Below are 112,875 nucleotides of genomic sequence, written 5' to 3' on the forward strand. Positions count from 1 at the left end.
AGGGAGGGGGGGGGGGGGGGGGGGAGGTGGGGGGTTGTGTGTGGGGGGGGGGGGGGGGTGTGGTCCCTTTTTTTTTTGGCCGGGGGTGCCCCCCGGGCCCCGCACGCCCGCGCGGGGGTGCGGGGCCTTCGTCAGGCGCCGGTCAGGAGGTCGGGGCGCCGAGGGCCGGGACGACCGAGCCCTGGTACTTGTCCTCGATGAACTTCTTGACCTCGTCGGAGTTCAGGAGCTTGGCGAGCTTCTGGATGCGCGGGTCGTTCTGGCGGCCGTCCTTGACCGCGAGGAAGTTGGCGTAGGGGTTGCCCTCGGCCTTCTCCAGGAGCAGCGCGTCCTTGGCGGGTGCCAGGCCCGCCTCGATGGCGTAGTTGCCGTTGATGACGGCGGCGTCCACGTCGTTCAGGGCGCGCGGGACCGTGGCGGCCTCCAGCTCCTTGAACTCCAGGCCCTTCTTGTCGGTGATGTCGGACAGCTTGGCGCTGGTGCCGACCCCCTCCTTGAGGGTGATGAGGTTGTTCGCGGCGAGCAGCTGGAGCGCGCGGCCCTCGTTGGTGGTGTCGTTGGGGACGGCGACGGTCTGGCCGGCCTTGATGTCGCCGATGGCCTTGACCTTCTTGGAGTAGAGGCCGAGGGGCTCCAGGTGGACGTTCACGACGGGCACGATGTGCGTGCCGTTCTTCTTGTTGAAGTCGTCGAGGTACGGCTTGTGCTGGAAGTAGTTGCCGTCGACCTGGCCCTGCTCGGTGGCGGTGTTCGGCAGGACGTAGTCCGTGAACTCCTTGACCTGGAGCTTCAGGCCCTCCTTGGCCGCGAGCTGGTCCTTGACGAAGTTCAGGATGTCGGCGTGCGGGCTCGGGGAGGCGGCGATGACGAGCGGCTTGCTCTCGTCGGCCTTGCCGCCGTCCGCCTGGGCGGAGGACGGGTCCGAGGAACTGCCGCAGGCGGTGAGGCCGAGCGCGAGCGCGGTGGCGGTGGCGGCGAGGGCGGTGAACTTGATGTTCTTACGCACGAAGAGTGCCTTTCTTGCATTTTCGGGTGGTGGCCCAAGCACGACAAGTGCGGGCTCTGGGGGGAAAGTTCTGTCAGGCCGTCCGGCCGCGGCGGCCCAGGAGGCGGACCACGCCGTCGCCGATCAGCTGGATCGCCGTGACGAGGACGATCAGGACCACGACGGTGGCGACCATGAATCCGGTCTCGAAGCGCTGGAAGCCGTAGGTGATGGCCTTGGATCCGAGGCCTTCGCCGCCGACGGCGCCGGCCATCGCGGAGTAGCCGACGAGGGTGATGACGGTGGTGGTGACCCCGGCGACCAGGGAGGGCAGGGCCTGGGGCAGGAGCACCTTGCCGACCAGGGTGGGGATGCCGCCGCCCATGGACTCGACGGCCTCGATCAGGCCGTGGTCCACCTCGCGGACGGCGGTCTCCACGAGCCGGGCGAAGAAGGGGACGGCGCCGATGGCGAGCGGGACGATCATGGCGGTGGGGCCGATGAAGGTGCCGACGACCGCGGTGGTGACCGGGATCAGGAAGATCAGCAGGATGATGAACGGCAGCGAGCGGCCTATGTTCACGATCACGCCGAGGACCTTGTTGAGCGGCTGGTTCTGCAGCAGGCCGCCCTTGTCGGTCAGGACCAGCAGGATGCCGAGGGGCAGTCCGCCCAGCACGGTCACCAGGGTGGACCACAGCACCATGTAGAGCGTGTCGTAGGTGCCCTGGGTGAGCAGGGGCTGCATCTCGGACCAGGTCACTTCGCACCATCCTTGACCAGTTCGGCCAGTTCGTTGTCGATCTCGTCGACGACGTCGACCTGGAGGCCCTGCTCGCGCAGGAAGCCGACCGGCACGACGTTGTCCTCGTAGCGGCCGGGCAGCTCGATGCGCATGCGGCCGATCTGCCGGCCGGCGACGGTGTCCATCGCGGCGCCGAGGATCGAGATGTCGATGTTGTAGGTCCGCGCGAGCTGCGAGATGACCGGCCGGACGGCGTCATCCCCGTGGAAGGTGACGTCGACGACCGTGCGGTCGGGTCCGGTGGCGGCGCCGGTGACCGGGAAGAGCTCACCGGCGAGCTCCGAGCCCGGCGTGGCGAGCAGCTCGGCGACGGTGCCGGACTCGACGATGCGGCCCTTCTTCATCAGCGCCGCCGAGTCGCAGACGGTCTTGACCACGTCCATCTCGTGCGTGATGAGCAGCACGGTGAGGCCGAGCTGCTGGTTCAGGTCGCGCAGCAGCCCCAGGATGGAGCGGGTGGTCTCGGGGTCCAGGGCGCTGGTGGCCTCGTCGGAGAGCAGCACCTTGGGGTCGCCGGCCAGGGCGCGGGCGATGCCGACGCGCTGCTTCTGGCCGCCGGAGAGCTGGGTGGGGTAGGCCCTGGCCTTGTCGGCGAGGCCGACGAGGTCGAGGAGTTCGAGCGCCTTGCGCGAGCGCTCGCGGCCGCTGACCCCGAGGATCTCCAGGGGCAGCTCGATGTTGCCCTGGACGGTGCGCGAGGACAGCAGGTTGAAGTGCTGGAAGACCATGCCGATGCGGCTGCGCGCCTCGCGCAGCTCCTTGCCGGCGCGGCGGCCGCGGCCGGCGAGCGCGGTGAGGTCGACTCCGTCGACGCTCACGGTGCCGGTGGTGGGGCGCTCCAGCAGGTTCACGCAGCGGATCAAGGAGGACTTGCCGGCGCCGCTCTGGCCGATGACTCCGTAGACCTCGCCCTCGCGGACGTGGAGATCGACGCCGTCCAGGGCGGTGACCTCACGGCCACGGGACTGGTAGACCTTCGTGAGGCCCGATGTGGTGATCACAGGATTTCCGTCGCTGTCGAGTGCACGGCGCAGCGGGGTGCCGGGCACGGGGCAAACATCTGGGACGCGATACGGGACGAACCGTCAGAAAACGATGGCTTCGACGCGTGCGCGGGGCAGGAACGAGCCGTGCGGTGGATCAGCGGGTGACGCGCCGGCGCGGCTGGTCTCGCTTCGGGGCGCGAGGCTCAGGAAGGGGCCCTCAGAAGGCGCACATTCGACACATACAACGAGCACCGGGCGTCATCGTCGCCTCGGTCGCAAGGGTGCGGCTGCTCGTCGTGGTCATGGGCCCCAGTAAACCAGACACATCCCGTCACCGATCCCTGATGTCCGGATAGCGGACAGATTCCGGCCGCATACCGGACGGTGCCGTCCCGTGCGGACGTCCGGCCCGCTCACCGCACCGTCGTGGCTGACCTGCGCCGACACGGTCGGAGGGGCCCGCACGGCGCCGCTGCGGCCGGAGTGCGCCGACGCGTCCCTGTGGTCAAGACCACGGCGCGCCCGCCGGTCCGCAGGGCTGCGCGGGAGCGGGGTGCCCGCATCGGGTCTTTCGGCCCGTAATACCCTCGCTGCATGCTCGACGCCCTGACGGTGGCCATCGGTGTGGCCGCACTCGCCCTCGCCGCCTGGTGCGGCCACGCCACGTGGCGCGACCAGCCCACCAAGGACTGGCACTTCATCGGCATGGCCGTCGTGACCGTGCTGGCCCTGGCCCAGCTGGTGGTCGGCCTGGTCCAGCTGGCCCGGGGCGAGAAGGCCGACGAGGGCACGGTGATCTTCGTCGCCTACCTGGTGGGCGCCTTCGCCGCGGTACCGGCGGCCGGGATGCTCTCGCTGACCGAACGGACCAAGTGGGGTTCGGTGACGGTGGCCGCGGGCGCGGTCGTCCTCGCCGTCCTCGAAGTACGGCTCTACGACATCTGGGGAACCACCGGTGCCTGACGCGCAGACGACCACCGCCGCCCCCGCCGGGCGCAAGAGGCTGGTCTCCGGACCCGGACTGCTGCTGGTGTGGCTGTACGGGGTGATGGTGGTGGGCGCGGTCTCGCGCTCGGCCTACCAGATCTCCACCGAGTTCGACCGGGCGCCGCTGGCCTACTCGCTCTCGGCCGCGGCCGCGCTCGCCTACGCCTTCATCACGTACTCGCTGGTGCGCGGCGGGGAGACGGCCCGCAGGGCGGCGCTCATCTGCTGCGCCGCCGAGCTGACCGGCGTACTGGTGGTGGGCGCCTGGACACTGGTGAGCCCCGAGGCCTTCCCCGACGCGACGGTGTGGTCGCAGTTCGGGCGGGGCTACCTGTTCATCCCGGTGATCCTGCCGATCACCGGGATGCTCTGGCTGCGCGCTAGGCGCTGACCGCGAACTGCGAGGGGTCCTCGGCTTCCTTCTCCAGGATCACGAGCTGCATGCCGTCGGAGGCCGTGCGGCCGCCGACCTTGACGTAGCCGCACTTGCGGTACAGACGCAGGTTCGACTCGCTCTTGTGCCCGGTGTGCAGGCGGAAGCGGGTGGCGGTGCCGGGGCTCGCGAGGGCCTCCTCGACCGCGCGCAGCAGGCGCGCGCCGAGCCCGTGACCCTGCAGGCGCGGGTGGACGCAGAGCTTGCCGATCCTGCCGGTGCCGTCCTCGTCGACGCTGCCGCGCACGGCGCCGACGACCTCGTCGCCGAGCCGGGCCACGAGGACCGTGTCCGCCGCCAGCTCCGCCTTGAGGGAGTCCAGGGACTGGGTGAGCGGCTGGATGAGGTAGTTGCCGTACAGCTCGGCCTCGCGCTGGAAGGCCAGGTACTGCAGTTTGAAGATCTGCTCTGCGTCCTCGGCAGCCGCCGCCGAAATGGTCACGCTCATGCCCATGTGCGCATGCCTCCAGCTCACCTGGTAGCCCGATGGTCTACCGCTCCTTTCCCCGCAGGCCAGGAGCCGCAACCTCTGCAGCCAGCATTCTGCGCAGACATCCCAGGCATCGGGAACGTACGGGCCCCAAACTTCCTTGTGAGATACCCAACTCTCCTGCGATTTCACGGTAAGTGAGGTCTCTGGGCGAAAGAAGTGCCTTCATGAGCTCGGGGCATCGTCCGGGCAACCGGGCGACCGCCGATCGGAGGGCGCGGTTCTCCTCCCCGTGCAGAAGGGCGTCTTCCGGTTCGGCTCCCCCGGCCGGGACGGCCGACGGGCCGCCGCCCGCTGAGTGACGGCGGTCGCCGTACGGGATCTCCCGGCGGGCGCTGCGCCGCGCGAGGCGGGCCTCCGCCCGCACCGCCCGGCGCAGCCAGCGCGCCGGCTCCGCCGGGTCCGCGGGGTCGGGGGCGCGCCGGCCGCTCTCCAGCAGCCTGACCCAGACGGCCTGTTCCAGGTCGGCCGGGTCCACTCCGGTGCCGGGTGCCTCCGCGGCCGCCTCGGCGGAGAGCAGCGGGGCCAGTTCGTTCAGGAGCTCGGGGTCCTTCAGCAGGTCCATGCCGGGCGGGACGAGCGGGCCGGGCCGTGCGGTTTCGCCGCCGGGCACGGCCCACTCGTACGGGAAGGAGCGCTCAGCGGTTGACGGGGCGCCGGCCCGGTCGGAAGGACTCCGCCGCGAGCAGGGCTGTGTCCGGGTTGTCGGTGAAGATCCCGTCGATGCCCTGGTCGAAGTAGGCCTTGAAGGCGGCGAAGGCGTCGCCGTAGGCGGCCGGGTCCGTGCCCTTGCGGAAATCGGCCGGAAGGAAGCTGTTCTCGTTGCGCGCGGTGTAGGGGTGCAGGAGCAGCCCCTGGGCGTGGGCGTCGCGCACCAGGGTGGTCGGGGCGCCGAGCTTGCCGGCCGCGTCGCGCGGGAGGATCAGGTCCATCGTCGGGCCGATGCCCTGGGCGAAGCCGGCGATCCACTTCAGGCCCTCGGGCTTGACCAGGTCGGCGACCGTGCGCGGGTCCTTGGCCTGTTCGAAGTCCCAGGGGCGGGTACCGGCCGCGGAGAGCAGGACCACGCGGGGCGCGGTGACCAGCCGGGAGAGCCGCTGGATGCTGGAGGGCTCGAAGGACTGGAGGAAGACGGCCGCGTCGCGGTGGTCGCGTCCGTAGCGGCGCAGCAGCTTGGCGAGGGGCTCCTCCAGGCCGAGGCCCAGGCCCCGGAAGTAGCTGGGGTGCTTGGTCTCCACGTGCAGCCAGATCCGCTTGTCGCGGCGGCGGCCCTCCCGGTTGGCCCAGCGCAGGACCTCCTCGAAGGTGGGCACGGCCCACTGGCCGTCGTAGAGGGTGTTGCGCTGGCGGACGGCGGGGATGCGTTCCTTCGCGCGCAGGGTCTTCAGCTCGGCGAGGGTGAAGTCCTCGGTGAACCATCCCGTCACCGCGACCCCGTCGACGGACTTGGTGGTGCGCCGGGAGGCGAACTCGGCGTGGTCGGCGACGTCGGTGGTGCCGCCGATCTCGTTCTCGTGGCGGCACACCAGGTGGCCGTCCCGGGTCGGGACGAGGTCCTGCTCGATGACGTCGGCGCCCAGGTCGAGGGCGAGCTGGTAGGAGCCGAGGGTGTGCTCCGGCCGGTAGCCGCTGGCTCCGCGGTGGCCGATGACCGTCGGGTGGGGAAGGTCCCGGAAGCCTCCGTCGTGGCCTCCGTCGTACCCCCGGTCACTTTCGCCGGCCCCGGCCCCGCTCGCGGCGGGCGCGGCCGATGCGGATCCCGCCGCGAGTCCCGTGATTCCGGTCCCCGCCGCCAGGACGGCCGCTCCCAGGACCGTGCGCCGCGCTGCCCCACCCTGCGTCATGAATGCCACTCCTCGTGTGAAAGGGGCCTGCGGCCCGGGAGCTGTGGTGTCCCTGGTCCCGCGGCCCGCGATCGGCGTGCCGATGGTAGGCACGCGGCGGTGGCCGAGGGGCGTGCGACGGCGGCACATCGGGGGAACGTGGCGCGAACATGCGTCAACATTGCGTATCCGACACGTGAACCCGATGTGCGCTCGGACGTGACCCGCGAGTATCGTCCTCACCTGCACGACCGCCGTGTGGTGGTCGCGCGAACCGCTTTTCGATGCCGGAGGGCCCACGTTGTTCCGTACGAAGCTCATCAAAGCCATTGCCCGACCGGTCATGCGCATGATGTTCCGCACCCGTGTGGAGGGCATCGAGAACATCCCCGGCACCGGACCGGTGATTCTGGCGGGCAACCACCTCACCTTCATCGACTCCATGATCCTTCCGCTGGTGTGCGACCGCACGGTCCACTTCATCGGCAAGGACGAGTACGTGACGGGCAAGGGCGTCAAGGGCCGCGCGATGGCCTGGTTCTTCACCGGCGGCGGCATGATCCCCGTCGACCGTGACGGGGCCAACGGCGGCGTCGCGGCCCTGATGACCGGGCGCCGGGTCCTCGAAGAGGGCAAGATCTTCGGCATCTACCCCGAGGGCACGCGCTCCCCCGACGGCCGGCTCTACCGCGGCCGCACCGGCATCGCCCGCCTGACCCTGATGACCGGCGCCCCCGTGGTGCCGTTCGCGGTGATCGGCACCGACAAGCTCCAGCCCGGCGGCGCCGGCATGCCGCGCCCGGGCCGGGTCACCGTCCGCTTCGGCAAGCCGATGGAGTTCTCCCGCTACGAGGGCATGGACCGCGACCGGTACGTGCTGCGCGCCGTCACCGACTCGGTGATGGCCGAGGTCATGCGCCTGTCGGGCCAGGAGTACGTGGACATGTACGCCACCAAGGTCAAGGCGGCCTGACACCGTCTCACCGCCGCTGGAGCTCACTGTCGCTGGAGTGACCGGCTGACGCCCGCCGCCGTGGTGGTGGCGAGGACCCAGCCGGTCACGATCAGCAGGTACGACAGCCACTGGTACCAGCCGCTCGGCGCGAAGGCCTGCTCCTGGCCGAAGCCGATGATCGGCAGCATCAGGTCCAGCGTGTAGAAGACCGGGTTGAAGTCCGGCGCCTCCCCCTCCTTGATGGGCCGGGGCGGTTGCAGGCCGTACGCGATCCAGCCCGTCAGCAGGAGCGCGAGCAGCCAGCCCGCCGCGCGCAGCGGCCGGAAGCCGTACCCGACGGTGGCGTCCTGGAGCAGCCCCCAGACCCGGGCGTGCCGGGGCTGGGTGCGCCGGTGGCGGCGCAGCTTGGCGAGCTGGACGGTGCGGGCGGCGGCCTCGTCGCCCGCCGTGCGGTAGGCCGCGGCGAGCTGCTCGTAGGCGTACGGGAGGTAGCCCGACTCCTCGCGCTCCAGGGCGGGCAGGCGCTGGTCGGCGGGCAGGTGCGGGACGAGCGTGCGGTAGGTGAGCCCGTCGATGCGGATCTGCTCCGGCCAGGTCTCGGGCGGCATGTGCAGCATGTCGAACTGGGAGCGCCGCAGGTTCACGCTGCCCTGGACGGTCTCGCAGGACCTCAGCCACACCTCGCCGATGACGCAGCTGGACGCGCGCAGGGCGACCCCTCCCGGGTTCACGAAGCGCGCGTAGGCGAGGTTGAGCTGGCCCGGGATCCGGGAGCCGGTGAGGTTGACCCGGCCGTGCAGCTGCGCGCGCATGGCCCGTACGTCGGTGCCCACGGTGAGGGTCTCGGCGTGCAGGGCGGTGGCCCCGGGGGCCAGCAGCCTGGCGCCGTCCAGGTTGACCTTGCCGGCGACGGTGGTGCCGTTGAGCCGGGTCTGGCCGTGGACGGTGATCTCCATGGCGATGACGTCGGTGCCGATGACGGCGTGGCTGATCAGGAGCGGTGGCTCCGGGGTCTCCTCCGGCGGCTCGTCTGCGGTGGGCGGCGTTCCGATGACCGCACGGCGTAAGAAGAGACCGCCGGATATCCGGGCCCCGGCGAGCCGGACCGGCCCGGTGATGCGGCAGCAGGACAGCTTGAGCGCGACGTCGACGCTGACGGAGTTGGCGGTCAGCCCGGGGAGCGTCGAGTCGTTGAGCGCGAAGTACCGCAACTGGGCGCTGTAGAGCAGCGGTTTGCGCTCGAACCAGCAGGCGCGCAGCCGGATCGGGTGCTCGACGGCGGCGTAGCGGAGGTTCAGCTTGCCGGTGATCCGGGCGCCCCTGATGTTGAGCCCGGCGACCCGTCCCCCGGTATTGGGCCCGCTCAGCAGGAGGGCGGTGAGCACCTCGGCGCGCACGGTCCGCTCGGCGCCCCAGGTCTCGCCCGCGGCTCCGGTCTCGTCGGGGTGTGCGCGGAAGTCGACGCCCTCACCTGTCGGGAAGGCCTCCCATACGCGCAGCTCGGCGGGGGTCAGCTCGTTGATCTCCATCGCCGGGATGGTGTCCCGGGGGCCGACGGGCTGTCAACTCAGGGCGACGGGACACCTTCTGGCGGGACGTCAGTGCGTGACGCCGTCCTGGAGTTCCTGCCCCTTCAGCAGGAACCACGCGGCCGCGGCCGTGGCCAGGAGCACCGCCGCGCCGACGCCGGAGGCGAGCCGCAGGCCGTCCACGAAGGCCTCCTGGGCGGCCCCCACCATCGCCTGGGCGGTGTGCGGGTCCAGCGCCTTGGCCGCCTCCACGGCTCCGCCGAGGGACTCGTGCGCGGCGTCGGCCACCGGTCCGGCCGCGGCGGGCGGGGCGGTGAAGCCCTGGTAGACGCCGGTGACCACGGAGCCGAGCAGGGCGATGCCGAGGGCGGCGCCGAGCTCGTACGCTGTTTCGGAGACGGCCGAGGCCGAGCCGGCCTGCTCCTTGGGGACGCTGGAGAGGATCACGTCGGCGGTGACGGTGAAGGAGAAGCCGGCGCCGAGGCCGACGACGAGCAGGGCGGCGCCGAGCAGCGGGTAGCCGCTCTCGCGGTGCAGCGCGGTCAGTGCGGCGAGGGCCAGGCCGATGGCGGCGAGGCCGCCCGCCACCATCACGCGTACCGAGTACCTGCGGGCGAAGCGGCCCGCGACGAGACCGGTGGCCACCGCGCCGACGGCGGCGGGCAGTTCGGCCAGACCGGCCTCCAGGGGATCGCGGCCCTGCACCAGCTGGAGGAACTGGGAGAGGAAGAAGACCAGGCCCGAGAGGCCGAAGACGGTGAGCAGGTCGGCGAGGACCGCGCCGCTGAAGCCGCGGTGCTTGAAGAGGCGCATGTCGAGCAGGGGCGATTCCAGGGTGAACTGGCGGCGTACGAAGGCGTACAGGGCGCTCGCGCCCAGGCCCGCGGTGGCCCAGACCTCCCAGGTCGGGCCGTGGGTGGCGACCTCCTTGACGGCGTAGACCACCGCGATGACGCCGACGAGGGAGAGGCCGACGCTGACCAGGTCCCAGGGGCCGGTGACCGGGTTCCTGGACTCGGGCAGCAGTTTGATGCCGACGATGACCAGGACGATCATCACGGGGAGGTTGATGAGGAAGACCGAGCCCCAGTAGAAGTGCTGGAGCAGGGCTCCGCCGACGACCGGGCCGACGGCCGCGCCGGCGGAGGCGGTGGCGCCCCAGATGCCGATGGCGAGGCTGCGCTCCCTCGGGTCGTGGAAGATGTTGCGGATCAGCGCGAGGGTGGACGGCATCAGGGTCGCGCCGGCCACGCCGAGCAGGGCCCGGGCGACGATCATCATCTCGGGGCTGGTCGCGTAGGCGTTGAGGACCGAGACGGCCCCGAACGCCGTGGCGCCGACGAGGAGCAGCTTCTTGCGGCCGATGCGGTCGCCGAGCGAGCCCATGGAGACGAGCAGGCCGGCGATGACGAAGGAGTAGATGTCGCCGATCCACAGCAGCTGGGTGCCGGAGGGCTTGAGGTCCTCGCTGAGGGACGGGGTGGCGAGACCGAGTACGGTGGCGTCGACCGCGACCAGCAGCACGGCCAGGACGAGTACGGAGAGCGCGAGCCAGCGCCCCTGAATCTTCCCCTCCGCCCCCTGCGGCCGGCTCAGCTGCTCGGTACGGCTCATTTCTCCACGCTCCGTCGTGCGCCACCGAGCAGCAGCTCGATGATCATGTATTGGAAGTCCTTGGCGGCGACCCGGCCGTCCATGACGGCCCAGGCGCAGGTGCCGATGAGCCCGTAGAGGGCCTCGGTGAGCCAGGCGGGGCTCAGGTCGATGCGGATGTCGCCCTCTTCCTGGCCGCGCCGGAACAACGCGCCGACGCGGGCGTCGAGCCGGGCCCAGCCCTCGTGGATCTCGTCGCCCTCGAACAACTGGTTCTCGGTGACGAGGAAGGCCAGCAGCTCGGCATTGGGCTCCGCTTCGGCGACGAGCCGCCTGAGCGCGTCCACCGCCGTGCCCTCGTCGAGGCGGGCGTTGTCGAACGCCACCTCGAACTCGCGGATCCCGAGCTCCTCAAGGGCCCGTACGAGGGCGTCACGCCCCGCGAAGTGCCGGTGGAGGGTCGCGCGGCCGATTCCGGCGGCGCGGGCGACCTCGTCCATCGTGGCGGTCGATTTGCGGGAGAGCAGGGCTGCCGCGTCGCGGAGCACCTGGTCACGATCCATAGCCATGAGACAAGCATACCCCGAATGAGACATCGACGTCTCAAGCGGGTGACGGAAAAGGAGCTGCCCTCGGGCAGCCGGAAGGGAATCCTGCCGACATGAAGCCCCTGCTGCTGATCGACGTCGACGGACCGCTGAACCCCTACGCGGCCAAGGCCCAGCGCCGCCCCGAGGGCTACACCACGCACCGGATGCGGCCGACCGGCTGGACGGTCGCGCAGAGCGCGAAGCCGCTGCGGGTCTGGCTGAATCCCGGCCACGGCGCGGAGCTGCTCGCGCTGGCGCGGACGTACGAGCTCGTCTGGGCCACCACCTGGAAGGACGAGGCGAACGACTGGATAGGTCCGCATCTGGGCCTGCCGCGGCTCCCGTACGTCGACTGGCCGGTGATGCACGGACGCGCGCCGCGCGGCACCTTCTGGAAGACCCAGTACGTCCTCGATTACGCGGGCGAGCGGCCCTTCGCGTGGATCGACGACGACATCACGGACCTGGACCGCGAGTACGTCGACCAGCGCCACCCCGCACGGGCGCTGCTCCTGCGGATCGACGAGCGGATCGGGCTGACGGGGCCCGACTTCGACGCGCTGCGCGACTGGGCGGCGTAGGCCGGGCCCCGCCGGCCCGGGCCGTCGCGGGGCCCGGCGGGCCCTCGGCGGGGCCCGGCGGGGCGCCGGGTTCAGGTGAGGGTCGCGGCCAGCAGTCGGGCGGTCTTGGCCACCAGTGCGCTGTCCCGGGGGCCGGCCGGGGAGCCCGGCTTGGTGGTCAGGACCGCCATCACGATCGGCGGGCCGGCCGGCGGCCACACCACGCCGACGTCGTTGGCCACGCCGTACTCGTGTCCCCCGCCGGTCTTGTCCGCCAGGATCCAGTCCGCGGGGAGGCCCGCCTTGAACCGTTCGACGTTGGTCGTGTTGGCGACCAGCCAGCCGCTCAGCATCCGGCGGTCGCGGGGCGGGAGCACGTCGCCGAGGAGCAGGCGCGCGTACGTCCGCCCGATGGCCCGGGGGCTGGTGGTGTCGGTGACCCGCCCGGGCTCCGCCGAGTTCAGTTCGGGTTCGTAGCGGTCCAGCCGGGTGACCCGGTCCCCCACCGAGCGGCTGAAGCGGGTGATCGCGGTGGGGCCGCCCAGTTCCTCCAGCAGCAGGTTGGCCGCGGCGTTGTCGCTGAGGCTCACGGCCGCGGAACACAGCGCCTCGACCGTCATGCCGCCGGCCACGTTCTCGGGCTTGCCGGTTTCCGGGCCGAACCCCGACTTCGTGACGTACTCCTGCGTGTACCGGATCCGCCGGGCGAGGAACTCGCCGTCCGCGTCGAGGTCCCGCAGGACGGCCGCCGCGGCGAGGCCCTTGAAGACCGAGCACATCGGGAACCGCTCGTCGGCGCGGTACACGACCGTGCGGCCCGTGGCCGTGTTGCGGGCGAACACGCCCAGGCGCGCGGAGTGTTCACGCTCCCACTCCTCCAGCTGCCGGTTCACCGCGGCCGGCGGCTGCGCGGCGTGCGCCCGGCCCCCCGCCACCGCGGCCAGGCCCGTGAACAGCGCGGTCCCCGCGCCGAGAGCCAGTAAGGCGCGCCGGGAGGGACCGGCTCCTGTGGTGTCCACCATCGTCTCCACGTCTCCTCGTCTTCCATGATCGGAACACCCCTCCAACGCTTCCAGCGGGCCGGACGGTTCCCTCGGAGCCGGGCGACGGCGCGGCGCACGACGAGGAGGGCGGCCCGGGCGCGTTCGCCCCGGCCGCCCCCCCCTCGGGACGGTCGTGCTACTGCTTGTGGGCCGCCCAGGCGTGCTGGATGACCAGATCGGCCTTCAGCTCGGTGAGCTGGGTCGCGACCGCCGAGGGGGCGGTGCCGCCGCGGCCGTCGCGGGAGGCCAGGGCGCCCTTGACGTTGAGGACGGTGCGGACCTCGGGGGTCAGGTGCTCCGAGATCTTCGCGAACTGCTCGTCCGTGAGCTCGTCCAGCTCGATGCCGAGCACCTCGCACACCTTGACGCACTCGCCGGCCACCTCGTGCGCCACCCGGAACGGGACGCCCTGCTTGACCAGCCACTCCGCGATGTCGGTGGCGAGCGAGAAGCCCGCCGGGGCCAGCTCCTCCATCCGCTCCCGGTTGACCGTGAGGGTGGCCATCATGCCGGTGAAGGCCGGCAGCAGGACCTCAAGGGTGTCGCAGGAGTCGAAGACCGGCTCCTTGTCCTCCTGGAGGTCCCGGTTGTAGGCCAGGGGCAGCGCCTTGAGGGTCGCGAGGAGGCCCGTGAGGTTGCCGATGAGGCGGCCCGACTTGCCGCGCGCCAGCTCCGCGATGTCCGGGTTCTTCTTCTGCGGCATGATCGACGACCCCGTGGAGAAGGCGTCGTGCAGGGTCACGAAGGAGAACTCCTTCGTGTTCCAGATGATGATCTCCTCCGCGATCCGGGACAGGTTGATCCCGATCATGGCGGTGATGAAGGCGAACTCGGCGACGAAGTCGCGCGAGGCCGTGCCGTCGATGGAGTTGCCGACCGAGCCGCGCTCGAAGCCCAGGTCGGCGGCGACCGCCTCCGGGTCCAGGCCGAGGGAGGAGCCGGCCAGGGCGCCCGAGCCGTACGGGGAGACCGCGGTGCGGGTGTCCCACTGCCGCAGCCGCTCCGCGTCCCGCGACAGGGCCTGCACGTGGGCCAGTACGTGGTGGGCGAAGAGCACCGGCTGCGCGTGCTGGAGGTGGGTGCGGCCGGGCATCGCCACGTCCGCGTGGGTCTCGGCGAGGCCGACCAGCGCGTCCTGGAGGTCCGCGAGCAGTCCGCCGATGATCCGGCCGTGGTCGCGCAGGTACATCCGGAACAGGGTGGCCACCTGGTCGTTGCGGGACCGGCCGGCCCGCAGCTTGCCGCCGAGCTCGGCGCCGAGCCGCTCCAGCAGGCCCCGCTCCAGGGCGGTGTGCACGTCCTCGTCGGCGATGGTGCCGGTGAAGGACCCGTCGGCGACGTCGACTTCGAGCCGGTCCAGCCCGGCGGTCATGCGGTCGAGCTCGTCGGCCGTCAGCAGACCCGCCTTGGCGAGCACACGGGCGTGGGCCCGGGAGCCGGCGATGTCGTACGGCGCGAGGCGCCAGTCGAAGTGGACCGACGCGGACAGCTTCGCGAGGGCCTCGGCGGGGCCGTCGGCGAAGCGCCCGCCCCAGAGCCGGACGTCACCGTTGTTGCTGCTCACAGCTGCTGCTCCTCAAGACTGCATGACTTTGACTGCCCGTGGGGCCGTGTAGGTGCAACCGCCTGCCCGCCGCGGAGGTAACGCGGAGGGGGTACGACCGGAAGCGATAGGCATAACTATGCATTACTCCGTATGTTTCGTCAACGAAAACGACACTGGTCGCTCTCCGGCCCGGCTTGACCGGAATCGGTCCCGGTGTGGTGAACCGGCTGCCTCGGACGGTCACTTCGTCAGGGGCCGTGCCCAGCTGCCCGGTCATCTCGTCTGCGGAGACCTGCCGGCTCGACGTCGACGAGTACGACCTGACCGGCGACGACGAGGACGACGGCTGAGCACCTGACGCAGCCCGAATATCCAGAGCACGGCGCCGGGACTCCCCCTACGATCAACGGGCATGACGATCCGGGGAGGGACCGTGCGGGGCACACGTCGGGACGTGGAACAGGGGCGGCACGTGGCGGCGGGGCTACTGGACGGGGACACGACTCCCGTCGCCGCCGGGCTCGCCCGGAGCGGGCCGGACGCCTGGATCGCCTTCGACAAAGAGGTGAGGCGCGTGCACTCCCGTTCGTACGGGCCGCTCAGCACCAGTCGGATCGAGGCGCGGCTGTGCGACCCCGACGGGCGGATCCGTGCGGCCGCGCTCGCCGCGTGGCGCAACCCGCCGCTCCAGCTCGTCCTGATCCGGTGCGCCGACTGGGTCCCCGCCGTACGGGACCGCGCCCGGCGGGTGCTCGGGCGGGCCGTGGCCAAGGACCCCGTCGGCGCACTGATCGCACTCGCCCCGCTCGTCCTGCGGCTGGGCCGGCGTGAGCACGGCGCCTGGGGGCTGGAACAGCTGGAGGCCGCCCTCAGCGGCCGGTACTCCCTCCTCGCCGCATGGTGGCGCCCCGGGCAGCCCTCCACGACGTGGAGCTGGAACGCGCTGACCGGCGGGCAGCGCGCCTTCATCCTGTCCCGCCTGAGCGAAGGGGCGGACCTGCCGGCTCGGCGGTTCGCCGCCCGCGTGACCCTGGCCGCCGGGCGCGTGGACGTACGGGAGAGCGCCCGGCGGGCCGCCGCGGAGCGCGATCCGCTGACGAGCCGGATATGGACCGACGGCGCTCTGGCGGCCATGGCCGCCGACGGGCCGGACGACGCGGCGGTCGACGCCCTGCTCGGCGCCCACCTCCCGATGGCCCGGGCCGCCGGGGTCACCGCGCTGCGCCGGGCGGGACGGGCGCGGGAGGCCGCGGACCACCTGGCCGACCGGTCCGGCATGGTCCGCGCGTGCGCGCGCTGGCTGATGCGCCAGGACGGCGCGGACCCCTGCGCCCACTACCGCGCGCTGGTCGAGGACCCGGCCCGCGTCACCGGGTACGCCGTGACCGGCTTCGTCGAGTGCGGCGGGCTCGGCGGGAGCGAGGACGCCGCGGCGCTGCACGCGCTGCTGTCCCACCCCGCGGGCGCGGTGCGGGCCGCCGCGGTCGCCGGACTGAGCGAGCGGGGCGGCTGCGGCCAGACCCTGCTGCTGGCGATGCTGGACGATCCCTCGGCGAGCGTCGCGCGGGAGGTCTCCCGGAGCCTGCTCGACTCGGCCGGGCGGCTGCCCACCGCCTGGCTGGCCGAGTGCGCCGCCGCCGACCGGCCCCTGCACACCCGCCGGGCCGCCTTCCGGCTGCTGCGCGCCCAGGGCGGTATCGGGGCGCTGCGGGCGGCCGTGGACCTGCTGACCGTTCCCGACCCGGCGCTGCGCGCGCTGGCGGCGGACACCGTCTGGGACTCGCCCGACCCGCACCGGCTGGCCCGGCACTTCGCCCGGCTGGGCCTGGCGGGGTGAACCCGCCGTACGGGCGGGAGAGCGCCGTCGGCCAGCCTGCCCGGCCGCCGGGCCCGCGCCCCGTACCGTCTGACGCGTGCTGCGTACCGCTCTCGTCACCGGCGTGACGATCGTCGTCACCGCCCTCCTGCCGCAGGGCGCCGCGCCCCTGCCCGCCCGGCTCGCCGACACCGGTGGCGGCAGTCAGCTGATCACCGCCGTCGCGCCGGCCCCCGGATCGACCACCGGCCGGCTGACCTGGTGGGACCGGCGGGCCGGGCGCTGGTTCGAGGCCGGGAGCGCGCCCGCCCGCTTCGGGGCGAACGGCCTCACCGAGGGCGCGACCCGCACCCAGGGCACCAACACCACACCGGCGGGCCTGTACGCGCTTCCGTACGCCTTCGGGATCCGGCGGGCACCGGCCGGGACGGAGTACGGCTACCGGCGGGTGACCGGCGACTCCTGGTGGTGCCAGGACAACGCGTCCGGGGCCTACAACCGCTGGGTGGAGCCGCTGCCCGCGGACTGCGCGCCGGGCGAGGCCGAGCACCTGGTGACGTACGAGAAGCAGTACGCGCACGCGCTGCTCATCGCCTTCAACTACGACCGGCCCGTACGCGGCCGGGGCGCGGGCATCTTCCTGCACGTCAACGGCAAGGGGGCGACGGCGGGTTGCGTGTCCGTGCCCGAGCGGGCCATGCGGGCGATCCTGCGCTGGGCGAACCCGCGCCGCCGCCCGCACATCGCGATCGGTACCGAGTCGGGGGACCTGGCCGTGACCCGCTACTGAGCGGGTCAGCCCTCCTTCTGCGCCAGACGCAGGAGGTGGTCCGCGAGGGCCTGACCGCCCGCCGGGTCGCGGCTGATCAGCATGAGGGTGTCGTCGCCCGCGATGGTGCCGAGGACCGCGTGGAGCTCGGCCTGGTCGATGGCGGAGGCCAGGAACTGCGCCGCGCCCGGCGGGGTGCGCAGGACCACGAGGTTCGCGGAGGCCTCCGCCGAGATCAGCAGTTCCCCGGAGAGGCGCCGCATGCGCTCCTCCTTCGCGGACTCGCCGAGCGGGGCCTGCGGGGTGCGGAAGCCGCCCTCGCTGGGCACCGCGTAGATCAGCTCGCCGCCGGTGTTGCGGATCTTCACCGCGCCCAGTTCGTCGAGGTCGCGCGAGAGCGTCGCCTGGGTGACGCTCAGGCCGTCGTCGGCGAGCAGCTTGGCCAGCTGGCTCTGGGAGCGGACCGGCTGCCGGTTGAGGATGTCCACGATCCGGCGGTGACGCGCGGTGCGGGTCTGCGGGACGGCTTGGCCGCCTTGCTCGTTGTCCTGCGCCTGGCTCATCGTCGTCTCATTCTCCGGATCGGTCCCCGTCGGCTGCGTCGAGGATGCCGGGCAGGGCCCGGAGGAACGCGTCCGCCTCGGCTTCGGTGAGCACGTACGGGGGCATGAGCCGTACGACGTCGGGGGCGGGCGCGTTGACCAGGAAGCCGGCGTCCTGAGCCGCCTTCTGCACCCGGGGTGCGAGGGGCTCGGTCAGCACGATACCCAGGAGCAGGCCGGCGCCCCTGACGTGGGAGACCAGCGGGTGGCCCGCGGCCTCGATTCCGGAGCGCAGCCGCTCGCCGCGCACCTTGACCCGGTCGAGCAGGCCGTCGGCGGCGATGGTGTCGATGACGGCGAGGCCGGCGGCGCAGGCGACCGGGTTCCCGCCGAAGGTGGTGCCGTGCTGGCCGGGCTGGAGCAGGTCGGCCGTGGCGCCGAAGGCGGCCACCGCGCCGATCGGCAGTCCGCCGCCGAGCCCCTTGGCGAGGGTGACCAGGTCGGGCTCGACGCCCTCGTGGGCCTGGTGCTCGAACCACTGGCCGCACCGGCCGATGCCGGTCTGCACCTCGTCGAGGACGAGCAGGGTGCCGGTGGCCCGGGTGATCTCGCGGGCGGCCGTCAGGTACCCGGCGGGGGGCACGACGACGCCGTTCTCGCCCTGGATCGGCTCGATGACGACGAGGGCGGTCTCCTCGGTGACGGCGGCCCGCAGGGCTTCGGCGTCGCCGTAGGGGACGTGGGTGACGTCGCCGGGCAGCGGCCGGAACGGGTCCTGCTTCTTCGGCTGGCCGGTGAGGGCGAGGGCGCCCATGGTCCGGCCGTGGAAGCCGCCGTCGGTGGCGACCATGTGGGTCCGCCCGGTCAGCCGGCCGATCTTGAAGGCGGCCTCGACGGCCTCGGCGCCCGAGTTGCAGAAGAAGACCTTGCCGGGGCGGCCGAACAGCTGGAGCAGCCGCTCGCCGAGGGCGACGACCGGTTCGGAGATGAAGAGGTTGGAGACGTGGCCGAGCGTGGAGATCTGGCCGGTCACGGCCGCCACGATCGCCGGGTGGGCGTGGCCGAGGGCGTTGACCGCGATCCCGCCGACGAAGTCGGTGTACTGCTTGCCGTCCGCGTCCCACACCTGGGCGCCCTCGCCGCGCACGAGGGCGATCGCGGGGGTGCCGTAGTTGTCGGTCAGCGCGCCCTGCCAGCGCGCCGCGTATTCCTGGTTGCCGGTGGCCTGCGTCATGCTGCTCCCCCTGACGGTTCGGCGGTCTGCGGGTCGGGCACGACCATCGTGCCGATGCCGGAGTCCGTGAAGATCTCCAGCAGGATCGAGTGCTGGACCCGCCCGTCGAGCACGCGGGCGGTCTTCACGCCGTTGCGCACGGCGTGCAGGCACCCCTCCATCTTGGGCACCATGCCGCTGGACAGCTCGGGCAGCAGCTTCTCCAGCTGGCTGACGGTGAGGCGGCTGATGACCTCGTCGCTGTGCGGCCAGTCCGCGTACAGGCCCTCGACGTCGGTGAGGACCATCAGCGTCTCCGCGCCGAGCGAGGCGGCGAGCGCCGCGGCCGCCGTGTCGGCGTTGACGTTGTAGACGTGGTGGTCGTCGGCGCTGCCGGCGATGGAGGAGATGACCGGGATCCGGCCGTCCGCCAGGAGCGCCTCGATGGCGCCGGTGTCGATGGAGGTGATCTCGCCGACCCGGCCGATGTCGACGGACTCGCCGTCGATCTCCGGGAGGTGCTTGGTCGCGGTGATCGTGCGCGCGTCCTCGCCGGTCATGCCGACGGCGAGCGGCCCGTGCTGGTTGAGCAGCCCGACCAGCTCGCGCTGGACGTGGCCCGCCAGGACCATCCGTACGACGTCCATGGCTTCCGGGGTCGTGACGCGCAGGCCCGCCTTGAACTCGCTGACCAGGCCCTGCTTGTCGAGCTGGGCGTTGATCTGGGGGCCGCCGCCGTGGACCACCACCGGCTTGAGGCCGGCCTGGCGCAGGAAGACGACGTCCTGGGCGAAGGCCGCCTTCAGGTCCTCGTCGATCATGGCGTTGCCGCCGAACTTGATGACGACGACCTTGCCGTTGTGGCGGGTGAGCCACGGCAGGGCCTCGATGAGGATCTGCGCCTTGGGCAGGGCGGTGTGCTTGCGGGCGGTGCCGGAGGCGCCGGGCTGGCCGGCCTTTTCGTCGCTCATGAGGAGTAGGCGCTGTTCTCGTGGACGTACTCGGCGGTCAGGTCGTTTGCCCAGATCACGGCCGAAGCGCTGCCGGTGGCCAGGTCGGCGGTGATGCGTACCTCGCGGTCCTTCATGCTGACCAGGTCGCGGTCCTCGCCCACCTGGCCGTTCTTGCAGACCCAGACGCCGTTGATGGCGACGCCCAGCCGGTCCGGGTCGAAGGCCGCCTTGGTGGTGCCGATCGCGGAGAGGACGCGGCCCCAGTTGGGGTCCTCGCCGTGGATGGCGCACTTGAGCAGGTTGTTGCGGGCGATGGAGCGGCCGACCTCGACCGCGTCGTCCTCGTCGGCGGCGCCGACGACCTCGATGCGGATGTCCTTGCTGGCGCCCTCGGCGTCGCCGATCAGCTGGCGGGCCAGGTCGTCGCAGACCGTGCGTACGGCCTCGGCGAACGGCTCGTACGCCGGCACCTGGCCGCTGGCCCCGGAGGCGAGCAGCAGCACGGTGTCGTTGGTGGACATGCAGCCGTCGGAGTCGACCCGGTCGAAGGTGGTGCGGGTGGCGGCGCGCAGGGCCCGGTCGAGGGTGGCGCTGTCCACGTCGGCGTCGGTGGTGAGGACGACGAGCATGGTGGCCAGGCCCGGGGCGAGCATGCCCGCGCCCTTGGCCATGCCGCCGACGGTCCAGCCCTCCTGGGAGACGGTGGCCGTCTTGTGCACGGTGTCGGTGGTCTTGATGGCGATGGCGGCGGCCTCGCCGCCGTCCTCGGAGAGGGCCGCGGCGGCCGCCTCGACGCCCGGGAGCAGTTTGTCCATGGGGAGCAGGACGCCGATCAGGCCGGTGGAGGCGACCGCGATCTCCCCGGCGTTGAACTCCTCGCCCAGGACCTCGGCGGCCTTCTCGGCGGTGGCGTGGGTGTCCTGGAAGCCCTTGGGGCCGGTGCAGGCGTTGGCGCCGCCGGAGTTGAGGACGACCGCGCTGACGGTGGCGCCGCGCAGGACCTGCTCGGACCAGTGCACGGGCGCGGCCTTGACGCGGTTGGAGGTGAAGACGCCCGCGGCGGCCAGGCGCGGTCCGTGGTTGACCACGAGGGCCAGGTCCGGGTTGCCGTTGGCCTTGATCCCGGCGGCGATGCCGGCTGCCGTGAATCCCTGTGCTGCCGTGACGCTCACGGTGCGACTCCGATCGTGGAAAGACCCAGGCTCTCGGGGAGCCCCAGGGCGATGTTCATGCTCTGCACGGCGCCGCCGGCGGTGCCCTTGGTCAGGTTGTCGATGGCGCTGACGGCGATGATCCGGCGGGCGGACTCGTCGTAGGCGACCTGGACGTGGGCGGCGTTGGAGCCGTGGACGGACTTGGTGGACGGCATCCGGCCCTCGGGCAGCAGGTGCACGAAGGGCTCGTCGGCGTACGCCTTCTCGTAGGCGGCGCGCAGCGACGCCGCGGTGGTGCCGGACACGGCCTTGGCCGAGCAGGTGGCGAGGATGCCGCGCGACATGGGGACGAGGGTGGGGGTGAAGGAGACGGAGACCCGGCTCCCGGCCAGCGGGGAGAGGTTCTGCACCATCTCGGGGGTGTGCCGGTGCCCGCCGCCCACGCCGTACGGGGTCACGGAGCCCATGACCTCGGAGCCCAGCAGGTTCGTCTTGAGCGCCTTGCCGGCGCCGGATGTTCCGGTGGCGGCGACGATCACGGCCTCCGGTTCGGCGAGCTGCTCCTGGTAGGCGGGGTACAGCGCGAGCGAGACGGCGGTGGGGAAGCAGCCGGGGACGGCGATGCGCTTGGTCCCCGCCAGTGCGGAGCGCCCGCCGGGCAGCTCGGGCAGCCCGTAGGGCCAGGTACCGGCGTGCGGGGCACCGTAGAAGGCGTCCCAGTCGGCGGAGTCCTTGAGCCGGTGGTCGGCGCCCATGTCGACGACGAGGACGTCCTCGCCGAGCTGGGCCGCGACGGCGGCGGACTGGCCGTGCGGGAGCGCGAGGAACACGACGTCGTGACCGGCGAGGACCTCCGCCGTGGTCGCCTCCAGCGTCCGTCCCGCCAGCGGCACGAGGTGCGGCTGCAGGGAGCCGAGGAGCTGTCCGGCGTTGGAATTGCCGGTCAGCGCGCCGATCTCCACTTCGGGGTGTGCCAGCAGCAGGCGCAGGACTTCTCCGCCCGCGTACCCGCTCGCTCCGGCCACCGCTACACGTACCGCCATCGGACCCTCCTCATCGATGGCATGACTATACGTACGGTCGCACGTTTATGCAACGCTCTGGATCTCTGCCACCCGACTCCGGGGAGATGTCTAGCAGGAAGGGACCGGTCCCGCCGGTGTGGTGCGGTCCGGACAATCAATTCCGGGCGCCCGTCGGCGGCAGGGCGCGCGGCGGCCTTACGCCGGAGACTGCAAGGACAGGTGCCAGCGCCCGGACCAGCCCGTCAGGGTGATGGTGGACAGCGGCCGGACGTCCACGTTCCAGTAGGTCAGCGGGGGTGCCTGGAGCGCGTAGACCAGGGCCGCCCGGACCACCGAGGGCTCCGCCACGGCGACGATCGCGCCGCCGTCGTCGGCGGGCCGGGTGTCCAGCCAGCCGCCGATCCGGGAGATGAAGGCGAGCAGGGACTCCCCGCCGTGCGGGGCGGCCCGTGGATCGCTGAGCCACAGGTCCACCGCCCCGGGCTCGTGCGCGGTCACCTGGGCCAGGGTCAGGCCGCGCCAGCGGCCCATGTCGCACGCGCGCAGCGCGGGCTGCGCGAGGGGTGCGTACCCCAGGGCCTCGCCCGTGGCCCGGCTGCGCGGGGTCGGCGAGCAGTAGCGCAGCTCGGCGGCGCCCAGCGGTACGAGGTCCCGCGCGGCGGACTCCACCGCCCGCCAGCCGGCTCCGTCCAGCGGGCGGTCCTCGTCGAAGCGCTCGGCCAGCAGCGAGGAACTACGGGCTGCGGCGACCAGCGAGACCCGAACATGCATGCGGTGATGGTGAGCCGCGGGCCGTCGGCGGTCAAGCGTCCTGACCGAGCCCGCCGTCGAGACCGGCACCGAGCCCGCCTTCGAGACCGCCACCGAGCCCGGCCCGCAGCCTGCGCACCGCCTCCACCAGCTCCTCGGCGCCCGAGACGCCGGCGAAGCTGAGCCGGACGTACGGACCCGGCGGTTCCGCGCAGAAGTAGGGGCGGCCGGGCGCCACCGCGACCCCGGCGCGCAGGGCCGCCTCCGCGAAGGCGGAGTCGTCGCCCCCGCCGGTCCGCAGCCACAACTGGTAGCCGCCGGACGGCAGATGGGGCAGCTCCAGCTGCGGCAGCTCCCTGCGCAGCGCGCCCGCGAGGACGTCGCGCCGGTGGCGCAGCTCGGCCGCCACGGCCCGCAGGTGGCGCGGCCACGCGGGCGCGCCGACCAGCTCCAGCGCGGCTTCCTGGAGCGGGCGCGCCACGAAGAAGCTGTCCACGACCTGGATGGCGCGCAGCCGGTCCACGACCGGGCCGCGGGCGGCCAGCGCGCCCACGCGCAGGCTGGGCGAGGTGGCCTTGGTCAGGGACCGCACGTGCACGACCACGCCGTCGGGGTCCTGCGCCGCCAGGGGCGGGGGCAGCGGCCCCGAGTCCTCGTGCCCCAGGGCCCGGGCGTAGTCGTCCTCCACCACGAAGGCCCCGGCCGCCCGGGCGATCCGCAGCACCTCGGCCCGCCGCCCGGGAGCCAGCACCGCCCCCGTCGGGTTCTGGAACAGCGGCTGGCATACGAAGACCCGCGCCCCGGTCGCCTCGAAGGCGGCGGCCAGCAGCTCTGGCCGGACCCCCTCGGCGTCCACCGGAACGGGCACGGGCCGGCACCCGGAGGCCCGGGCGATGGCCAGCAGCCCGGGGTAGGTCGGGGACTCCACCAGGATCGGCGCCCCGGGAGGGGCCAGCGCCCGCAGGGCGGTGGTCAGCGCGCTCTGCCCGCCCGCGGTGATCAGTACGTCGGCGGCGGCGACCGCGCCGCCGATCTCCCGGGCGAACCAGTCGCGCAGCTCGGGCAGCCCCTCCATGGGTGGCCGGCTCCACGCCCCGGGCCGCCGCCCGGCCCGGGCCAGCGCGGCGGCCATGGCCCGCTCCGGCTGGACGGAGGGGTGCAGGTAGCCGCTGTTGAGTCCGATCACGCCGGTCGCCGGGGCGGCCAGACAGGCCATCACCCCGGAGGCGTCCACCGAGCGCGGCACGATCTCGCCCCCGCCCTCCGCACTGAGGGCGACCTCCTGCCAGGAGGTGTCCGCGGCCGCGGCCGGCGCCGTGCGGGGCCGGGCACGGAAGACACCCGCGCCGGGCCGGGTGACGACGAGCCCTTCGGCGGCGAGCTGCGCGAGGGCCCGGGAGACGGTGACCGGGCTGACCCGGTAGTGCTCGACCAGAGCCCGGCTCGACGGCAGCTTTCCACCGACCGAGTAGCGGTCGAGCCCGGACCGCAGGGCTTCGGCCAATTCCGCCACACTGCTACGCTCGTACATGACAGCACACAATAGCGCTACTCTCCCGGCTCCGATAGCGGTCAAGGGCTTCCCGGGCCGGGGCACCGCCCTCGCCTCGCTGGGCGTCCTCACCTTCTCGCTGACCTTCCCCGCCACCGCCTGGGGACTGGAGAGCTTCGGTCCGTGGTCGCTCGCGGCCCTGCGCAGCGTCCTCGCCGCCGCCCTCGCCGGAGCCTTCCTCCTGGCCCGGCGGGCCCCGCTGCCCGGCCGGGAGCACTGGGCGGGCCTGGCGGTCGTCGCGGCCGGCGTGGTCGTCGGCTTCCCGCTGCTGACCACCCTCGCGCTACAGACCTCCACCACCTCGCACGCCGCCGTGGTGGTCGGCCTGCTCCCGCTGACCACGGCCGCGCTGTCGGCGGCGCGCACAGGTGTGCGGCCCTCGCGCACGTTCTGGGCCGCCGCCGCGGCCGGGGCGGCGGTCGTGCTCGGTTTCACGCTCGCCCAGAGCGGCGGCTCCCTGTCCGCCGGCGACGCCTACCTGTTCGCGGCCCTGCTGGTGTGCGCCGCCGGGTACACCGAGGGCGGCCGGCTGGCCCGGACCCTGCCCGGCTGGCAGGTGATCGGCTGGGCCCTGGTGCTGTGCCTGCCGCTCAGCCTGACGGGTTCGGTGCTGGGGCTCGCGTACGAACCCGTGCACCTCGGCGGCCACGGGCTGGCCGGCCTGATCTGGGCGGCGGCCGGCTCCACCTTCCTCGGCCTGTACGTCTGGTACCGCGGCATGGCGGAGATCGGCGCGCCCCGGGCCAGCCAGCTCCAGCTCGCGCAGCCGCTGCTGACCCTGGTCTGGTCGGTTGCGCTGCTGGGCGAGCACCTCTCCCCCGCCGCACCGGTGGCCGCCTGCGCCGTGCTCGCCTGCATCGTCGTGACCCAACGGGTCAAATAGCAGCGGAACGACCTAAACTGCTAGCACCGGATCGGACCGCCACCGAGGAGGTCAGTTATGCGCGCGACCGAGGGCGACCAGCTGGTGCAGCACGGCAGGATCGTCGGACAGCACGACAAGGTGGGCGAGATCACCCAGGTGCTGGGCGAGAACGGAACCCCCCCGTACCGGGTCCGCTTCCAGGACGGACACGAAGCCCTGATGGCCCCCGGACCCGACTGCGTGGTCCGCCACCCCTCGGAGCCCGAGTCCTGAGTCAGCGCCGGGCCGCCGCCGAACCGTAGTGGTCGGCGACTACCCGGGCCATCGCCCCGTTGGGGTCCGCGGCCACCTGCTTCGCCGAGAAGTAGGCGTGGCCGCGGACCTCGGGGTAACCGCGGGCGAGCCGCAGGTGCTTCGACAGCTCCGCCGGATCGCGCCAGGCGGCGGTCGGACTGTCCGCGTCGCAGCGGTACAGCGCCTCCCCCACGTACAGCTGGACGCCCGTGCCCGCGACGGTCCGCGCCCACCAGGGGACGAGGGCGGCGTAGTCGGCGGTCGGGTGCCCGATGTGCCAGTAGGCCTGCGGCACGATGTAGTCGATCCAGCCCTCCTTGACCCACTTGCGGGTGTCCGCGTACAGGTCGTCGTAGGTGGCCAGGCTCTGCGTCCGCGAGCCGAGCGGGTCCCGGTCGGCGTTGCGCCAGATCCCGAACGGGCTGATGCCGAACCGCGCCGCGGGCCGGACCGTCCGCAGCCGCTCGGACATCTCGCGCACCAGGGTGTCGGTGTTGTGGCGGCGCCAGTCGGCCCGGGAGTCGAAGGAGCCGCCGTACTCCTCGTAGGCCTCGTCGTCGTCGAAGTACTCCCCGTCCACCGGGTACGGGTAGAAGTAGTCGTCCCAGTGCACCGCGTCCACCGGATAGCGCGACACCGCGTCGAGCATGGCCTCCTGGACGAAGAGGCGCACCTCGGGCAGGCCCGGGTTGTAGTAGAGCTTGCCGCCGTACTCCACCGTCCAGCCGGGATTGCGCCGGGCCGGGTGCGTGGACACCAGCCGGTCGAGGTCGGTGTGGTTGGCCACGCGGTACGGGTTGAACCAGGCGTGGAGCTCCAGTCCGCGCGCGTGCGCCTGCGCGACGGCCGTGCCCAGCGGGTCCCACCCCGGATCGACCCCCTGCTCCCCGGTCAGCCACTGCGACCACGGCTCCAGCTTCGAGGGCCACAGTGCGTCGGCGGCGGGCCGGACCTGGAGGATCACCGCGTTCAGCTTCCGCTCGACGGCGGTGTCGAGGAGGGCGAGCAGCTCGGCGCGCTGGCGGGCGGCGGACAGACCGCTCTCGGAGGGCCAGTCCACATTGACCACGGAGGCGATCCACATGCCCCGGAACCCGGTGGCGGCGGCCCGTGCCCCCGCCGGGCGCGCGGCGGCCGGCCCCGCCGTGGCCGCGGCGGCCACTCCGGCGGCCGCGGCCAGCAGTGCCCGTCGACTGATGTACACCATGTGACGATCCCGTCTCGCTGAGTGACATTGCGTGATGTGCGATCAGCATGCCCGCCCCGGCCCCCCGCCCGGCGCAAGGTCGGGAGTAACGTCGGGGGGCGTGGCGGGCGCCGGAATCGTACGGGGGACCCGCCGAGGATGAGCTGCGAAAGGCACGAAGTGACTGACCTCCCTTCCGACATCACACGAGTCGGCGTAGTGGGCTGTGGCCAGATGGGCGCGGGTATCGCGGAGGTGTGCGCCCGCAGCGGCCTTGAGGTCAAGGTCGCCGAGACCACCGGCGAAGCCCTGGAGATCGGCCGTACCCGGCTGCACAACTCGCTGACCAAGGCCGCCGAACGCGGCAAGATCACCGAGGAGGAGCGGGACGCCACCCTGGCCCGCCTCAGCTTCACCACCGACCTCGGCGAGTTCGCCGACCGTGATCTCGTCATCGAGGCGGTCGTCGAGAACGAGCAGGTCAAGACGGAGATCTTCCAGGTCCTCGACCAGGTGATCACCCGCCCGGACGCGATCTTGGCCTCCAACACCTCCTCGATCCCGCTGGTCAAGCTGGCTGTGGCGACCTCCCGGCCCGACCAGGTCATCGGCATCCACTTCTTCAATCCGGCCCCGGTGCAAAAGCTCGTCGAGCTGATCCCGGCGCTGACGACGGGCGAGGAGACGGTGAAGCGGGCCGAGGCCCTGGTGCGCGACGTGCTGGGCAAGCACGCCGTGCGCGCCCAGGACCGTTCCGGCTTCGTCGTCAACGCGCTCCTCGTCCCGTACCTGCTCTCCGCGATCCGGATGTTCGAGTCGGGCATCGCGAGCCGCGAGGACATCGACAACGGCATGGAGCTGGGCTGCGCCCACCCGATGGGCCCCCTCAAGCTGTCCGACCTGATCGGCCTGGACACCATCGCCTCGATCGCCGACTCGATGTACGCCGAATACAAGGAGCCGCTGTACGCCGCTCCCCCGCTGCTCCAGCGGATGGTCGACGCGGGCCGCCTGGGCCGCAAGACGGGCTCGGGCTTCTACCCGTACGGCTGACCTGTACGGCTGACCCGTACGGCTCACTCGTACGGCTGACCCGTACGGCTCACTCGTACGGCCGGCCTGGACGGCCTACGGGCGGCCGCCGAGCCTGAGATGGTGCAGGAGCAGCAGCCCGGCCGCCATGTTGGCGGCCGGGACCTCGCCGCGCGCGATCATGTCCGGCACCAGCTTGAGCGGGACCCATTCCCGGCGGGAGGACTCGAACGCGTCCTCGGGAGGGCCGGTGTACGTGGCCCCGTCCGCCCAGTAGAGGTGGTGACGGGCGTCGGTCAGGCCGTTGGACGGCTCGACGGTCATCAGGTGGCGGAGCGGGCCGGGCCGCCAGCCCGACTCCTCCTCCATCTCCCTCGCGGCCGCGCTCTCGACGGACTCGCCGTCCTCGACCACCCCGGCGGGCAGTTCCCAGCCCCAGCTGCCGGTGATGAAGCGGTGCCGCCAGAGCAGCAGCACCTCGTCCGCCTCGTTGACGGCCGTGGCCACGGCGACCGGGCGCAGCCGGATCACGAAGTGGTCCAGGTGCCGGCCGTCGGGGAGTTCCACATCGGCGAGGTTCACGTCGAACCAGCGGTTCTTGTACACGGTCTGCTCACTCAGGTTCATCCACTGCACGGTTGTGCCACCTTCCGTTCGAGTAGGTGGCACACATGGCAGCAGCTGGCCGGTCAGAGCGGAACGCGCAACGCCCCGTCGATGAGCTGCGCGGTCTCCTCCGCCTCCGAGAAACCGCTGGTCAGTAGCTGTTCGCGGACCGCCCGCAGCCGGTCGCGCAGTCTCAGCGACTCCATGCCCTTGGCCCGCTCCGCCATTTCGGCCGCGGACGCGGCGGCCCGGTCCGCCTCTCCCTGACGCAGCTGGATCTCGCACAGCATCGCCAGCCGGTGCACCCGGCCGCGGTCGTGTGCGGGAGTGTCCACGGCGGCCGCCGCCTGGACCCGCGCGGCCTCCAGATCGCCCAGGCTGAGCAGCGCCTCGGCGACCTGGACGTTGACGAGCCCCGGCTGTACGTATCCGGTCTCGTCCGGTTCGGCGCCCGGCGAGATCCGCTCGGCGGCCGCCTCGGCCTTGCGGATGCAGGACAACGCGGCCGCCGTGTCGCCGAGTTGGGCATAGGCCTTGGCCTGCATGGCGTACAGGTCGGCGGCCAGCGCCGGGGTGGTGTGCCGGCCGGCGGCGCGCAGCGCGGCCTCGGCGAAGGCCACGGCCTGGCGGTACTCCCGCAGGTGCAGGGACTGGTTGACGAGCAGCGCGATGACGTAGGCCCCGAGGCCGCGGTCCCCGCTCGCCTTGGCCAGCCGCAGCGCCTGGTGGAAGTAGCGCTGGGCGAGGCCGTGGGCGTCCGAGTCGTACGCGCAGATCCCCGCCACGGCCACGAGGGACCCGGTGGCGCGGTGCAGTTGGCGGCCGAGGCCGTCGGGATAGCTCCCCCGCAGCATGGGCGCCGTCTCACTGCCGAGGAAGCGGACGATCCGGTCCCGGGTGGCGACTCCCCCGGCCCGGCGGTACATCAGCTCGTAGTGCGCGCGGGCGGCCCTGAGGATCTCGATGTGCTCGGGCCCTATCCGGTTCGGGCCCTCACGGGAGACGTCGGCGTCCTCGGGCGGATTCTCCCACTCCCAGACCGGGATGACGGCGGGCGTCCCGGTGACCGCCTCGGCGGTCAGCAGCTGGGGACGGGCCTGGCCGTCCGAGCGCCAGAGGGCCGCGGCCCGGTCCACGAACCCGCTGAGCGGCGAGGCGTGCGGGGACAGCGGCCGGTCCGCGGCGCCGAGCCCGATGTCGTCCAGCGCGACGGGCCGTCCCAGGCGGCCGCCGAGCACCTCGCAGATCAGGTCGGGCACCCGGCCCCGCGGGCGCTGTCCCTTCAACCACCGCGACACGGCGGTGTGTTCGTAGCGCAGCGCCAGACCTCGGGTGCGGCCCGCCTGGTTCACGTACGCGGCGAGTCCGGCATGGGACATGCCCGCCTCGGCGAGGAGGGCGTCGAGCAGGACATTGGGCTGCATGGGCCGCTCCAAGGGCTCTTCGGACTCAGGCTAGTGGGTGCGCGGTTCACCCGGGGCGCACTGCCTTCAATTCACACGGGGTGTGAAACGAGTACGCGCATAAATGCGATGCGCACTCTGCCGCGCGGGGCCCCCGGAGCGCTTCACTGAAGAGCCTCGCCAAGAGGTAGCCCGGGTCGTCGGCTCCCCCTCGAACAGTGCGACGACCCGTCACCGCGCCGCCCGCCCTGCTGTCTGCCCGACACTCCATGGCAGGCGGGCGGCGCCGCCCGGCTCCGCCGGTGCCAGGTTGGTCGCCTGGCCCCGGCCGGAGCCGGGCCTTTCGCATCGCCGCCACCGTGCACCCCACCCTCATCCGAACGGGTGAGGGGCGTACCCGGAATCCGGATACGCCCCTCACGGCACAGCGGTAACGGCTACGCGCCCCGGAGCACCGCCCCGGTCCGCTCGCCCGCCAGCGCCACGGCGGCGTCGCGCGCCGCCGTGGACTCCTCGGCGGTCAGCGTCCGGTCGGTCGCGCGGAAACGCAGCGCGTACGCCAGGGACTTCTTGCCCTCGCCGACCTGCTCACCGGTGAACACGTCGAACAGCCGCAGCGACTCCAGCAGTTCGCCCGCGCCCTTGCGCAGCGCGGCCTCCACCGAGGACGCCGGGACCGACGCGTCCACGATCAGCGCGACGTCCTGGGTGGCCACCGGGAAGGAGGAGATCCTGGGCGCCTGGAGGGCCTCGCCGCCGGCCGCCGCGAGGCGGTCCAGGTCGAGCTCCATCGCGCTCGTGCGGGCCGGCAGGCCCATCGCCTTGACCACGCGCGGGTGCAGCTCACCGGCATGGCCGATGACCGTCTCCACCCCGTCCAGGGTGACGATCAGCTCGGCGCAGCGGCCCGGGTGCCAGGGACCGTACTGTCCCTGGCGGACCACCAGTTCGGCACCCGCCTCGACGGCGAGGACGCGCGCGGCCTGGACCGCGTCGGCCCAGTCCGCCGGGCGGCCCTTGCCCCACCAGCCGGCCTGCTCGCGCGCACCGGCCAGCACGACCGCGGCGTACCGCGGCTGCGCGGGCAGGGCCGCGTTCAGAGTGGCGATCTCCTCGTCCGTGGGACGCCGGTCGACGGGCAGCCGTACGGCGACGCCCGGCTGCGCGGCGGCCCGGAAGACCGAGCCGGTCTCGAAGAGCGCGAGATCGTGGCTGCCCCGGCTGTCGTTGCGGCGCAGCGCGCCGAGCAGACCCGGCAGCAGCGTGGTGCGCAGCGCCGGCTCCTCGTCGGAGAGCGGGTTGACGAGCTTGACGACCTGGCGGGCGGCGTCGTGCGCCGGCAGCTGGAGCTGGTCGAAGACGCCCTCACCGATGAACGGGTAGCTCAGCGCCTCGACGTAGCCCGAACCGGCCAGCGCGCGGCCGACCCTGCGGTGCAGCCGCTGCCGGTCGGTCAGACCGCGGCCGGAGGGCACCTGCGGGAGGGTCGAGGGAAGGTTCCCGTAGCCCTCCAGCCGGATGACCTCTTCGGCGAGGTCGTTGGGCGCGGCGAGGTCGGGCCGCCACGACGGGACGGTGACGACGAGCTCGTCCTGGCCGTAGACGTCGCAGCCGACCTCCTGGAGGCGGCGTACGACGGTCTCGCGGCCGTACTCCATGCCCGCGACCCGGTCGGGGTGGTCCGCGCGCATCGCGATGGTGCGCGGGGCCCCGGGGGCGGTGACCTCGGTGACGCCGGCCTCGGCGGTACCGCCCGCGAGGAGCACGAGCAGGTCGACGGTGCGCTGCGCGGCCGCGGCGGCGGCCTGCGGGTCGACGCCCCGCTCGAAGCGCTTGGAGGCCTCCGAGGAGAGCTTCAGGCGGCGGGCGGTGCGCGAGATCGACACGGAGTCGAAGTGCGCGGCCTCGATGACGACGTCCGTGGTCCCGGTGACGGCGCCCGTGTCGGGGTCGGTCACGGAGTCGGCGATCTCGGTGTTGGCGCCGCCCATGACACCGGCGAGCCCGATCGGCCCGCTGTCGTCGGTGATCACCAGGTCCTCGGAGTCCAGCGTGCGCTTGACCCCGTCGAGGGTGGTGAACTTCTCGCCCTGCTCGGCGCGGCGGACGCCGATGGCGCCTTCGATCCGCGTGCGGTCGTAGGCGTGCAGCGGCTGGCCGAGCTCCAGCATCACGTAGTTGGTGATGTCGACGGCGAGCGAGATCGGCCGCATGCCCGCCTTCTGCAGGCGGCGGGTCAGCCAGATCGGAGAGCGCGCGTCGGGGTCGAGGCCGGTCACCGTGCGGGCGGTGAAGCGGTCGCAGCCGGCCGGGTCGTCGATCGTCACCGGGTAGCCGTACGAGTTCGGCGCGGGGACGTCGAGCAGCGCCGGGTCGCGCAGCGGCAAACCGTAGGCGGTGGCCGCCTCGCGGGCGACACCGCGCATGGACATGCAGTAACCGCGGTCCGGGGTGATGTCGATGTCGAGGACCTCGTCGACGAGCTGCAGCAGCTCGATCGCGTCGGTGCCGACCTCGTGCTCGGGCGGCAGCACGATGATGCCGTGCGTGCCGTCGTCGCCCATGCCCAGCTCGTCGCCGGAGCAGATCATGCCGTGCGAGGTGCGGCCGTACGTCTTGCGCGAGGCGATCGCGAAGTCACCGGGCAGCACCGCGCCGGGCAGGACCACGACGACCTTGTCGCCGACGGCGAAGTTGCGGGCGCCGCAGACGATCTCCTGCGGCTCACCGGTGCCGTTGGCCTGGCCGACGTCGACCGTGCAGAAACGGATCGGCTTGCGGAAGCCCTCGAGCTCCTCGATGGTCAGCACCTGGCCGACGACGAGGGGGCCCTTGAGGCCTCCGCCGAGCTGCTCGACGGTCTCGACCTCAAGGCCGGCGTCGACGAGCTTGGCGGCCACGTCACGACCGGTCTCACCCGCGGGGAGGTCGACGTACTCCCGCAGCCAGGAAAGCGGGACGCGCATCAGATCTCACTCCCGAACGGCCGGGTGAAGCGAACGTCACCCTCGACCATGTCTCGCATGTCTTCTACGTTGTGGCGGAACATCAGCATCCGCTCGATGCCGAACCCGAAGGCGAACCCGCTGTACTTCTCCGGGTCCACACCGCAGGCGACGAGCACCTTGGGGTTGACCATGCCGCAGCCGCCCAGCTCGATCCAGCCCTCGCTGGAGCAGGTGCGGCACGGACGGTCGGGGTTGCCCACCGACGCGCCGCGGCACACGTAGCACTGCATGTCCATCTCGGCGGACGGCTCGGTGAAGGGGAAGAAGTGCGGGCGCAGGCGCGTGGTCGTGCCCTCGCCGAACAGCTCCTGGACCATGTGGTCCATGGTGCCCTTGAGGTCGGCCATGGTCAGGCCCTCGTCCACGGCGAGCAGCTCGACCTGGTGGAAGACCGGCGTGTGCGTCGCGTCGAGCTCGTCGGTGCGGTACACCCGGCCCGGGCAGACGATGTAGACGGGGGGCTTGCGCTCCAGCAGCGAGCGCGCCTGTACCGGGGAGGTGTGGGTGCGCAGCACGACACCGGACTCGTCGCCCTCGGTGCCTTCCGGCCCCCGGACGAAGAAGGTGTCCTGCATCTGGCGCGCCGGGTGGTCGGGCGTGAAGTTGAGGGCGTCGAAGTTGAACCACTCCGCCTCGACCTCGGGTCCCTCGGCGACCTCGTACCCCATGGCCACGAAGATGTCCGCGATGCGGTCCATCAGCGTGGTCAGGGGGTGCCGGGCGCCGGCGGGCACGCGGTCGTAGGGCAGCGTGACGTCCACGGCCTCCTCGACCAGCACCCGCTCGTCGCGCTCGGCCTCGAGCTCGACGGTGCGGGCCCCGAAGGCCTTGTTCACGGCCCCACGGGCCTGACCCACGCGCTTGCCCGCCTCGGCCTTGGCCTGGGGCGGCAGGGCGCCGATCTCGCGGTTGGCGAGCGCCAGGGGCGAGCGGTCGCCCATGTGCGCGGTCTTCGCCTCCCGGAGCGCGTCGAGGTCGCCGGCGGACGCGAAGGCGGCGAGCGCCTCGTCCCGCATGCGCTCGATCTCTTCCGGTTTCAGTGCCTCGACCTCGACAGGGTCGTACGACTTGTTCGGTGCCGACATCTCTTCCCGTACTTCCGATGGCTGGCTGGTGGTCCCCGACGACTCGATCGACCTGATCGGACCAGGACACAAAGGTGCCAAAGGACGAGTCTAAAGGTCGCTGGGGGTGAAGGAGCCCGTGGGCCGCCTGGCGAGACCCTCCGCAGGACTACTGCGTGAGGTACGCCGGGGCGCTCACGGGCAGGATAAATCGGAACTCGGCGCCGCCACCCGGGCCGCGGCCGACGGTGATGGTGCCGCCGTGGGCCTCCACGACGCCCTTGACGATGTAGAGGCCCAGGCCGGTGCCGCCGCGCTTGCTCCCCCGCCAGAAGCGGGTGAAGACGCGGCCCATCGACTCCTCGGGGATCCCGGGGCCTTCGTCGGTCACGGTGACGGCGGTTCCCTTCTCGTGCGGCGACACGTCGATGGTGACCGTTCCCTCTCCGTGGCGCACCGCATTTTCGAGGAGGTTACCGAGGATCTGGTCGATCTTGTCGGGGTCGGCCCACAGGTCGGGGAGGGGGCGGCTGACGCGTACGAGGAACCGCTCGGGCGCCTGGCCGTTCGCGGTGAGGGCCTGGACGTGGCGGCCGACGGCGGTGGCGATGTCCACCGGCTGGCGGCGCACCTCCAGGCGCCCGGAGTCGATGCGGGAGATGTCCAGGAGTTCGGCGATGAGGCGGGTGACGCGGTTGGCGTCGGCGTCGACGGTCTCCAGCATCAGCCGCTTCTGGTCGTCGGTGAACCGCTCCCACTTGGCGAGCAGGGTCGCCGTGAACCCCTTGACGGAGGTCAGCGGGGAGCGCAGCTCGTGCGCGACGGTGGCGATCAGCTCGGCGTGGCTGCGCTCGGTGCGGCGGCGGGCCTCGGTGCCGCGCAGGGTGACGACGAGGCGCCGCAGGGGCCCGGTGGGGTGCGTGCGGACGTAGCTGGCGGAGACGAGCACCTCGCGGCCGCCGGGCAGCAGGAGGTTGCGCTCGGGCTGCCCGCGGCGGGTGGCGAGGCCCCCGTACGGGTCGGTCAGGGCCCACCAGCGCCGGCCTTCGAGGTCCTCCAGCGGGAGCGCGGCGTCGATGCGGGCCCCGAGCGCCTGGTCCGGCGCCAGGGCGGTGATGCGGGCCGCGGCGGCGTTGAAGCAGATCACCCGGCCGGTGTCGTCGGCGACGACGAGCCCGTCGGGCAGGTCGTCGGGGTCGACGCCGAAGCCCTCGCCCGCCGCGCCGTGCGGCGCCTGCCCGTCCGGCCGCGCCGGTCCGGCGGGGTCCTGGGCCCGCGACGGGGGCACCGCTCGGGGCCGGGGCCCGGCGGCGCGGCCGCGCTGTCCCGAGGGCGCGGTTTCCGCGGCCCCCGGTGAACTGTTCGTACCGACGGTCATGTCCCCGTACCCCACATCTCCGAGTCGCGCAGTGGGCCCCCGGGCCGCCACATTACTAGCTGGGGGTCACGGAGCGGCACCCTCCGGGCGCCCGCTGTGCACGCGCCGACGCGTAGAGGCACACGGCGGCGGCCGTCGCGAGGTTCAGGCTCTCGGCCTTGCCGTGGATCGGGACGCGCACCACGGCGTCCGCCAGGGCCCGGGTCTCCTGCGGCAGGCCCCAGGCCTCGTTACCGAAGACCCAGGCCGAGGGCCCGCCCATGGTGCCCGCGTCCAGCTCGGCGTCGAGGTCGTCCTCCCCCGCCCCGTCGGCGGCCAGGATGCGTACGCCGGCGGCCCGCAGGCCCTCGACGGCCTGCTCCACCGGGACGCCGACCGCGACCGGGAGGTGGAAGAGGGAGCCCACGGAGGCCCGTACGGACTTGGGGTTGTACAGGTCCACGGAGGCGTCGGTCAGCACCACCGCGTCGGCGCCGGCGGCGTCCGCGCAGCGCAGCACCGTACCGGCGTTGCCGGGGTCGCGGACGTGCGCGAGCACCGCGACGAGCTTGGGCTCGGCCTTGAGGATCTCCTCGAACGGGGAGTCCAGGAAGTGGCAGACGCCCACGAGACCCTGGGGGGTGACGGTCTGCGAGACCTCGGCGAGCACCTCGTCGGAGGCGTAGTGCACGCGCGCGCCCGCCGCGAGGGCGGCGTCGACGATCTCGCGGTAGCGCTCGGCGGCCTCGACGGTGGCGAACAGCTCGATCAGGGTCGACGCGCCCGAGGCCCCGCGGTGCTCCACGGCCTCACGGACGGCCTGCGGACCCTCGGCGATGAACCGGCGCTCCTTGGTGCGGAAGTTGCGCCGCGCCAGTCGCCGGGCGGCGGCCACCCGGGGGGATCGGGGGGAGATCAGCTCGTCGGGGTGACCCAGGTCAGCCATGGTCTCTGCGGTTCTCTCTCGGGGTGCGGAGCGCGCGGGGCGCGGGCGGGGCGGGCGCGGGCGGAGCGGGGCGCGGGCGGGACGGGGAAAGCACTCGGACCCGCAGGCGCAGGGCCTGCGGGTCCGAGGGTGCCGACCGCTCATGCGGCCGGCGAAGCCTTACGCGGCAGCCTTGGGGGCGTTCACGTCGGCCGGAAGCGCCTTCTGCGCGACCTCGACGAGCGCGGCGAACGCGTTGGCGTCGTTGACGGCCAGCTCCGCGAGGATCTTGCGGTCCACCTCGATGTTGGCGGCCTTCAGACCCTGGATGAGGCGGTTGTACGTCATGCCGTTCTGGCGGGCAGCGGCGTTGATGCGCTGGATCCACAGCTGACGGAAGTCGCCCTTGCGCTTCTTGCGGTCGTTGAAGTTGTAGACCAGCGAGTGGGTGACCTGCTCCTTGGCCTTGCGGTACAGGCGCGAACGCTGACCGCGGTAGCCGGAGGCCGCCTCGAGGATCGCCCGGCGCTTCTTGTGGGCGTTTACTGCCCGCTTGACGCGTGCCACTTTTTAACTCCTTGTAGCGGGGCCGTGGGTGTCTTCACACGGCCCGAATTCGATGGGGTCCCGGTCTCGACGTCACCGCTCCCGGCAGGGGGAGCGGAGGACGTCACTTGCCGAGAAGCTTCTTGATCTTCGCGGCGTCGCCGGGGGCCATCTCCGCGGTGCCGGTCAGGCGGCGGGTGACACGGGACGACTTGTGCTCGAGCAGGTGGCGCTTGCCGGCGCGCTCACGGAGCACCTTGCCGGAGCCGGTGATCTTGAAGCGCTTCTTGGAACCGCTGTGCGTCTTGTTCTTCGGCATAGCGCCGTTATCTCCTCGTCGGTGGCACTCCCACCGGTCCCGCTCGGGGACCGGCTTCCGGGAGCGTCATGTTGTATAGGTGACCCGAGGCGGGCTGCCCCGGAATCAGGCCCCGGCGTTGGTCTCGTCGGCCGGCGCCTCGTCGGCGGCGGCCTCGGTGACCTCGGCGGAGGCGACCTCGGTGTCTTCCTCGACCTCGACTGCTGCTTCCTCGGAAGCGGCCTCGTCGTCGGTGTGGGCGACACCCTGGCGCTCGGCCTTGCGGGCGGCCTGCGCCTCGCGGGCTTCGGCCATCGCCTCGGTCTTCTTCTTGTGCGGACCGAGAACCATGATCATGTTTCGGCCGTCCTGCTTCGGGTTCGACTCGATGAACCCGAGGTCCTCGACGTCCGAAGCGAGACGCTGCAGCAGTCGGTAGCCGAGTTCCGGCCGGGACTGCTCGCGACCACGGAACATGATCGTGATCTTGACCTTGTCGCCCTGCTTGAGGAACCGAACGACGTGACCCTTCTTGGTGTCATAGTCGTGCGGGTCGATCTTCGGCCGGAGCTTCATTTCCTTGATGACCGTGTGCGCCTGGTTCTTGCGCGCCTCACGGGCCTTCATGGCCGACTCGTACTTGAACTTGCCGTAGTCCATGAGCTTGCAGACCGGCGGGCGTGCGGACGCCGCGACCTCGACCAGGTCGAGGTCGTACTCCTGCGCGAGCTCGAGCGCCTTGGCAAGCGGCACGATGCCGACCTGCTCGCCGCTGGGACCGACAAGCCGTACCTCGGGAACGCGAATCCGGTCGTTGATGCGGGGCTCGGTGCTGATGGATCCTCCTCGGTAGCACCACACGACTGCCTGGCAGACAGCCGCTGACGTGTATTTCCGTCAGACCTACCGCGGCGGGAGAATGAAAAAAGCCCCACCGGGCACAGGCAGGGGCTCCAAAACAACCGGAACACCGCCGCATGCACACCGCGGGGCGTAGACTCGGGCAGCTTTCCATCGTCCGTACGGAACGATGGATACCGCCTGACCGGGTGACCCGCCGCCCCGGAGGGCAGTCAGGTGGGAGAACGGAGCCTCCACTTGTGGGCCGGGCACGTGAGTGTCCGGCCGGTCGAAGTACATACTAGCACCCCCGTTACAAGCCCGCCGCACGGCATATCGTGGGTCGCATGACTGACGCGACACCCTCCACCGACCCCGCTGCCGACGGCGCCCCCGACTACGACGCCATGACCCGCGACATCGCGGACGTCCCCGCCGTCGAGGTGATCACCACGGTGGCCGTGCACCTGCTGAGCGCCGCGGCGGTCAACCTGGGCCTGGACAAGCCGGACTCCGAGCACAAGGACCTCGACGAGGCCCGCAAGCTGATCACGGCCCTCGCGGGCCTGGTCACCGCGAGCGCCACCGAGATCAGCTCCTTCCACGCCGCCCCGCTGCGGGACGGCCTGAAGTCGCTCCAGCTGGCCTTCCGGGAGGCGTCGATCGTCCCGGACGAGCCGGGCCAGGGGCCGGGCGAGAAGTTCACGGGCCCCGTCTACGCCTGATCCGACGAGAAGGCCGCAGGGCCGAGAAAGCCGCAAGGGGCGGGCCCCTCCGTACGGTCACGGAGGGGCCCGCCCCTTGCTGTGTTCTTCTGTGGCCCAGCTGGGCGGTTCAGCGGGCGAACAGCGGCTCGCCGGGCGGAGCCGGCGCGTCCGGCGGCAGCAGCGCCAGGTCCAGGCCGCGCACCAGCCGCGCCCGCAGGGTGGTGTCCGCCGCCAGGGCCTCGGCGACGCGGCGGGCGGCGGCCGCCGGCGCCTGCGCGTCCGCGGCCAGCACGATCGCGAGGGTCCCGTCGGCGTCCGCCCCACCGGGGCCGAGGTGCGCGCGGAGCACGGCCGGCTCCGCGATGACGGCCGCCCGTACGGCCTCGCGTACGGCGGGATCGGCCAGCGGGCCCGCGTCCGTACGGCCCTCGGCGAGGGCGAGCAGCGCGGAGCCGGTCAGCTGGTAGGCGACCGGGCCGGCCAGGTCCAGCACCACGGTGTCGGCCTTCTCGTGCGCGGCGGCCGCCAGGGCCTGGTGCAGCGGGACCGCCACCGGGCGGGCCGCCGGGTCCCACAGCGCGAGCGAGGCGGTCGAGGTGAAGGCGGGCAGGGCACGCCGGTCGCCCGCCCGCAGGGTCGGGACGGCCATGTCGCTGGTCTTCTCGCGCCGCAGGCCCGTCTGCGGGTCGGTCTCCACCTCACCGAGGACGGCGACGACCGGCACCAGGAGACGGGCGCCCTTCAGGGCGGCCAGCACCTCCGGCTCCTTCGTCCTGTCCTCGGCCCAGGCGGCCAGTGCCGCGGTCAGCCGGGGGTCGGCGGAGCCGTCGTCGCCGGAGAAGCCCGGGTCGGGAATGTTCTTGTTCGCCATGTTCGCCACAGTTACCCGACCCTACTGTGCCGGGTGCGCGTCCCGGCGCGGGGTGCCCCGTCGCGGCCGCCGGGCCAGTACGGCGGCCAGTACGAGCAGCGCCGCCCCCGCGGCCGCGGCCGCCGCGGGACCCAGCCGGGCCCCGCGCTCGGACGGGCGGACCGGCTCGGGGCCGGGGCCGAAGTAGGTGCCCCCGGCCGCGGCCGGCGCGGGCACCGGCGCCTCCGGCCGCATCGCCTCGGCGACCTGGAGGGCGGCGACGGGATCCACGGTGCCGTAGCCGCGGGCGTCGTCGCGGCCCCCGGCCGGGCTGTCGGCGGCGGTGTCCTCCAGCAGCTTCTTGATCTGGGCCGGGGACAGCTCCGGATGGGCGGCCCTGACGAGGGCCGCGGCGCCGGAGACGAAGGCCGCGGCGGCGCTGGTGCCCCAGCCCTCGTAGTACGCGCGGTCGGGGTCGGCGATGACCACGTCGACGCCGGGGGCGCTGACGGTGGCGTACCAGTTGCGGGTGGAGAAGGCGGCCTTCCTGCCGCGGCGGTCGACGGCGGTGACGGCGATGACCCCCGGGTAGGCGGCCGGGTAGGAGACGCGGTCCCCCGACTCGCCGCCGTTGCCGGCGGAGGCGACGACGACCACGCCCTTGGCGAGGGCGTACTGGACGGCCTCGTCCTCCCCGGCCTCGTGGTGGGCGGAGTCGCTGTCGTCGCCGAGCGACAGGTTGATCACGTCGGCGCCGTGGTCCGCGGCCCAGCGGATCCCGTCGGCGAGGGCGCCGCCCTTGCTCGCGCGGGCCTGGGCGCGGCCGGGGTCGCCCTCTTCCAGGATGACCCGCACCGGCAGGATCTTCGCCTGTGGGGCGATGCCGAGGACGCCCTGGCCGCGGCTGGGGCCGTGACCGTGTCCGGCGATGATGCCGGCCATGGCGGTCCCGTGGCGGGCCCAGGCCTTGTCGCCGCGGCCGGCGCCCATGCCGATGAGGTCGGTGCCGTCGAGCACCTGCCCGGCGAGGTCGGGGTGGGAGTCGTCGACGCCGGTGTCGAGGACGGCGACGGTGACCCCGTCGCCCCGGGTGGTGCCCCAGGCCTCCTCGGCGCGTAGCGCCAGGAGGCCCCACTGGCGGTCCCGGATGGTGTCGGCGGCGGCCGGGGACGCGGTCGCACCGGCGAGGAGCGCGGCGGCGGTCAGGACGGCGGCGCCCCGGCCGAGCGCGCGTCGGGGGGTCATCGCGCGGCCTCCCGGGGAGTGTGGGCGGAGGGCGCGGCGGGCGGTAGGGAGGCGGTGGGCGGCAGGGCGAGGGCCGCCACGCCGTGTCCGATGCGGTCGGCCACCGCCCCGGCCTCGTGGCCGAGGCCCGCCTGGGCGACGGCTCCCGTGGCGTCCTTCTTCATCAGGTCGGCTGCGGGGCGGGGCGCGTCCAGGGGCCGGCCGTCGGCGAAGGCGGAGACGGTGTAGACGACGACGGGGGCCTCGCCGACGACCGTCGCGGCCCAGGCGGCGCGCTGGGCGTCGGCGAATCCGTACGCGGGCGGGGCGGTGAACCGGCCGGTGAGGGCGGTCATGGCGGAGGCGTCGGCGGGGGTGAAGACCATGCCGACGGTGATCAGTGAACTGCGGGTGGCGTCGGTGTAGGTGGCGCGCAGCACCCGGGTGCAGCCGGTGGCGGCCAGCAGGCTCTGCCACTCGGCGGCGAGCGCGGCCGCGCAGTCGGCGTCGGGGGCGAGCGCGATGCGGGTCCAGGTGCGGTCGGCGCCGCCGGGGCCGGTGGCGGGGCCGTCGAGTACGGGGGGGAAGAGGCTGTCCACGGGAGCGGTCCGCCACAGCGACCCTGCCTTGCGGTGGGCGGCGTCGGCGGGCATCGGCCGGTGGGCGGCGCGGTGTTCGGCCCAGGCGGTGAGGCCGGCTCCGCCGACGAGGCCGCTCCCGAGGAGGGCGCAGAGCGCGGCGGCGAGGACCCGTCCGGGGCGGCGGCGCGCTCGCGCGTGCGCGGGCTGGGGGGACGGGAGGGGGCCGGGCTCGCCCAGGAGCGTGGTCCGCGGTGTCGTCGTGGTCATCCGGCGGCTCCGCCCCCCGTTCCGTACGGCTGCCTGTCCGTACTCTACGGGGTCCCCGGCGGCGTCCGGTGCGGTCCCCGGCGGGCTGCGGCCCGCGTGGGGGCGGGGTCGGGCCCGCGCACCCCTACCCACCGGTAGAGACCTCTGGCAAGCTGCCGCCCATGAACTCCCCCGCCGCCGACCGCGCCCGGTACGACCGGGCGACCGCGCACCTGGACGCGCCGCTGGCCGTCGTGGACCTCGACGCGTTCGACGCCAACGCCGACGACCTGGTGCGCCGGGCCGGCGGGAAGCCGGTCCGGGTCGCCAGCAAGTCGGTCAGGTGCCGGGCGCTGCTCGAACGGGTGCTGGCCCGGCCCGGGTTCGCCGGGATTATGTCGTACACCCTCGCCGAGTCGCTCTGGCTGGCCCGGTCGGGGTTCGATGACGTCCTGCTCGCCTATCCGTCCGCGGACCGGGGCGGGTTCGGTGAGCTGGCGAACGACGCCAAGCTCGCCGGCGCCGTCACGGTGATGGTGGACGATCCCGCGCAGCTGGATCTGATCGACGCGGCCCGGGACGGGGGCGCCGAGGTGATCCGGGTCTGCTTGGAGCTGGACACCGCCCTGCACCTGCTCGGCGGCAGGATACGGGTCGGGGCGCGGCGCTCCCCGCTGCGCGAGCCGGGGCAGTTGGCCGCGCTGGCCCGTACGGTCGCCACCCGGCCGGGGTTCCGGGTCGTCGGCCTGATGGCGTACGAGGGCCACGTGGCCGGGGTCGGCGACGCACTGGCCGGCCGGCCGCTGCGCTCGCGGGCCATCCGGCTCATGCAGGGCGCGGCCCGCAGGGAGCTGGCGGCGCGGCGCGCCGAGGTGGTGCGGGCCGTCCGCGCGGTGGTGCCGGACCTGGAGTTCGTCAACGGCGGCGGGACCGGCAGCGTGCAGCACACCGCCGCCGAGGACGCGGTGACGGAGATCGCCGCCGGGTCGGGACTCTACGTGCCCCGGCTCTTCGACAACTACACCTCGTTCAGCGGGCGTCCGGCGGCCCTGTTCGCGCAGCCGGTCGTGCGCCGGCCGGGTGTGGGCGTGGTGACCGTGCTCGGCGGCGGCTACCCGGCCTCCGGCGCGGCGGGCCCCGACCGGCTGCCGGTCCCCTACCTGCCGCAGGGGCTGCGCTACGACCCCCAGGAGGGCGCGGGCGAGGTGCAGACCCCGCTGCTGGGCGGCCCGGCCGACGATCTGCTGATCGGCGACCGGGTCTGGTTCCGGCACGCGAAGGCGGGCGAACTGTGCGAGCGGTTCGACACCTTGCACTTCATCGAGGGGGACCGGGTCACGGGCACCGCCGCGACGTACCGGGGCGAGGGCCGGACGTTCCTCTGAAGACGGCGTCGAGAGGCCGCGTCTAGAAGACCACGTCGGTCTGGTCGGGGATGACGCTCGCGTCGCCCCGCAGGACCGGGCCCTTGGTGCCGTCGGATCCGACGTAGCCCGTCGTCGCGCACGGGTAGGGGCCGGTCTTCTGCTTCTTCGGCTCGATGAACATGGGGTTGACGATCCAGCGGCCGTCGCCGTTGTCGTACGCCCGGCACATCAGCTCGTTCTTGTTGCGGTTCACGACGAGCCGCAGCGCGGTCGCGTCGCGCAGGAACGAGACGTCGGTGTCGGAGTCCCCGGCGGCGAAGACCGGCCGACGGGCGGGCGGCTGGACCGTCTCGGCGGCCGCGCCGCGGATCCCGTAGACCTCCTGGTTGATCCAGCAGCGCTTGCCGTCGATGTAGGTGGTCATCGTGTCGGCTCCGTCGGGGACGGATCCGCAGCCCTGCAGGTGGGAGGTGAACTTCCCGCCGCGCTCGGTCGTGGTGCGGATGCCGATGACGTGGTCGGCGTCGATGCCGACGCCCTTGGCCCACACCTCGACGACCGGCTGCGGGGAGGCCGAGCTGATCCACACGTCGAAGCCGGCCTTCCGCAGGGTGTTGACCAGGTCCTTCTGCTGGTCGTAGTAGCGGACCCAGCCGGTGGCGGTGCCGCTGCCGACCTGCTGGACGGCGCCGACGGGCGCGGCGAGGTTCTCGGTGCGGGCGGCGGCGGCGAAGCCGCGGACCTCGCGGGCGGTCCAGCCCTGCATCAGCTGGGGCAGCCAGGCGTACGAGGGCTCCGTGGTGCGGCGGTCCCAGCCGGCGAAGGCGGCGGCGCCGGTGCGGGTGGCGGCGGTCCCGTAGACCGCGTTGATCTCGTCGGCGCAGGCGGCGCCCTCGGGGGTCCCGGTGGGCAGCGGTGTGCCGGGGCGGGCGAGCGGGCCGCAGGCGTCGGCCAGGGCGGTGGCGGCGGCCGGGGTCAGGAAGCGGCTGGTGGTGGACCAGTCCCGGGCGGCGGGCTGGCGGATCCTGCCGTTGCGCAGCAGCCAGAACATGGTGGCGTCGCCGACGTCGTTCTTGACGACGGTGTTGTCCCAGTCGAAGACGGCCACGGGTTTGGGCTGCCGGCCGCAGCTGCGGTACCGGTCGACGAGCTGCTGCAGCCGGGCCTGGTTGTCCCCGTACCAGCCGGATCCGACGGCCGCCCGCCGGCAGGAGGTGTGGTCCGCCTGGGCGGGCGATGCCAGGACGAGGCCGGAGCCGGTGGCGGCCATGAGGGCGAGGGTGGCGGTTCGGCTTCTGCGCATGCTGCTCCTCGGGATGCGGGCTCGGGGTCGGGGTCCGGGTTCGGGGTCCGGGACGGGAACGGCCGGGCGCCTGGTGGGGCGCCCGGCCGGGTGGGAAGCGGGGCGGGTCTACAGCGGGGTGACGTACGCGCCGGAGATGCCGCCGTCGACGAGGAAGTCGGTGGCGTTGATGAAGGAGGAGTCGTCGCTGGCGAGGAAGGCGACGGCGGCGGCGATCTCGGTGGGCTCGGCGAACCGGCCCAGCGGGATGTGCACGAGGCGGCGGGCCGCGCGCTCGGGGTCCTTGGCGAACAGCTCCTGGAGGAGCGGGGTGTTGACGGGGCCCGGGCACAGGGCGTTGACGCGGATGCCCTCGCGGGCGAACTGCACGCCGAGCTCGCGGGACATGGCGAGGACGCCGCCCTTGGAGGCGGTGTAGGAGATCTGGGAGGTGGCGGCGCCCATGATGGCCACGAAGGAGGCGGTGTTGATGATGGAGCCGCGGCCCTGGCGCTGCATGTAGGGCAGGGCGGCCTTGCAGCAGAGGTAGACGGAGGTGAGGTTGACGTCCTGGACGCGCTTCCAGGCCTCCAGGCCGGTGGTGAGGATGGAGTCGTCGTCCGGGGGCGAGATGCCCGCGTTGTTGAAGGCGACGTCCACGGAACCGTAGGTGTCGAAGGCGGTCTTGAAGAGGGCCTCGACCTCCTCGGGGCTGGTGACGTCGACCTTGACGAAGGTGCCGCCCACCTCTTCGGCGGCGGCCTTGCCGGCGGTCTCGTCGATGTCCCCGCAGACGACGTTGGCGCCCTCGGAGGCCAGTCGGCGGGCGGTGGCGAGGCCGATGCCGCTGCCGGCTCCGGTGATGACGGCCGTGCGGCCGACCAGGCGGCGGCAGACGGTCTCTTCAGTGCTCTGGCTGGTCATGTTCTTCAGGCCTCCGTGCTGATGAAGACGTTCTTGGTCTCGGTGAAAGCGGTGAGGGCGTCGGGTCCGAGCTCGCGGCCGAGGCCGGACTGCTTGTAGCCGCCGAAGGGGGTCCAGTAGCGGACGCTGCTGTGGGAGTTGACGGACAGGTTGCCGGCGGCGACGGCGCGCGAGACGCGCAGGGCGCGGCCGATGTCACGGGTCCACAGGGAGCCGGAGAGGCCGTACTCGGTCGCGTTGGCCAGGCGTACGGCGTCCTCCTCGTCCTCGAAGGGCAGGACGACGGCGACCGGGCCGAAGACCTCCTCGGCGGCGACGGGCGCGGTGGGGGCGACGTCCGTGACGAGGGTCGGCGGGTACCAGAAGCCGGGGCCCTCGGGGGCGGCGCCGCGGATGGCGGTGAGGTCGTCGGTGACGTAGGACCGCACGCGCTCCAGCTGGGTGCGCGAGATCAGCGGGCCCATCTGGGTCTTCTCGTCGAGCGGGTCGCCCACGCGTACGGATGCGATGCCGGGGGCGACGAGTTCGAGGAACCGGTCGTAGACGGAGCGCTGTACGAGGATCCGGGTGCGGGCGCAGCAGTCCTGGCCGGTGTTGTCGAGGAAGGCCATGGGGGCGGCGGCCGCGGCTGCTTCGAGGTCGGCGTCGGCGAAGACGATGTTGGGGCTCTTGCCGCCGAGTTCGAGGGTGACGCGCTTCACCCGGTCGGCGCACTTGGCCATGATCTGCTTGCCGACGCGGGTGGAGCCGGTGAAGACGATCTTGGCCACGCCGGGGTGTTCGACGAGCGCGTCCCCCGTGACCGCCCCGTGGCCGGGGAGCACCTGGAAGAGGTGCTCGGGGATCCCGGCTTCGAGGGCGAGTTCGGCGAGGCGCAGCGCGGTCAGCGGGGTGGTCTCGGCGGGCTTGAGGAGGACGGCGTTGCCCGCGGCGAGGGCGGGGGCCAGGCCCCAGGCGGCGATCGGCATGGGGAAGTTCCAGGGTGCGATCACGCCGATGACGCCGAGGGGTTCGAGGAAGGTGACGTCGATGCCGCCCGCGACGGGGATCTGGCGGCCGGAGAGCCGTTCCACTCCGCCGGCGGCGAAGTCGAGGAGGTCGCGTACGTTGCCCGCTTCCCAGCGGGCGTTACCGATGGTGTGGCCGGCTTCGCGGACCTCCAGCTGCGCGAGTTCCTCGATGTGCCCGTCGACGACCGCGGCGAAGCGGCGCAGCAGCCGGGCCCGGTCGGCGGGGGCGGCCGCCGCCCAGGCACGCTGGGCCGTGGCGGCCCGGGCGACGGCGGCGTCGACGTCGTCCCGTGTGGCGGCCGGGACGATGGCGACGGTTTCCTCGGTGGCCGGATTCAGGACCTCCACGTGGGGAGGGGCCAGCACAGCGGACACGTGGTGCCTCACAGACGTTCGGGGTTCGGGTCGGTCGGGCGCGGTTACAGGCGTTCGAAGGAGCGGCGCAGCTCCCAGTCGGTCACCGCGGAGTCGTAGGCGTCGAGTTCCACGCGGGCCATGTTGCGGTAGTGGGCGACCACTTCGGGGCCGAACGCGGCCTTGGCGATCTCGCTGTTCTCCCAGAGCTCGGCGGCTTCGCGCAGGGTGGCGGGGACGTGCGCGTAGTCGGCGGTGTACGCGTTCCCGGCGCAGCCCTCGGGCAGCTCCAGGCGGTTCTCGATGCCGTAGAGCCCGGCCGCGATGAGGCCGGAGACGGCGAGGTAGGGGTTGACGTCGCCGCCGGGGAGGCGGTTCTCGAAGCGCATGGAGCGGCCGTGGCCGACGACGCGCAGCGCGCAGGTCCGGTTGTCCACGCCCCAGGCGACGGCGGTCGGCGCGAAGGATCCCGGCCGGAAACGCTTGTACGAATTGATGTTGGGGGCGTAGAGAAGGGAGAAGTCGCGCAGTGCGGCCAGCTGACCGGCCAGGAAGTGCCGCATCACCGGTGACATTCCGCCCGGTCCGTCCCCGGCCATGGCGTTGTGTCCGTCGGCGTCACCGAGCGAGAGGTGGATGTGACAGGAGTTGCCCTCGCGCTCGTCGTACTTGGCCATGAAGGTGAGCGAGACACCTTCCTGGGCGGCGATCTCCTTCGCACCGGTCTTGTAGAGCGAGTGCTGGTCGCAGGTGGTGAGCGCCTCGTCGTAGCGGAAGACGATCTCGTGCTGGCCGAGGTTGCACTCCCCCTTCGCCGACTCGACGACCAGGCCGGCGGCCTGCATCTCGTTGCGGATGCGGCGCAGCAGGGGTTCGACGCGGCCGGTCCCGAGCACGGAGTAGTCGATGTTGTACTGGTTGGCGGGGGTCAGGCCGCGGTAGTTGGCGTTCCAGGCCTGTTCGTAGGTGTCCTGGAAGAGCATGAACTCCAGCTCGGTGCCGACCATCGCGGTGTACCCGTGCTCGGCGAGGCGCTCCAGCTGACGGCGCAGGATCTGCCGGGGTGCGGCGACGACGGGCGAGCCGTCGTTCCAGGCGAGGTCGGCGAGGACGAAGGCGGAGCCGGGGTTCCAGGGGATGCGGCGCAGGGTGGCGAGGTCGGGGTGCATGGCGAAGTCGCCGTAGCCCCGGTCCCAGGAGGACATCTCGTAGCCGTCGACGGTGTTCATGTCGGTGTCGACGGCGAGCAGGTAGTTGCAGCCCTCGGTGCCGTGCCGGAGGACCTCGTCGAGGAAGAACTGTGCGGCGAACCGCTTGCCCTGGAGGCGCCCCTGCATGTCGGGGAAGGCCAGGACGACTGTGTCGATCTCACCGCTGGCGACGAGGGAGCGGAGCTCCTCGGGCGCGAGCGGCGGCTTGCGGTCTACCACTGGAATCTCTCCTTCGGTGAGCCGAGGAGGCCTAAGGTATTGAATAGAACCATTGCTTGGGAAGGGGAGGAGCCGATATGACCGACACGGCGAGCGAAGGTGACGCCGCCCGGCGGCTGAATCCCGTACTGCGGCAGGTGCGGGCGGGCAACGGGTTCGAGGAGGCCCTGGAGCAGATCCTCCAGGTGGTCCGGCTGGGTCTGGTGCCGGGCGGCGAACGCCTGCCGCCCGAGCGGGAGCTGGCGGAGCGCATGGGGATCAGCCGGGTGACCCTGCGCGAGGTGCTGAAGGTCCTACAGGACCAGGGCCTGGTGGAGGCCCGGCGCGGACGGTACGGAGGAACGTTCGTCCGGCCCCGCCCCGACTTCCCGGCGGGCGGGGCCGAGGAGGAGCTGCGCCGGCGCGTCGCGGGCGTGGACATCGAGGACGTCCTGCGGTTCCGCGAGGTCCTGGAGGTGGGGGCGGCCGGACTGTGCGCCTCCCAGGGACTGACCGAGGAGGGCACCGAGCGGCTGCTCGCGGCACTGGGGGCCACCCACGACGCCCCGCTCGCCGAGTACCGCCGCCAGGACACCCTCTTCCACCTCACCCTGTGCGAACTGGCCGGCTCCGCCACCCTGACGGCCCAGTACGCGGCGGTCCGGGCCACGGTCAACGACCTGCTGGACTGCATCCCGCTCCTGGTGCGCAACCTGGAGCACTCCCAGCAGCAGCACACCGCCCTGGTGGAGTCGGTGCTGGAACGGGACGCGGCCGGGGCGCGCGAGACGATGCGCGAGCACTGCTGCGGCACGGCGGCGCTGCTGCGGGGGTTCCTGGCCTGAGCCCCTCCGGGCCGGGCCGGGCGGGGCGGGGCGCGGCGCGGCGGGCGCGGCCCGAGAGGCTTTCGTAACTTCTGTTTAACGCAGAGGTCTTGCGCACCCCGCTCCACTACGGCAAAGGTACGGCCCACAACCATTGCCCTGAGGCAGGAGCGCACGATGGCCAACGACATCGAGCCACGGCGGACAGCCGTAGCCGAATCCACCGGGTCCCCCGAGGGCGGCGATGCCTACCTGGAACGCCGCACCCTGCGCCGCGGCAGCGCCGGCTGGCTGCTGCTCACCGGCCTCGGAGTCGCCTACGTCGTCTCCGGGGACTTCGCGGGCTGGAACGTGGGCCTGGAGAAGGGCGGCTTCGGCGGCCTCGCCATCGCCACCGTCCTCATGGGCGCGATGTACGCCTGCCTGGTCTTCTCCCTGGCGGAGCTGTCCAGCATCCTGCCGACGGCGGGCGGCGGCTACGGCTTCGCCCGCCGCGCGCTGGGCCCCTGGGGCGGTTTCCTCACCGGCACCGCCATCCTCATCGAGTACATCCTGGCCCCGGCCGCGATCGTCATCTTCATCGGCGACTACGTCGAGTCCCTCGGCCTCTTCGGCCTGACCTCCAGCTGGCCGGTCTACCTCGGCTGCTTCGTGATCTTCATCGGCGTGCACCTCTGGGGCGTGGGCGAAGCCCTGCGCTTCAGCCTGGTCGTGACCGCCGTCGCCGTCGCCGCGCTGCTGATCTTCGCGGTGGGGGCCTTCACCGAGTTCGACACCGCCGGCCTGAACGACATCGCGGTGGACGAGACCGCCTTCGGCTCGAACTCCTGGCTGCCGCTGGGCGTACTGGGCATCTGGGCCGCGTTCCCCTTCGGCATGTGGTTCTTCCTGGGCGTGGAAGGCGTACCGCTGGCGGCCGAGGAGGCCAAGGACCCGGTCCGCTCCATGCCGAAGGCGCTCGCCACCGCCATGGGCGTGCTCGCCCTGCTGGCGCTGATCACCTTCTTCGCCGCGACGGGCGCCCAAGGCGCGGACGCCGTCAAGGCGGGCAACCCGCTGATCATCGCGCTGGAGGGGGACGGCGGCCCAACCGCGCTGAGCCGGTTCGTGAACTACGCGGGCCTGGCCGGGCTGGTGGCCTCCTTCTTCTCCCTCATCTACGCGGGCTCGCGCCAGCTCTTCGCCCTTTCGCGGGCCGGCTACCTGCCCCGCTTCCTGTCCCTCACCTCGAAGCGCAAGGCCCCGTACCTGGGCCTCGTCATCCCCGGCGCGATCGGTTTCGCCCTCGCCGCGGCCACCGGCAACGGCGAACGCATGCTCAACATCGCGGTGTTCGGCGCCACCATCTCCTACGCGCTGATGGCCCTGTCCCACATCGTGCTGCGGCGCCGGGAGCCGGGCCTGGAGCGCCCGTACCGCACCCCCGGCGGGATCCTGACCTCCTCGGCGGCCTTCGCGCTCGCCCTGTCGGCCCTGGTCGCCACCTTCCTGGTGGACAAGGACGCGGCGTTCATCGCACTGGCCGTGTACGCCGTCGCCCTCGCCTACTTCGCCCTCTACAGCCGGCACCACCTCGTGGCCTCCGCTCCCGAAGAGGAGTTCGCGGCTCTCGCCGAAGCCGAGGCGGAACTGTCCCGCGACTGACACCCTGACCCTGCTGTCCGCTCCCGCTGGAGGTATCGAACGTGCCCAGGCCGCTCATCGGCATCACCACCTACGTGGAGGAATCCACCCGCTACGGGGTGTGGGACATCCCGACGTCCCTCGTGCCCTCCGGGTACTACGAACTCGTCCAGGCGGCGGGCGGCTCGGCCGTACTGCTCCCGCCGGACGAACCCGGGGCGGCGGCGGAGGTGCTGAGCCGGGTGGACGGCCTGGTGGTCGCGGGCGGCCCGGACGTGGACCCGGTCCACTACGGCGCCGCGCGCGACCCCCGTACGGGAGCCCCCGCGACCGTCCGCGACCAGTGGGAGCTGGCCCTGCTCACCGCGGCGCTCGACTCGGACACTCCGGTGCTGGGGATCTGCCGGGGCATGCAGGCACTGAACGTGGCCCTCGGCGGCACGCTGATCCAGCACATCGACGGCCACGCCGACACCCCGGGCGTCATGTCCTGGCACCCGGTCCACCCGGTCCCGGGCACCCGGTACGCGGCGCTGGTCCCCGAGGTGGCGCAGGTCCCGACCTACCACCACCAGGCCGTCGACCGCCTGGGCCGCGGCCTGCTCGTCTCGGCCCATGCGGTCGACGGGACGGTGGAGGCGATCGAACTGCCCGACCCCGAGCGATGGGTCCTGGGCGTCCAGTGGCACCCGGAACGGGACGAGGACACCCGCGTGATGTCGTCCCTCATCGCTGCGGCCACGGCCCGCACGGCAATCCCGGTGGCCTGACCATCCAGCCCCGTCGGCGTTTGAGGCGCGGGGGTCCGGGGGCAGCGCCCCCGGCCCGCCTCCGGATGGGGCGGCGGGGTGAAAGACCGCGGCTCCGCCCCCGACCCCGCGCCTCAAACGCCGGCGGGGCTGGATGTGCGGCGACGCGTGAGCGACAGCAGGTCACGGGCAGGCCCACCGGGCCGCGCCCCCGTCGGCCAGACGGCCCGCAGCTCGCGCCCCAGCCCGGCCCCGCCCACCGGCACCTCCACCAGCCTCCGCGCCGCCAGCTCATCGACCACCGCCAGCTCCGACAGCACGCACGGCCCGGCACCGCTCAGCGCCGCCGCCTTCACCGCGGTGGTCGACGCCAGCTCCAGCAGCGGCGCCGCCAGGCCCCCGCTCGCAGCCAGCGCGGCGTCCAGCACCTGCCGCGTCCCCGACCCGCGCTCCCGCAGGATCAGGGGGGTCGACGCCAGTTCCGCCGCCTCCACCCCCCGCGAGCGCCCCGCCCACGGATGCCCCGGCGCCACCGCCACGACGAGCCGGTCCTGCGCGATCACCGCCGAGTCCAGGCCGTCCGGCACGGTCAGCCCCTCCACGAAGCCGAGGTCCGCCTCATGGGCGAGGACGCGTTCGGCGACCACCGCCGAGTTCCCCGCGTGCAGCGACACCGCCGTGTCCGGCCGCTGCCCGCGCAGCGCGATCAGCCACCCCGGCAGCAGGTACTCCGCGATGGTCATGCTGGCGGCCACCCGCAGCCGCGAGTCCCGCTGCCCCCGCAGGGCCTGCGCGCCGGCGTCGAAGGCCTCCGCGGCCTCCACCACCCGCCGCGCCCAGTCGGTGACCAGCGCGCCCTGCGCCGTCAGCGTCGACCCCCGGGGAGAACGGTCCACCAGCGCGACGCCGAGCCGCGTCTCCATCGCCCGGATCCGGCTGCTCGCCGCGGGCTGGGTGATGCCCAGCCGCCGCGCCGCGCCGCTGAGGCTGCCGTCCCGCGCGACCGCGAGCAGCAGTTCCAGCGAGCCCAGGTCCGGCACCCGGTGGGCCAGCGGAATCCACGTCTCGTCAGTCATAACGTCAGTTTATGACCTCATAGCCAGATGACCTCTGCCGCCCCGGCCGCCCCGGCGCGAGGCTGGGTCCATGGCCACCACCCTCGTGCGACCCCGCACCCTCACCACCTCCCGGCTGCCCCGGGCCCACAAGGCCCTGCGGCACCTCGGCCCCAACTGGTACGCCTCCGTCATGGGCACGGCGATCGTCGCCAACGCCGGCGCGGCCCTCCCGTACCAGGTGCCCGGCCAGCGCGTGGCCTGCCAGCTCCTCTGGACCCTGTCCGCGGTCGCCCTCGCCGTCCTGCTCGCCGCCCGCGCCGGCCACTGGATCCACCACCGCGACCAGGCCCGCGCGCACCTCCTCGATCCCGCCGTCGCCCCCTTCTACGGCTGTCTCGCGATGGCGCTCATAGCCGTCGGCAGCGGCACCCTCATCGTCGGCAAGGACCTCGTCGGGGCCGGCGCCGCCATCGCCGCGGACGCCGTGCTCTTCACCGCGGGCACCGTGATCGGCCTGGTCACGGCCGTGGCCGTGCCCTATCTGATGGTGGTGCGGCACAAGGTCGAGGCCCGGCAGGCGACCCCCGTCTGGCTGCTCTCCCTGGTCCCCCCGATGGTCTCCGCCGCCGCCGGCCCCCTGCTGATCCCCCACCTGCCCGCCGGCCAGCCCCGCGAGTCCCTGCTGCTCGCCTGCTACGCCATGTTCGGCGTCAGCCTGCTGGCCGTCCTGCTGATGCTTCCCCTGGTCTTCGGGCGGCTGATCGTGGGCGGTCCCCTCCCCCTGGTCCTCACCCCCACGCTGTTCCTGGTCCTGGGCCCCCTCGGCCAGTCCACCACCGCCGTGAACCAGCTCGCCGACGTGGCTCCCCAGTCGATCGGCGCCCCCTACGCCGGAGCGCTCGGCGCCTTCGCCGTCGTCTACGGGGTGCCCGTGATGGGCTTCGCCCTGCTGTGGCTGGCCCTGTCCGCGGCCATGCTGGTCCGTGCGGCCCGCCACGGCATGGGATTCGCCATGACCTGGTGGGCCCTGACCTTCCCCGTCGGCACCTGCGTGACCGGCGCCACCGGCCTGGCCCACCACACCGGCCTGACCGCCTTCGCCTGGCTCGCCGCCGTCCTCTTCCTCGGCCTGGTGACCGCCTGGCTGCTGGCCGCCGTCCACACCGTGCGCGGCCTGCTCTCCGGCCTCCTGCTCGCCGCTCCCCGCTAGGCAGACCGCAACGGCTCGCGCAGGGCCCGGCCCAGGACCTCCGGGGCCTGCGCCAGCGAGGGTCCGTACCAGGTCAGGTGGTGGCCGCTGACCAGCGCGGCGGCCAGGCCGGGGAAGGCTTCCGGGCCGTCCTCGGCCGTGAAGCGGTACGGCTCGTCCGGGAGCACCACCAGATCGCAGCCGCTCGCCGCCAGCTCCTGCGCCGGGACCCGGGGATAGCGCTCCGGGTGCCCGGCGTACGCGTTGCGCACACCCAGCCGTGCCAGCAGGTCCCCCGCGAAGGTGTCCCGGCCCAGCACCATCCAGGGCCGGCGCCACACGGGCACGAAGGCGGTGAGCGCGCGGGCCGGCTCCACCCGGGCCCAGGCGGCCTCCACGTCCGCCAGCCAGCCCGGCCGCGCCAGCCCCAGCGCCCCCACGAGCACCCGGTCCAGCTCCCGCACGGCCGGCGGCAGGTCCCGGATCTCGGTGACGAGCACCTCCACCCCGGCCGCGCGCAGCGCCGCCAGGTCCGGGGCCCGGTTCTCCTCCTCGTTGGCGATCACCAGGTCCGGCCGCAGCTCCGCGATCGCGCTGACGTCGGGGTTCTTCGTCCCGCCGATCCGGACCGCGTCACCGAGGTCCGCCGGATGGGTGCACCAGTCCGTCACCCCGACGAGCAGGCCCGGGGCACTCTCGGCCACCGCCTCGGTCAGCGAGGGGACCAGCGAGACGACGCGCCGCACCCGTTCAGTGCCCCGGCGAGGGGGGCTCGGACGTCGCGTGGATGTGGTCGCCCACCGCGACCACCAGGATCCGGGTGTCCTCGGTGACGGCCCGCCAGCGATGGCGTACGCCTCCCGACAGGAACAGCGCGTCCCCGTTCTCCAGCCGGTACGCCCGTCCCTCCGCCTCCACCTGGCAGGCGCCCGCGACCACGTACATCAGCTCGTCGTTGCGGTGCTGGTACTCGCGGCCGGCGTCCTGGTCCCCCGTAAATTCCAGGGCGTGCAGCTGGTGGTGCCCGCGCACGAGGGGCCGTACGCCGGGGATCGGGGTGAGCCCGGGCTCGTCACCGGCCCGTACGAGGTCCACCGTGCGCGCGGTGTCGGAGGCGGCCAGCAGTTCCACGGCCGTGGTCTCCAGCGCGTCCGCCACCCGCTCCAGGGACCGCATGCTGGGCCGGGCCCGCTCGTTCTCTATCTGGCTCAGGAAGGGCACCGACAAGCCGCTGCGCGCCGATACGGCGGCCAGCGTGAGGTGGAGCGCGCGGCGCCGCTTGCGCACGGCGACGCCCACTCGGAGCGGCTCTTTGCCGTCCTTGTCCTTGTCCTTGGTCTTGTCGTTCCTGTCGTCCAGCTTGTCGACCAGGCCGTCCGTGCCGTCCCTGCTGTTCATGTCGGGGCTGCCCTCCCCTTGTCCGGCGCACATGGGTGTGCTGTAAGCACCATACGCAGCAACCGGCTCCGGTTTCGCGTGCACGGCCCTTCCCGTACCCCTGTGCTGACCGTCCGCTCACCGTCCGTGGCGGGTGCGCGGTGCGGCATCATCGACTCCGTGACGACACGACGCCTGATGCTCCTGGACACCGCATCCCTCTACTTCCGCGCCTACTTCGGTGTGCCGGACTCCGTGAAGGCTCCGGACGGCACCCCGGTCAACGCCGTGCGCGGGCTCCTGGACTTCATCGGACGGCTCGTCCAGGACCACCGGCCGGACGACCTGGTGGCCTGCATGGACGCCGACTGGCGCCCGCAGTGGCGGGTGGATCTGATCCCCTCGTACAAGGCCCACCGGGTCGCGAGCGAGACCGAGACGGGCCCCGACGTGGAGGAGGTCCCGGACACACTCGCCCCGCAGGTGCCGATCATCGAGACGGCGCTGGACGCCTTCGGCATCGCCCGTGTGGGGGTGGCCGGATACGAGGCGGACGACGTGATCGGCACATTGACCGCGCGCGCGACGGGCCCGGTGGACATCGTCACGGGCGACCGGGACCTGTACCAGCTGGTGGACGACGCCCGCCAGCGCCGGGTGCTGTACCCCCTCAAGGGGGTGGGGACCCTCCAGGTGACCGACGAGGCCTGGCTCCGCGAGAAGTACGGGGTGGACGGTCCCGGATACGCCGACCTGGCGCTGCTGCGCGGCGACCCGAGCGACGGGCTGCCGGGCGTGCCGGGGATCGGCGAGAAGACGGCGGCCAAGCTCCTCGACGCCTACGGCAGCCTGGCGGGGATCATCGCGGCGGTCGACGACCCGAAGTCGAAGCTGACCCCCGCGCAGCGCAAGCGGCTGGACGAGTCCCGGCCGTATCTGGCGGTGGCCCCGAAGGTGGTGCGGGTGGCCGGTGACGTCCCGCTCCCGCCGTTCGACCCGGCCCGCCCGACGGCGCCCGCCCAGCCGGAACTGGTCGACGCGCTAGCCCATCGGTGGGGCTTGGGCGGAGCGGTAACCCGCCTGAGCAACGCTTTGCGCGCCTGAGGTGTTAACTTAGGTAAGGCTAAGTTTCAGGGGAGTCAGGGGAAGCACCGTGGCAGAAGGACGCGCCCGCAGCGTCGGTACCGCTGTTGTCGTACGCACCGAGCGGCTCTCGCCGCACATGGTGCGGATCGTGCTGGGCGGTGAGGGCCTGGCCGGCTTCGGCGCGGGGCAGTTCACCGACCACTACGTCAAGATCCTCTTCCCCGCGGAAGGCGTCACCTACCCCTCGCCGTGGAACCTGGAGCAGATCCGCACCGACTTCCCGCGCGCGCAGTGGCCGCGCCAGCGCGCGTACACCGTACGGAGCTGGGATGCGGTGCAACGGGAGCTGACGCTCGACTTCGTCGTCCACGGCGACGAGGGCCTGGCCGGCCCCTGGGCGGCCCGGGTCGAGCCGGGAGAGCTCGTGCGCTTCCTCGGCCCGGGCGGCGCCTACGCGCCCGACCCGACGGCCGGCTGGCACCTCCTGGTGGGCGACGAGAGCGCCCTTCCGGCGATCGCCGCGTCGATGGAGCGGATGCCGGCGGGCGCGCGGGTCCACGCCCTCGTCGAGGTCGAGGGGCCGCGGGACGAGCTGAAGTTCGCCACCCCGGACGGCGTCCTGCCGGTCTGGCTCCACCGGGGCGGGCGCCCGGTGGGCGAGGCACTGGTCGAGGCGGTCACCGCCCTGGAGTTCCCCTCCACGGACGTCCACGCCTTCGTGCACGGCGAGGCGGGCTTCGTCAAGGAGCTGCGCCGCCACCTGCGCCTGGAACGCGGCGTCCCCCGCGAACGCCTGTCGATCTCGGGCTACTGGCGCCTGGGCGAGACGGACGAGGGCTGGCGCGCGATCAAGCGCGACTGGAACGCCGCGGTGGAGGCCGAACAGGACCGGGCCACGGCCGCCTAGGCTCCTGCACCTCAGCGCACCTGGGTGCCTTCGCCCGGCGGCAGGGCTGCCCGCATAGCCTGTCCCCGATGAGACGCAGAGCCCAGCCACCCCCCTCCCCCCTCCCGCAGCGGGCCGGAATCGACCCGGTCCGGCTGCGCCTGCCGCCCGACCCGGACGGGCAGTGGCCCGACCTCGGCAGCTACCTCACCGCGCGCTACGCCGGCACCCGCGGCGCTCTTTCCATCGCGCACCTGCTGGCCGCCGGCCGCGTCCTCGGCCCGGGCGGGCGGGTCCTGGACGCGCGGGACCCGTACGAGCCGGGGGGCTACCTGTGGTTCCACCGGGACATGGAACCCGAGCCGCCGGTTCCCTTCGCGGTCCGCGTCGTCTACCGGGACCCGCACCTGCTGGTCGTGGACAAGCCGCACTTCCTGGCGACCACCCCGCGCGGCAGCCACATCACCCAGACCGCCCTGGCCCGGCTCCGCGAGGAGCTGGACCTGCCCGCGCTCAGCCCGGCGCACCGCCTGGACCGGCTGACGGCGGGTCTGGTGATGTTCAGCATCCGGCCCGAGGACCGTGGCGCGTACCAGCTCATGTTCCAGCGGCGCGAGGTGCACAAGGAGTACGAGGCCCTCGCACCCCACGATCCGGCGCTCGCCCTGCCGCGCACGGTCCGCAGCAGGATCGAGAAGGCCCGGGGGGTCATCGCGGCGACCGAGGTCCCCGGGGGCGAGCCGAACGCCGAGAGCCTGATCGAACTCGTCGAGGCCCGCGCGGGCCTGGGCCGCTACCGGCTGACCCCGCGCACCGGCCGCACCCACCAGCTGCGGGTGCACATGAACGGCCTCGGCCTGCCCATCCTCGGCGATCCGGTCTATCCGCGGGTCACCGATCCGGCCCCGGACGACTACCGCAGGCCCCTGCAACTCCTCGCCCGGGTCCTGGCGTTCACCGACCCCGTCACCGGAGCGGCACACCGCTTCGAGAGCGGCCGCACCCTGCGGGCCTGGGACGACCGCGCGGGCTGGGAGGCCGGCAGCGCCGATGAGGAGCAGTGATCCCCCGAGCCCGGCCGATCGCCCGGACCGGTGAACGGCCGGCCGCCGCGCAGGGCAGTCCCCGCGCGGCGGCCGCCCGCTCTACGGGGTCAGCCGACCGAGCTGTAGGCCACGACACCGCGCAGCAGCGCGTCCACGGCCTTGCGGGCGTTCTTCGCCACCGTGCTCCCGCCCTCCCCGGAGGACGGGGGCGCGGCCGCCGCGATCTGCCCGAGCACGTCGATGACCTGCTTGCACCAGCGCACGAAGTCGCCGGCCGGCATCTCCGCCTCGCGCAGCACCTCGTCCAGGCTCCTGTCGGAGGCCCACTGGTAGGCCGCCCACGCGAAGCCGAGGTCCGGCTCCCGCTGGCCCACGCCCTCCGCCTGGTTGATGCGGTGCTCCTCCTCCAGCGCGTCGAGCCGGCCCCAGATGCGGACCATCTCGCCCAGTGCCGCCTTCGCCGCGCCGCCCGGCACCTTCGGCGCGACCGCGTCGTCGGACTGCCGCGCCTCGAAGACCAACGCCGAGACGCAGGCCGCCAGTTCGGCCGGGCTCAGACCCTCCCAGACCTTGGCGCGCAGGCACTCGGAGGCCAGCAGGTCCAGCTCGCCGTAGAGCCGGGCGAGCCGCTTGCCGTGCACCGTGACCTCGTCCTCGCGCAGGTAGTCCAGCTCGGTGAGCAGTGCGTGGATCCGGTCGAAGGTGCGCGCGATGGTGTTCGTGCGGCCCTCGATCCGCCGCTCCAGCTGGAGGGTGTCCCGCTTGAGCCGGTGGTAGCGCTCCGCCCAGCGGGCGTGGTCCTCCCGCTCGTCGCAGCCGTGGCAGGGGTGCGCCCGCAGCTCGGCGCGCAGCCGGGCGATCTCGCGGTCGTCGGCGGCCGCGGCCCGGCCGCGGGCGCGCCGCTCCGGCGTGATGTGCCCGGCCTTGGTCCGCAGCTGGGAGGCCAGGTCGCGGCGGGAGTGCGGCGAGCGCGCGTTGAAGGTCTTGGGGATCCGCATCCGGTCGAGGGCCTCGACCGGGACCGGGAAGTCGATCGCGGCGAGCCGCTTGACCTGCCGCTCGGCGGTGAGCACCAGCGGGCGGGGGCCCTCCGCGTACTCGTACCCGCGGTGCCCGTTGACCCGCCCGGCCGGCACGCCCGGGTCCAGGACCAGCGCGAGCCCGGCGAACTTGCCCGTCGGCACGTGGATGATGTCGCCCGGCTTGAGCTTCTCCAGCGAGCTGACCGCCTGCACCCGCCGCTGGGCCGCGCCCTGCTTGGCCAGCTCCGTCTCACGGTCCTTGAGGTCGCGGCGCAGCTGCGCGTACTCCTCGAAGTCGCCCAGGTGACAGGTCATGCCCTCCTGGTAGCCCTCCAGGCCCTCCTCGTTGCGCTGGACCTGCCTGGAGATCCCGACGACCGAGCGGTCCGCCTGGAACTGCGCGAAGGAGGTCTCCAGCAGCTCGCGCGAGCGGTGCCGCCCGAACTGGCTGACCAGGTTCACGGCCATGTTGTACGAGGGCTTGAAGCTGGAGCGCAGCGGATACGTACGGGTACCGGCGAGCCCGGCGAGACCCGCCGGGTCCATGCCCCGCTGCCAGAGCACCACCGCGTGGCCCTCGACGTCGATGCCGCGCCGCCCGGCCCGGCCGGTCAGCTGCGTGTACTCGCCGGGGGTGATGTCGGCGTGCTGCTCGCCGTTCCACTTGACGAGCTTCTCCAGGATCACCGTGCGCGCGGGCATGTTGATGCCCAGCGCCAGGGTCTCGGTGGCGAAGACGGCCTTCACCAGGCCGCGGACGAACAGTTCCTCCACGACCTCCTTGAAGGTGGGCAGCATGCCCGCGTGGTGCGCGGCGATGCCCCGCTCCAGGCCTTCGAGCCACTCGTAGTACCCCAGGACGTGCAGGTCCTCGGTGGGGATGGAGGCGGTCCGCGCCTCGACGAGCTCGCGGACCTTGAGCCGCGCCGGTTCGTCGTTGAGCCGCAGGCCCGCGAACAGGCACTGCTGGACCGCGGCCTCGCAGCCGGCCCGGCTGAAGATGAAGTTGATCGCGGGCAGGAGCCCGTCGCTTTCGAGGCGGGCGATGACCTCGGGCCGGGACGGGGTCCAGATCCGGCCGCGGGAGCGCCGCTCGCGCTCGCGGTCGGCCTCGCGGATCATCTTGCCGCGCCGCCGGTCCTTGGGGATGTAGGTGCGGCTGTTCTCCTCGCGCGCCATGCGCAGCAGGTCGGGATTGACCTCCCGGCGGGCGGAGCCGCGGCCGCCGTGGTCGGACTCCTCCTCGAAGAGGTCGTAGATCCGGCGGCCGGCCATGACGTGCTGCCACAGCGGTACGGGCCGCTCCTCGGAGACGATCACCTCGGTGTCCCCGCGGACGGTGTCCAGCCAGTCGCCGAACTCCTCGGCGTTGGACACGGTCGCCGACAGTGACACCAGGGTCACCGACTCGGGGAGGTGGATGATCACTTCTTCCCAGACGGCTCCGCGGAACCGGTCGGAGAGGTAGTGGACCTCGTCCATGACGACGTAGCCGAGGCCCCGCAGCGCCTGCGAGCCGGCGTACAGCATGTTGCGCAGGACCTCGGTGGTCATCACGATCACCGGCGCATCGCCGTTGACGCTGTTGTCACCGGTCAGCAGGCCCACCTTGGCGGCGCCGTAGCGCTTGACGAGGTCGGCGTACTTCTGGTTGGACAGGGCCTTGATCGGCGTCGTGTAGAAGCACTTGCGCCCCTGCTGGAGGGCCAGGTGCACGGCGAACTCGCCGACGATCGTCTTGCCCGAGCCGGTCGGGGCGGCGACGAGGACGCCCTTGCCCGCCTCCAGTGCCTTGCAGGCCTCGACCTGGTACGGGTCCAGATCGAATTCGTACATCTCGCGGAAGGGAGCCAGGGCGGAGGCCTCTTCGGCGGCGCGGATCCGGGCAGCGGCGTACCGCTCGGCGGGTGAGAGTTCTTCGGTCATCTTGAGATCGAGCCTACCCGTCACCTCTGACAACAGTCGCGGTCATTTAAGCGGGCCGGGACACCCCCCTCCTAGGTCAGGACGCGGACCGCCCCGGGTACGCACCGCGCGGTCACCGGCAGCGGCCCCAGCGGCTCGCCGTCCGCGTACGCGGTCAGCCCGGCCGCCTCCAGGGTCACCTTCCGCGCCCGGTGGACGCTCACCTTCGGGTGGCTCAGGTGCGTCCCCTTGTAGACCCGGGGGAAGACCTTGAGCAGCGTGGTCCGGCTGCAGTCACCGACCACCGTGATGTCGAAGAGCCCGTCGTCGGTGACGGCGTCCGCGCAGATGCGCATGCCCCCGCCGTAGGTGGAGCCGTTGCCGACGGCCACCAGCGTGGCCTCGGTCTCGATCACCGGGCCGTCGTCCAGGGTGATGCGGTAGGCGACCGGCCGGAAGGCGGCCAGCTCCGCGATCATCGCCAGGTCGTACTTGAAGCGGCCGGCGGGCAGCCGCATCCGGTTGCCCCGGTCGTTGACCCGCGAGTCGAAGCCCGAGGCCAGCACGGTCCCGTACCAGGTGGCCCCGACCCGCCCCAGGTCGACGTCCCGGATCCGGCCCTCCTTCAGGGCGTCGGCGGCCATCCGCCCCGCCCGGGCCGGCTCCCGTACGGGCAGCCCCAGCGCCCGCGCGAAGTCGTTGCCGGTGCCGACTGCGACCACGCCGAGCGGCACCGAGGTCCCCGCCAGGGCTTGCAGTGCCAGGGAGACCACCCCGTCACCGCCCACCGCGATCACCGCGCCGGTGCCCTCGCGGACCACGGCGCCGAGGCGGGCCAGCGCGTCGGCCCCGTCGGTACCGACGACGGTCCTCACCGAGAAGCCCGCCGCACGCAACGCGGAAGCGGCCGGCTGCGCGGCGTACGCGCCCCGGCCGCGTCCGGCGGTGGGATTGACGAAGAGGGTGATCTCAGAGCTCACCCACCGGAATGTACCTGTCAGGTCGCGTCGTCGTAACCGTTGATCCGCTGGCGCCCGCCGTCGGCTTGCCCGGGCAGCGCCGCCGGCGCCGCGACCGCTTCCATGGCACCGATCGGGGCCGGTGTCAGGTCCAGCACGGAGGCCTCGTCGTCGTCCAGGCCCGCGTCGGGGTCGTTGCGCTTGCGCCTGCGGTCGTTGACCAGGCAGATGCCGAGCGCGATGAAGTAGAGCGCCACGATCGGGACGGCCAGCGACAGCATCGTCAGCGGGTCACCGGTCGGCGTGGCGAACGCGGAGAAGACCGTGATGCCCAGCACCATGCCGCGCCACCAGCCCCCCAGCCGCTTCGCGGTCAGGACGCCGGTGAAGTTCAGCAGGATCAGCAGCAGGGGCAGCTCGAAGGCCAGGCCGAAGACGATGACCATGCGGGTGACGAGGTCGAGGTAGTCGTCGACCGGCAGCAGGTTGCGCGCGTGCTCGGGCGTGAAGTCGAGCAGGACCATCGCGGTCTGGGGGAGGATCTTGTACGCGAGCACCGCGCCGGCGCCGAACAGGGGCGCGCCGACCGCGACGAAGCTCATCGCGTACTTCTTCTCGTGGCTGTGCAGGCCGGGGGCGGTGAACGCCCACAGCTGGAAGAGCCACACCGGCGCGGAGAGCACCACGCCGGCGGTGAGCGAGACCTTCAGGGCGATCGAGAACGGCGCGATGAGGCCGTTCACGGTCATGTCGGCGCAGGGCCGGCCGTTGCGCTGCGAGACCACCCCGTCGGTGCAGCCGACGGAGTCCAGCATCGGCTTCAGCATGAAGTCGATGAGGTCCTTGTAGAAGAAGGCGGACACCAGCGTGATCAGGAGGATCGCCAGGACCGACTTCAGCAGACGGTTTCTCAGCTCACGCAGGTGCTCGACAAGAGGCATCCGCCCTTCGGCGTCCTTGTCCGCTTTCCCCTGCTTGCGGGCAGACTTGAGCAACCCACGTCCCTTGTCTCGTTGCAGATGACTGGCGCGTACGGCTGGCGTCAGCCCTGGGCGGTGCGGTTCGGCTCGCTCACCGGCCGGGAGCTCGTGACGTCACCGGGCGCCGCCTGGATGGTGCGCGGGACGACGGGCTGCTGCGCGGAGGCGTCCGCGGCGGGAGCGGCCGCGGCGGCGTCGTCGGCCTCGCCGTCCTTCTTCATGGCCTTGGCCTCGCTCTTGAGGATGCGGGCCGACTTGCCGAGGGAGCGGGCCATGTCCGGCAGCTTCTTCGCGCCGAACAGCAGGATGACGACCCCGAGAATGACGAAGATTTCCCAACCCCTGAGGTTGCCGAACATAGGTATCTTCCTTTGCTGCGAGGTTCACTGCACACCCGACGGGCGCCTGGGACGGTCTCTACCGAGGATCGTAACCCCAGGTGGTGAACGCCCGGCAATCCCCCGGCGTCTTCCGGCTTGCCGCCGACACCCTTTTCCCCGCCCCGGTCACACCGATTCGTCCCGTTCTAAGGACGCACGTCGCGGCCCGCCCGGGCCAGGTCGGCCGCCGCCCGCTCGAGATCCCCCGAAGCGTCACCGATCCGGCGACTGGCCTGCCCGACCTGTACGGACAGGCGGCGCACCTCCACGTAGACCCGTGCGGCCAGGACGGCGAGCACGGCGACGGAGAGGAACCCGAGGGCAATTGCGAACATCGGCCACAGCATGGGGCCGAGCCTAGCCCCTGTCCGCGCGGCTCCTGCGCCCCGCCCGCGCGGGCCGCGGCCCGACCCCGGTCAGACGCTGCGCAGGGTGCTCACCCCGCCACCGGTCAGCAGCTCCACGATGCGCTCACCGGCCGGCTTGCGTACGACCGCGCCGCACTCGGGGCAGGTGAAGGAGTAGAAGGTGGTCCGCCGGCTGCCGCCTATGACCAGTCGCAGGGCGCCGGCCTCCAGCTCGAAGCGGGCCCGGCACTCGGGACAGGCCGCCTTGAAGGCGACGGACCCGTGGGCAGACGACATCGACCACTGCTCCCCTCAGACCTGTTCCCCGTACCCCGCCAATGCTTCCCGCGCGGCGCTGCGGGCACTCTGCGCCAGCTCGGCGGGAGCCACGATCCGCCCTTCGCGGCCCAGCCGCAGCGCGAGCCGGCGCAGCGAGGCCGGGTCCGGGCTGCGCAGGGTGATCCGCAGTCCCCCCTCGGCCAGCTCCTCCGCACTGTCGTGCGGGTAGTACTCGGCGACCCAGCGGCCGCCCGGCCCCACCTCGACCACGACCTCCGGGTCCTCGGCGGCGGGCTGCACCAGCCCCTCGGACAGGTCGCGCGGCTCGATGGCGGGCGGCTCCGCCCGCTCGTCCAGCAGCCGGATCTCCGCGACCCGGTCCAGGCGGAAGGTGCGCCGGGCCTCGGAGAGGTGGCACCAGCCCTCCATGTACGTGTGCCCCACCGCGAACAGCCGGATCGGATCGACCTTGCGCTCGGTGAGCTCGTCGCGCGCGGGCGAGTAGTAGCGCAGCCACAGCCGCCGGCGCTCCGCGATGGCCCGGTCGACGTCCGCGAAGACCCCGCCCTCCGACTCGAAGGTCACCGACAGCCGGGAGCTGGCCCCGGCCGCCTCGCCCGCGGCCGCCTCCAGCTTGGCGGTGGCCCGCAGCAGGGCGTCCCGGTCGCTCTCGCGCAGACCGGGCAGGGTCGCCACCGCGCGCGCGGCCACCAGCAGCGCGGTCGCCTCGTCGGCGGCCAGCCGCAGCGGCTCGGCGGTGGACTCCCCCGACGCGTCGGGGTTGCGCCACCAGATCCGCTCCCCGTCGGTGTCGATGTCGAGCAGGTCCCCACCGCGGAAGCTGGTCCCGCACATGGGCAGCACGTCGAGGTCCGAGATCAGCTCGTCCTCGGTGATCCCGAACGCGCGCGCGACGTCCGCGACGTGCGCACCGGGGCGCTCGCGCAGGTACGTCACCAGGGACAGCATCCGGCGGGTCTGGTCGATGGCGTTGGCAGCCATGCTGGTACGTCTCCCCCTCAGGGCACGTCGTGTGATGTCGCGAATCTCAGGTGGGCGGCCCGCGCGGCCGCCGGACGGTGTGCCGGCCGGCCGAAGGACGCCCCGTCGGACCGTCAGGCCCCGGCGACGGCCCGCAGCCGGTCCACCACGTCGGCCCGCAGATCGGCCGGCCCGACCACCACGACGTCCGGCCCGAACTCCACCAGCCAGGCGTCCAGCCCGTGCCCGTAGGGGATCTCCAGCTCGTCCCAGCCGTCCGCGCCCTCACGGACCGCCGTGGCCTTGGCCCGCAGCGGATACCCCGCCCCGGCGCGCAGCCGGATCAGCGCGGAGCGCTCCGCGCTCTCCCCGGCCCACCTCGCCACGGTCTCCCGTACGGTCACCACGTCGGGCACCTGCGCGGTGTACTTCGCCGCCCGGGAGCGGACCTTACCGGTGATCCGGGAGAGCCGGAACACCCGCTCCGCCCCCCGGTCGCGGTCGTAACCCGCCAGGTACCAGTGGCCGCGCCAGCACTCCAGCGCCCACGGCTCCACCTGACGGGTCTCGGGCCGGGCCGCGGTGGACTTGCGGTAGTCGAAGACCACCGGCCTGCGGTCCCGGCAGGCCAGCATCAGCGGCTCGAACGCCGCCTCGTGGACCGGGATGCGCGGCTCGATGGCACTGTGCTGCCCCTGGTACGGGTCCCCCGCCTCCGGCATCCCGCCCGCGCGCAGCTTCTGCAGCGCGCCACTGGCAGCCCCCGCGAGGCGGGCCTGCTGCCAGACCTTGGCCGCGAGGCCCAGGGCGGCGGCCTCCTCGGCGTCCAGGGAGACGGGCGGCAGCCGGTTGCTGTCCCGGCGGGCCATATAGCCGGTTTCGCCCTCCAGGTTCTCCACCGTCTCGATGACCAGGCCGAGTTCGCGCAGATCGTCCTTGTCCCGCTCGAACATGCGGTTGAAGGACTCGTCGTTGCCGGCCTCCATGTAGGCCTCGATGGAACCGCGCAACTCGCGCTTGCTGAGCGGCCGGCGCGTCCCGAGCAGACACAGCGCCAGATTCATCAGCCGCTCGGCCTTGGCAATCGCCATCGACGCCCTTCCGCCCTTCTCCGCGTACACATCCGTCGGACCGTCACACCACGCGCGGACCGCCGCCTGCGGCGCACGGACCCGTGACCGTGACCGTACCGCCCCGGCGCGCCCGGACAAAAGCGAGGGGCCCCCGCCGGACGGCGGGGGCCCCTCCACTGATCGCGGATGTCCGGATCAGCCGACCTTGACGAGGTCGCAGACGAAGATCAGCGTCTCGCCCGGGGCGATCGCAGCGCCCGCGCCGCGGTCCCCGTAGGCGAGGTGGGCGGGGATCGTCAGCTTGCGACGGCCACCGACCTTCATGCCCTGGACACCCTGGTCCCAGCCGGCGATGACCTGGCCGACACCGAGCTGGAACTGCAGCGCGGAACCGCGGTTCCAGGAGGCGTCGAACTCCTCACCGGTGGAGAAGGCCACGCCCACGTAGTGGACGGAGACCCTGTCGCCGGCCTTGGCCTCGGCGCCGTCGCCCAGCCAGATGTCCTCCTTGACCAGGTCGGTCGGAACCGGACCCTCGGGGAAGTCGATCTCGGGCTTCTCGAGCTTGTCGCTCACGGAACTGCTCCTCATACGTACGAACCGGTCAACCGGAACAGTCTTACATCACCGCGAGGATGTCGAGGCTGAAGACCAGCGTCGACTTCGCCGGGATCGTCCCCTGCTCCTTGTCACCGAAGCCCTGGTCCGGCGGGATGACCAGCAGGATGCGGCTGCCGGCCTTCTTGCCGACCAGGCCGTCCTTCAGGCCCGCCACCGAAAGCTCCTTGAGCGGCCAGGTGACCGTCTGGTCGGTGGTGTAGGTGCTCTCGAAGGTCTTGTCGTCCTTCCAGGTCTTGCCGTTGAACTTCACCACGACGGTGTCGGTGTCCTTGACCACCGCGCCGTCACCCTCCAGGACGTAGTTCGAGACCAGCTTGGCCGGCTCGGCGGTGTCCTTCGGGACGGTCACGGAGACTTCCTTGCCGTCCGCGTTCGTACCGACCTTGGGCAGGTCCTTGTTCTCCTGGGCGACTTCCTTGCCCGTGGCCGAGGCCGGGACGGTCGCACCCTTGACGATGTCCACGACGAAGACCAGCGTGGCGTTCGCCTTGATCTTCGGGGGCGAACCCTGCGCGCCGTAGCCGAGCTCCGGCGGGATCACCAGCTCGACACGGCTGCCGACCTTCTGGCCCTCCAGGCCCTGGTCCCAGCCCTTGATGACGGCGCCGGCGCCGATCGTCAGATCGAACGGCGCGGGCTTGCCGAAGCTCTGGTCGAACGGCTCCTTGCCGTCCCACACCTGACCGAGGTAGTTCACCTGCGCGATGTCGTTCTTCTTCAGCACCTGCCCGGTGCCCTCGCTGATGGTCACCACCTTCAGCTCCTTGGGCGGCTCGCCCTTCCCCTTCGACAGGGTGGGCGTCTCCCCGAACTTGGCGCCCTTCGTGATGGCGGGCACCCCGTTCTTCATCTGGGCGGAGTCGGAGCCGCTGTCGTCGCCACACGCTGCTGTCGTCAGCAGCAGAAGGGGTACGACCAGCAGGCCGGCAAGTCGGCGCACGTGTTCCTCAGATCTCAGACGGCAAGGCGGTCGCCCGCCACTCTAAGCCGTGCGCAGGGCCCCGTACGAGAGACGTACGGGGCCCTGCCGAGAGTGCGATGTCACACCGCGGGTCCTACATGCCGGCGATCAGCTTCTCCACCCGGTCGTCAACCGACCGGAACGGGTCCTTGCACAGCACCGTCCGCTGCGCCTGGTCATTGAGCTTCAGGTGCACCCAGTCCACCGTGAAGTCCCGCCGCTGCTCCTGCGCCCGGCGGATGAAGTCACCCCGCAGCCGCGCCCGCGTCGTCTGCGGGGGCACCGACTTGCCCTCGAAGATCTTCAGGTCGTTGCAGATCCGCGCCGCCTGCCCCTTGCGCTCCAGCAGGTAGTACAGGCCGCGACGCCGGTGGATGTCGTGATACGCGAGGTCTATCTGAGCCACCCGCGGATTCGACATGGTCATGTTGTGCTTGGCCCGGTACCGCTCGATCAGCTGGTACTTCATGACCCAGTCGATCTCGGTCCCGATCCGGTCCAGGTCCTCCGCGTCGATGGCGTCGAGCGTGCGGCCCCACAGCTCCAGCACCTGGTCCACCACACCGGTACGGATCCCCCGGCGCTCGGCGAAGTCCACCGCCTTGTCGTAGTACTCCCGCTGGATCTCCAGCGCGGAGGCCTCCCGGCCGCTCGCCAGCCGCACCTTGCGCTGACCCGTGATGTCGTGGCTGACCTCGCGGATCGCCCGGATCGGGTTCTCCAGGGTCAGGTCCCGCATCACCGTGCCCGCCTCGATCATGCGCAGCACCAGATCGGTGGCCCCGACCTTGAGCAGCATGGTCGTCTCGGACATGTTCGAGTCCCCGACGATCACGTGCAGCCGCCGGTAGCGCTCGGCGTCCGCGTGCGGCTCGTCCCGGGTGTTGATGATCGGCCGCGAACGCGTCGTCGCCGAGCTCACGCCCTCCCAGATGTGCTCCGCCCGCTGGCTCACGCAGTAGACCGCACCCCGGGGGGTCTGCAGCACCTTGCCCGCGCCGCAGATCAACTGCCGCGTGACGAGGAACGGAATGAGAATGTCCGCCAGGCGGGAGAATTCCCCGTGCCGGGCCACCAGGTAGTTCTCGTGGCAGCCGTACGAGTTGCCCGCCGAGTCGGTGTTGTTCTTGAAGAGATAGACGTCGCCCGCGATTCCCTCCTCGTGCAGGCGCCGTTCGGCATCGACGAGCAGTCCTTCGAGAATGCGCTCGCCTGCCTTGTCGTGCGTGACCAGTTCGGTCACGTTGTCGCATTCGGGTGTTGCATATTCCGGATGCGAACCCACGTCGAGGTACAGACGGGCACCGTTCCGCAGGAAGACATTGCTGCTGCGGCCCCATGACACAACACGGCGGAAGAGGTAGCGCGCCACTTCGTCAGGAGACAGTCGGCGCTGTCCCCTGAACGTGCACGTGACGCCGTACTCGTTCTCCAGCCCGAAAATGCGGCGGTCCATGACTGAACATTACGCCTTCTGCCCTCTTCTGAAACCGGGATCGGGAGCGCCGTTTCGATCAGTTCCGCGAAACGGCCGGAGAACAGCCCCCCGAGCCCCCGGTTCAGCCCGCCGAAGAGGCCCCCGACGGCGCCCCGCTCGCCCCGTCCGACACCCCGTCAGCCGAACCGGCCACCGTGCGGCTCCTGCCCGCAGTTGCCATCACCCGCTGAGTGACCGTCAGCACCGCCAGCGCCGCGCCGCCCGCCACGCTCGCCACCCCGAAGCCCGCCGCCGTACCACCGAGCTCCACCACCGGACCCGCCACCGCCGTACCGATCGCCGCACCCACCCCGAAGAACGTCACCAGCCACGAGAACGCCTCCGTCACCGTGCCCGCCGGCGCATGTCGGTCCACCACGATGAACGCACAGGCCAGAGCAGGCGCCAGGAACACACCCGCGAGCGCCGCCAGAGCCGTCATCGCCACCGGACCCGGCGTCAGCGTCAACGGCAGGTAACCGGCCGCCAGCAACGCCACCAGCATCCGCAGCCGCCGCTCCGGCGCACCCGCCCACCGGCGCGCCCCGTAGGCCACCCCGCCGACCAGCGCCCCCAGACCCACGGCCGCCATCAGCCAGCCGTACACCGCCTGGTCCCCGTGGTCGTCCGCATACGCCACACCCGCCACCGTGATCGAACCCAGCGCCGTCCCCACGAAGAAGAACGCACCCAGCAGCGCCAGCAGCCCGCGCGAACGCAGCGCTCCCAGCCAGTGCGCCTCCCGGGGCGCCGAACGCCACCGCCGCGACGGCTCACTGACCACCACCGACAGCGCCCCCAGCACCCCGATCACATTGAGCGCCACCAGCGCCCCCGCGGGCGACCACAGCGCCACGAACAGCGTCACCAGCAGCGGACCGACCGTGAACATGACCTCCTGGGCCACCGCGTCCATCGCGTACGCCGCGTGCACGTTCTCCTCGCGCCCGCCCAGCACGCCCGGCCACAGCGCCCGCAGCCCGCCCTCCAGCGGCGGCGTGAACAGCCCCGCCACCACCACCGCGGCATAGGCCGTCACCACCGACCCGGTACCCGACAGCGCCAGCCACACCATGCCCAGCGCCGACACCACCGCCGCCGGCAGCTGCACCCGCGGCTGCCCGAACAGGTCCACCGCCCGGCCGAGCAACGGCTGACCCACCGCATTGGCCACGCCGTACGCGGCGGCCAGCGCCCCCGCCAGCGTGTAGCTGCCTCCCTCCGCGCGCGTGAACAGCACGATCGCGATCGGCGCCACCGCGTTGGGCAGCCGGCCCACCAGCGTGCCCACCAGCAGCCTCGCGGCGTGCCGGGTCCCGAGCAGCTCCGCGTACCCCGCGGCCATGACCGCCCCCTTCCTGCCCGGAACCAGCCGGGGTAATACGTATAACGCGACGCGTTATACGTACCATGGCCCCAACCCACCGGTCCACCCGACCGACCCCCACCACACCGCACACCCCCACCGGACCACGCACTCCAGGAGCCCCCTGTGACGAGACCCACCAGCCGCGACGTCGCCACCGCCGCCGGGGTCTCCCAGGCCACCGTCTCCCTCGTCCTCGGCGACAAATGGCCCGGCCGCGTCTCCGAACGCACCGCCACCCACGTCCGCGAAACCGCCGCCCGCCTCGGCTACCGCCCCAACCTCGCCGCCCGCAACCTCCGCCTCGGCTCCACCCGCACCGCCCTCCTCGTCGTCCCCGCCCTCACCAACGAATTCTTCGCCCGCGTCTACACCGGCGCCGCCCGCGTCGCCGCCGAACACGGCTTCGGCGTCGTCCTCTACCCCTCCCCCGACGGCACCGGCCCCGCCCGCGACCCCTTCGCCTCCGCCAGCGCCGCCCTCGACGGAGTCATCGCCTCCTCCATGGCCGCCGACGCCCTCCACGCCATCGGCGGCAACACCCTCCCCCTCGTCATGCTCGACAGCGACCCCACCGCCGACAACGCCGCCGCCCACGTCAACCTCGCCATGGCCGACGGCATGCGCCAGATCACCGCACACCTCCTCACCCTCGGCCACCGCCGCTTCCTCCACCTCGCCTCCGCCATCGACTCCTGGACCTTCGACACCCGCGCCCAAGCCCTCAGAGCCCTCCTGGGCCCCCACACCCAGCTGCGCACCGTACGGTCCCCCCTCACCGTCCACGACGCCCGCACGGCCATGGAAACCGCCCTCAGCACCCCCCAGGACCGGCCCACCGCCATCGTCTGCGACGACGACATCCTCGCCGCCGGCGCCTGCAAGGCCGCCCGCCGCCTCGGCCTGCGCGTCCCCGAGGACCTCTCCGTCACCGGCTTCGACGACCTCGCCCTCGCCACCGCCGTCGAACCCGAACTCACCACCGTCCACCTCCCCGCCGAACGCGTCGGCGAACAAGGCATGAACGCCCTCCTCACCGTCCTCGAAAAAACCCCCTGGACCGCCCCCGACATCCCCGTCCAACTCGTCGTCCGCGACTCCACCGGCCCCGCCCCCACCCCCTGACACGACGAAGCCCCGGACACGACCCCGGACACGACGAAGCCCCGGCCCGCCGCGAACGGCGAACCGGGGCCCCGGCACCTCAACCCACGCCCTACTCGGCGTCATCCTCCGGCGCCTCGTCATTCGACACCGCATCCGCCTGCGCCGCCGCCGGAACATCAGCCTCCAGCAACCGCGCCAACTGCCGGCCGCGAATCCGCTTGAACTTCCGCTGCTGCGCCCGCGTCCGGTCCAGCACCGCGACCTCCAGCCGCTCCGCCGGAATCGCCTTGTCCGTACCGTTCGCCTGGCTCGACAGCGCCTGCACCGCCAGCTTCAACGCCTCGGACAGCGTCATCCCGTCCCGATGCCGCTGATCCAGGAACGTACTGATCTGCTCGGCATTCCCACCGACCGCGACCGAACCGTGCTCGTCCACGATCGACCCGTCATGCGGAAGCCGGTAGATCTGATCCCCGGCAGCCGTCGCACCCACCTCCGCGACGACCAGCTCCACCTCGTACGGCTTCTCACCCGCACTGGAGAAGATCGTGCCGAGCGTCTGCGCGTACACGTTCGCCAGCCCACGGGCCGTCACATCATCACGGTCATAGGTGTAACCACGCAGATCCGCGTACCGCACACCACCGATCCGCAGGTTCTCGTACTCGTTGTACTTACCGGCCGCCGCGAAGCCGATCCGGTCGTAGATCTCACTGAACTTGTGCAGCGCACGGGACGGGTTCTCACCGACGAACACGATGCCGTCGGCGTACTGCAGCACGACAAGGCTGCGACCGCGGGCGATGCCCTTGCGGGCGTATTCCGCCCGGTCGGCCATGGCCTGCTGGGGTGACACATAGAACGGAGTCGACACCGGTAGTCCGTCCCTTTCTTCTGGGCTCCTACGGAACGGCGGATGGTCAGAGCAGGGCGGCGCGCGGCCCGTCGGGCTGCTCCATGCGCCGCTCCGTGATGGCGCGGGCGAGCTCGGAGGACTCCTCCTCGCTGAGCCTGCGGAAGCCCTCGTCGGTGATGACGGTGACGATCGGGAAGATCCGGCGGTACAGGTCCGGGCCACCGGTCGCCGAGTCGTCGTCGGCGGCGTCGTACAGGGCCTGCACGACGAGGGTGGTGGCCTGCTGTTCCGTCAGGTCGTCGCGGTACAGCTTCTTCATGGAGCCACGGGCGAAGATCGAGCCGGAACCGGTGGCGGCGAACCCGTGCTCCTCGGAGCGGCCGCCGGTCACGTCGTAGGAGAAGATCCGGCCCTTCTCCTTGGCCTCGTCGTACCCGGCGAACAGCGGCACCACGGCCAGCCCCTGCATCGCCATGCCCAGATTGCTCCGGATCATGGTGGACAGCCGGTTCGCCTTGCCTTCCAGCGAAAGGGTCGTCCCCTCCACCTTCTCGAAGTGCTCCAGCTCCAGCTGGAACAGCTTCACCATCTCCACGGCCAGGCCGGCCGTACCGGCGATGCCCACCGCGGAGTACTCGTCGGCCGGGAACACCTTCTCGATGTCCCGCTGCGCGATCATGTTCCCCATGGTCGCCCGCCGGTCACCGGCGAGCACGACCCCGCCGGGGAAGGTGGCCGCGACGATGGTCGTCCCGTGCGGCGCCTCGATGACACCCTCCGGCAGCTTGCGGTTGCCGGGCAGCATCTCCGGCTGGTGCGCGCCCAGGAAGTCCATGAAGGACGACGACCCCGGCGTCAGGAAGGCTGCCGGTAGACGCCCTGTGCTACGAGTGTTGGGTTCCACAGGTTTCCTTCCACGTAAGCGGCTGCACGCCGTATGACGTCCGGCCGATCCTTGAACTGCCCCAGGGCTGCGTTACAGCTGAAGCACAGTACGCCTCGGACCTTACCCGTCTGATGATCGTGATCAACATGCTCTGCCGGAGCCGACTGGCAGATCACGCAGGCCCCGCTCTGAGCGGCGATCATCTCGTCGCGCCGAGCCTCGGTGAGGCCGTAGGACCGCTTGAGGCGACCGGTCCGACCGTCGATGGCACGGCACGCCTTGCAACGCGTCGCCAAACCATCGACGGCTGCCTTGTTGCGATGCCACTCAGCGTGCGGCTTCACCTCACCGCACCCGAGGCAGTACTTATAGCCGTCTCCGGCGGTCGGCCTGGGCTGCCTACCCATTGCCTTCTCGCGCTTGCGTTGAGACTCGGCACCGCAGTCACGGCAATGCCGTTGCAATCCGTCCAGATTCGCTCGCGTGGGAGCGAACTCCCGATGCGGCTTCTCCTCACCGCATCGGGTACATCGCTTCGTTCGCCTCGACTCGACCGACTGCAGATTCACCTTCGAATCGAAGGTAAACAGGCTCTACTGCCCACCCTTTTGCACGAAGGACCGCACGAAATCCTCGGCATTCTCCTCGAGCACATCATCGATTTCGTCAAGCACGGAGTCGACGTCGTCGGAGAGCTTCTCCTGGCGCTCCTTGAGGTCGGTCGATTCCTCGACCGCCGCCTCCTCGACCTCCTCGGTCGAGCGCGTCGCCTTCTGCTGTCCGCCGCCGGTGTCCTTGGTCGCCATGTCTACCTCACCCCGCTCGGTTCGCATGCTCATGTCGAAAGACCCCGGGATTCGGGATCTCTCAAGATCAGACCCTACGCCGGACCCTACAAGCCGGGCCCGATATTCGTCCCCGCACTTTCATAACGTCCGGCTGATTTCATGATTCCCTGACCGGAGCCCTTTCAGGCCCCTTCAGGCCCTCTCACTGTCCCGAAAGCACCCGCACCAGGTCCTCCGCCGTGCGGCAGCGGTCCAGGAGCTCCTTGACGTGCTTCCGCGTCCCGCGCAGGGGTTCCAGCGTCGGGACCCGCTGGAGCGAGTCGCGGCCCGGGAGGTCGAAGATCACCGAGTCCCAGGAGGCCGCGGCCACGTCGTCCGCGTACTGCTCCAGGCAGCGGCCGCGGAAGTAGGCCCTGGTGTCCTCCGGAGGCTTGCCGACCGCCCGCTCCACCGCCGACTCGTCCACCAGCCGCTTCATCTTGCCGCGGGCCACCAGGCGGTTGTACAGGCCCTTCTCGGGCCGTACGTCCGCGTACTGGAGGTCCACCAGGTGCAGGCGCGCCGCGTCCCAGCCCAGGCCGTCACGGCGCCGGTAGCCTTCGAGGATCTCCCGCTTGGCGACCCAGTCCAGCTCTCCCGACAGGCTCATCGGGTCGGTCTCCAGTCGGCCGAGGACGTCTTCCCAGCGGACCAGCACGTCCTTGGTCTGCTCGTCCGCGTCGGTCCCGAAACGTTCGTCCACGTACTTCCTGGCCAGCTCGAAGTACTCCATCTGAAGTTGCACGGCCGTGAGCGTCCGCCCGCTGCGCAGCGTGATCAGGTGGTGCAGGTCCGGGTCGTGGGAGACCTGGTGGAGGGTGCGTACGGGCTGGTCGACGGCCAGGTCGACGTTGATGAAGCCGTCTTCGATCATGGACAGGACGAGGGCGGTGGTGCCCAGTTTGAGGTAGGTGGAGATCTCGGAGAGGTTGGCGTCTCCGATGATCACGTGGAGCCGGCGGTACTTCTCGGCGTCCGAGTGCGGTTCGTCCCGGGTGTTGATGATGGGGCGCTTGAGGGTGGTCTCCAGGCCGACCTCGACCTCGAAGTAGTCCGCGCGCTGGCTGATCTGGAAGCCGTGCTCGCGGCCGTCCTGGCCGATGCCCACGCGTCCGGCGCCGGTGAAGACGAGGCGTGAGACGAAGAAGGGGGTCAGGTGGCGCACGATGTCCGAGAAGGGGGTTTCCCGCTTCATCAGGTAGTTCTCGTGCGTGCCGTAGGAGGCGCCCTTGTTGTCGGTGTTGTTCTTGTAGAGGTGGATCGGCTGGGCGCCGGGCAGCTGGGCGGCCCGGACGGCGGCTTCGGCCATGATCCGCTCGCCGGCCTTGTCCCAGAGGACGGCGTCGAGCGGGTTGGTGATCTCGGGCGAGCTGTATTCGGGGTGTGCGTGGTCGACGTAGAGCCGTGCGCCGTTCGTGAGGATGACGTTGGCGAGGCCGATGTCCTCGTCGGTGAGCTGGCTGTTGTCCGCGGCCTCGCGGGCGAGGTCGAAGCCCCGGGCGTCCCGCAGCGGATTCTCCTCCTCGAAGTCCCAGCGGGCGCGGCGCGCCCGGTGCATCGCCGCCGCGTAGGCGTTGACGATCTGGGACGAGGTGAGCATGGCATTGGCGTTCGGGTGGCCCGGGACGGAGATCCCGTACTCCGTCTCGATCCCCATTACTCGCCGTACGGTCATGCGGCCCTCCTTGCCCGGCGGCGCTCCCCTGCGGGAGCGGCGCTCAAGTACCGCTGGTGCTCCGGTGCGCGTGCTGTGCCTGTTTCGGTGCGGTGCCCGTCCCCGCACTGCGCGTCCCGCTGCGGTATGGAAGAGCCTAGAACCACATCGCGCTCGTGGGGAGATCGTTTCCGTCATTGAATTCGCCTCGTCACCGGCTGGAATCTGCCGGTAAAGCAGTCGGCTGCGGATGCCCGGGGAGGGCATCCGCAGCCGCTCCGCCGGGTCAGAGGTACTGACCGGTATTCGCCACCGTGTCGATGGAGCGTCCGGTGTCCGCGCCTTGCTTTCCGGTGACGAGGGTGCGGATGAATACGATCCGTTCGCCCTTCTTGCCGGAGATTCGGGCCCAGTCGTCGGGGTTGGTGGTGTTGGGCAGGTCCTCGTTCTCCTTGAACTCGTCCACGCAAGCCTGGAGGAGGTGGGAGACGCGCAGGCCCTTCTGGTTGTGTTCGAGGAAGGCCTTGATGGCCATCTTCTTCGCGCGGTCCACGATGTTCTGGATCATGGCGCCCGAGTTGAAGTCCTTGAAGTAGAGGACTTCCTTGTCGCCGTTGGCGTACGTGACCTCAAGGAAGCGATTTTCCTCGGTTTCGGCGTACATCTGCTCGACGACGGTCTGGATCATGCTGTGGACGGTGCCGGCCGGGGAGCCCTGGTGTTCGGACAGGTCGTCCGTGTGCAGGGGCAGGGAGGCCTTGAGGTACTTCGCGAAGATGTCCTTGGCGGCCTCGGCGTCCGGGCGCTCGATCTTGATCTTCACATCCAGGCGGCCGGGGCGCAGGATGGCCGGGTCGATCATGTCCTCGCGGTTGGAGGCGCCGATGACGATGACGTTCTCCAGGCCTTCCACACCGTCGATCTCGGCGAGCAGCTGGGGGACGATGGTGTTCTCCACGTCCGAGCTGACGCCGGATCCGCGGGTGCGGAAGAGGGATTCCATCTCGTCGAAGAAGACGATGACGGGGGTGCCCTCGCTGGCCTTCTCGCGGGCACGCTGGAAGACGAGGCGGATGTGCCGCTCGGTCTCGCCGACGTACTTGTTGAGGAGCTCGGGTCCCTTGATGTTCAGGAAGTAGGACTTGCCCTGGGCCTGTCCGGTCACCTCGGCGACCTTCTTGGCAAGGGAGTTGGCGACGGCCTTGGCGATGAGCGTCTTGCCGCAGCCGGGGGGGCCGTAGAGCAGGATGCCCTTCGGCGGGCGCAGTTCGTGTTCCTTGAAGAGGTCGGGGTAGAGGTACGGGAGCTCGACCGCGTCGCGGATCAGCTCGATCTGGTCGCCCAGACCGCCGATCTTGTCGTAGTCGATGTCGGGGACCTCTTCGAGGACGAGGTCTTCGACCTCGCTCTTGGGGACCACTTCGTAGACGTAGCCGGAGCGCGGTTCGAGCAGCAGGGCGTCGCCGGGGCGGATGGTGACGTCCAGGAGCGGCTCGGCGAGCCTCACCACCCTTTCCTCGTCGGTGTGCCCGACCACCAGGGCGCGCTCGCCGTCCTCGAGGATCTCCTTGAGGGTGACGATGTCCCCGGCGCGCTCGTAGGCCATGGCCTCGACCACGTTGAGTGCTTCGTTGAGCATGACCTCCTGGCCGCGCCGGAGGTCTTCCGGTTCGACGCTGGGGCTCACGTTCACGCGGAGCTTTCGACCTCCGGTGAAGATGTCGACGGTGCCGTCCTCGTTCGCCTGCAGGAAGACACCGAAGCCGGCCGGCGGCTGTGCGAGCCGGTCGACTTCTTCCTTGAGGGCCACGATCTGGTCGCGGGCCTCACGGAGGGTATTCGCGAGTCGTTCGTTCTGTGCGGAGACGCCGGCCAGATTTGTCTGTAGCTCGACGATCCGCTCTTCGAGAATCCTCGTGTGTCGCGGAGAATCGGCGAGCTTACGTCGCAGGACGGCGATTTCCTGCTCGAGATAGGCAACCTGGCCGGCGGGGTCCTCGGACCCTCGCCCGGGCCGGATGCCGCGGTTGATGTCGTCGTCGTGGGCTGCCACGGTCCTCACCTCCTCCAAGGGGAGCTGGACGCTTCCTGACCCTACCTGGGCTGGTGGTGATTGAAACCCCTAGATCACAAAGACGGTAGGGGTGTGTCCGATCTTCACCCTTGCGTACTCCCTCACCCCAAGGAAATACCCACCCATCAAACTCGGGAAGCGGCCGGTTGTAAGGTCGAAGTGTTCAACACCCGTCGAAGCTCGCGCGACTTGCTGCGGGCGGTGACCGGGATGGATCACTCAGCGCAGGAAACGGCAGGAGATATGACCGTGCACCAGGAGGCTCCGGCGGGCGTCGTCGGTGAGGCCGGGGAGCCGCTCGAGGTCTGGATCGACCAGGACCTCTGCACCGGCGACGGCATCTGCGCGCAGTACGCGCCCGAGGTGTTCGAGCTGGACATCGATGGTCTGGCGTATGTGAAGAGCGGGGACGACGAGCTGCTGACGGAGGCGGGGGCGACGACTCCGGTTCCCTTGACGCTGCTGCGGGACGTGGTCGACTCGGCGAAGGAGTGCCCGGGGGACTGTATTCACGTAAGGCGCGTTTCGGACAGGGTGGAAGTCTTCGGCCCCGACGCGGAGTGACGCTTCAAACACGCGTGGCGGACGAGTCCGTCAGCTCCTGGCGGAATTTGGCGTCGCTCCAGCGCCACTTGGCGAGCTGTTTTTTGTCCGGGCAGCAGCGCGGGACCTGGGGTGTGGAGTAGCCGAGGAGGCTCGCGGTGACGACGCGGTCGCGCACGGTGAGATCGGTGACGCTCTGGCGTTGCGGAGTGTCGAGCAGGGTGGCGACGACGCGGGGGCGGGAGCCTTCGGCGCGGTCCTGGGTGAGTACGTAGATCGCGTGGGGCGGGGTGCCGGAGCCGGCTTCGCAGCGGACGGCGGCCACGGTCTCGGGGCGGCCGTCGCCGTCGAGGTCGCCGTCGGCGGTGGCGGTGACGGTCTGCGGGGCGCCCTTGCAGTCGAGGGGGTAGGTGACCCCCGCGGGGTCGGGAGCGGTGGCCTGGGGGCCGTTCGCGGCGGGTTCTGCCGCGGCGGCCGTGGCGGTGCCGGCGGCGCCGGTGGCCGGCTGGAGGAAACCCGCGGCGGCTATGACGGCCGCCATGGCGGTGGCCGTGGCGAGCCAGTGGAGGGGCCGGGCGTGGCGGTGCGCCAGGTCGTCCAGCGCCGGGTTCGGCTCGGCGGGGCTGTGCAGCACGCGGGGTGTCTCCTTGTGAAGGGTGACGGGGAGCCAGCATCGTGCCACACCTCACATGCGGGTGGAACGGCCGGGTCCGGCGCGGCTGGTCCCGGCGGTGCCCGGCACCGGGCACAACGAAAAGGCGCTGTGGCGCAGTTCCCGCCGGGTAGGGGGAACTGCGCCGCAGCGCCGTCGTGTTGGGGTGGTCGGGAGGGTTACGCGGAGCGGTCGCTGCCGGGGCCGTCGTAGTCCTCGCCGTAGGCGCCCTTGGCGGGGCGGCGGCGGCGCATGGGGGCTTCGACGCCGTCCGCGAGGCGGCGGGCGGTGACGAGGAAGCCGGTGTGGCCGATCATCCGGTGGTCCGGGCGGACGGCGAGGCCTTCCACGTGCCAGTTGCGGATCATCGACTCCCACGGCTGCGGCTCGGCGAAGCAGCCGATCTCGCGGATGGACTCGACGGTCTTGGACAGCTGGGTGGTGGTGGCCACGTAGCAGCACAGGATGCCGCCGGGGACCAGCGACTTGGAGACCGCGTCGAGGCATTCCCAGGGGGCGAGCATGTCGAGGATCACGCGGTCGACGTCGGTGTCGGACAGGTTGTCCTGGAGGTCGCCCACGGTCAGCTGCCACGCGGGGTGCGGGCCTCCGAAGTAGCGCTCGACGTTGGCGGTGGCGATCTCGGCGAAGTCCGCGCGGCGTTCGTAGCTGTGGAGCATGCCCTGGTCGCCGATGGCGCGCAGCAGGAAGCTGCTCAGGGAGCCGGAGCCCACGCCTGCCTCGACGACGCGGGCGCCGGGGAAGATGTCGGCGAAGGCCAGGATCTGGCCCGCGTCCTTGGGGTAGACCACGGCGGCACCGCGGGGCATGGACAGGACATAGTCGGGGAGCAGGGGGCGCAGCGCGAGGTAGGCGACGTTGCCCGTGGTGCGGACAACGCTGCCCTCGGGTGCACCGATCAGCTCGTCGTGCGGGAAGGAACCCTTGTGGGTGTGGAAATTCTTCCCGGCTTCGAGCGTGAACGTGTAGTGGCGGCCCTTGGGGTCGGTCAGCTGAACCTGGTCCCCGACCTTGAAGGGCCCGCGTCGGCGGGCGGCACCGGTCGGTTCGGACATGTGACCAGTGTATTGGCTTCAGGACTGGGGCCGTGCCATGGCCTTCACGAAGGCCTTTTCGACGTCGAGGGTGGACAGGACGCCGTAGATGGTTCCGCCGGGTGCGAGGACGAGGTATTCGGTGGCGGGGTGGGTGCGCAGGTGGTCGAGGAGTTCTTCGCCGGTGAGCTCGGCTGAAACCTTCATGCCGTCGGTGAGGTCCTGGGCGAGGGTGCTGACGGCGACCCAGGGGCGGCGGTGTTCGGGGACGGAGGCGATGGCGCTTTCGCGGACGATGGCGGTGGGGTCGCCGTGGCCGTCGACGACGACGAGGGCGCGGGCGCCGGCTTCGTTGGCCCGGCGCAGGGCCTCGGAGAGGGGGGTGGCGTTCTCGACGGGGATGGCGCGCCGGGTGAGGTTGCGGGCCTGGAGTTCGGGGAGGTGTTCGCGCAGCCGGGCCATGCGCAGGCTGTTGCCGGCGCCGGTCCAGATGATGCCGGCGAGGATGGCGGCGAGGAGGGCGTCCATGACGGTGTCCATGCCGCCGATCTCTTCGGTGCGGTTGCCGAGGATTCCGGTGTGGGTGAGCAGGGGCAGGCCGAGGAGGACGGCGATGGCGAGGCCGCGTCCGACCCAGGCGGCGGCGACGGTGCCGGCCATGGGCTTGCCGGTGATGCCCCAGATGACGGCGCGGAGCATGCGGCCGCCGTCGAGGGGCAGGCCGGGGAGCAGGTTGAAGGCCGCGACGAGCAGGTTGGAGATCATCAGTCCGGCGAGGAGGACGCCGGGGACGGTGGCGGGGTCGACGGCCTTCATGCCGAGGTAGAAGGCTCCGGCGAGGAGGAGGGAGAGCAGGGGGCCGACGAAGGCGAGGACGAATTCGCGGCCGGGGGTCTCGGATTCCTTCTCGATCTCGGAGACTCCGCCGAAGAACTGGAGCTGGATGCGGCGCACGGGGAGTTTGAAGCGCAGGGCGGCGACGGTGTGCGCGAGCTCGTGGACGAGGACGGAGGCGTAGAAGGCGACGGCGAAGAAGAGGGAGACGAGGTAGCGGACGGCGCCGAGGTCGGGCAGGACGCGGTCGAGCTGGTCGCCGAAGACCCAGGTGATGAGGGCGGCGACCAGGAACCAGCTGGGCGAGACGTAGACGGGTACGCCGAAGGGGCGGCCCATGAGGAGTCCGCCGCCCGGTGCGGAGCGCCGGCCCGCGCGCTCGCCGGTTTCGTCGGTGTCTGCCACGGCTGTCCTTCGTTCGGTCGTGCGGTGCGTGTCTCTGCGTGTCTGTGCGTGTCTGTGCGTGTCGGTGCGGTGTCGTTCGGTGGTGCTGTTGGTGTGTGGTCCTCCGATCATGCAGTGCGAGGGGGCTCGTCGTCGATGGTATGCGCGTGCTGTCGGTGGCGGGTCGTAGGGTTTTGTCCATGACGACGAGCCCCGGGGCTGTGCCAGGTGCAGCCGATGCCGACGCGAGCCCGAGCGCTGTGGCGCCGACCTCGCTCTCCCCTTCGCGGGCGAGCGATTTCATGCAGTGCCCGTTGCTGTACCGGTTCCGGGTGATCGACAGGCTGCCGGAGAAGCCGAGTGCGGCGGCGACGCGGGGGACGCTGGTGCACGCGGTGCTGGAGCGGCTCTTCGACCATCCCGCGCAGGAGCGGACGGCGCCGCGGGCGAAGGCGTTGATTCCGGGGCAGTGGGACCGGTTGCTGGAGGCGAGGCCGGAGCTGACGGATTTGTTTCCGCCGGGTGATGAGGGGGCGGGGCTGGCGCGGTGGCTGACGGAGGCCGAGGCGCTGGTGGAGCGCTGGTTCACGTTGGAGGACCCGACGCGGCTGGAGCCGGTGGAGCGGGAGTTCTTCGTGGAGACGGAGCTGGAGTCGGGGCTGCGGTTGCGGGGGATCATCGACCGGGTGGACGTGGCGCCGACGGGTGAGGTGCGGATCGTCGACTACAAGACGGGCAAGGCGCCGCGGGCGGAGTACGCCGAGGGTGCGCTGTTCCAGATGAAGTTCTACGCGTTGGTGGTGTGGCGGCTGAAGCAGGTGGTGCCGCGGCGTCTTCAGCTGGTGTATCTGGGCAGTGGTGACGTGCTGACGTATGACCCGGTGGTGGCGGATCTGGAGCGGGTGGAGCGCAAGCTGCTCGCGTTGTGGGAGGCGATCCGTGAGGCGACGGAGTCGGGTGAGTGGCGTCCGCGGCCGACGAAGCTGTGCGGCTGGTGTGATCATCAGTCGGTGTGTCCGGAGTTCGGGGGGACTCCCCCGGCCTATCCTCTGATGATCATCCCGAGGCCCGCGGCGGAGTCCGGGGGGCCCGGGGCGGTCCGCCCGGACGGTTCCTGATCGTCCGGTCAGGGCACAATGGGCGCCGTCCGCCGAAGCCGTCCGACGAATTCGAGGTAGAGCCCGTGGCCATCCGTGTCCTTCTGGTCGATGACCAGCCACTGTTGCGCACCGGCTTCCGGATGATCCTGGAGGCCGAGGGCGACCTGGCGGTGGTCGGGGAGGCCGGGGACGGTCTGCAGGCGCTGGACCAGGTGCGGGCGCTGCAGCCCGACGTGGTGCTGATGGACATCCGGATGCCGCGGATGGACGGCGTGGAGGCGACCCGGCAGATCACCGGTCCGGGCCGGGACGGTCCGGCGAAGGTGCTGGTGCTGACCACCTTCGACCTGGACGAGTACGTGGTGGAGGCGCTGCGGGCGGGGGCGAGCGGGTTCCTGCTGAAGGATGCGCCGGCCAATGAGCTGGTGCAGGCGATCCGGGTGGTCGCGGCGGGTGAGGCGATGCTCGCGCCGAGCATCACGCGGCGGCTGCTGGACAAGTACGCGGGGCATCTTCCGTCGGGTGACGAGAGCGTGCCGAACACGCTGGGGACGCTGACCGAGCGGGAGGTCGAGGTGCTGAAACTGGTGGCCCGGGGCCTGTCGAACGCGGAGATCGCGGCGGATCTGTTCGTGAGCGAGACGACGGTGAAGACGCATGTGGGGCACGTGCTGACGAAGCTGGGGCTGCGCGACCGGGTGCAGGCCGCGGTCTACGCGTACGAGAGCGGCCTGGTGCGTCCCGGCGCCCAGTAGCGGCGGGGACGGGCGCGTACGCGAGCGGGCCGGCGGTCGCCTGGTGCGACTGCCGGCCCGCTCGCGCGTGGGGCCCGGTCCGGGTCAGCCCTTGCTGATCTCCCAGAAGCGGAAGACGGTCGAGGCGTCGAGGGACCACTGGAGGCCGTTGACGTTCTGGCGGGTGACGGCGTACTGCTTGCCCTGCCAGAGCGGGAGGATCGGGACCTCCTCGGCGACGATGTCCTGGAGGCGGTTGTAGTCCGTGTTGGCCGCGGTGCGGTCGGACTTGGCGGAGGTCGACGGGATGATCGTCCCGGTGATCTCCTTGTTGTCGTAGTTGTTCTTCAGGACGTTGCCCGGGCCGAAGAACGGCTGCGTGAAGTTGTCGGCGTCGGGGTAGTCGGGGACCCAGCCCTTGACGTAGACGCCGTACTTGCCGGCCTCGATGTCCTTCTCGTACTGCTCGTACTCGACGGACTTCATGTCGGCCTCGAAGAGGCCGCTGTCGTTGAGCTGCTTGGCGATGACCTCGAACTGCTGGTCGGTGGAGGGACCGTAGCGGGACGGGGTGGACCACAGGGTCAGCTTGATCTTGCCGTTGATGCCGGCGGCCTTCAGGACGGCCTTGGCCTTGTCCACCTGCGGGCTGCCGCCGTAGCGGTCGAAGAACGGGGTGGTGTGTCCGGCGATGCCGGTCGGGACGATGGAGTAGAGCGGGGTGGCGGTGCCCGCGTACACGTCCTTGACGAGGGCGTCGCGGTCCACGAGGTAGGCGATGGCCTTGCGGACGGGCAGCTTGCCGACGACGGGGTCGTTGAGGTTGAAGACCATGTGCTCGACCTCGGCGCCGGTGCCCTGGACGACGTCGACCTTGTTGTCGCCGGTCTTGGTGGAGGCGAGGGCGGCGATGTCCTTGGCGGCGAGGCCGCGGAACGCGAAGTCCACGTCCCCGCGCTCCAGGACCGCCTTGAGGCCGGCCTGGTCGCCGTTGAAGAACTTCAGCGTGACGCCGGTGTTCTTGGCCTTGGCCTTGCCGCTGTAGGACCCGTTGACGGAGAAGGTGGCGCTCTTCTCACCGATCGCGTCCAGCTTGTAGACGCCGGAGCCGATCGCCTTGTTGTCCGTACGCAGCTTGTCCGCCGGGTACTCGCTGTGGTCGACGATGGAGCCCGCACCCGAGGCGATCTTGCTCGGGAAGGTCGCGTCGGAGGTCTTGAGGCGGAAGACGACGGTCTTGTCGTCGGGGGCGTCGATGCCCGCTATCGACGAGAGCATCACGGCCGGGCCGTTCTCGTCGTTGATCTTCAGGGTGCGCTCGAAGGAGAACTTGACGTCCTTCGAGGTGAGGCTGTGGCCGTTGCTGAACTTCAGGCCCTCCCGCAGGGTGCACTTGTAGACCTTGCTGTCGCCTCCCTCGAAGGCGCAGCTCTGCGCGGCGTCGGGCTCGGGGGTGGTGCCGCCCTTGGGGAAGCTCAGCAGCGACTGGAAGACGTTGTTGAAGAGCAGCCAGGAGCCCGGGTCGTAGCCCGAGGCGGGGTCGGTGGACTTCACCTTGTCGGATATGCCCATGACCACGCCCTTGCCGCTGCCGGCATTGGAGCCATCGGTCGATCCGCAACCGCTGAGCAGCGCGGCGGCGGTGGCTGCGCCGAGCGGGGCCGCCAGCCACTGGTTACGTCGATTCACGCGAACGTCCTTCACAGTCGAACTGTTTCGTTGCTCCGGCCCGCGACACCCGCTGCCGGTCCTTGCCGCTGTCAGCCGCTTACGCCACGGCCGAGCTCCCACAGCTGGAGGTCGGAGATGGCGTTGACCGACCACTCCACTCCGGTGATCCCGTCGCGTGCGGCGACGTACTGCTTGCCCTGCCACAGGGGCAGGACGGGCACGTCCTCGGCGACGATGTCCTGTATCTCCGTCAGCGCGGGGACGGCGCCGTTGCGGTCGGCCGCCCGCCGGGATTCGGGGATGAGCCTGGTGCGCACCGCGCTGTTGGCGTAGGGCGTGCCCAGGAAGTTGTCCTGCTCCAGGAACGGGGCGAGGAAGTTGTCGGCGTCCGCGTAGTCGGGGAACCAGCCGAGGCCGTAGGCGGCGTGGTCGCCCTTCTTCTGCGCGGGGCGGAAGTCGGCCCACTCGCTGCCCTGGACGGTGATGTCGAAGAGCTGGGTGGAGTTGAGCTGGGCCTTGAGGGCCTCGAACTCGGTGGCCGTGCCGTCGCCGTAGTGGTCGCTGGTGTAGTGCAGGGTCAGCTTGACCGGGGTCTTGATGCCGGCTTCCTTCAGCAGGGCGGCGGCCTTGGGCGTGTTGGCCTCGCCGTACTTGTTGTAGAAGGAGTTGACGTGGCCGTTCACGGTGGTGGGGACCAGCGAGTAGAGCGGCTGCGCGGACTTGCCGTAGACCTTGGAGATGAGTGCGCCGCGGTCGACGGCGGCGGCCAGCGCCTGGCGCACGGCCTTCTCCTTGACGACCGGGGCCTCGGTGTTGAATCCGAGGTAGCGGATTTCCAGGCCGGGCATCGGGACCAGCTTGACGCCCTTGGGGGGCTGCGCGGAGAACTCGGTGATCTGGGCGGGCGACAGGGTGCGGGAGACCATGTGGATCCTCCCGGCGGTCAGCGCCTTGCCCATGGCCGCCGAGTCGGCGAAGGTGCGCAGTTCGACCTTGTCGTTCTGCAGCTTGATGTCGCCCTTGTAGTGGGGGTTCTTGCTGAAGACGGCGCGGACGAGCTGGTTGTCCTTGACCTCCGCCTTCATGGTGTAGGGGCCGGAGCCGTCCACGGCGAAGCCCTCGCGGAGCTTGCCGGCGTCGTAGTTCTTCTCGCTGACGATGCCGGCGGCGGGGGTGGAGAGCTTGTACGGGAAGGTCGCGTCCGGGGTCTTCAGCTGGAAGACGACGGTGTCGGCGCCCTTGACCTCGACCTTGTCGAGGGTGGACAGCAGCGAGGACGGGCCGTTCTCGTCCTTGATGGCGCGGACGCGGTCGATGGAGAACTTGACGTCCTGGGCGGTGAGCGGGTCGCCGCTGGCGAACTTCAGCCCGGGGCGCAGGGTGCAGCGGTAGCTCTGGTTGCCGGTGTCGGTGAAGCGGCAGGCGGAGGCTGCTTCGGGGACGGGCTGGCCGCCGCCGCGCGGGGTGTGCATGAGCGTCTGGACGGTCTGGCGCAGGACGTTCCAGGCGCCGGCGTCGTAGGCGTAGGCCGGGTCGAAGGGGGCGGGAGCGAACTCTGCGGCCTCGAACCGGTCGGTGGTTCCGACGACGATCGCTCCGGAGCCCGCTCCTCCGCCGCTCGCGGCGCCGCATGCGGCCAGCGTGGGGGTGAGCAGTCCGGCCGCGGCCGTCAGCACCATGGTCTTGCGGTTCATGCTGGAAGTACTCCCTGTAACCGGCACTTGTTCAAAGCGGCGTAGAGGGCACGTCGCGGCGGTCGCCCGTTCAGGGCGGAACGATCGGGCCGGTGGTGTGACGATCGGTCCACGCGCTCCCGGCACAGGGGTGTGTGTCCGGGAGGCTGAGGTGCGGCGCAGTGCCCGCGCTGACACTAGTGGTCCGGGGCGGGATGGCTGGAACTGGCCGGACATGGGAGGTAATCGCACCGTGACGGGAGTGAACCGGCTGTTCACACGACGCTCCGTCCGGATTCGGTCAGTAGCTGATCAATCCGGACACAAGGGAAGGTGTGCGGGTCGCGTGACAGGCCTCTAGGGGCTGTGACGGGTGACCAAGGTCACCTGAGGCAACTCCCACGGGAGGGATGGAATTTCGGCCTCCGGAGGCTGTGGCGGAAGATTCTCCCGCCCAGCCTCTGCCCTGCGGTTGTTCTGTTCGGCACAGAGCGTGTGCCGGTGTGTGCGTTCAGTTCATCGGGGCGATGAGGGAGCGCAGGAACGCCAGGTCCACGTCCTCCAGCGAGCGAACGACCGTACGTCCCGGCGCGGCTTCGATGCGGCCGACGGAGGGGATGGCCACGACCCGGCAGCCGGCGGCCTCGGCGGCGGCGACGCCGGTGGCGGTGTCCTCGATGACGGCGCAGCGCGAGGGGTGCGCGCCGAGCGCGGTCGCGGCCAGCAGGTACGGGTCGGGGTGCGGCTTGGTGCGGGCGACCTCGTCACCGGCGACGGTCATGGTGAAGCGGTCGTGACCCAGGGTGAGCAGGACCCGGTCGATGACGCGGCGGTGGGAGGCGGAGACGAGGGCGGTAGGCACGTTGTGCCGGGCCAGCTCGCTCAGCAGCCGCTCGGCGCCGGGCATGAGCGGGACCCGGTCGGCGATGCGGGCCTCGAAGCGCTCGTTGAGCAGGACGCTGAGCTCGGCGAGGCCGATGGCGGCGCCGGTGGCCTCGATCAGGAAGGTCGCGCTGCGGCTCATGGGGCCGCCGACGACCACGTCCCGCCAGGCCTCGTCCAGCCGGTGGCCGAGCTCGTGGAAGATCTCCGCCTCGATCTCCCACCAGAAGCCTTCGGTGTCGACCAGGGTGCCGTCCATGTCGAGCAGCACCGCCTGGAGGGCCGAGCCGTGGGCCGGACGGGCGACGGCGGCGGGAACGGTGCTCGTCATGCGCTTTCCTCTCAGAGGGACGAGAAGGCCGGTCACCTCTTCCCGCGGGGGCGTTCCCCGGGGAACAGGCGACCGGCCTGGTTGGGACCGACAAGTGTACGTCGGCGGAGCTCAGCGCGCGTTGAAATACTTCGCTTCGGGGTGGTGAATCACGATGGCGTCGGTGGACTGCTCCGGGTGGAGCTGGAACTCCTCCGACAGGTGGACGCCGATCCGCTCCGGCTGGAGGAGGTCGGCGATCTTCGCGCGGTCCTCCAGGTCGGGGCAGGCGCCGTAGCCGAGGGAGAAGCGGGCGCCGCGGTACTTGAGGTCGAACATGTCCTCGACCTCGTCCGGGTCCTCGCCGCCGAATCCGAGCTCGGCGCGGACGCGGGCGTGCCAGTACTCGGCCATGGCCTCGGCGAGCTGGACGGACAGGCCGTGCAGCTCCAGGTACTCGCGGTAGGAGTCGGACTCGAACAGCTTGGCCGTGGCCTCGCCGATCCTGGAGCCGACGGTGACGACCTGGAGGCCGACCACGTCGGTCTCGCCGGACTCCTCGGGGCGGAAGAAGTCCGCGAGGCACAGGCGGCGGCCGCGGCGCTGGCGCGGGAAGGTGAAGCGGGTCCGCTCGTTGCCCTGCTCGTCGAGGATGATCAGGTCCTCGCCCTTGGAGACGCAGGGGAAGTACCCGTAGACGACCGCGGCTTCGAGGAGGTTCTCGGTGTGCAGCTTCTCCAGGAGGCCGCGCAGGCGCGGGCGCCCCTCGCTCTCGACGAGCTCCTCGTACGTGGCTCCGCCCGCGCGGGCCTGCTTGAGGCCCCACTGGCCCTTGAAGAGGGCGCCCTCGTCCAGCCAGGAGGCGTAGTCCTTGAGCGGGATGCCCTTGACCACGCGGGTGCCCCAGAACGGCGGGGTGGGGACCGGGTTGTCGACGGAGACGTCCGAGCGGCCGCCGGGCTCCTGCGGCTCCTCGACTTCGAGGAGCGGAGTGTCCTTCTTGGCGACCCGGCGCTGCTTGAGCTCGGGGAGGGCGGCTCCCGGCACGCCGCGCTTGACGGCGATCAGGGCGTCCATCAGGCGCAGGCCCTCGAAGGCGTCGCGGGCGTAGCGGACCTCGCCCTCGTAGATCTCGTGGAGGTCCTGCTCGACGTAGGCGCGGGTCAGGGCCGCGCCGCCGAGGATCACCGGGTAGTCGGCGGCCAGCTTGCGCTGGTTCAGCTCCTCCAGGTTCTCCTTCATGATCACGGTGGACTTCACGAGGAGGCCGGACATGCCGATGACGTCGGCCTTGTGCTCCTGCGCGGCTTCGAGGATCGCGGAGACGGGCTGCTTGATGCCGATGTTGACGACGTTGTAGCCGTTGTTGGTGAGGATGATGTCGACGAGGTTCTTGCCGATGTCGTGGACGTCGCCGCGGACGGTGGCGAGCACGATCGTGCCCTTGCCCTCGTCGTCGGTCTTCTCCATGTGCGGTTCGAGGTAGGCGACGGCCGTCTTCATGACCTCGGCGGACTGCAGGACGAAGGGCAGCTGCATCTGGCCGGAGCCGAAGAGCTCGCCGACGACCTTCATGCCCTCCAGGAGGGTGTCGTTGACGATGTCGAGGGCCGGGCGGGTCTGCAGGGCCTCGTCGAGGTCGGCCTCCAGGCCGTTCTTCTCGCCGTCGATGATGCGGCGCTGCAGTCGCTCGTCCAGGGGCAGGGCGAGGAGCTCCTCGGCGCGGCCGGCCTTGAGGGACTTGGTGTTGACGCCCTCGAAGAGGGCCATCAGCTTCTGCAGCGGGTCGTAGCCCTCGGTGCGCCGGTCGTAGATCAGGTCCAGGGCGGTGCCGACCTGCTCCTCGTCGAACCGCGCGATCGGAAGGATCTTGGAGGCGTGGACGATGGCCGAGTCCAGGCCGGCCTTGACGCACTCGTCGAGGAAGACGGAGTTCAGCAGGACCCGGGCGGCCGGGTTCAGGCCGAAGGAGATGTTGGACAGGCCGAGGGTGGTCTGGACGTCCGGGTGGCGGCGCTTGAGCTCGCGGATCGCCTCGATCGTGGCGATGCCGTCCTTGCGGGACTCCTCCTGGCCGGTGCAGATGGTGAAGGTGAGGGTGTCGATGAGGATGTCCGACTCGCGGATCCCCCAGTTGCCCGTCAGGTCCTCGATGAGACGTTCGGCGATGGCGACCTTGTGTTCGACGGTCCGGGCCTGGCCCTGTTCGTCGATGGTCAGCGCGATCAGCGCGGCGCCGTGCTCCTGGGCCAGTCGGGTGACCTTCGCGAAGCGCGACTCCGGCCCGTCGCCGTCCTCGTAGTTCACGGAGTTGATGACGGCGCGGCCGCCGAGCTTCTCCAGGCCCGCCTGGATGACGGGGACCTCGGTGGAGTCCAGGACGATCGGCAGGGTGGAGGCGGTGGCGAAGCGGCCGGCGAGCTCCTGCATGTCGGCGACGCCGTCGCGGCCCACGTAGTCCACGCACAGGTCGAGCATGTGCGCGCCCTCGCGGATCTGGTCGCGGGCCATCTCCACGCAGTCGTCCCAGCGGGCCTCCAGCATGGCCTCGCGGAACTTCTTGGAGCCGTTGGCGTTGGTGCGCTCGCCGATCGCCATGTACGAGGTGTCCTGGCGGAACGGGACCGTCTGGTAGAGCGAGGCGGCTCCGGGCTCCGGCTGGGGGCTGCGCGCGGTGACGGCCGTGCCGCGGACGCGCTCCACGACCTGGCGCAGGTGCTCGGGGGTCGTACCGCAGCAGCCACCGACGAGCGAGAGGCCGTACTCGCGGACGAAGGTCTCCTGGGCGTCGGCGAGCTCGGGGGCGCTCAGCGGGTAGTGCGCGCCGTCCTTGGTCAGGACGGGCAGGCCGGCGTTGGGCATGCAGGAGAGCGGGATGCGGGCGTTGCGCGCGAGGTAGCGCAGGTGCTCGCTCATCTCGGCGGGGCCGGTGGCGCAGTTCAGGCCGATCATGTCGATGCCCAGGGGCTCCAGCGCGGTCAGGGCCGCGCCGATCTCCGAGCCGAGCAGCATGGTGCCGGTGGTCTCGACGGTGACGGAGCAGATCAGCGGGACGGTGACGCCCAGGGCCTCCATGGCGCGGCGGGCGCCGATGACGGAGGACTTGGTCTGCAGGAGGTCCTGGGTGGTCTCGACGAGCAGCGCGTCGGCGCCGCCGGAGAGCAGGCCCTCGGCGTTGATCTGGTAGGCGTCGCGGATCTTCGCGTAGGTGATGTGGCCGAGCGTGGGAAGCTTGGTGCCGGGGCCGATGGAGCCCAGGACCCAGCGCTGCTGCCCGGTGGAGGCGGTGAACTCGTCGGCGACCTCGCGGGCGATGCGTGCGCCGGCCTGCGACAGCTCGAAGTTGCGGTCGGCGATGTCGTACTCGGCCAGTGCGGCGAAGTTCGCGCCGAAGGTGTTGGTCTCGACGCAGTCCACGCCCACCGAGAAGTACGCCTCGTGCACGGTGCGCACGATGTCGGGGCGGGTGACGTTGAGCACCTCGTTGCAGCCTTCCAGCTGCTGGAAGTCCTCCATGGTGGGGTCCTGCGCCTGGAGCATCGTTCCCATGGCTCCGTCGGCGACGACCACGCGGGTGGCCAGTGCCTCTCGGAGGGCATCGGCCCGGGTCTGGGTGTCAGCGGACGGGTTGGGCGACGAGGCCATGGTGGAGCTCCCTGGGATGCGACGGCTGTCGGCTTTGCACCCCCTCTGTGTCAAGGGTGCACGCGGCCAGCGTAACCGCGAGGCCCCGGACCCGGTGCGGGTGTCCCACGTGGCGGACTGCATTCTGTGCGGGGGCCGGCAGGGGTGTTCCCGGCGAGGTCGGGCGCGAAGAGTTCCCCAACGCTGCGCGAGGTCGGCATCGACCGATAGTGTTCAGCATTGTCGAACCGCGTCAAGACGGTCACCATGGACAGCAAGGTCAGCAGGAGGCTGCACGATGGCACGGAACATCCAGTCGCTCGAACGAGCCGCTGCGATGCTGCGACTCCTGGCCGGCGGCGAGCGCCGGCTGGGGCTCTCCGACGTGGCCTCCTCCCTGGGCCTGGCCAAGGGCACCGCGCACGGCATCTTGCGCACCCTGCAGGCCGAGGGCTTCGTGGAGCAGGACCCCGCCTCCGGCCGCTATCAGCTGGGCGCGGAGCTGCTGCGCCTGGGCAACAGCTACCTCGACGTGCACGAGCTGCGCGCCCGCGCCCTGGTGTGGACGGACGACCTGGCCCGCGCGAGCGGCGAGAGCACGTACGTGGGCGTGCTGCACAAGAGCGGGGTGCTGATCATGCACCACGTGTTCCGGCCCGACGACAGCCGTCAGGTGCTGGAGGTCGGCGCCATGCAGCCGCTGCACTCGACCGCGCTGGGCAAGGTGCTGTCCGCGTACGACCCGGTCGCGCACACCCAGGCCCTGGAGGTGGAGCGCGAGGCGTTCACCCCCCGTACGGTCACGGACGGCGCCGGGTTCGAGGAGATCCTGAGCCTGACCCGGGCCCGGGGCTGGGCCGCCGACGTCGAGGAGACCTGGGAGGGCATCGCCTCGGTGGCGGCGCCCATCCACGACCGGCGGCGCATGCCGGTCGGGGCGGTCGCGGTGGCGGGCGCCGTGGAACGGGTCTGCGGGGAGTCCGGAGAACCCCACGCGGCCCTGGTGGCCTCGGTGCGGGACTGTGCGCGCGCGGTTTCACGCGACCTCGGCGCGGGCCGGTTCTGACCTTCCTTTAACACCTCAGAGCCGCCATCTGGCTGCTTTCTGCCCACTTTTCGCCATATCCCGACCACAGGTTGGCCGGATTTGGGCGATCGTACCTAGTGGTAACGATCCGACACCTTGGCATGGCGAGCCCTTGACGCATTCTTCACTTGGGCGGAAAACTGCCGTTCACCGGTCGGCATTGTCGAACACCTGACGGCAATACGCGCTAGGATGCGACAAGGCCAAGGACCGGTGCAGCACTCACCGAGTGCGCGGACCCACCGGAGGGACCCGGTGTCCGCCCACCCCTGGACGTACGTAAGGAGTCGCGGGTGTCCAGCTCCGACATCTTCATCGGCGAGACCATCGGTACCGCCCTGCTCACACTGCTCGGCGGTGGCGTCTGCGCCGCAGTGACACTCAAGAGCTCCAAGGCCCGCAACGCAGGCTGGCTCGCCATCACCTTCGGCTGGGGATTCGCCGTACTGATCGCCGCCTACGTGTCCGCGCCGCTCTCCGGTGCGCACCTCAACCCGGCGGTCACGGTCGGCATAGCCGTCAAGACCGGTGAGTGGGGCGACGTGCCCCTCTACTTCGCCGGTCAGCTGCTGGGCGCCATGCTCGGCGCGGTCCTCATGTGGATCACCTACTACGGCCAGTTCCGCGTGCACCTGGCGGACCCGGAGCACATCCGCGACGCCAAGCTCGGTCCCGAGGACCCGCACCCGCACGACGTGGCCGGTCCGGTGCTCGGCATCTTCTCCACGGGCCCCGAGATCCGTAACGTCGTACAGAACCTCGCGACCGAGATCATCGGCACCGCCGTCCTGGTCCTGGCCATCCTGACCCAGGGCCTCCAGGCCGACGGTCAGGGCCTCGGTGTCATCGGTGTCCTGATCACCTCGTTCGTGGTCGTCGGCATCGGCCTCTCGCTGGGCGGTCCGACCGGCTACGCCATCAACCCGGTGCGCGACCTCGGTCCGCGCATCGTGCACGCCCTGCTGCCGCTGCCCAACAAGGGCGGCTCCGACTGGGGATACTCCTGGATCCCGGTGGCCGGCCCGCTCGTCGGTGCCGCGCTCGCCGGTGGTCTGTACAACATCGCGTTCGCCTGATCAGCACCGGCAAGATCGCAAGATCCGTACCGCCCTCCTGATTCCGCCTACTCATCAGACCTGCCAGGAGCAGCCACATGACCAGCAGCACCGGCCCCTTCATCGCCGCGATCGACCAGGGCACCACCTCCTCCCGCTGCATCGTCTTCGACCGCGACGGCCGCATCGTGGCCGTCGACCAGAAGGAGCACGAGCAGATCTTCCCGAAGCCGGGCTGGGTCGAGCACGACGCCACCGAGATCTGGACCAACGTCCAGGAGGTCGTCGCGGGCGCCATCGCCAAGGCCGAGATCACCGCGGCCGACGTCAAGGCCGTCGGCATCACCAACCAGCGCGAGACCACGCTGATGTGGGACAAGAACACCGGCGAGCCGGTCCACAACGCGCTGGTCTGGCAGGACACCCGCACCGACGCCCTGTGCAAGGAGCTCGGCCGAAACGTCGGCCAGGACCGCTTCCGCCGCGAGACCGGCCTGCCGCTGGCGAGCTACTTCGCCGGCCCGAAGGTCCGCTGGATGCTCGACAACGTCGAGGGCCTGCGCGAGCGCGCCGAGGCCGGCGACATCCTCTTCGGCACCATGGACTCCTGGGTCATCTGGAACCTCACCGGCGGCGCCCAGGGCGGTGTGCACGTCACCGACGTCACCAACGCCTCGCGCACCATGCTGATGAACCTCCACACCCTGGCCTGGGACGAGAAGATCGCCGAGTCCATGGGCGTCCCGCTCAACGTCCTCCCGGAGATCAAGTCCTCCGCCGAGGTCTACGGCCACGTCAAGGACGGCGTCCTCGCCGGTGTCCCGGTCGCCTCGGCGCTCGGTGACCAGCAGGCCGCCCTGTTCGGCCAGACCTGTTTCGCCGAGGGCGAGGCGAAGTCCACGTACGGCACCGGAACGTTCATGCTGATGAACACCGGCGACAAGATCATCAACTCCTACAGCGGCCTGCTGACCACGGTCGGCTACCAGATCGGCGACCAGAAGCCGGTCTACGCGCTGGAGGGCTCCATCGCCGTCACCGGCTCGCTCGTCCAGTGGATGCGCGACCAGATGGGCCTGATCAAGTCCGCGGCCGAGATCGAGACCCTGGCCTCCTCGGTCGAGGACAACGGCGGCGCCTACTTCGTGCCCGCCTTCTCCGGTCTCTTCGCCCCGTACTGGCGCTCCGACGCCCGCGGTGTGATCGCCGGCCTCACCCGGTACGTCACCAAGGCGCACATCGCCCGTGCCGTCCTGGAGGCCACCGCCTGGCAGACCCGCGAGATCACCGACGCCATGACCAAGGACTCGGGCGTCGAGCTCGCGGCCCTGAAGGTCGACGGCGGCATGACCTCCAACAACCTGCTGATGCAGACGCTCTCGGACTTCCTGGACGCCCCCGTGGTGCGCCCGATGGTCGCCGAGACCACCTGCCTCGGCGCCGCCTACGCCGCCGGCCTGGCCGTCGGCTTCTGGCCCGACACCGACGCCCTGCGCGCCAACTGGCGCCGCGCGGCGGAGTGGACCCCGCGGATGCCCGCCGAGCAGCGGGACCGCGAGTACAAGAGCTGGCTCAAGGCCGTGGAGCGGTCCATGGGCTGGGTCGACGACGAAGACGCCAGCTGACCGCACTCAGCTGAGTCAATCGACGAGGAGCTAAAGAGATATGAGCAGCCTGCAGAGCGTTCCCGCCCTGGGTACGCACCCGACCGCCGGTTCGAACGCGAGCCGCGCCGAGACCCGTGAGCAGCTGTCGAAGGCCACGTACGACCTGCTGGTCATCGGCGGTGGAATCCTGGGCACCTCGGTGGCCTGGCACGCCGCGCAGTCGGGCCTGCGGGTCGCCATGGTGGACGCCGGCGACTTCGCCGGCGCCACCTCCTCGGCCTCGTCCAAGCTCGTCCACGGCGGCCTGCGTTACCTGCAGACCGGCGCGGTCAAGCTGGTCGCGGAGAACCACCACGAGCGCCGGGTGCTGGCCAAGGACGTGGCCCCGCACCTGGTCAACCCGCTCACCTTCTACCTGCCGGTCTACAAGGGCGGGCCGGTCGGTGCGGCCAAGCTGGGCGCGGGCGTCTTCGCCTACTCCGCCCTCTCGGCCTTCGGCGACGGCATGGGCAAGGTCATATCCCCGGCCCGTGCCGCCGCCGACAACCCCGGTCTGAAGACGGACAACCTCAAGGCCGTCGCCGTCTACTACGACCACCAGATGAACGACTCCCGCGTCGCCGTCATGACGGTCCGCGCGGCCGTCGAGTCCGGCGCGGTCGTCCTCAACCACGCCGAGGTCACGGGGCTGCGCAAGACGCGCGGCCGGGTCACCGGCGCCGAGCTCAAGGACCGCCTGGACGGCACCGAGTTCGGGATCGACGCCCGCGTCGTGCTCAACGCCACCGGCCCGTGGGTGGACCACCTGCGGCGCATGGAAGACAAGCACTCGATGCCGTCGATCCGCCTGTCCAAGGGCGCGCACATCGTCATGAAGCGCAAGTCGCCGTGGAAGGCCGCCATGGCCACCCCGATCGACAAGTACCGCATCACCTTCGCCCTCCCGTGGGAGGACCAGCTGCTGCTCGGCACCACCGACGAGGTGTACGAGGGCGACCCGGCGGACGTGCGCGCCACCGAGTCCGACATCCAGCAGATCCTGGACGAGGCGGCCTTCTCCGTGAAGGACGCGGACCTCGACCGCTCGCTGATGACGTACGCCTTCGCAGGCCTGCGGGTGCTGCCCGGCGGCCCCGGCGGCGTGGAGAAGGCCAAGCGCGAGACGGTCGTCTCCGAGGGCGCCGGCGGCATGCTGTCGGTGGCCGGCGGCAAGTGGACGACGTACCGCCACATCGGTCGCGTGGTCATGGACAAGCTGGCCAAGCTCCCGGGCAGCCCGCTCACCGAGGACATGGAGCCGGTGAAGTCCCTCGTACGCCGGATCGCGCTGCCCGGTGTCGCCAACCCGAACGCGGTCGCGCACCGGCTGCTGGTGGACCGCGAGCCGGGCAGCCGGATGGACCCGCTGACCGCGCGCCACCTGGCCTCGCACTACGGTTCGCTGGCCTTCGACATCGCGCGCCTCGCGAACGAGGACCCGGCGCTGGCCGAGCGCATCCACCCGGACGGTCCGGAGATCTGGGCGCAGGTCGCCTACGCCCGTGACAACGAGTGGGCCGAGACGGTCGACGACGTGCTGCGCCGGCGCACGACCGTGACGATCCGCGGCCTGGACGACGCGGCCGTGCGCGCCCGGGTCGAGGAGATGCTGGCCCACAAGGCATAGCTGCGACGCAGGTGGGGAAGAGGGGCGGTTCCGGGGGGAACCGCCCCTCTGTCGTGGGCTGTGGCCGGTGTCCCCTCAAGGCTTAGGCTGACCCACGTACGCAAGGAACTTCGGAAGGAGACCTGGGTGATCGAGCTTGAGGGCGTGCCCGAGCTGATCGACCCGGTCATGGTGGCCGCGTTCGAGGGCTGGAACGACGCGGGTGACGCGGCCTCCGGTGCGGTCGCACACCTGGACCGGGAGTGGAAGGGCGAGGTCTTCGCGGCTCTGGACGCCGAGGACTACTACGACTTCCAGGTCAACCGGCCGACGGTGTGGCTGGACAACGGGGTACGGAAGATCACGTGGCCGACGACACGGCTGTCGGTGGTCCGGATCGGCGGGGCGAAGCCGCGCGACCTGGTGCTGGTCCGGGGGATCGAACCGTCCATGCGGTGGCGGTCGTTCTGCAACGAGATCCTGGGCTTCGCCCACGAACTGGGCGTGGAGATGGTGGTCATCCTGGGGGCGCTGCTCGGCGACACCCCGCACACCCGGCCGGTGCCGGTGAGCGGGGTCACCTCGGACGCGGACCTGGCGCGGACGATGGACCTGGAGGAGACCAAGTACGAGGGCCCGACCGGCATCGTCGGCATCCTCCAGGAGGCCTGTACGCACGCGGGCGTCCCGGCGGTGTCGCTGTGGGCGGCGGTGCCGCACTACGTGTCGCAGCCGCCGAACCCCAAGGCGACGCTGGCGCTGCTGAACCGGCTGGAGGACCTGATCGACATCCGGATCCCGCTGGGCGAACTCCACGAGGACGCGCGGGCGTGGCAGCTGGGCGTGGACCAACTGGCCGCCGAGGACAGCGAGGTGGCGGAGTACGTCCAGACGCTGGAGGAGGCGCGGGACACGGCGGACCTGCCGGAGGCCTCGGGCGACGCGATCGCGCGGGAGTTCGAGCGCTACCTGCGGCGGCGCGACCCTTCCGCGGCCGCGGGGGGCGAGCCGGGTGACGGGTCGTACCTGCGGGACACCTCCAGCGGCCTGACCCGCCCTCCGAGGCGCAAGCCGGACCCCTCTGCGGAGGAGCCGCAGCCCCCGGCCGTGACCCCGCCGGAGGACGAGACCCCGCCGGAGCCCCCGGAGGCGTAGCCCGCGCGGGCCGCTTCCCGGGGCGCTGCCCCGGACCCCGCGCCTCAAACGCCGGCGGGGCTGGATTCTCCAGCCCCGCCGGCGTTTGAGGCGATCTTTCAGCGGCGCCGCCGGTTACAGGGCCACGCCCAGGAGGGCGTCGACCGTGCGGGAGATCAGGCCGGGGGCCGACTCGTCGTCGCCGTCCGAGGCGTTCTGCGCGTCGACCCAGCGGTCCACCGCCGCCAGTGCGGCGGGGGCGTCCAGGTCGTTCGACAGGGCCGCGCGGACCTCCTCGACGACCGCGTCTGCCGGCAGGCCGTCCGGGCGGGACACGGCCGCGCGCCAGCGCTCCAGGCGGGCCACCGCCTCGGCGAGGACCTCGTCCGTCCACTCCCAGTCGGCCCGGTAGTGGTGCGAGAGGAGGGCGAGGCGGATCGCCGCCGGGTCCACCGCCGCGCGCCGCAGCGCGGACACGAAGACGAGGTTGCCCTTCGACTTCGACATCTTCTCGCCGTGCAGCGCCACCATGCCCGCGTGCACGTACGCCTTGGCCATCGGGAACTCGCCCGTCAGGACCTGCGCGTGCGAGGCGCCCATCTCGTGGTGCGGGAACGCCAGGTCCGACCCGCCGCCCTGGACGTCGAAGCCCATGCCCAGGTGGTCCAGGGCGATGGCCACGCACTCGATGTGCCAGCCCGGCCGGCCGCGGCCCAGCGAGCCGCCGTCCCAGCTCGGCTCGCCCGGACGCGCGGCCATCCACAGCATCGGGTCCAGCGGGTTCTTCTTCCCCGGCCGGTCGGGGTCGCCGCCCCGCTCCGCCGAGAGCAGCCGCATCGCCTGCGCGTCGAGGTTGGAGACCCCGCCGAAGTGCGGGTCGGATTCGACCGAGAAGTAGACGTCGCCTTCGAGCTCGTACGCGGCGCCCGCGTCCCGCAGCCGCTCGACGAGCGGCACGATCCCGGGTATGGCCTCGACGGCTCCGATGTAGTGCTGCGGCGGCAGCATCCGCAGGGCCGTCATGTCCTCGCGGAAGAGCGCGGTCTCGCGCTCCGCCAGCTCGGTCCAGTCGTGGCCGTCTCGCAGCGCCCGCTCCAGCAGCGGGTCGTCCACGTCCGTGACGTTCTGGACGTAGTGGACCTGCCGCTTGGTGTCGAGCCACACGCGTTGCACGAGGTCGAACGCGTTGTAGGTCGCCGCGTGACCGATGTGGGTCGCGTCGTACGGAGTGATGCCGCAGACGTAGATACGGGCGACGGGACCGGGGGCGAGGGTGATCGTCCCCTGGGTCGCGGTGTCGTGGATCTTGAGGTCGCGGCCCTTGCCAGGAAGGGCGGGGACCTCAGAAGCGGGCCAGGCATGCATGTCACGAGCCTAACCGGACGGATGTTCCGGAAACGAACCGGACCTGCGGTGTTGTCTTGATCGGCACTCTTGCGGTCTGGCCGGAAATATGCGTGCGGCCGATGGCCGGTTCAGACCGGTGGCCAGGGGATCGACGGCCACTGACCGGACGGCTGCGGGTGGGTGCCGGTGCGCAGCAGGTGCGCCACCCGGTCCCGTACGGCGGCCAGCTCGGCCGCCGTGATCAGTTCGGCCAGCCGGGTGGCGAGGGGGGCGCCCTCGGCCAGCTCGGCGGCCAGCTTGGCCAGTACCTCACGCGCCTCGTCCGTCAGCGGCTCGCCCGCCCAGCCCCACAGCAGGGTGCGCAGTTTGTCCTCGGCGTGGAAGCTCACGCCGTGGTCGATGCCGTAGAGCCGCCCGTCGGGCGCGGTCAGCAGGTGGCCGCCCTTGCGGTCGCCGTTGTTGATCACGGCGTCGAGCACGGAGAGCCGGCGCAGGTCCGGGTGGTCGGCGTGCACGAGCAGGGCCGTGCGGCCCTCGGCGACCTCGGCGAGCGCGACGGGCTTCCAGCCCTCCCCCGCCTCCTCGCCGTCGACCAGCGCGAGCAGCGGGGGCGGCGCGGACGCCCCGCCGTCCTCCTGCGCCGCCTCGACCCACCACTGGACCATGCCTTCGCCGTAGGGGCCGTCACGCAGCACGGTGGGGGGTACCAGGCCCCATCCGGTTGCCTCGGAGACCAGGTAGGCCGCGACCTCGCGCCGGGCGAGGTTCCCGTCGGGGAAGTCCCACAGCGGCCGCTCCCCCTTGACCGGCTTGTACACGCAGTCGGCGCCGGCCCCCTCGTGCTCGACCCTGCACAGCAGGACGGCGTTGGACGCCTCACGGATCCGGCCGACGACCGTCAGCTCGCCCTCGGCGAGCAGGTGCTCACGCTCCCCCGTGTCGCTCACGCCTGGCGCCGGTAGCCGTTCTGGCGCGGGCACACGTGTCCCTCCGGGTCCAGCGGCAGGCTGCACAGCGGGCACGGCGGGCGGCCGGCGTTGACCACGTCCAGGGCCCGCTTGGCGAAGGCCCGGGCCTGGGCGCCGGTGAGGCGGACCCGCAGCATCGGCGGGCCGTTCTCCTCGTCCTGGAGCATGCGCTCCTCCGCCTCGGCGAGGTCCTCGTCGGAGTCGGCGTCGAGTTCCACGAGGGCCTGGGCCTCGACGATCATCCGCTGTTCCTCGCCGTCCCAGGCGAGGGCCATGGTGCCGACGCGGAACTCCTCGTCGACGGGGACGTCGAGGGGCGCGGTGTCGGCTGCCTCGGCCGGGGCGACGGCCGGGACCGGGGCGTTGCCGCCCGTCCGCCGTACGACCTCGTCCAGCAGCTCGTCCATCCGCTCGGCCAGCGCCGCTACCTGGGTCTTCTCCAGGGAGACGCTGGTGACCCGGGGGCCCGCGGAGGCCTGCAGGAAGAACGTACGGCGTCCCGGAAGGCCGACCGTGCCGGCCACGAAGCGGTCCGGGGGGTCGTAGAGGAACACCTGACGGGGCACGTCCAGTCTCCAAGTCTCGGCGGCGGGGCAGGTCTGCCCCCGTGTGTGGGCCCGTCCACCCTACTGCGCCGTCCGATCATGCCGCGCCCGAGCCGCCGCCCACGACGGCGTTCCCAGCGGCTTCGGCGTCTTTGTCCGATGCGACGGCCTCCGGCGCGGCCGGGCGCACCACGAGCGAGCCGAAGTCCCCGGTGTCACCCAGCCGGAACAGGAACGGCCGCGTGGGCGTGTAGCGGACGGCGGTCACCGAGCACGGGTCGACGTGGATCCGCTGGAAGAGGTCCAGGTGCATGCCCAGGGCGTCCGCGACGAGGGACTTGATGATGTCGCCGTGCGAGCACATCAGGAAGACCGCGTCGCTCCCGTGCGTCTCCTCGACGCGCGCGTTCCACTCCCGTACGGCTTCCACGGCGCGCGCCTGCATGGCGCGCATGGACTCCCCGCCGGGGAAGGCGGCAGCGGACGGGTGCTGCTGGACGATCTTCATCAGCGGTTCGTCGGAGAGTTCGGCGAGTTTGCGGCCCGACCAGTCGCCGTAGTGGCACTCGCCGATCCGCTCGTCGGTGTGCAGCTCCAGCTCCGGCCTGGCGGCCAGCAGGGGCGCGAGGGTCTCCCGGCAGCGTTGCAGCGGGCTGGTGACGGCGGCGGCGAGCGGCACCCCGGCCAGTCGTCCGGGCAGCGCGGCGGCCTGTTCGGCGCCGCGCTCGTCGAGGGCCACTCCCGGGGTCCATCCGGCGAGCAGCCCAGCGGTGTTGGCGGTGGACCGCCCGTGTCGTACGAGGATCAGCGTGGCCATGGACCCCAGCCTAGGTGGTGTCCTGTGGATCAGACCGTGCGCGGTGTCACGTGCGTGCGGGGGCCGTGGCAGGGAAGAATGCGCCGCGTGATTGTCGACTGCGCGATTTACCGGGACGGCCGCCGTACCGACGGACCGGAGGACTTCTCCGACGCCCTCGACGAGGCGAGGGCGACCGGTGACGCCTTCCTCTGGGTCGGCATGCACGAGCCGTCGGCCGAGGAGTTCGACCACGTCCGCCGGGAGTTCGGTCTGCACCCGCTGGCGGTGGAGGACGCGCTGACCGCCCACCAGCGCCCGAAGCTGGAGGTGTACGACGATTCGCTGTTCGTCGTGCTCAAGCCGGTGCTCTACGACGAGGCCGCCGACCGGGTGAGCGCGGGCGAGCTGATGGTTTTCATAGGCGACTCGTTCGTCGTCACCGTCCGGCACGGCCAGGGGGCCCCGCTGGCCGCCGTGCGCCACCGGCTGGAGCAGGAGCCGCAGGTGCTGCGGCACGGCCCGACGGCGGTGCTGTACGCGGTCTGCGACGCGGTGGTCGACCACTACATCGAGGTGGCGGCCGAGCTCCAGGCCGACCTGGAGGAGCTGGAGGCCGAGGTCTTCGCCCCGAACGCCTCGGACACCAAGAACACCGCCGCCCGGATCTACGCGTTCAAGCGCCAGGTGCTGGAGTTCCGCAGGGCGACGAGCCCGCTCCTCCAGCCGATGGACCGGCTCGCCTTCGGGCAGGTGCCCTTCGTCCACGGACACGCCCAGCCGTTCTTCCGCGACGTCGCCGACCACCTGACCAAGGCGAACGAGTACATCGAGGGGCTGGACCGGCTGCTGTCGGACGCCTTGTCGGCGCACCTCGCGCAGATGGGCGTCCGGCAGAACGACGACATGCGCAAGATCTCGGCGTGGGCCGCGATGGCGGCCGTCCCCACCATGGTGGCGGGGATCTACGGGATGAACTTCGACCACATGCCCGAGCTCAGGCACACCTGGGGCTATCCCGCGGTGCTGGTGGTCATGGCGGCGGCGTGTCTGGGCCTGCACCGGATGTTCAAGCGCCGGGGCTGGCTCTAGGGAGCCCGGCGCCCCGCGCGGGCTACGCGAATTCGGGCGAGGTGACCGGTGCGCCGCCCAGGGCGTCACGGCGCTCCGGCATCCGCAGGTTCACCATCCGGTGCCAGCCGCTGAAGCGCTCGTAGGCGTACATCGCGCGGATGCCGGCGGCGAGCACGGCCGCCTTCGGTGCGGGCCAGTGCAGCAGCCGCCCCATGTGGTCCATGACGGCGAGGCTGACGTCGCGGTAGACGGCGATCTCGGTGAGCGCGCTCTCGCGGAGCACCCGCTGGATGGTCCGGCCGTGGCCCGCGCGGGCCAGCCGCAGCAGTTCCTCGTGGCAGTAGGAGAGGTGGTTGTCCTCGTCGTTGCTGATCATGTGGATGGCCTTGCCCACCTCGGGATGGTCGCCGAAGTAGGTGACCAGCATGTCCATCTGGTCGGCGGCGCGCTGTTCGGTGACCCGGCTGTGCGCGAGGTAGACGACGATGTCCTCCTCGCTCAGCGCTTCCTGGCGGCGCAGTTTGTCGTGCGCGAGCCCGATGCCGCGGCGTTCCAGCAGCATCGTGTAGTCGGTCTCGGGCGGTACCGGGACGGGCGGCAGGCCGCGCTTGCGCAGCAGGGCGTTGAAGATCCGGCCGTGCTTGTCCTCGTCGGCGCCGTGCCGGACGATCTTGGGGGCGAGGTAGCGCATGCCGTCGGGCACGAGGGCTGCGATACGGGCGTTCTCCCAGCCGCCCTGGGTCTCGCCGCTGGCGGCGATGGAGCAGAACAGCTGGAAGGAGTCGTCGTGGTCGACGATCTCCTGGAACAGGCTGCGGGCAGAGAGCATGCAACGAGTCAAACGCCGCCAGCCGGGGCGGGCAACCGATAGGTCGCACTACTCGTCCGAATGAACGAAACGAGGCGATGGCCCGCGGCGCGTAACCCCACGGGCGCCCGGCGCGTTGTTGGCTGTGTCGGCCGTGGCGGGGAAGACCCCCCGAGCCCCCACCACGGCCGCAGACCTCTTCCCCCTACCGCGTGCGCTCAGGCGAGACCGGCCAGCTCCATGGCCTCCGTGCCGGCGCGCAGGGCGGCGATCCGCTCGTCCAGGGTGAATCCGGCGGGGGCCAGCGTCAGGGTGGTGACCCCGGCTTCCGCGTAGGCCCGCATGCCGTCCGCGATCCGCGCGACCGGGCCGAGCAGCGTGGTCGAGTCGATCAGCGAGTGGGGGACGGCCTCGGCCGCGCCCGCCTTGTCCCCGGCCAGGTACTTGTCCTGGATCTCGGCCGCTTCCTTCTCGTACCCCATGCGCTGGGCCAGCTGGTTGTAGAAGTTCTGCTTACGGCTGCCCATGCCGCCCACGTACAGGGCGGTGTACGGGCGGAACATGTCCGCGAGCGCGTTCACGTCCTCGCCGACGGCCAGCGGCACGGTCGGGCAGACGTCGAAGCCGTCCATGCTCAGCCCGGCCTTCTCGCGGCCCGCCCGGATGTGGGTGAGCGCGGTGGCCTCCAGGTGCTCGGCGGCCGGGAAGATCAGCAGCGCGCCGTCGGCGATCTCGCCGGTCTGCTCCAGGTTCTTGGGCCCGATGGCGGCGATGTAGAGGGGGATGTGCTCCCGCTCGGGGTGGACGGTCAGCTTGAGCGGCTTGCCCGGCCCGCCCGGCAGCGGCAGGGTCCAGTGCTCGCCCTCGTAGGAGAGGCGCTCGCGGCTCATCGCCTTGCGGACGATCTCCACGTACTCCCGGGTCCGGGCGAGCGGCTTGTCGAACTTGACGCCGTACCAGCCCTCGGAGACCTGGGGGCCGGAGACGCCGAGGCCGAGCCGGAAGCGGCCCTTGGTCAGGGAGTCGAGGGTGGCCGCGGTCATGGCGGTCATCGCGGGCTGACGGGCCGGGATCTGGAGGATCGCCGAGCCGACGTCGATGCGCTCGGTCTGGGCGGCGACCCAGGCCAGCACGGTCGGGGCGTCGGAGCCGTAGGCCTCGGCGGCCCAGCAGACGTCGTAGCCGAGACGGTCGGCCTCCTGGGCGACGGCGAGGTTGTCGGCGTCCATGCCCGCACCCCAGTAACCGAGATTGATACCGAGCCGCATGTGTCGTCCCCTTACCGGTTTACCGATCAGTAACGTAGGTCTGCGGGGACTGTAGCGCGCCCGGGACCTCCGCGGCAGTGCCCCAGTAGTCTCAGCCCTCATGGAGCAGAGGCATCTCGGCCGCACCGGACTGCGCGTCTCCCGGATCGGCCTCGGCACCCTCACCTGGGGCCGTGACACCGGCGAGGAAGCCGCCGCCGAACAGGTGAAGACGTTCTGGGAGGCGGGCGGCACGCTCGTCGACACCGCCGACGTCTACGGAGGCGGGGAGGCGGAGTACCTCCTCGGGCGGCTGATGGCCGGCCTCGTCCCGCGCCGGGACCTGGTGATCGCGACCAAGGCGGGCAGCGTCCCGGACCCGGACCGGCGGTTCGACGGCTCGCGCGGACATCTGCTCGCCGCCCTCGACGCCTCGCTGGACCGGCTGGGCACCGACCACGTGGACCTCTGGCAGGTGCACGCCTTCGACCCGTCCACGCCGCTGGAGGAGACCCTGCAGGCGCTGGACCTGGCCGTCAGCAGCGGCCGGGCCCGGTATGCCGGGGTGGCGGGCTTCTGCGGCTGGCAGCTGGCGAAGGCGGCGACCTGGCAGCTCGCGGCGCCCGGGGTACGGACCCGGCTGGCCTCGACGCAGATGGAGTACTCGCTGCTGCAGCGCGGCGTGGAACGGGAGGTGCTGCCGGCCGCGCTGGACCTCGGGATCGGACTGCTGCCCTCCTCCCCGCTGGGCCGCGGGGTGCTGACGGGCAAGTACCGGGACGGCACCCCGGCGGACTCCCGGGGCGCCTCGGAGTCCCTGGCCGCCCTCGTGGACCCCTACCTCGACGAGGCGGCGGGGCGGATCGTCGACGCGGTGGCGACCGCCGCCCAGGGCTTGGCCGTGACCCCGCTCCAGGTGGCCCTGGCGTGGATCCGGGACCGGCCGGGCGTGGTCGCCCCGGTCGTCGGCGCGCGGACGTCCGACCAGCTCGCGGCGGCATTGTCGGTGGAGGCGCTTAGTCTTCCCGAGGAGATCTGCCGGGCGCTGGACGATGTTTCGGCCCCGGTGCACCGCTATCCCGATCAGGACTGGAGCACGCTGTGAGTACGGACCGCCACGCCGATACCGCTGCCGCGGAGGAAGCCGGCCCCGACTCGGCCCAGGCCGGACCGAGCAGCACGGAGGACACCCCCATGACCACAGCCGCCGACCCGGGCGAGGCCAGCGAAGCCGAGGAGCGGGGTCCAGGGGCCGAGCCCGTGGTTTCGGGAAGGGGCGGGGCGGGGGAAAGCCCCGCAGGGCCCGCTGCCGAGGCGGGGACGGACGCCCCCGCGGGAGCCGATGACGCGGCCGGCGCCGGAACCGGGACCGAGCCCGGCGCGGGCGAGAGCGCACTTGGCACGGAAGGGCCGGCCGGCGCCGGTCCGGGCGAAGCCGGTGACGCGGGGCCCGGGGCCGAGCCCCTCACCCCTGCCGAGCCCGCCGCCGGCGCCGCGCTCAGCGAGGCCCAGGCCGAACTGGCCGCGCAGAAGGTCGAGCGGGAGCGGATCGCCCGGCGCAAGGCCGAGCGCGAGGCGCCCGTCGAGGCCGGGGCGAAGCTCAGCGGGAAGGCCGCCGACCTGCTGGCCGCCGTACGGGCCGTGGAGAGCGGAGCGAAGCCGCCCGCCGTGTACTTCGACGAGGCCCCGGCCGCCCCGCGCCGGGCGGCGCCCGCGCCCGCGCAGCCCCAGCGGCCCGCCCCCGCGCCGCCGGCACCGGCGCCCGCCGTCGCGGACGTCGGCGCCGTCCGCGAGGTGCTGGCCCGGGGCGGCGCCCCCGAGGCCCTGGCCGGGGCCGCCGCGGCGGCCCTCGGTGACGGCGCCGCCGAGCAGCTCTCCGAGAACCCCTGGCGGCTGCTGGCGGTCCCCGCCGTGCGCCCGGCCCAGGCGGACGGTTTCGCACGGGCCCTGCTGGGCCCGGGGGCCGGTCCCGGTGACGAACGCCGCACGACGGCCCTGGTGGGCTGGCTGCTGGCCCAGGCCGGGCTCAAGGGGCACACGGCCCTGGAGGCTCCGGTCCTGCAGAAGGCACTGGCCCAGTACGCCGTACCGGATCCGGCCGAGGCGCTGGAACAGGCCATCGCCGAGGGCTCGGTGCTGGTCTTCCACGAACCCCTCGGACCGCCCGTCGCCGAGGACGAGGAACAGCCCGTGAGGATCCTCGTGGGCCTGGAGGGCGCCGCGATGGCCGAGGAGAGCCTGGCCGACGGCCTGGCCCGGCTGGCCACCACCTTCGAGGGCCCGGCGGACTGGGACGAGGTCGCCACGGGCGCGGGCGCCGAGCTGGTCCGCGCCGCCGCGGGCCACGGCCTGGTCACCCACACCGGCGGCGAGGCGGCCCGCGCCGAGCCGCTCGCGCTGGCCGCGGCCGCCCGGGAGCTGGGCCTGCGCGTCTGCCTGGCCGGCCACGCGCCCCGCGAGGGCGCGGTGACCGTGGCGGGGCTGCTGGCCGGGGCCGAGGGGCCCGGGCGGGACGCGGACGGGCAGTTCGAGCTGGACCTGCTCGTGGTGCTGGACGCCCCGCAGCTGGACGTGGAGAGCGCGGCGGCCCTCGTCGAGTCCGTCCCGGACGGGGCCCGGCTGGTGCTCTCCGGGGACCCCGCAGTGCTCGGGTCCGCGGGGGCCGGCCGGGTGTTCGCCGATGTGCTGGCGGCCCGCACCTGCCCCCAGGTGGTGTCCCGCACCCCGGATCCGGGCCCCCTCGGCGAGCTCGTCTCCGGAGTGGGGATCGGGGAGTTGAACCAGGTCGACGCCCCCGGCAAGGAGGTCGTCATCGTCCCGGTGCAGGACGCCGGGGAGGCCGTGCACCGGGCCGTGCAGCTGGTGGCCGAGTCCGTTCCGCGGGCCTTCGGGATCCCGGCGGACGGCGTGCAGGTGATCACCCCGGGCCACGGCGGCTCCGCGGGCACCCGCGTGCTGAACGCCGCCCTGAAGGAGCGGCTGAACCCAGGTCCCGGCCGGTTCGGCGGCTTCGATCCCGGCGACCGGGTCGTCCACGTGCCGTCCCCCGGGCGGGCACTGGCGGCCCGGGTGGTGTCGGCCGACGCGCAGGGGCTGCACCTGGACCGCGCGGGCGCGCGGATCGTCGTACCGAAGGACCTGGTCGAGTCGCAGGTGCGCCACGGCTGGGCGGTGACGGCGCATCAGGCCGTCGGCCTGCGCTGGCCGGCGGTGGTCGTCGTACTGCCGGGTGACGCCGCGCAGACGCTGTCGCGGGACTGGGTCTACACCGCGTTCGGGCGGGCCGAGCGGCACCTGTCGGTGGTGCACGGCGTCGACCAGGCGCTGGCGCACGCGGTGGCGCAGGTGCCGGCGAAGCCGCGTACGACGCGGCTGACGAGCCTGCTGACGGCCCTGGCGGCGGCGGGCGGCCAGCCGGAGTAGGAGCGGGGTGGCGGCGTGGCCCCGCCCTGCGGGGCGGGGCCACGGCGGCCGGTGCAAACGGGGCGTACGGGGCGTGATCAGGCCCTGGTCAGACCCTGCTCCGCCGCGGTCTCCCCGTCGTCCTCGTCCTCGTCCTCCTCTTCGTCGTCGCCCTCGTCGAAGACGGAGCTGACGTCGAACCGGTGCAGGACGTCCTGCGGATCGATGTGCCCGAAGGGCGCGCTCAGCCACTCCCCCGGTTCCGCCACCTCCTCCGAGGCCGCGATCCAGAGGGTGGAATCGTGCTCCTCCAGCCCGAAGTCCTTGGAGCGGGCGGCGATCTCGTCGGGCTCGTACTCCCCGAACAGGACGCCCAGCGCGTCGGCGGTACCGCCGTCATGGACGAATTCTGCGTCCCGGTCGTGCGCGGCGACGCGCTCGGCCTGGGCGATCAGCCGCGGCGGTTCGACCACGGCGTAGTCGCGGCGGATGAGCACGCTGAAGGCGGCGGGCTCGGCGGGGCCGGTGTACGGGACACCGTCCTCGGGCGTGGGGATCTCGAAGGGGGTGACCTCGTCGTAACGGTCGTAGAGGAGTTCGTCGTACTCCTCGGCCGCGGCGGCGAGTTCGTTGAAGGCGGCGTAGACGTCCGGGTCCTCGTCCCCGGTCCTGCGCTCGACCGCGGCGAGGTGACGGTCGAGCGCGGCCTTGACCGCCTCGGCGGCGGCGCGTACCTCGGCAACAGTGGGCAGAGCGGCATCAGACATAGGGGAGACGCTATCCGTAGCAGGGCTCTGCCCGCACAATAGATGCGATGCCGGAATACGAATTCGTCGACGTGTACGTGCCCCGCGGCGTTCCACGCGAGGAGGCGACCCGCCTGCTGACCGACCATGCCGAGTACGGGAACTGGGAGATCGACCGCCTGAGCCTGCACCGCGACGGCAGCCGCCGCGTGCGACTGCGCCGCCGGATCATCCGGCAGGTCCGCGCGACCTGGTGACGCGGGTCCCGGTGGGGGGCACCTCCCGGCGGCAGCCGGGCGAGGGACCCGCGTCGTGAGCGACCGTCAGGCGGCGTTGCGGGCGCGCCTGTAGAGCACGGTGCCCGCCAGCAGCAGTCCGCCGGCGAGCGGGAGACCGGCGGTCAGCACGTCACCGCTGCCGGTGGCGGCCAGGACCGGTGCACCGCTGGTCCCGGTGCCGGTGGCCGGTCCGGGGTGGGTGACCGGGGTGACGGAACCCGCGCCGGGGCCGGTGGGCGTCCCGGGCGTGCCCGGGGTGCCCGTGCCCGGCGTACCGGGGTGGCCCGGGGTGCCGGGGTGGTGCCCGCCGGGAGTGCCCGGGTGACCGGGGTTGCCGGGGTGACCGGGGTTGCCGGGGTGACCGGGGTTGCCGGGGTGACCGGGGTTGCCGGGGTGCTGCCCGCCGGGAGTGCCCGGGTTACCGGGGTGACCGGGGTTGCCGGGGTGACCGGGGTTGCCGGGGTGGTCCGGACGCCCGGGCCGGGCCGGGCCGTTGGAACACTGGTTCCCGAAGGCCGGGTTGAGCAGCGCGATCACGTTGACCGTGTTCCCGCATACGTTCACCGGCGCTTCCACCGGCGCCTGCACGTTGTTCCCAGACAGCACGCCCGGAGAGTTCACGGCATGTCCCGTGGCGGCGGAGTCCGCGTGTGCGTACCCCCCGCCCAGGGCCAGAACACCCCCCGCGGCGGCCATGGTGATCAAGGTCTTCCTGGTGGCCTGTGCCTGTCGTCGCATCTGTACTCGTCCCCTGGTGTGTACGTTTTCGGCCAGGCTCCCCCGCCTGCTGCGCCGAAGATGAGATTCTGTGCCGGAAAGCCCGGCGGCCCCGGAACGCTGGAATGCGTTCCGGGGCCAGGTCTTCAGACGCGTCAGGCGTTGACGCAGGTGTTGCCGAAGGCCGGGTTCAGCAGCGCGATGACGTTCACCGTGTTGCCGCAGACGTTCACGGGGACGTGAACCGGAACCTGGACGACGTTGCCGGACAGGACACCGGGGGAGCCGATGGCCGCACCCTGGGCACCCGCGTCGGCGACAGCCAGGCCCGCACCCGCGAGAACCAGACCACCGGTGGCAGCCGCAGCAGCAGCAACCTTCTTGAGCATTGTTCCTCCTAGTAGGCAAGTGCGGTCCCAGCCGCGGACCGCACCACCTGTAACGAGGAGGGATCACCGGGGCTACGAGCGTATGAGTGCGTTCACTCTTCTCAGTGGAATGCGCACACCTTCGCGATTCTCAGGCGTTGTCGATGAATCGGTCGAGCACCCGCACGCCGAACTTCAGCCCGTCCACGGGTACGCGCTCGTCCACGCCGTGGAACATCCCGGCGAAGTCCAGCTCCGGCGGCAGCTGGAGCGGCGCGAAGCCGAAGCAGCGGATGCCGAGGTCGTCGAAGGACTTGGCGTCCGTGCCGCCCGAGAGCATGTACGGGACCGCCCGCGCGATCGGGTCCTCGGCCCTCAGGGCGCCCTGCATGGCGTCCACGAGCCGGCCGTCGAAGTCCGTCTCCAGCGCCTTGTCGGCGTGCACGTCCTCGCGCTTCACGCGCGGGCCCAGGATGCGGTCCAGGTCGGCGAAGAACTCGTCCTCGTAGCCCGGCAGGAAGCGGCCGTCGACGTGGGCGGTCGCCTGGCCGGGGATGACGTTGACCTTGTAGCCGGCGCCGAGCATCGTCGGGGCGGCGGAGTTGCGCAGCGTCGCGCCGACCATCTTGGCGATGCCGCCGAGCTTGGCGAGCGTGGCGTCCATGTCGTCCGGGTCGAGCGGGGTGCCCAGCGCGTCCGAGAGCTCGTCCAGGAAGTGCCGGACGGTCTTGGTGACGCGTACGGGCCAGGTGTGGCGGCCCAGCCGCCCCACTGCCTCGCAGAGCTCGGTGATCGCGTTGTCGTTGTTGGTCATGGAGCCGTGGCCCGCGGTGCCCTCCACCGTGAGCCGCATCCAGTGCATGCCCTTCTGGGCGGTCTCCACGAGGTAGAGCCGCAGGTTCTCGTTCACGGTGAAGGAGAAGCCGCCGACCTCGCCGATCGCCTCGGTGACGCCCTCGAACAGACCCGGGTGCTTGTCGACGAGGTGCCGCGCCCCGTAGACGCCGCCCGCCTCCTCGTCCGCGAGGAAGGCCAGCACGATGTCGCGCGGGGGCTTGCGCCCGCTGCGCATCCGGTCGCGCACGACGGCGAGCGTCATCGCGTCCATGTCCTTCATGTCGACCGCGCCGCGGCCCCACACGCAGCCGTCGGCGATCTCGCCCGAGAAGGGGTCGTAGGTCCAGTCGGCGGCGTTGGCCGGGACCACGTCGGTGTGCCCGTGGATCAGCAGCGCGGGCCGCGAGGGGTCCTCCCCCTCGATCCGCGCCACCGTCGAGGCGCGCCCCTTGTGCGATTCGAAGATCTGCGGCTCCAGCCCGACCTCGGCGAGCTTCTCGGCGACCCACTCCGCCGCCTTGCGCTCTCCGGGGCCCGAGTGGTCTCCGTAATTGCTGGTGTCGATCCGGATGAGGTCCCGGCAGAGGTCGACGACCTCGTCCTCACCGGAGACGGTCCTGCCCGCGCTCGACTCGCTCACGCTGCTTCCTCCCACTGATCGGTACCGAACGCCTCCATCCTCCCGCTCCCGGCCGCTCCGCCCAAGGGCGATCCCCGGCCGACGGGGGGTGTGATCGAGGCCCCCGGAATGTTTGGTAATGTTTTCCACGTCGGAACGGCCCGCGAGGGACGCGAGACAGACACCTTGTCCGGGTGGCGGAATGGCAGACGCGCTAGCTTGAGGTGCTAGTGCCCTTTATCGGGCGTGGGGGTTCAAGTCCCCCCTCGGACACAAGAGAAGGACCCCGCTTCGGCGGGGTCCTTTTGCGTGGGCCGGGTTTCGTTGCGCGGGGTGTGCGCAAAAGCCCGTACGGAGCCCTGCGCGCGGGGCTCCGTACGGGCTCGGGGACGTCAGTCGCGCGAGGCGGCGAGGTCGGCCACCCGGCCGCGCACCAGGTACCAGCCGCCGACGAGGGCGGCGCCGATGACCGGGACGAACATGACCGTGGTGCGGCCCACACCGCCGTCGCACCACATCAGGACGAGCACCGCCACGAGGAAGACCAGCGTGACGACCTGGGTGTACGGGGCCCAGGGCAGCCGGTAGGCGGGGCGCTGGAGGCGGCCCTGCCGGGCGCGGCGCCAGAAGTGGAGCGAGCAGATCATGACCATCGCCCAGGTGCCGAGGATGCCGAGCGAGGCGAAGTTGAGGACGAGCTCGAAGGCCTCGTCCTCCATGAAGTAGTTCAGGCCGACGCCGGCGACGCCGAAGGCGGCGGTGAACAGGACGCCGCCGTAGGGGACCCTGCCCTTGTTCATGCGGGCGGTGAACTTCGGGGCGGAGCCGGAGATGGCCATGGAGCGCAGGATCCGGCCGGTGGAGTAGAGGCCGGAGTTCAGGCTGGAGAGGGCCGCGGTCAGGACGACCAGGTTCATGACGCCCGCGGCGCCGGGGACGCCGAGCTTGTCGAAGACGGTGACGAAGGGGCTCTGGTCGGAGCTGTACTCCGTGTACGGGAGCAGCAGCGCGAGCAGGACCACGGAGCCGACGTAGAAGAGGCCCACGCGCCACATGATCGAGTTGATCGCCTTGGGCATGATCTTCTCGGGGTTCTCGGTCTCCCCGGCGGCGACTCCGCAGAGCTCGACGGAGGCGTACGCGAAGACCACGCCCTGGATCACCAGGAGCATCGGCAGGACGCCGGAGGGGAAGAGTCCGCCGTTGTCGGTGACGGAGGCGAGGCCGGGGGTGTGGCCGCCGATCTCGTGGCTGGTGGCGACGAGCCAGATGCCGACGATCAGGAAGACCACCAGGGCGGCGACCTTGACCAGGGAGAACCAGAACTCCATCTCGCCGAAGTACTTCACCGAGATCAGGTTGGCGGTGAGGACGACGGCGAGGGCGATGAAGGCGAGGACCCACTGGGGGACGTCGGTGAACAGCGACCAGAAGTGGGCGTAGGTCGCGGCGGCGGTGATGTCGGCGACGGTGGTCGTGGACCAGTTCAGGAAGTACAGCCAGCCGGCCGTGTAGGCGCCCTTCTCGCCCATGAACTCACGGGCGTAGGAGACGAAGGCACCGGAGGAGGGGCGGTAGAGGACGAGCTCGCCGAGCGCACGGACGACGAAGAAGGCGAAGACTCCGCATACCGCGTAGGCGATCGCGAGGGAGGGGCCGGCGCCGGCGAGGCGTCCGCCGGCGCCGAGGAACAGGCCGGTGCCTATCGCTCCGCCGATCGCGATCATGTTGATGTGGCGGGACTTGAGGTCCTTGCTGTAGCCCTCGTCACCGGCGTCGACGTGGCGGGACGACGCCGGGGCGGGTGCCTCGGTCAAGGTGCGGTCACTCAGGTCACTCAGGTCACTCATGTATGACTTCGCCTTCGTGGGTCGGGCGGGCAGGCCGGACCGGGCGCAGGGGAGCTGGGTGGTGTCCCCTGTGTCATGGTCCGGTGATTTTGTCGCCCCAGGAGACCATGAGGGTCCGCCCCCCGCCAAAATCGCCCCTCACATGACGAAGCCCCCGATGACCTTGGAAACGGTTGTCGGGGGCTTCTCCTGAGGAGGAAAGCGGGGTCAGTC

The 112,875-nt window shown here is 71.8% G+C and carries 106 protein-coding genes and 1 tRNA gene (1 of these 107 running past the window's edge); 32 read left to right on the top strand and 75 right to left on the bottom strand.

From position 1 onward, the window contains the following. Window positions 1-142: 142 nt before the first annotated feature. The 3 genes from AC07DU_RS14950 to AC07DU_RS14960 all read right to left on the bottom strand — a co-directional run bounded on the left by AC07DU_RS14950 (window position 143) and on the right by AC07DU_RS14960 (window position 2,791). Window positions 143-1,006, bottom strand: a complete 864-nt coding sequence (locus AC07DU_RS14950; protein ID WP_479111687.1) for a MetQ/NlpA family ABC transporter substrate-binding protein — start codon at window positions 1,004-1,006, stop codon at window positions 143-145. 73 nt (window positions 1,007-1,079) lie between these two features. After that, entirely contained in the window at window positions 1,080-1,748 is a 669-nt protein-coding gene (locus AC07DU_RS14955; RefSeq protein ID WP_479111689.1) for a methionine ABC transporter permease, read from the bottom strand. After that, a complete protein-coding gene (locus tag AC07DU_RS14960; protein ID WP_360887409.1) occupies window positions 1,745-2,791 on the bottom strand; it encodes a methionine ABC transporter ATP-binding protein in 1,047 nt (348 codons plus the stop codon). The genes AC07DU_RS14955 and AC07DU_RS14960 overlap by 4 nt, the downstream gene beginning before the upstream one ends. Window positions 2,792-3,370: 579 nt before the next feature. On the opposite strand from AC07DU_RS14960, the gene AC07DU_RS14965 reads away from it, so the two are divergent. Both AC07DU_RS14965 and AC07DU_RS14970 read left to right on the top strand, forming a co-directional pair. Continuing rightward, complete coding sequence (locus AC07DU_RS14965) at window positions 3,371-3,739, top strand: hypothetical protein (RefSeq protein ID WP_360887412.1); 369 nt, start codon at window positions 3,371-3,373, stop codon at window positions 3,737-3,739. After that, the gene (locus AC07DU_RS14970; protein ID WP_360887415.1) at window positions 3,732-4,154 is read left to right on the top strand and encodes a hypothetical protein; all 423 of its coding nucleotides are present in this window, start codon (window positions 3,732-3,734) and stop codon (window positions 4,152-4,154) included. Before AC07DU_RS14965 ends, AC07DU_RS14970 begins: the two co-directional genes overlap by 8 nt. Here AC07DU_RS14970 and AC07DU_RS14975 read toward each other — a convergent pair. From AC07DU_RS14975 to AC07DU_RS14985, 3 genes are all read right to left on the bottom strand, one after another. Continuing rightward, entirely contained in the window at window positions 4,144-4,650 is a 507-nt protein-coding gene (locus AC07DU_RS14975; protein ID WP_360887419.1) for a GNAT family N-acetyltransferase, read from the bottom strand. The two genes, AC07DU_RS14970 and AC07DU_RS14975, sit on opposite strands and share 11 nt — an antisense overlap. Before the next feature lie 37 nt (window positions 4,651-4,687). Further along, window positions 4,688-5,251, bottom strand: a complete 564-nt coding sequence (locus AC07DU_RS14980) for an RNA polymerase sigma factor (protein WP_479111875.1) — start codon at window positions 5,249-5,251, stop codon at window positions 4,688-4,690. 73 nt (window positions 5,252-5,324) lie between these two features. After that, window positions 5,325-6,530 carry a glycerophosphodiester phosphodiesterase gene (locus AC07DU_RS14985; RefSeq protein ID WP_479031513.1) on the bottom strand — a complete coding sequence of 402 codons (1,206 nt, stop codon included), beginning with the start codon at window positions 6,528-6,530 and terminating at the stop codon, window positions 5,325-5,327. A gap of 322 nt (window positions 6,531-6,852) precedes the next feature. Here AC07DU_RS14985 and AC07DU_RS14990 point away from each other — a divergent pair, with 322 nt between their 5' ends. Beyond that, window positions 6,853-7,482 (top strand): lysophospholipid acyltransferase family protein, encoded by a 630-nt coding sequence (locus AC07DU_RS14990; RefSeq protein WP_479031516.1) that lies wholly within the window; start codon window positions 6,853-6,855, stop codon window positions 7,480-7,482. A 23-nt stretch (window positions 7,483-7,505) separates the two neighbouring features. Here the strand turns inward: AC07DU_RS14990 and AC07DU_RS14995 are convergent, their stop codons facing one another. The 3 genes from AC07DU_RS14995 to AC07DU_RS15005 all read right to left on the bottom strand — a co-directional run bounded on the left by AC07DU_RS14995 (window position 7,506) and on the right by AC07DU_RS15005 (window position 11,155). Next, window positions 7,506-8,993 (bottom strand): membrane-associated oxidoreductase, encoded by a 1,488-nt coding sequence (locus tag AC07DU_RS14995; protein WP_360887428.1) that lies wholly within the window; start codon window positions 8,991-8,993, stop codon window positions 7,506-7,508. A gap of 69 nt (window positions 8,994-9,062) precedes the next feature. After that, a complete protein-coding gene (locus AC07DU_RS15000) occupies window positions 9,063-10,607 on the bottom strand; it encodes an MFS transporter (RefSeq protein ID WP_453372475.1) in 1,545 nt (514 codons plus the stop codon). Continuing rightward, window positions 10,604-11,155 carry a TetR/AcrR family transcriptional regulator gene (locus AC07DU_RS15005; protein ID WP_360887435.1) on the bottom strand — a complete coding sequence of 184 codons (552 nt, stop codon included), beginning with the start codon at window positions 11,153-11,155 and terminating at the stop codon, window positions 10,604-10,606. The genes AC07DU_RS15000 and AC07DU_RS15005 overlap by 4 nt, the downstream gene beginning before the upstream one ends. A 92-nt stretch (window positions 11,156-11,247) precedes the next feature. Here AC07DU_RS15005 and AC07DU_RS15010 point away from each other — a divergent pair, with 92 nt between their 5' ends. Further along, a complete protein-coding gene (locus AC07DU_RS15010) occupies window positions 11,248-11,757 on the top strand; it encodes an HAD domain-containing protein (RefSeq protein WP_479031524.1) in 510 nt (169 codons plus the stop codon). A 71-nt stretch (window positions 11,758-11,828) separates the two neighbouring features. On the opposite strand, the gene bla is transcribed toward AC07DU_RS15010, so the two are convergent. Then, the gene (bla, locus tag AC07DU_RS15015; RefSeq protein ID WP_479111877.1) at window positions 11,829-12,758 is read right to left on the bottom strand and encodes a class A beta-lactamase; all 930 of its coding nucleotides are present in this window, start codon (window positions 12,756-12,758) and stop codon (window positions 11,829-11,831) included. Window positions 12,759-12,915: 157 nt separating this feature from the next. Continuing rightward, entirely contained in the window at window positions 12,916-14,343 is a 1,428-nt protein-coding gene (gene argH / locus AC07DU_RS15020) for an argininosuccinate lyase (RefSeq protein WP_479111692.1), read from the bottom strand. A gap of 415 nt (window positions 14,344-14,758) precedes the next feature. Here argH and AC07DU_RS15025 point away from each other — a divergent pair, with 415 nt between their 5' ends. Both AC07DU_RS15025 and AC07DU_RS15030 read left to right on the top strand, forming a co-directional pair. After that, the gene (locus tag AC07DU_RS15025) at window positions 14,759-16,162 is read left to right on the top strand and encodes a hypothetical protein (RefSeq protein WP_479111694.1); all 1,404 of its coding nucleotides are present in this window, start codon (window positions 14,759-14,761) and stop codon (window positions 16,160-16,162) included. Window positions 16,163-16,265: 103 nt separating this feature from the next. Beyond that, window positions 16,266-16,931 carry a L,D-transpeptidase family protein gene (locus AC07DU_RS15030; protein ID WP_360887984.1) on the top strand — a complete coding sequence of 222 codons (666 nt, stop codon included), beginning with the start codon at window positions 16,266-16,268 and terminating at the stop codon, window positions 16,929-16,931. 5 nt (window positions 16,932-16,936) lie between these two features. On the opposite strand, the gene AC07DU_RS15035 is transcribed toward AC07DU_RS15030, so the two are convergent. The 7 genes from AC07DU_RS15035 to AC07DU_RS15065 form a co-directional block, all read right to left on the bottom strand. Beyond that, the gene (locus tag AC07DU_RS15035) at window positions 16,937-17,473 is read right to left on the bottom strand and encodes an arginine repressor (RefSeq protein WP_360887447.1); all 537 of its coding nucleotides are present in this window, start codon (window positions 17,471-17,473) and stop codon (window positions 16,937-16,939) included. Between the two features lie 7 nt (window positions 17,474-17,480). After that, entirely contained in the window at window positions 17,481-18,686 is a 1,206-nt protein-coding gene (locus tag AC07DU_RS15040; RefSeq protein ID WP_360887450.1) for an acetylornithine transaminase, read from the bottom strand. Then, the gene (gene argB, locus AC07DU_RS15045) at window positions 18,683-19,636 is read right to left on the bottom strand and encodes an acetylglutamate kinase (protein ID WP_360887453.1); all 954 of its coding nucleotides are present in this window, start codon (window positions 19,634-19,636) and stop codon (window positions 18,683-18,685) included. The genes AC07DU_RS15040 and argB overlap by 4 nt, the downstream gene beginning before the upstream one ends. Next, window positions 19,633-20,790, bottom strand: a complete 1,158-nt coding sequence (gene argJ / locus AC07DU_RS15050) for a bifunctional glutamate N-acetyltransferase/amino-acid acetyltransferase ArgJ (RefSeq protein ID WP_479111696.1) — start codon at window positions 20,788-20,790, stop codon at window positions 19,633-19,635. The genes argB and argJ overlap by 4 nt, the downstream gene beginning before the upstream one ends. Continuing rightward, window positions 20,787-21,815 carry an N-acetyl-gamma-glutamyl-phosphate reductase gene (argC, locus tag AC07DU_RS15055; protein ID WP_479031538.1) on the bottom strand — a complete coding sequence of 343 codons (1,029 nt, stop codon included), beginning with the start codon at window positions 21,813-21,815 and terminating at the stop codon, window positions 20,787-20,789. Before argC ends, argJ begins: the two co-directional genes overlap by 4 nt. Window positions 21,816-21,992: 177 nt before the next feature. Then, complete coding sequence (locus AC07DU_RS15060; RefSeq protein ID WP_366866827.1) at window positions 21,993-22,568, bottom strand: histidine phosphatase family protein; 576 nt, start codon at window positions 22,566-22,568, stop codon at window positions 21,993-21,995. Between the two features lie 31 nt (window positions 22,569-22,599). Further along, window positions 22,600-24,078, bottom strand: a complete 1,479-nt coding sequence (locus AC07DU_RS15065) for an aminotransferase-like domain-containing protein (protein WP_479031541.1) — start codon at window positions 24,076-24,078, stop codon at window positions 22,600-22,602. Between AC07DU_RS15065 and AC07DU_RS15070 the strand changes: the two genes are divergently transcribed. Both AC07DU_RS15070 and AC07DU_RS15075 read left to right on the top strand, forming a co-directional pair. After that, the gene (locus tag AC07DU_RS15070; RefSeq protein ID WP_360887467.1) at window positions 24,077-24,982 is read left to right on the top strand and encodes a DMT family transporter; all 906 of its coding nucleotides are present in this window, start codon (window positions 24,077-24,079) and stop codon (window positions 24,980-24,982) included. The genes AC07DU_RS15065 and AC07DU_RS15070 overlap by 2 nt on opposite strands. 57 nt (window positions 24,983-25,039) lie before the next feature. Beyond that, a complete protein-coding gene (locus AC07DU_RS15075) occupies window positions 25,040-25,237 on the top strand; it encodes a DUF1918 domain-containing protein (protein ID WP_360887470.1) in 198 nt (65 codons plus the stop codon). 1 nt (window position 25,238) lies between these two features. Here AC07DU_RS15075 and AC07DU_RS15080 read toward each other — a convergent pair whose 3' ends face one another. Next, on the bottom strand, window positions 25,239-26,465 hold the full coding sequence (locus AC07DU_RS15080) for a glycoside hydrolase family 10-like protein (RefSeq protein ID WP_479111698.1): 1,227 nt from the start codon (window positions 26,463-26,465) through the stop codon (window positions 25,239-25,241). Between the two features lie 138 nt (window positions 26,466-26,603). Between AC07DU_RS15080 and AC07DU_RS15085 the strand changes: the two genes are divergently transcribed. After that, window positions 26,604-27,497, top strand: a complete 894-nt coding sequence (locus AC07DU_RS15085) for a 3-hydroxybutyryl-CoA dehydrogenase (RefSeq protein WP_360887476.1) — start codon at window positions 26,604-26,606, stop codon at window positions 27,495-27,497. A 75-nt stretch (window positions 27,498-27,572) separates the two neighbouring features. Here the strand turns inward: AC07DU_RS15085 and AC07DU_RS15090 are convergent, their stop codons facing one another. The 9 genes from AC07DU_RS15090 to infC all read right to left on the bottom strand — a co-directional run bounded on the left by AC07DU_RS15090 (window position 27,573) and on the right by infC (window position 37,544). Further along, window positions 27,573-28,112: an NUDIX hydrolase gene (locus AC07DU_RS15090; protein WP_360887479.1), complete on the bottom strand. Its 540-nt coding sequence runs from the start codon at window positions 28,110-28,112 to the stop codon at window positions 27,573-27,575. A 53-nt stretch (window positions 28,113-28,165) separates the two neighbouring features. Next, a complete protein-coding gene (locus AC07DU_RS15095; RefSeq protein WP_360887482.1) occupies window positions 28,166-29,506 on the bottom strand; it encodes an NsdA family TPR-like regulatory protein in 1,341 nt (446 codons plus the stop codon). A 416-nt stretch (window positions 29,507-29,922) separates the two neighbouring features. Continuing rightward, entirely contained in the window at window positions 29,923-32,451 is a 2,529-nt protein-coding gene (pheT, locus tag AC07DU_RS15100) for a phenylalanine--tRNA ligase subunit beta (RefSeq protein ID WP_479111701.1), read from the bottom strand. Further along, a complete protein-coding gene (gene pheS / locus AC07DU_RS15105) occupies window positions 32,451-33,578 on the bottom strand; it encodes a phenylalanine--tRNA ligase subunit alpha (RefSeq protein ID WP_360887488.1) in 1,128 nt (375 codons plus the stop codon). The genes pheT and pheS overlap by 1 nt, the downstream gene beginning before the upstream one ends. Before the next feature lie 148 nt (window positions 33,579-33,726). Beyond that, window positions 33,727-34,935, bottom strand: coding sequence for a sensor histidine kinase (locus AC07DU_RS15110; RefSeq protein ID WP_479111703.1), 1,209 nt, complete (start codon window positions 34,933-34,935; stop codon window positions 33,727-33,729). Between the two features lie 55 nt (window positions 34,936-34,990). Beyond that, window positions 34,991-35,851, bottom strand: coding sequence for a TrmH family RNA methyltransferase (locus AC07DU_RS15115; protein ID WP_360887987.1), 861 nt, complete (start codon window positions 35,849-35,851; stop codon window positions 34,991-34,993). 168 nt (window positions 35,852-36,019) lie between these two features. After that, entirely contained in the window at window positions 36,020-36,406 is a 387-nt protein-coding gene (gene rplT, locus AC07DU_RS15120; RefSeq protein WP_007263143.1) for a 50S ribosomal protein L20, read from the bottom strand. Between the two features lie 103 nt (window positions 36,407-36,509). After that, window positions 36,510-36,704, bottom strand: coding sequence for a 50S ribosomal protein L35 (gene rpmI / locus AC07DU_RS15125; protein WP_030387121.1), 195 nt, complete (start codon window positions 36,702-36,704; stop codon window positions 36,510-36,512). Window positions 36,705-36,809: 105 nt separating this feature from the next. Beyond that, window positions 36,810-37,544 carry a translation initiation factor IF-3 gene (gene infC / locus AC07DU_RS15130; RefSeq protein ID WP_360887494.1) on the bottom strand — a complete coding sequence of 245 codons (735 nt, stop codon included), beginning with the start codon at window positions 37,542-37,544 and terminating at the stop codon, window positions 36,810-36,812. A 326-nt stretch (window positions 37,545-37,870) separates the two neighbouring features. Between infC and AC07DU_RS15135 the strand changes: the two genes are divergently transcribed. After that, the gene (locus AC07DU_RS15135) at window positions 37,871-38,248 is read left to right on the top strand and encodes a DUF1844 domain-containing protein (RefSeq protein WP_360887497.1); all 378 of its coding nucleotides are present in this window, start codon (window positions 37,871-37,873) and stop codon (window positions 38,246-38,248) included. Window positions 38,249-38,357: 109 nt separating this feature from the next. Here the strand turns inward: AC07DU_RS15135 and AC07DU_RS15140 are convergent, their stop codons facing one another. From AC07DU_RS15140 to AC07DU_RS15150, 3 genes are read right to left on the bottom strand one after another with little or no spacing between them, the layout of a single operon-like run. Continuing rightward, window positions 38,358-39,101, bottom strand: a complete 744-nt coding sequence (locus AC07DU_RS15140) for an SseB family protein (RefSeq protein ID WP_479031560.1) — start codon at window positions 39,099-39,101, stop codon at window positions 38,358-38,360. Window positions 39,102-39,122: 21 nt separating this feature from the next. Next, a complete protein-coding gene (mycP, locus tag AC07DU_RS15145) occupies window positions 39,123-40,325 on the bottom strand; it encodes a type VII secretion-associated serine protease mycosin (RefSeq protein ID WP_479111705.1) in 1,203 nt (400 codons plus the stop codon). Continuing rightward, complete coding sequence (locus tag AC07DU_RS15150) at window positions 40,322-41,152, bottom strand: hypothetical protein (protein WP_479111707.1); 831 nt, start codon at window positions 41,150-41,152, stop codon at window positions 40,322-40,324. Before AC07DU_RS15150 ends, mycP begins: the two co-directional genes overlap by 4 nt. 161 nt (window positions 41,153-41,313) lie before the next feature. Between AC07DU_RS15150 and AC07DU_RS15155 the strand changes: the two genes are divergently transcribed. Beyond that, on the top strand, window positions 41,314-42,516 hold the full coding sequence (locus tag AC07DU_RS15155; RefSeq protein WP_479111709.1) for an amino acid deaminase/aldolase: 1,203 nt from the start codon (window positions 41,314-41,316) through the stop codon (window positions 42,514-42,516). Window positions 42,517-42,538: 22 nt separating this feature from the next. On the opposite strand, the gene AC07DU_RS15160 is transcribed toward AC07DU_RS15155, so the two are convergent. The 4 genes from AC07DU_RS15160 to AC07DU_RS15175 form a co-directional block, all read right to left on the bottom strand. Further along, window positions 42,539-43,801, bottom strand: coding sequence for a haloacid dehalogenase-like hydrolase (locus AC07DU_RS15160; RefSeq protein ID WP_479111711.1), 1,263 nt, complete (start codon window positions 43,799-43,801; stop codon window positions 42,539-42,541). Window positions 43,802-43,909: 108 nt separating this feature from the next. Next, the gene (locus AC07DU_RS15165) at window positions 43,910-44,704 is read right to left on the bottom strand and encodes a 3-oxoacyl-ACP reductase (protein WP_361954106.1); all 795 of its coding nucleotides are present in this window, start codon (window positions 44,702-44,704) and stop codon (window positions 43,910-43,912) included. Window positions 44,705-44,709: 5 nt separating this feature from the next. Next, window positions 44,710-46,089, bottom strand: coding sequence for an aldehyde dehydrogenase family protein (locus tag AC07DU_RS15170; protein WP_453372456.1), 1,380 nt, complete (start codon window positions 46,087-46,089; stop codon window positions 44,710-44,712). Between the two features lie 44 nt (window positions 46,090-46,133). After that, window positions 46,134-47,498: a glutamine synthetase family protein gene (locus AC07DU_RS15175; RefSeq protein WP_479111713.1), complete on the bottom strand. Its 1,365-nt coding sequence runs from the start codon at window positions 47,496-47,498 to the stop codon at window positions 46,134-46,136. Window positions 47,499-47,575: 77 nt separating this feature from the next. On the opposite strand from AC07DU_RS15175, the gene AC07DU_RS15180 reads away from it, so the two are divergent. From AC07DU_RS15180 to AC07DU_RS15190, 3 genes are all read left to right on the top strand, one after another. Beyond that, the gene (locus tag AC07DU_RS15180) at window positions 47,576-48,322 is read left to right on the top strand and encodes a FadR/GntR family transcriptional regulator (protein WP_360887523.1); all 747 of its coding nucleotides are present in this window, start codon (window positions 47,576-47,578) and stop codon (window positions 48,320-48,322) included. Window positions 48,323-48,478: 156 nt separating this feature from the next. After that, entirely contained in the window at window positions 48,479-49,945 is a 1,467-nt protein-coding gene (gene eat / locus AC07DU_RS15185) for an ethanolamine permease (RefSeq protein WP_453285119.1), read from the top strand. A 41-nt stretch (window positions 49,946-49,986) separates the two neighbouring features. Then, window positions 49,987-50,694, top strand: coding sequence for a gamma-glutamyl-gamma-aminobutyrate hydrolase family protein (locus AC07DU_RS15190; protein WP_479111715.1), 708 nt, complete (start codon window positions 49,987-49,989; stop codon window positions 50,692-50,694). A 113-nt stretch (window positions 50,695-50,807) separates the two neighbouring features. On the opposite strand, the gene AC07DU_RS15195 is transcribed toward AC07DU_RS15190, so the two are convergent. Further along, a complete protein-coding gene (locus AC07DU_RS15195) occupies window positions 50,808-51,749 on the bottom strand; it encodes a LysR family transcriptional regulator (RefSeq protein WP_453375151.1) in 942 nt (313 codons plus the stop codon). 70 nt (window positions 51,750-51,819) lie between these two features. Between AC07DU_RS15195 and AC07DU_RS15200 the strand changes: the two genes are divergently transcribed. Continuing rightward, entirely contained in the window at window positions 51,820-52,941 is a 1,122-nt protein-coding gene (locus AC07DU_RS15200) for a TDT family transporter (RefSeq protein ID WP_479111718.1), read from the top strand. On the opposite strand, the gene AC07DU_RS15205 is transcribed toward AC07DU_RS15200, so the two are convergent. Both AC07DU_RS15205 and AC07DU_RS15210 read right to left on the bottom strand, forming a co-directional pair. Next, complete coding sequence (locus AC07DU_RS15205; protein WP_479111720.1) at window positions 52,938-53,666, bottom strand: helical backbone metal receptor; 729 nt, start codon at window positions 53,664-53,666, stop codon at window positions 52,938-52,940. The genes AC07DU_RS15200 and AC07DU_RS15205 overlap by 4 nt on opposite strands. 4 nt (window positions 53,667-53,670) lie before the next feature. Continuing rightward, window positions 53,671-54,219, bottom strand: coding sequence for a helix-turn-helix domain-containing protein (locus AC07DU_RS15210; RefSeq protein WP_360887990.1), 549 nt, complete (start codon window positions 54,217-54,219; stop codon window positions 53,671-53,673). Window positions 54,220-54,495: 276 nt separating this feature from the next. Between AC07DU_RS15210 and AC07DU_RS15215 the strand changes: the two genes are divergently transcribed. From AC07DU_RS15215 to AC07DU_RS15225, 3 genes are all read left to right on the top strand, one after another. Beyond that, window positions 54,496-55,401, top strand: coding sequence for a 5'-3' exonuclease (locus AC07DU_RS15215; protein ID WP_360887992.1), 906 nt, complete (start codon window positions 54,496-54,498; stop codon window positions 55,399-55,401). Window positions 55,402-55,450: 49 nt separating this feature from the next. Beyond that, window positions 55,451-56,290: a siderophore-interacting protein gene (locus AC07DU_RS15220; RefSeq protein WP_479111722.1), complete on the top strand. Its 840-nt coding sequence runs from the start codon at window positions 55,451-55,453 to the stop codon at window positions 56,288-56,290. 68 nt (window positions 56,291-56,358) lie between these two features. Further along, window positions 56,359-57,333, top strand: coding sequence for an RluA family pseudouridine synthase (locus AC07DU_RS15225; RefSeq protein WP_479111724.1), 975 nt, complete (start codon window positions 56,359-56,361; stop codon window positions 57,331-57,333). Between the two features lie 89 nt (window positions 57,334-57,422). Here AC07DU_RS15225 and AC07DU_RS15230 read toward each other — a convergent pair whose 3' ends face one another. From AC07DU_RS15230 to AC07DU_RS15285, 12 genes are all read right to left on the bottom strand, one after another. Further along, window positions 57,423-60,263: a DEAD/DEAH box helicase gene (locus AC07DU_RS15230; protein ID WP_453374286.1), complete on the bottom strand. Its 2,841-nt coding sequence runs from the start codon at window positions 60,261-60,263 to the stop codon at window positions 57,423-57,425. Window positions 60,264-60,334: 71 nt separating this feature from the next. Continuing rightward, a complete protein-coding gene (locus AC07DU_RS15235; RefSeq protein WP_360887557.1) occupies window positions 60,335-61,222 on the bottom strand; it encodes a diacylglycerol kinase in 888 nt (295 codons plus the stop codon). A gap of 17 nt (window positions 61,223-61,239) precedes the next feature. Beyond that, window positions 61,240-62,196: a twin-arginine translocase subunit TatC gene (gene tatC / locus AC07DU_RS15240; RefSeq protein WP_360887560.1), complete on the bottom strand. Its 957-nt coding sequence runs from the start codon at window positions 62,194-62,196 to the stop codon at window positions 61,240-61,242. 47 nt (window positions 62,197-62,243) lie between these two features. After that, window positions 62,244-62,540: a Sec-independent protein translocase subunit TatA gene (tatA, locus tag AC07DU_RS15245; RefSeq protein WP_479111726.1), complete on the bottom strand. Its 297-nt coding sequence runs from the start codon at window positions 62,538-62,540 to the stop codon at window positions 62,244-62,246. Window positions 62,541-62,707: 167 nt separating this feature from the next. Next, on the bottom strand, window positions 62,708-62,908 hold the full coding sequence (locus tag AC07DU_RS15250) for a hypothetical protein (protein ID WP_360887566.1): 201 nt from the start codon (window positions 62,906-62,908) through the stop codon (window positions 62,708-62,710). 69 nt (window positions 62,909-62,977) lie between these two features. After that, window positions 62,978-63,205 carry a hypothetical protein gene (locus AC07DU_RS15255; protein WP_479111728.1) on the bottom strand — a complete coding sequence of 76 codons (228 nt, stop codon included), beginning with the start codon at window positions 63,203-63,205 and terminating at the stop codon, window positions 62,978-62,980. A 15-nt stretch (window positions 63,206-63,220) separates the two neighbouring features. Beyond that, on the bottom strand, window positions 63,221-64,189 hold the full coding sequence (locus AC07DU_RS15260; RefSeq protein ID WP_360887572.1) for a helix-turn-helix transcriptional regulator: 969 nt from the start codon (window positions 64,187-64,189) through the stop codon (window positions 63,221-63,223). A gap of 113 nt (window positions 64,190-64,302) precedes the next feature. Next, the gene (locus AC07DU_RS15265) at window positions 64,303-65,259 is read right to left on the bottom strand and encodes a helix-turn-helix transcriptional regulator (protein WP_360887575.1); all 957 of its coding nucleotides are present in this window, start codon (window positions 65,257-65,259) and stop codon (window positions 64,303-64,305) included. 177 nt (window positions 65,260-65,436) lie between these two features. Continuing rightward, complete coding sequence (locus AC07DU_RS15270) at window positions 65,437-65,832, bottom strand: FKBP-type peptidyl-prolyl cis-trans isomerase (protein ID WP_360887578.1); 396 nt, start codon at window positions 65,830-65,832, stop codon at window positions 65,437-65,439. A 28-nt stretch (window positions 65,833-65,860) separates the two neighbouring features. After that, window positions 65,861-66,802 carry an FKBP-type peptidyl-prolyl cis-trans isomerase gene (locus tag AC07DU_RS15275; protein WP_453374288.1) on the bottom strand — a complete coding sequence of 314 codons (942 nt, stop codon included), beginning with the start codon at window positions 66,800-66,802 and terminating at the stop codon, window positions 65,861-65,863. A 115-nt stretch (window positions 66,803-66,917) separates the two neighbouring features. Then, window positions 66,918-68,279: a Pup--protein ligase gene (gene pafA, locus AC07DU_RS15280; protein ID WP_030016332.1), complete on the bottom strand. Its 1,362-nt coding sequence runs from the start codon at window positions 68,277-68,279 to the stop codon at window positions 66,918-66,920. A 103-nt stretch (window positions 68,280-68,382) separates the two neighbouring features. Then, window positions 68,383-69,645, bottom strand: coding sequence for an MFS transporter (locus AC07DU_RS15285; protein ID WP_479111730.1), 1,263 nt, complete (start codon window positions 69,643-69,645; stop codon window positions 68,383-68,385). A gap of 147 nt (window positions 69,646-69,792) precedes the next feature. Here AC07DU_RS15285 and AC07DU_RS15290 point away from each other — a divergent pair, with 147 nt between their 5' ends. Beyond that, window positions 69,793-70,791 carry a LacI family DNA-binding transcriptional regulator gene (locus AC07DU_RS15290; RefSeq protein WP_479031613.1) on the top strand — a complete coding sequence of 333 codons (999 nt, stop codon included), beginning with the start codon at window positions 69,793-69,795 and terminating at the stop codon, window positions 70,789-70,791. A gap of 91 nt (window positions 70,792-70,882) precedes the next feature. Here the strand turns inward: AC07DU_RS15290 and prcA are convergent, their stop codons facing one another. The 6 genes from prcA to arc form a co-directional block, all read right to left on the bottom strand. Further along, entirely contained in the window at window positions 70,883-71,647 is a 765-nt protein-coding gene (gene prcA / locus AC07DU_RS15295; protein WP_360887590.1) for a proteasome subunit alpha, read from the bottom strand. Between the two features lie 46 nt (window positions 71,648-71,693). After that, window positions 71,694-72,533: a proteasome subunit beta gene (gene prcB / locus AC07DU_RS15300; protein WP_479111732.1), complete on the bottom strand. Its 840-nt coding sequence runs from the start codon at window positions 72,531-72,533 to the stop codon at window positions 71,694-71,696. Further along, window positions 72,485-73,078 carry an endonuclease VII domain-containing protein gene (locus AC07DU_RS15305; RefSeq protein WP_479031900.1) on the bottom strand — a complete coding sequence of 198 codons (594 nt, stop codon included), beginning with the start codon at window positions 73,076-73,078 and terminating at the stop codon, window positions 72,485-72,487. Before AC07DU_RS15305 ends, prcB begins: the two co-directional genes overlap by 49 nt. A 30-nt stretch (window positions 73,079-73,108) precedes the next feature. Continuing rightward, a complete protein-coding gene (locus AC07DU_RS15310) occupies window positions 73,109-73,321 on the bottom strand; it encodes a ubiquitin-like protein Pup (protein WP_030016348.1) in 213 nt (70 codons plus the stop codon). A gap of 184 nt (window positions 73,322-73,505) precedes the next feature. Continuing rightward, on the bottom strand, window positions 73,506-75,017 hold the full coding sequence (gene dop, locus AC07DU_RS15315; protein WP_479031621.1) for a depupylase/deamidase Dop: 1,512 nt from the start codon (window positions 75,015-75,017) through the stop codon (window positions 73,506-73,508). A 265-nt stretch (window positions 75,018-75,282) separates the two neighbouring features. Next, entirely contained in the window at window positions 75,283-77,049 is a 1,767-nt protein-coding gene (arc, locus tag AC07DU_RS15320; RefSeq protein WP_360887604.1) for a proteasome ATPase, read from the bottom strand. A gap of 264 nt (window positions 77,050-77,313) precedes the next feature. On the opposite strand from arc, the gene AC07DU_RS15325 reads away from it, so the two are divergent. Continuing rightward, on the top strand, window positions 77,314-77,634 hold the full coding sequence (locus AC07DU_RS15325; protein ID WP_360887607.1) for a ferredoxin: 321 nt from the start codon (window positions 77,314-77,316) through the stop codon (window positions 77,632-77,634). A gap of 4 nt (window positions 77,635-77,638) precedes the next feature. Here the strand turns inward: AC07DU_RS15325 and AC07DU_RS15330 are convergent, their stop codons facing one another. The 3 genes from AC07DU_RS15330 to AC07DU_RS15340 form a co-directional block, all read right to left on the bottom strand. Continuing rightward, window positions 77,639-78,247, bottom strand: coding sequence for a hypothetical protein (locus tag AC07DU_RS15330; protein ID WP_479111734.1), 609 nt, complete (start codon window positions 78,245-78,247; stop codon window positions 77,639-77,641). Window positions 78,248-78,444: 197 nt separating this feature from the next. Then, window positions 78,445-79,341, bottom strand: a complete 897-nt coding sequence (locus AC07DU_RS15335) for a tRNA (adenine-N1)-methyltransferase (protein ID WP_360887613.1) — start codon at window positions 79,339-79,341, stop codon at window positions 78,445-78,447. Between the two features lie 18 nt (window positions 79,342-79,359). Beyond that, on the bottom strand, window positions 79,360-80,559 hold the full coding sequence (locus tag AC07DU_RS15340; protein WP_479111736.1) for a site-2 protease family protein: 1,200 nt from the start codon (window positions 80,557-80,559) through the stop codon (window positions 79,360-79,362). A gap of 179 nt (window positions 80,560-80,738) precedes the next feature. On the opposite strand from AC07DU_RS15340, the gene AC07DU_RS15345 reads away from it, so the two are divergent. Then, window positions 80,739-81,656, top strand: coding sequence for a RecB family exonuclease (locus AC07DU_RS15345; protein ID WP_479031632.1), 918 nt, complete (start codon window positions 80,739-80,741; stop codon window positions 81,654-81,656). A 65-nt stretch (window positions 81,657-81,721) separates the two neighbouring features. After that, window positions 81,722-82,393 (top strand): response regulator transcription factor, encoded by a 672-nt coding sequence (locus AC07DU_RS15350; protein WP_360887622.1) that lies wholly within the window; start codon window positions 81,722-81,724, stop codon window positions 82,391-82,393. A gap of 84 nt (window positions 82,394-82,477) precedes the next feature. On the opposite strand, the gene AC07DU_RS15355 is transcribed toward AC07DU_RS15350, so the two are convergent. The 4 genes from AC07DU_RS15355 to metH all read right to left on the bottom strand — a co-directional run bounded on the left by AC07DU_RS15355 (window position 82,478) and on the right by metH (window position 90,553). Next, window positions 82,478-84,061 (bottom strand): ABC transporter substrate-binding protein, encoded by a 1,584-nt coding sequence (locus AC07DU_RS15355; RefSeq protein WP_360887625.1) that lies wholly within the window; start codon window positions 84,059-84,061, stop codon window positions 82,478-82,480. A gap of 71 nt (window positions 84,062-84,132) precedes the next feature. Beyond that, on the bottom strand, window positions 84,133-85,737 hold the full coding sequence (locus AC07DU_RS15360; protein WP_479111738.1) for an ABC transporter substrate-binding protein: 1,605 nt from the start codon (window positions 85,735-85,737) through the stop codon (window positions 84,133-84,135). A gap of 490 nt (window positions 85,738-86,227) precedes the next feature. Beyond that, complete coding sequence (locus AC07DU_RS15365; RefSeq protein ID WP_361947751.1) at window positions 86,228-86,929, bottom strand: HAD family hydrolase; 702 nt, start codon at window positions 86,927-86,929, stop codon at window positions 86,228-86,230. A gap of 111 nt (window positions 86,930-87,040) precedes the next feature. Then, complete coding sequence (gene metH / locus AC07DU_RS15370; RefSeq protein WP_479111740.1) at window positions 87,041-90,553, bottom strand: methionine synthase; 3,513 nt, start codon at window positions 90,551-90,553, stop codon at window positions 87,041-87,043. 277 nt (window positions 90,554-90,830) lie between these two features. On the opposite strand from metH, the gene AC07DU_RS15375 reads away from it, so the two are divergent. The 5 genes from AC07DU_RS15375 (at window position 90,831) to AC07DU_RS15395 (ending at window position 97,081) form a co-directional block, all read left to right on the top strand. Next, window positions 90,831-91,598, top strand: a complete 768-nt coding sequence (locus tag AC07DU_RS15375) for an IclR family transcriptional regulator (protein WP_360887636.1) — start codon at window positions 90,831-90,833, stop codon at window positions 91,596-91,598. Between the two features lie 314 nt (window positions 91,599-91,912). After that, window positions 91,913-92,695, top strand: coding sequence for an MIP/aquaporin family protein (locus AC07DU_RS15380; protein ID WP_366869167.1), 783 nt, complete (start codon window positions 91,913-91,915; stop codon window positions 92,693-92,695). 77 nt (window positions 92,696-92,772) lie between these two features. Continuing rightward, window positions 92,773-94,299: a glycerol kinase GlpK gene (gene glpK, locus AC07DU_RS15385; RefSeq protein WP_360887642.1), complete on the top strand. Its 1,527-nt coding sequence runs from the start codon at window positions 92,773-92,775 to the stop codon at window positions 94,297-94,299. A 40-nt stretch (window positions 94,300-94,339) separates the two neighbouring features. Continuing rightward, window positions 94,340-95,947 carry a glycerol-3-phosphate dehydrogenase/oxidase gene (locus AC07DU_RS15390; protein ID WP_479111742.1) on the top strand — a complete coding sequence of 536 codons (1,608 nt, stop codon included), beginning with the start codon at window positions 94,340-94,342 and terminating at the stop codon, window positions 95,945-95,947. Window positions 95,948-96,073: 126 nt separating this feature from the next. Further along, window positions 96,074-97,081, top strand: a complete 1,008-nt coding sequence (locus AC07DU_RS15395; protein WP_479031647.1) for a PAC2 family protein — start codon at window positions 96,074-96,076, stop codon at window positions 97,079-97,081. Window positions 97,082-97,195: 114 nt separating this feature from the next. Here AC07DU_RS15395 and mshC read toward each other — a convergent pair whose 3' ends face one another. The 4 genes from mshC to AC07DU_RS15415 all read right to left on the bottom strand — a co-directional run bounded on the left by mshC (window position 97,196) and on the right by AC07DU_RS15415 (window position 100,737). Continuing rightward, window positions 97,196-98,425, bottom strand: coding sequence for a cysteine--1-D-myo-inosityl 2-amino-2-deoxy-alpha-D-glucopyranoside ligase (mshC, locus tag AC07DU_RS15400; protein WP_479111744.1), 1,230 nt, complete (start codon window positions 98,423-98,425; stop codon window positions 97,196-97,198). A gap of 110 nt (window positions 98,426-98,535) precedes the next feature. Then, window positions 98,536-99,387, bottom strand: coding sequence for an SCO1664 family protein (locus tag AC07DU_RS15405; RefSeq protein WP_479111746.1), 852 nt, complete (start codon window positions 99,385-99,387; stop codon window positions 98,536-98,538). Beyond that, the gene (locus tag AC07DU_RS15410; RefSeq protein WP_360887657.1) at window positions 99,351-99,941 is read right to left on the bottom strand and encodes a DUF3090 domain-containing protein; all 591 of its coding nucleotides are present in this window, start codon (window positions 99,939-99,941) and stop codon (window positions 99,351-99,353) included. Before AC07DU_RS15410 ends, AC07DU_RS15405 begins: the two co-directional genes overlap by 37 nt. A gap of 76 nt (window positions 99,942-100,017) precedes the next feature. Further along, window positions 100,018-100,737, bottom strand: coding sequence for a histidine phosphatase family protein (locus AC07DU_RS15415; protein WP_360887660.1), 720 nt, complete (start codon window positions 100,735-100,737; stop codon window positions 100,018-100,020). A gap of 78 nt (window positions 100,738-100,815) precedes the next feature. Here AC07DU_RS15415 and AC07DU_RS15420 point away from each other — a divergent pair, with 78 nt between their 5' ends. Continuing rightward, window positions 100,816-101,808 carry a magnesium and cobalt transport protein CorA gene (locus AC07DU_RS15420; protein ID WP_360887663.1) on the top strand — a complete coding sequence of 331 codons (993 nt, stop codon included), beginning with the start codon at window positions 100,816-100,818 and terminating at the stop codon, window positions 101,806-101,808. A 22-nt stretch (window positions 101,809-101,830) separates the two neighbouring features. Here AC07DU_RS15420 and AC07DU_RS15425 read toward each other — a convergent pair whose 3' ends face one another. After that, window positions 101,831-102,619, bottom strand: coding sequence for a ferritin-like domain-containing protein (locus tag AC07DU_RS15425; protein WP_479031657.1), 789 nt, complete (start codon window positions 102,617-102,619; stop codon window positions 101,831-101,833). 197 nt (window positions 102,620-102,816) lie between these two features. Continuing rightward, window positions 102,817-103,866, bottom strand: coding sequence for an LLM class F420-dependent oxidoreductase (locus AC07DU_RS15430; RefSeq protein WP_479031660.1), 1,050 nt, complete (start codon window positions 103,864-103,866; stop codon window positions 102,817-102,819). Window positions 103,867-103,966: 100 nt separating this feature from the next. Between AC07DU_RS15430 and AC07DU_RS15435 the strand changes: the two genes are divergently transcribed. Both AC07DU_RS15435 and AC07DU_RS15440 read left to right on the top strand, forming a co-directional pair. Then, entirely contained in the window at window positions 103,967-104,950 is a 984-nt protein-coding gene (locus AC07DU_RS15435; protein ID WP_360887672.1) for an aldo/keto reductase, read from the top strand. Further along, window positions 104,947-107,268, top strand: coding sequence for a helix-hairpin-helix domain-containing protein (locus AC07DU_RS15440; RefSeq protein WP_479111749.1), 2,322 nt, complete (start codon window positions 104,947-104,949; stop codon window positions 107,266-107,268). The genes AC07DU_RS15435 and AC07DU_RS15440 overlap by 4 nt, the downstream gene beginning before the upstream one ends. 77 nt (window positions 107,269-107,345) lie before the next feature. On the opposite strand, the gene AC07DU_RS15445 is transcribed toward AC07DU_RS15440, so the two are convergent. After that, a complete protein-coding gene (locus AC07DU_RS15445; protein WP_360887677.1) occupies window positions 107,346-108,014 on the bottom strand; it encodes a hypothetical protein in 669 nt (222 codons plus the stop codon). Between the two features lie 47 nt (window positions 108,015-108,061). Between AC07DU_RS15445 and AC07DU_RS15450 the strand changes: the two genes are divergently transcribed. Beyond that, a complete protein-coding gene (locus AC07DU_RS15450) occupies window positions 108,062-108,250 on the top strand; it encodes a DUF5703 family protein (RefSeq protein ID WP_360887680.1) in 189 nt (62 codons plus the stop codon). Window positions 108,251-108,316: 66 nt separating this feature from the next. Here the strand turns inward: AC07DU_RS15450 and AC07DU_RS15455 are convergent, their stop codons facing one another. The 3 genes from AC07DU_RS15455 to AC07DU_RS15465 all read right to left on the bottom strand — a co-directional run bounded on the left by AC07DU_RS15455 (window position 108,317) and on the right by AC07DU_RS15465 (window position 110,833). Continuing rightward, window positions 108,317-109,009: a chaplin gene (locus tag AC07DU_RS15455; RefSeq protein ID WP_479111751.1), complete on the bottom strand. Its 693-nt coding sequence runs from the start codon at window positions 109,007-109,009 to the stop codon at window positions 108,317-108,319. Between the two features lie 134 nt (window positions 109,010-109,143). Then, complete coding sequence (chpH, locus tag AC07DU_RS15460; protein ID WP_361950270.1) at window positions 109,144-109,377, bottom strand: chaplin ChpH; 234 nt, start codon at window positions 109,375-109,377, stop codon at window positions 109,144-109,146. A gap of 130 nt (window positions 109,378-109,507) precedes the next feature. Next, window positions 109,508-110,833, bottom strand: a complete 1,326-nt coding sequence (locus tag AC07DU_RS15465) for a M20/M25/M40 family metallo-hydrolase (protein WP_479111753.1) — start codon at window positions 110,831-110,833, stop codon at window positions 109,508-109,510. 167 nt (window positions 110,834-111,000) lie between these two features. Here AC07DU_RS15465 and AC07DU_RS15470 point away from each other — a divergent pair. After that, window positions 111,001-111,085 (top strand) — tRNA-Leu (locus tag AC07DU_RS15470). Between the two features lie 119 nt (window positions 111,086-111,204). Here AC07DU_RS15470 and AC07DU_RS15475 read toward each other — a convergent pair. Together AC07DU_RS15475 and AC07DU_RS15480 are read right to left on the bottom strand one after the other, a co-directional pair. After that, a complete protein-coding gene (locus tag AC07DU_RS15475; RefSeq protein WP_453374571.1) occupies window positions 111,205-112,644 on the bottom strand; it encodes an amino acid permease in 1,440 nt (479 codons plus the stop codon). Between the two features lie 225 nt (window positions 112,645-112,869). Continuing rightward, window positions 112,870-112,875, bottom strand: partial view of an APC family permease gene (locus AC07DU_RS15480; protein ID WP_479111755.1) — the 3' end only. The gene runs 1,566 nt beyond the window's last position; only the last 6 of its 1,572 coding nucleotides appear in the window; its start codon lies off the right edge, out of view; the stop codon is at window positions 112,870-112,872.

This window comes from Streptomyces sp. NPDC045695, assembly GCF_056432025.1.

Coding starts and splice junctions, on each gene's coding strand:
- AC07DU_RS14965 (WP_360887412.1), top strand. CDS start 3,371: ATGCTCGACGCCCTGACGGTGGCCATCGGTGTGGCCGCACTCGCCCTC.
- AC07DU_RS14975 (WP_360887419.1), bottom strand. CDS start 4,650: ATGGGCATGAGCGTGACCATTTCGGCGGCGGCTGCCGAGGACGCAGAG.
- AC07DU_RS14980 (WP_479111875.1), bottom strand. CDS start 5,251: ATGGACCTGCTGAAGGACCCCGAGCTCCTGAACGAACTGGCCCCGCTG.
- AC07DU_RS14985 (WP_479031513.1), bottom strand. CDS start 6,530: ATGACGCAGGGTGGGGCAGCGCGGCGCACGGTCCTGGGAGCGGCCGTC.
- AC07DU_RS14990 (WP_479031516.1), top strand. CDS start 6,853: ATGCGCATGATGTTCCGCACCCGTGTGGAGGGCATCGAGAACATCCCC.
- AC07DU_RS14995 (WP_360887428.1), bottom strand. CDS start 8,993: ATGGAGATCAACGAGCTGACCCCCGCCGAGCTGCGCGTATGGGAGGCC.
- AC07DU_RS15000 (WP_453372475.1), bottom strand. CDS start 10,607: ATGAGCCGTACCGAGCAGCTGAGCCGGCCGCAGGGGGCGGAGGGGAAG.
- AC07DU_RS15005 (WP_360887435.1), bottom strand. CDS start 11,155: ATGGCTATGGATCGTGACCAGGTGCTCCGCGACGCGGCAGCCCTGCTC.
- AC07DU_RS15010 (WP_479031524.1), top strand. CDS start 11,248: ATGAAGCCCCTGCTGCTGATCGACGTCGACGGACCGCTGAACCCCTAC.
- bla (WP_479111877.1), bottom strand. CDS start 12,758: ATGGTGGACACCACAGGAGCCGGTCCCTCCCGGCGCGCCTTACTGGCT.
- AC07DU_RS15035 (WP_360887447.1), bottom strand. CDS start 17,473: ATGAGCCAGGCGCAGGACAACGAGCAAGGCGGCCAAGCCGTCCCGCAG.
- AC07DU_RS15040 (WP_360887450.1), bottom strand. CDS start 18,686: ATGACGCAGGCCACCGGCAACCAGGAATACGCGGCGCGCTGGCAGGGC.
- argB (WP_360887453.1), bottom strand. CDS start 19,636: ATGAGCGACGAAAAGGCCGGCCAGCCCGGCGCCTCCGGCACCGCCCGC.
- argC (WP_479031538.1), bottom strand. CDS start 21,815: ATGGCGGTACGTGTAGCGGTGGCCGGAGCGAGCGGGTACGCGGGCGGA.
- AC07DU_RS15060 (WP_366866827.1), bottom strand. CDS start 22,568: ATGCATGTTCGGGTCTCGCTGGTCGCCGCAGCCCGTAGTTCCTCGCTG.
- AC07DU_RS15070 (WP_360887467.1), top strand. CDS start 24,077: ATGACAGCACACAATAGCGCTACTCTCCCGGCTCCGATAGCGGTCAAG.
- AC07DU_RS15065 (WP_479031541.1), bottom strand. CDS start 24,078: ATGTACGAGCGTAGCAGTGTGGCGGAATTGGCCGAAGCCCTGCGGTCC.
- AC07DU_RS15075 (WP_360887470.1), top strand. CDS start 25,040: ATGCGCGCGACCGAGGGCGACCAGCTGGTGCAGCACGGCAGGATCGTC.
- AC07DU_RS15080 (WP_479111698.1), bottom strand. CDS start 26,465: ATGGTGTACATCAGTCGACGGGCACTGCTGGCCGCGGCCGCCGGAGTG.
- AC07DU_RS15085 (WP_360887476.1), top strand. CDS start 26,604: ATGAGCTGCGAAAGGCACGAAGTGACTGACCTCCCTTCCGACATCACA.
- AC07DU_RS15095 (WP_360887482.1), bottom strand. CDS start 29,506: ATGCAGCCCAATGTCCTGCTCGACGCCCTCCTCGCCGAGGCGGGCATG.
- pheT (WP_479111701.1), bottom strand. CDS start 32,451: ATGCGCGTCCCGCTTTCCTGGCTGCGGGAGTACGTCGACCTCCCCGCG.
- pheS (WP_360887488.1), bottom strand. CDS start 33,578: ATGTCGGCACCGAACAAGTCGTACGACCCTGTCGAGGTCGAGGCACTG.
- AC07DU_RS15110 (WP_479111703.1), bottom strand. CDS start 34,935: ATGACCGTCGGTACGAACAGTTCACCGGGGGCCGCGGAAACCGCGCCC.
- rpmI (WP_030387121.1), bottom strand. CDS start 36,704: ATGCCGAAGAACAAGACGCACAGCGGTTCCAAGAAGCGCTTCAAGATC.
- AC07DU_RS15135 (WP_360887497.1), top strand. CDS start 37,871: ATGACTGACGCGACACCCTCCACCGACCCCGCTGCCGACGGCGCCCCC.
- AC07DU_RS15140 (WP_479031560.1), bottom strand. CDS start 39,101: ATGGCGAACAAGAACATTCCCGACCCGGGCTTCTCCGGCGACGACGGC.
- mycP (WP_479111705.1), bottom strand. CDS start 40,325: ATGACCCCCCGACGCGCGCTCGGCCGGGGCGCCGCCGTCCTGACCGCC.
- AC07DU_RS15150 (WP_479111707.1), bottom strand. CDS start 41,152: ATGACCACGACGACACCGCGGACCACGCTCCTGGGCGAGCCCGGCCCC.
- AC07DU_RS15155 (WP_479111709.1), top strand. CDS start 41,314: ATGAACTCCCCCGCCGCCGACCGCGCCCGGTACGACCGGGCGACCGCG.
- AC07DU_RS15160 (WP_479111711.1), bottom strand. CDS start 43,801: ATGCGCAGAAGCCGAACCGCCACCCTCGCCCTCATGGCCGCCACCGGC.
- AC07DU_RS15165 (WP_361954106.1), bottom strand. CDS start 44,704: ATGACCAGCCAGAGCACTGAAGAGACCGTCTGCCGCCGCCTGGTCGGC.
- AC07DU_RS15180 (WP_360887523.1), top strand. CDS start 47,576: ATGACCGACACGGCGAGCGAAGGTGACGCCGCCCGGCGGCTGAATCCC.
- eat (WP_453285119.1), top strand. CDS start 48,479: ATGGCCAACGACATCGAGCCACGGCGGACAGCCGTAGCCGAATCCACC.
- AC07DU_RS15195 (WP_453375151.1), bottom strand. CDS start 51,749: ATGACTGACGAGACGTGGATTCCGCTGGCCCACCGGGTGCCGGACCTG.
- AC07DU_RS15200 (WP_479111718.1), top strand. CDS start 51,820: ATGGCCACCACCCTCGTGCGACCCCGCACCCTCACCACCTCCCGGCTG.
- AC07DU_RS15215 (WP_360887992.1), top strand. CDS start 54,496: ATGCTCCTGGACACCGCATCCCTCTACTTCCGCGCCTACTTCGGTGTG.
- AC07DU_RS15225 (WP_479111724.1), top strand. CDS start 56,359: ATGAGACGCAGAGCCCAGCCACCCCCCTCCCCCCTCCCGCAGCGGGCC.
- AC07DU_RS15230 (WP_453374286.1), bottom strand. CDS start 60,263: ATGACCGAAGAACTCTCACCCGCCGAGCGGTACGCCGCTGCCCGGATC.
- tatA (WP_479111726.1), bottom strand. CDS start 62,540: ATGTTCGGCAACCTCAGGGGTTGGGAAATCTTCGTCATTCTCGGGGTC.
- AC07DU_RS15250 (WP_360887566.1), bottom strand. CDS start 62,908: ATGCTGTGGCCGATGTTCGCAATTGCCCTCGGGTTCCTCTCCGTCGCC.
- AC07DU_RS15255 (WP_479111728.1), bottom strand. CDS start 63,205: ATGTCGTCTGCCCACGGGTCCGTCGCCTTCAAGGCGGCCTGTCCCGAG.
- AC07DU_RS15260 (WP_360887572.1), bottom strand. CDS start 64,189: ATGGCTGCCAACGCCATCGACCAGACCCGCCGGATGCTGTCCCTGGTG.
- AC07DU_RS15265 (WP_360887575.1), bottom strand. CDS start 65,259: ATGGCGATTGCCAAGGCCGAGCGGCTGATGAATCTGGCGCTGTGTCTG.
- AC07DU_RS15270 (WP_360887578.1), bottom strand. CDS start 65,832: ATGAGGAGCAGTTCCGTGAGCGACAAGCTCGAGAAGCCCGAGATCGAC.
- pafA (WP_030016332.1), bottom strand. CDS start 68,279: ATGGACCGCCGCATTTTCGGGCTGGAGAACGAGTACGGCGTCACGTGC.
- AC07DU_RS15285 (WP_479111730.1), bottom strand. CDS start 69,645: ATGGCCGCGGGGTACGCGGAGCTGCTCGGGACCCGGCACGCCGCGAGG.
- AC07DU_RS15310 (WP_030016348.1), bottom strand. CDS start 73,321: ATGGCGACCAAGGACACCGGCGGCGGACAGCAGAAGGCGACGCGCTCG.
- dop (WP_479031621.1), bottom strand. CDS start 75,017: ATGACCGTACGGCGAGTAATGGGGATCGAGACGGAGTACGGGATCTCC.
- AC07DU_RS15325 (WP_360887607.1), top strand. CDS start 77,314: ATGACCGTGCACCAGGAGGCTCCGGCGGGCGTCGTCGGTGAGGCCGGG.
- AC07DU_RS15335 (WP_360887613.1), bottom strand. CDS start 79,341: ATGTCCGAACCGACCGGTGCCGCCCGCCGACGCGGGCCCTTCAAGGTC.
- AC07DU_RS15345 (WP_479031632.1), top strand. CDS start 80,739: ATGACGACGAGCCCCGGGGCTGTGCCAGGTGCAGCCGATGCCGACGCG.
- AC07DU_RS15360 (WP_479111738.1), bottom strand. CDS start 85,737: ATGAACCGCAAGACCATGGTGCTGACGGCCGCGGCCGGACTGCTCACC.
- AC07DU_RS15365 (WP_361947751.1), bottom strand. CDS start 86,929: ATGACGAGCACCGTTCCCGCCGCCGTCGCCCGTCCGGCCCACGGCTCG.
- metH (WP_479111740.1), bottom strand. CDS start 90,553: ATGGCCTCGTCGCCCAACCCGTCCGCTGACACCCAGACCCGGGCCGAT.
- AC07DU_RS15375 (WP_360887636.1), top strand. CDS start 90,831: ATGGCACGGAACATCCAGTCGCTCGAACGAGCCGCTGCGATGCTGCGA.
- glpK (WP_360887642.1), top strand. CDS start 92,773: ATGACCAGCAGCACCGGCCCCTTCATCGCCGCGATCGACCAGGGCACC.
- AC07DU_RS15390 (WP_479111742.1), top strand. CDS start 94,340: ATGAGCAGCCTGCAGAGCGTTCCCGCCCTGGGTACGCACCCGACCGCC.
- mshC (WP_479111744.1), bottom strand. CDS start 98,425: ATGCATGCCTGGCCCGCTTCTGAGGTCCCCGCCCTTCCTGGCAAGGGC.
- AC07DU_RS15415 (WP_360887660.1), bottom strand. CDS start 100,737: ATGGCCACGCTGATCCTCGTACGACACGGGCGGTCCACCGCCAACACC.
- AC07DU_RS15420 (WP_360887663.1), top strand. CDS start 100,816: ATGCGCCGCGTGATTGTCGACTGCGCGATTTACCGGGACGGCCGCCGT.
- AC07DU_RS15425 (WP_479031657.1), bottom strand. CDS start 102,619: ATGCTCTCTGCCCGCAGCCTGTTCCAGGAGATCGTCGACCACGACGAC.
- AC07DU_RS15430 (WP_479031660.1), bottom strand. CDS start 103,866: ATGCGGCTCGGTATCAATCTCGGTTACTGGGGTGCGGGCATGGACGCC.
- AC07DU_RS15435 (WP_360887672.1), top strand. CDS start 103,967: ATGGAGCAGAGGCATCTCGGCCGCACCGGACTGCGCGTCTCCCGGATC.
- AC07DU_RS15445 (WP_360887677.1), bottom strand. CDS start 108,014: ATGTCTGATGCCGCTCTGCCCACTGTTGCCGAGGTACGCGCCGCCGCC.
- AC07DU_RS15450 (WP_360887680.1), top strand. CDS start 108,062: ATGCCGGAATACGAATTCGTCGACGTGTACGTGCCCCGCGGCGTTCCA.
- AC07DU_RS15455 (WP_479111751.1), bottom strand. CDS start 109,009: ATGCGACGACAGGCACAGGCCACCAGGAAGACCTTGATCACCATGGCC.
- chpH (WP_361950270.1), bottom strand. CDS start 109,377: ATGCTCAAGAAGGTTGCTGCTGCTGCGGCTGCCACCGGTGGTCTGGTT.